This is a genomic window from uncultured Sphingopyxis sp., from assembly GCF_900078365.1.
Taxonomy (GTDB): domain Bacteria; phylum Pseudomonadota; class Alphaproteobacteria; order Sphingomonadales; family Sphingomonadaceae; genus Sphingopyxis.
The window spans coordinates 3,641,525-3,755,461 of record NZ_LT598653.1 but is presented as its reverse complement, the minus strand read 5'-3'; the positions used below and the strand labels follow the sequence as shown (position 1 = coordinate 3,755,461).

Genomic DNA, 113,937 nt, shown 5'->3' with positions numbered 1-113,937 from the left:
GCAGCGCGAAGGTGCGGCGGCCGTCGAAGGATGCCGCATAGCCTTCGCTCGCGTCGCAAACGGGCGCCGCGACGGGCAAGGAAAAAGCCGCCGCCGCGGACGGAGTCGCGGCGGCGGCCAGGATAGCCCAAGGGAGTCGGGCTAAAGTCGCTGGCTTCACAGGCGGACCCGGAAGCCGAAGAAATATTGCGTGCCGCTGCGCGACACTTCGGCGATGCTGTCGTATCCGCCCTTGTACATGATGTCGTTGGTGCCGGTGACGTTGAGCGCCTGCAGCTTCAATTGGACATTGTCGGTGAGATTATATTGCGCCGACAGGTTGATGTAGGTCGCGCCGCGAATCTCGCGGTTAGTGCCGCTGTTCGGCTTGTAATAGCCCGAGCGGTAGCGAAGGTTGGCGCGCAGCGAGAGGCCCCATTTTTCGAACCAGACCGATCCGCTCGCGGTCCATTTCGACAGCCCGATGAGATTGGCCGGATCGACATAGTCGGCGATTGGCGAGGTGTCGGGATATTCGAAGTTGGCGAAGGCGCGGTTGACCGATCCCTGGATGCCGAGCCCGTCGAGCGGGTCGGGGAGCCAGGTGAAGGCGTGGCTCGCGGTCGCCTCGATCCCGTAGAGATGCCGCGTTTCGCCGTCGTTGGTCGGGGCGACCGGGGCGATGGTGACGGTCTCGGTCACCGGCGCGCCGCCGTCGCGGATCGTCGTGATCGTGACGTCGGTGGGGATCGGCTCCTCGGCGCGGATCACCGTGCCCTTCGCCCATTTATGATAGCCGGCGATCGAGAGCAAAGTGTCCTGCGACGCATAAAGCTCGAGGCTCGCGTCGAGGTTCCACGCGCGCAGCGGCTTGAGGTTGGGATTGCCGGTCGTCGCGTCGAAGATGATATTGTCGAGCCCGGTTCCCGCCGAGGGGTTGAGCCGGATGCCCGCGCCGAAGCTTTCGATTCCCGACCGCGCGATCGCGCGATAGGCGGCGAGGCGCAGCTTGACCTCTTGCGACAGGTCGAAGGCGATGTTCGCGCTCGGCAGGAAATAATTATAGCTGCCCTTGGCGCGGTTGGTCAGCAGCTCGCCGTTCGGATCGGGATCGACGCTATAGCTGTCGCCGGCGGTGTCGATCGTGATCACATAGGGCTGGCGATAGCCGATCGAGGTGATGTCGGTCTTGACCCAGCGCAGCCCGATATTGCCGCTGAACGGTATGCTGCCCGCCTGCGATTCGAAATTGGCGAGGCCGTAGAGCGCATAGATGCGCTCGGTGACGTCGATGTCGCTCGGGTCGCGGCCGTCGGTCGGATAGGGCAGCGCGTCGTCGCCGCCGGTGAAGGTGCGGAACAGGCAGTCGTTGTCGAAGGTCGCCCAGCGCGTGACGTTGGTGCCCATGCCCTGCATGTAGCTGGTGGTGGTGAAGGGCACGCGGCAGTTCCGGTTCGCCTGCGCGATCAGCTCGGCCGGGGTCGCGCCGTCGATTTCGGCGAGGGTGTTGAGGTCGTTGTTGCGCGCATTGTCGTTGGTGCGGTGATGGTCCGAATAGCGGCCGCCGACCTTGACCGAGGTAATGAAGCCGTCGAGCTCGCGCTCGACGTCGAGCCGCCCGGCCCAGATCCGGTCGCGGCGATCGGTGACGAAGCGGTTGCGCGCATAGACCGAATTGGGCGCGGTGGTCAGGAACAGGTCGTGGTCGGTGATGTCGAAATCCTCGAACGCGACGTTCGGCACGACATCGTCGTCCAGATAGGTCAGCGTGTACCCGACGCGGCGGTTCGAGCGCATGCGCGTCGCCTTCTGCGTTTCGGTGCGGTGGCTGTCCGAATAGGAGCCGTCGAAGCTGACCGTCCAGCGATCGGGGGTCCAGATCAGACCCAGGCCGCCGCCCTTGTAGGTTTCGTTGCGCTGGCGCGTTTCGAGCTGGTTTTCGATATTCGAGTTGCCGCGATAGCTGATCAGCGCGCCGGGCGAATAACCGTTGCTGCCGTCGCCGATGACCAGCGGTTCGATCCCGCGCAATCCTTCGGGAATGCCGAGCACATTGCGGTCCTCGCGGCTGCGGCGCTTCGAATATTGGCCGTCGATCGCGATCTCGAACTCGGGCGACGGGCGCCACTGGATCGCGCCGATCAGCCCGTCGCGAATCTCCGATGTCTTCTGGGTGCGGAAGCTGCGCGACGAGGTCGGGAAATAATAGTCTCCGATCGTCTCGCCGACCGTCACGCCATTGGCGGTGCGCGGCCCCTCGGCGAAGGTGCAGTTGATATTGGCGCCGGCGGCCGCCTGCGTCGCGGCATTGCCCGTCAGCTGCCAGGGATTGTCCGCCGAAGTGTTGCAGAGCTGAAAGGTCGAATTGCCGTTGTAATAATCCTCGGGCGCGCTCGTGTCCTGGCGCTGATAGCCGATCGATACGCCGACGTCGCCGAGCCCGGTTTCATATTGGTCGGTGTAGGAGAAGTTGGCGCGATAGCCGAGCCCGTCGTGCTGATAGACATCGTCGTCCTGCGGCTGAAAATCGCCGCGCACTTCGAACTGAATGCGGCGCTTGCCATAATCGAGCGGCTTCATCGAGCGAAGCTCGATCACCCCGCCGACGCCGCCTTCGAGGAAGTCGGCGCGCTGGGTCTTGTAGACGAGGACGCCGTTGACCAGTTCGGAGGGGAATTGCTGGAAGGCGACCGAGCGGTCGGGCCCCGCGGTCGACACCTCGCGGCCGTTGAAGGTCGAAAAGCTCAGGGTCGGGCCGAGGCCGCGCACCGACAGTTCGTTGGCGTTGCCCTTGAAGCGGTCGGCCGAGACGCCGACGATGCGTTCGAGCGTGTCGCCGACCGAATTGTCGGGGGTCGCGCCGATTTCTTCGCTGACGAGGCCGTCGACGACGACGTCGGCGGCGCGCTTGAACTCGATCGAGCTGCGCTGCGTCGCGCGCGTGCCGGTGACGAGGATCTCGTCGCCGCCATCGACTGCTGCCGCCGGCTCGCCCTCGACTTCGGCGGGCGCTTCCTGCGCCCATGCGGGCATGGCGGCGAACAGCGCCGCGGACGCCAGCAAGGCGGCGCGGGTCGGCAGGACCGATAATGACTTCATTTCCCTCTCCTTTTTGGCCGCCCCTGGACTTGCGGCGCGGACCCGGTTGATACCGGTGTCAATTTCAGTTGTTATACAACTTGAGAGATGTATTACAACTTTGAAGGAGGATGTCAATCGCTGGCGTCGCGAGCCGATTTCGGGGGACGAAGCGCGACCCTGGTTGACTGAATCGTCATCCCGGCCTTCGCCGGGATGATGGGATGCAGGAAGGCCATGGTTCAGTCTGACCGATCACACTTCAGGCGCGTTTTATATCAATGTTTTATACGTTTCTTCGCCAGGTCATACATCGCCGTTCCGGCGAGCAGATAGGCGCCGCTGCCATAAAATTGCGTTTCCTTTGCCGATACGCTGTCGGGGCGGTCGCCGACCTGCTGGACCCAGCCGAGCATGCCGTCGGGCTGCACCGCGCGGCCGAGCGCGGCCCAGCCGCGCACCGCCGCGGGCTCGTAAGTCGCGCGGTCGAGCAAGCCATTGTCGACCCCCCAAGCGAAGGCATAGGTGAAGAAGGCGGTGCCGCTCGTTTCGGGCGGCGTGCCGGGATCGTCGTCGAGCAGCGAGGCGGGCCAATAGCCGTCGGCCTTTTGCAGCGTCACGATCTTTGCCGCCATCTTCTTGAACAGCGTCTCGTAATAGGAGCGCCGCGGGTCCGTCCTGTCCAGCACCTGCAGCACGCGGACGAGACCGCCCATCACCCAGCCGTTGCCGCGGCTCCAGAACAGCTTGCGCCCCCTGGCGTCGCGCATGTCGAAAAAGCGGCTGTCGCGGAAATAGAGCTGCTCCGACGGGTCGAAGAGATAGTTGGTCGTCGCCTTCCACTCCGCGTGGACGAAATCGGCGTAACGCTTGTCGCCCGTCGCCTTGGCGAGGCGGAGCATCGTCGGCGGCGCCATGAACAGGGCGTCGCACCAGCACCAGCGGTCGGTGCAGGCCGATGTGCCCCTGCCGGGCGCGACGGGGATGAATTCGAGCCCGATCGTCGGCCGGTTGGCGAGGACATGGTCGAAATAGGCGCGCATCGGCGCGATCGCTTTCCTACCCGCGCCATTTTGCGCCGCCCACAGCCACGCCTGCCCGATCAGCTGGTCGTCGGCGTGGAAGGGAAGGTCGCCCATCTGCCATTGTTCGGTGCGGCCGAGGTCGAGCAGCGGCTTTGCATAGCTTTTGTCGCGATTCGCGAGTTCGGTCAGCGCGACCCAGAAGGTCGCCTGCTGCCAGTCGCGCACCTCCCGCACGCTCTTGCGCGCCGCGGGCATCGTCGCCCAGTTGGTGCGGTTCGCAAGCTGCCAGTCGGCGACGCGCCGCGTATCGGCGAGGATCGCGGCGGGCTGCGGCATCGCGGGCTCTGCTGGCGCCGCCGCGACGGCGGGCGCGGTCATCAGTATCGAAAACAGGCTCAGCGACATGGCATATCCTCTCCCTTTCAAACCGGCGGGCTTTTCGCCTTGACACCGGTAACAACCCTCTTTCCTTTTCGATCGGGTGTCAATAATGTTGTCACACAACTTTCCTGCAACAGAGGGGATAGAATGCCGAAGATCGTGTCAGCCCGGGTTATCCTGACCTCGCCGGGCCGGAATTTCACGACGCTGAAGATCGAATGCGACGACGGCACGACCGGCGTCGGCGATGCGACGCTCAACGGCCGCGAACTGGCGGTCGCGGCCTATCTGTCCGAGCATGTCGTCCCCTGCCTGATCGGGCGCGATGCGCACCGGATCGAGGATATCTGGCAATTTCTCTACAAGGGCGCCTATTGGCGGCGCGGCCCGGTGACGATGGCGGCGATCGCGGCGGTCGACATGGCGCTGTGGGACATCAAGGGCAAGGTCGCGGGGCTGCCCGTCTATCAATTGCTCGGCGGCGCGGCGCGCGAGGGCTGCATGGCCTATGGGCACGCCAACGGGACGACGATCGCCGATACGATCGAGGCGGCGCTCGACTATCAGCGGCAGGGCTACAAGGCGATCCGCCTGCAATGCGGGGTGCCGGGGATGGCCTCGACCTATGGCGTCAGCAAGGATCGCTATTTCTATGAGCCCGCCGACAATGATCTGCCGACCGAAAATATCTGGTCGACGGCGAAATATATGCGTGTCGTCCCCGAACTGTTCGCCGCGGCACGCGAGGCGCTCGGCTGGGACGTGCATCTGCTCCACGACATCCACCACCGGCTGACCCCGATCGAAGCGGCGCGGCTCGGCAAGGATCTGGAGCCCTACCGCCCCTTCTGGATCGAGGATGCGACCCCGGCGGAGGATCAGGAGGCGTTCCGCCTGATCCGCCGGCATACGACGACGCCGCTCGCGGTCGGCGAGATTTTCTCGTCGATCTGGGACTGCAAGGCGCTGATCGAGAATCGGCTGATCGACTATATCCGCGCGACCGTGCTCCACGCCGGGGGCATCACGCATATGCGCCAGATCGCTTCGCTCGCCGATTTGCATCAGGTGCGCACCGGCTGCCACGGCGCGACCGACCTGTCGCCGGTGACGATGGCGGCGGCGCTGCATCTGGGGCTCGCGATCCCCAATTTCGGCATTCAGGAATATATGCGCCACACGGCGGAGACCGACGCGGTCTTTCCGCACGCCTGGCGCTTCGAGGGCGGCATGCTCCATCCGGGCGACGCGCCCGGCCTTGGCGTCGAGATCGACGAGGCGCGCGCCGGAACCTTTCCCTATGCCCGCGCCTATCTGCCGGTGAACCGGCTCGAGGATGGCACGATGTGGAGCTGGTGATGTGCGGGCATTGCTTGCGATCCTTGCCTTCCCGCACCGGACAAAAGCGCCTCGAACCTCGAATGCGCGATTCATGGGTCCTGACCCTAGCCAGCCTCGCGGTGCGATGATAACGCAGCATCCATGGCGGTAACCAAGGCGGCATCGCTGGCCGACGATCTGGTCCAGCGTTTCGAGGAACAGATCGAGACGGGCGAAATGCCCGTCGGATCGCGTTTCCCGACCGAAAAAGAAATCACCGAGACGTTCGGCGTCAGCCGCACCGTCGTGCGCGAGGCCTATTCGCGGCTCGCGGCGCGCGGCTTGCTGGTCTCGCGCCGCGGATCGGGCGCCTATGTCCCCGACGGCGCGCAATATCGCGCCTTTCAGGTCACGGCCGAGGAAATCGGCGAGATCGACGATGTGCTGCGGCTGCTCGAAATGCGCATGGGGTTCGAGGCCGAGATGGCCGACCTCGCCGCGCGGCGTCGCACCGATGCCGACCTCGCCGCGCTGCGCCGGACGCTGGCCGCGATGGAGGAGAGCCGCGACGTCGATGCGTCGGTTGCCGCCGACGCCGCGTTTCATGCCGCGATCGCCAGCGCGACCGGCAATCCCTATTACCTCCGCTTCACCCAGTTTCTCGGCGTGCGGCTCGTGCCGTCGCGGCGGCTCTATCTGCAGGGCGACGATCCGGCCCGGCATCAGCGTTATGCGCACACGATCAACCGCGATCATGAAGCGATCGTCGTCGCGATCGAGGCGGGCGATCCCGTCGCCGCGCGCCGCGCCGCGCGCCGGCATATCGAAAAATCCATCCAGCGCTATCGCACTTTAAAAGAAAGCCGCTAGCGGGACGAATCGGGGGCCGCAGCGGTGACCGAATATGGATCGGACAGGAAATTAGCTACCTGCTGACCTTGATTTCGACTCGTGATGCTCTATTCCAGCCCCCGTGCAAGGCGACCCCGACAATTACCTCAGCCTGCTGTCCGCCGCGCAGATTGAAACGCTGCGGCACGTTTACGAGCACAAAAATTCCAAGCAGATCGCCCGCCTGATGAACGTGTCTCCGCACACGGTCGATGAACGGGTTCGGCGGGTGTTAAGAAAACTTAATGTTTCCAACAGGATCGAGGCAGCGCGGATTTTGGCTGTTAACGGTGTCTTCGATCATGTTACCCCTTATCAGCCTTTGACATATCAATTGATCGACCTAGGCGAGGTTCCTCCGCCCGCCGATGCCGAGGCGGGGCGCAGTTCGTTTCGGCGATTTTTCGACATCGGTTCGCCATTTCCTACCGCGTCCCAGCCGGCCAACCGGCATGGGTTGATGGAAAGGATAATCTGGCCGATCCTGATCGCAGTAGCGACGATATTGGCTTTCTCCGCTCTCTATTCGATCCTTGTCGGACTCGGTCGCGTTCTGACCTGATGTTCGAACGAATGCTGCGGGGGGGAACCGGTAGCATTCTTTTTCAAGGGAAAAAGATAATGCTGAATCAAAGAGTTTCTGCGGCGAAGAGGATCGCATCCGAGCTGCACCTGGCCGAAGATGCCATCGACGAGGCGATGATCCGCATCGCGCAGCTCGCCGCGACGCTGCCCACCGCGCGCCGCGAGACGAACATGTCGGCGATCGTCGGCCAGGAAGCGATGGCGAAGGTCGCGCAGGCGCTCGCCGCCGCCGGCGAAGTCCGCCAGCTCTTGACCGACGCGCATCTGGCGCTGACCGTGACGCAGAAGGAAGTCGGCCTCGGCACGCGCATGTTCGGCGCGGGCGTCAAGCCGGCCGCGGCAAAGCTGGTCGACGAAGGCAGCAACGACCGCCAGGGCGCCGACGCGCCGGCGTTCGCGAAGGCCGGCTGATTCCGCAAGAAGGTTGACTGCCACAATGTGGTCCGTGGCGATCTATTATGCCGTTCTGCTCATCACCGTGGCCGTCGCGATCCGTCGCGGCGGACCGCTCGAACGCTGGGCAGCCTATACGGCATTGATCGCCTCGGTCCTCACGACGGCCGTGACGCCTTTCCCGACCTGGACCAACATCGAGGTCAATATCTTCATCATCGACGTGCTGGTTCTGATGAGCTTTTGGTTCATCGCCATGCGGACGCGGAGTTTCTGGCCTTACTGGATCACCGGATGGCAGCTGATCGCCATTTTCGGGCATATCCAGAAGCTCATGTTCTCGGAGATATTGGCGCGGCCCTATTCGCTGCTCTCGGTGTATATATCCTATCCGATCCTGTTGCTGATCATCTACGCATCGGGGTCCTACAGTCGGCGGAATGACGTTGCGGCCTGATATGTGGCTCCCCAGGGGCATCGTTTCATGCAGCCATTTTCGAACGAAGAGATTGCCGAGCTGAAATCGCGGGTCGACCAGATCCACCAGCTGCTCGCGAGCCGCGGCGAGGAATCGTCGCCTGCCGCCGCGCGCGGTGGCGAGATAGCCCGGAACGAGGCGCCGGCGAGTGCCGGGCTGCTCGACCAGCTGTCGCTCAGCATCCAGATCCGCCGCATCCGCCGCAGCCATTTCGGCACCGCCGAAATGTCGGGAGCGGTCTGGGACATGATGCTCGACATGATGCTCGCGGGCGCACACGGCCGCGAACTTAGCGCCAGCGATCTCGCGACCGGCGCGGGGGTGCCGCTGTCGTCGGGGCTGCGCATGATCGCCTCGCTCGAACGGCGCGGGCTGGTGCATCGTTCGATCGACGAGCGCGACCGCCGCCGCACGATCGTCCGGCTGACCGACAGCGGGACCGAGCGCATGGCGAGCTATTTCGAGAAAATCGGCGGCGTCCGCCAGGCTCTCCCCCAGCTGGCGGCCTAGAGTCTGATCCCAATCTGAATCGTCATCCCGGCGCAGGCCGGGATCTCGCCGGTGCATCAGGCTGATGCGGTGAGATCCCGGCCTGCGCCGGGATGACGAGATAGGAGAGGAGGTGTCTCTCCCGTTAAGCCCTCCCCGATCCCTATTCGGTCATGTCCTTCATCATGCGGTCGACCTTGATCATCGCCTCGCGCTTGATCTGGCAGACGCGCGCGGCGCTGACGTCGAGCGTCAGACCGATTTCGTGCAGGTTGAGTTCCTCGAAGAAATAGAGCTGGAGCACCATCTGCTCGCGCTCGGACAGGCGGCCGACGCACTGGCGCAGCGCCCCCATCAGATCCTCCTGCTCGCAGCGTTCGTCGGCGCCGGCATCCTCGTCGGCGGCAAGGAAGGCGCCGATGTCGGTCAGTTCGTCGAGCGAGGTCGAGCGGCCGTGCGTCGCATTGCGTTCGAGCGCGAAATAATCCTCCGCCGTCATGTCGAAGGCGACCGCCATCTCGGCCGGGGTCGGCGCGCGCATCAGCTGCTGTTCGAGCGTGCCGCGCATCGCCTGGATGCGCTTCGCCGCGACCATCGCCGAGCGGCCGACGTCGGCCTCGCGGCGTAGCTGGTCGATCATCGCACCGCGGACGCGCGTCGTCGCATAGGTCGCGAAGGCGAAACCGCGCTCCTCATAATGGCGGCTCGCTTCGATCAGCGCGATCAGCCCGGTCTGGATCAGGTCGTCGAGCTCGCTCGTCCGCGACACGCGCGAAAAGACCTGCCACGCGATCTTGCGCACCAGCGGCGCATATTCCGCGACCAGCGCCTCGACGCTTTCGCCATAGCCGCGGACGCCCGGCGCTCGGCCGCTCGCGGCGAATTGCTCGGCGGGCTCAATTCTCATGCACTTGGTCCTCCATGGGGGCACCCGGACCGGCCGCGAGGCGCGGCGCTTCAGCGCCGATCGTCGCGACGATTTCGGTCTGCTTGGTCGCCGGAATCTCGAGGTAGGAGATGACGGCGACGTCGGGGAAAGTGGCGCGCACGAGGCGCGATAAGGCGGAGCGGCAGATCGGCGAGGCGACGAGCGCGAAGCTGCGCGTCTGGAGCAGCAGCGGTTCGACCGCCTGCCCGACCTGTTCGATGATCGTCATCGCCATGCCGTGCTCGAACGGCCATTCGGCGGCGGGATTGGCGCGCACGGCCTGATTGAGCAGCATCTCGATCTCGGGGCTGAAGGTGACGACGGGCAGCGGCATCCGGCTGGGCACGATCGTCTGGACGATCAGCGCGCCGATGCGCTGGCGTACCGCTTCGACGAGGTCGATCTCGCCGAGTTGCTGGCTCGACAGCGCGACCATCGCCTCGGCGATCTTGCGGAAATCGCGCAGCGGCACGCGCTCGACGAGCAGCGATTTGCACAGGCTCGCCACGCGCGGCAACGAATAGCCCTGTGGGCTGAGATTCTGCGCGAGTTGCGGATAGTGCGTCTTGAGATTGTCGATCAGCGCCTGCGCGTCGTCGATGCCGAACAGCTCGGCGGCCGAGGCGACGATACTGTTGTTGAGGTGCGTCGCGACGACGGTGGCGGGATCGACGACGGTATAGCCCGCCGCGATCGCGTCATTCTGCATCGCCTTCGGAATCCACAGCGCGTCGAGGCCGAAGGTCGGATCCTTGCACGGCCGCCCGGTCACCTTGGTGACAAGATCGCCCGAATCGAGCGCGAGCATTTCGTTGGGGAAGACCTCATCCTCGCCGACGATCACCCCGGCGACCGAGATGCGATAGACGTTGCCCGGCAGCGACAGGTCGTCGCTGACCTTCACCGGCGGAACGACGAAACCCAGTTCCTTCGACAGCTGGCGGCGGATGCCGGTGATGCGCGTCATCAGCGGCGATCCCTTGCGTTCGTCGACGAGGGTGACGAGCGCATAGCCGATCTCGAGCTGGCACGCGCTCGCGTCGCTGACGTCGGCCCATTCGATGCGCGACGGGTCGGGCGCGGGGGCGGCGGGTTCGGGCAGGTCGGCGACCGCCGCTTCGGCGCGGCGGAGCTGCCAGCCGATGCCGAACGCCAGCGCGGCGGCGGGCAGGATCAGCATCTGCGGCATCGCGGGGACGAGGCCGAGGATGAAGAGGATGCCGCCGACCGCCATCCAGATGACGGGCGAGGAGAACTGGCTGCCGATCTGGCCGCTGAGGTCGAAGGGCGAGGCGACGCGGGTGACGATCGCGGCGGCGGCGATCGACAGCAGCAGCGCCGGAATCTGCGCGACGAGCGCGTCGCCGATCGCGAGCGTGATATAGGTGCTGCCCGCCTCGGAAAGGCTGAGCCCGTGGCTGAACATGCCGAGGATCAGCCCGCCGACGATATTGACGAACAGGATGAGCAGGCCCGCGACCGCGTCGCCCTTCACGAATTTCGAGGCGCCGTCCATCGAGCCGTAGAAATCGGCCTCGGTGCCGACCTCGACGCGGCGCGCCTTGGCCTCTTCGGGCGTGAGCAGCCCGGCGTTGAGGTCGGCGTCGATCGCCATCTGCTTGCCGGGGAGCGCGTCGAGCGTGAAGCGCGCCGACACTTCGGACACGCGGCCCGCGCCCTTGGTGATCACGATCAGGTTGATGATCATCAGCACGACGAAGACGAACAGGCCGACGACATAGTCGCCGCCGATCAGCACCTGGCCGAAGGCTTCGATGACATGGCCCGCCGAGGCGGTCCCCTCATGACCATGGACGAGCACGACGCGCGTCGAGGCGACGTTCAACGCGAGGCGGAACAGGGTCGCGAGCAGCAACACGGTCGGGAAGGCCGAGAAATCGAGCGGTTTCGACGCCTGCAGCGCGACCATCAGGATCAGCAGGCTGATCATGATGTTGGCGACGAAGCTGATGTCGAGGATCAGCGGCGAGACCGGGATCACCATCAGCGCGACGAGGATCAGCATCCCCGCCGGCAGTGCCGAGACGCTCGCGAAGCGCGCGAAATTGCGGAGGTTGAAGCCCGCGGTCATGCCGCGCCTCCCGAAAGCGACGCGAGCCGCCGATAGGCATCGGCGGCAAAGCCCATCGAGAGCTTTTTGGGCATGGGCTGGATATCCATCATCTGAAGCGGCGGACGTCCTCCGCCGGTGGCGCCCGCCAATCCGCTCGAACTGCTCGCCTGCACGTGCCAGCTCGAGGGGGCGAAGGGCTTCATATTCTCGATCTTGCCGCCCTCTTCGAGCTTCACGCGAAAGCGGTCGCGGATCTCGGCGAGGCTGCGCATGCTGCCATCGGCGGCGTAGAAGACCGAGCGGTTGGCGGCCGCCGCCTCGGGCAGCATCGACGCGCCGGGCTGGTCGGGATTCGCTTCGAGCGCCGTCAGGAATTTGGCGGCGCCGCCGCTCCCGAGGAAATGCGCGAGATAGAGGTCGACGGGCTCGGCGCCGCGGCCGATCCGGCTTTCGAGATAGGCGCGATTGTCGCCGGTCAGCGCGGCGGCCATGTTCGACGCCGCCGCCGGATCGTCGCGCAGGTCGAAGATCTGCTGGCGGAGAACGGGGTCGGCGACGCTCAGCCGGCCCGACGCGTCGCGGCCGATTGCATCGGCCGCCCACGCGAGGCCGTGGCTGGCGCCGTGGCGTTCGAGCGTCGCGAGCCAGGTCTGCTTGGTGAACTGATAGAGGCCGCGCGCCGACGAGGTCGATGCCCTTGCCGCGGGATCATAGCCGCTTTCGACGCGCGCGACGTCGAACAGATAGTCGAAATCGATTCCCGATCGCGCCGACGCGCTTTGCACCGCGTCGAGCACGGGTGCGGCGATGCGGTGGGCGCCCTGGGGATGGTTGATTGCGTTCATGGCTTTCGGTTCCGCTTGTTCAGCAGACCAAAAGCAATCATCGTGCCACTTTCTCGAATGGCACGGAAATTATCTGGTTATCAGTAGCTTAAAGCCGCGCCTCGCGGCCGCGTGCCGCGGATTTCGTGGCTCTTGTCAATCCTCTGACGCGTCCAGTTCTTCAATATGTTGACGCGCACTGCCGCGGCTTCGAGCTGGTTCAGCGTCTGGCCGATCAGCGCGCGCGCGCGCTGCTCGCTGCCTGCGGGGATGGCCGCGCCGCGAAACAGGATCACCGCGGTTGCGAGCTCTTCGGTCGCGGCGATGATCGCGCCGGCGTCGTGCCCGTCGAGCGCGCCGACGAGCGCGTTGAGCCGCGATTGAACCTCGTCCATCTGCGCCAGCATCATTCGGTCCCGCGGCCGTGGAAGTCGAGCATCGCGCTCGCGATGATCGCCGGATGAACGCCATAGCCGCCGCCCGCGATCGCGGTGCGCAGCGCGGCGACGCGTGCGACGTCGACCGGCGGCGCCTGGTCGGCAAGGCTGCTGGCGAGGCGCGTCAGCTTTGCGGCCGGCAAATTCTCCTGCGCCGGCTGGAGTTGCGCGGGCGTGCGCATCGCCGCGATATTCTCGCTGGCGACCCGGCGCAAAGGGACGGTGCGGCCGGCGGCGCCGACTGGTCCGATCTTGCTGTCACCCGACATAAAAGCCTCCATCCGGTGCCGTCAGAAAAGTGACGGCGCGGTTCACGAAGGCTTTAACGGATGGTGTATGCGACGATTAAGGGCGCCCGCTCAAAAAAACAAAAGAAAGGCCCGGCGCCGTCGGAAAGCCGACAGGCCGGGCCCGATGGATGGGCAATGAGGGCGGAATCAGTCTTGCAGGATGGCGCGGCCCGGGCCGGTTACCGTGGCGCTGAGCTTCGACCTGTTGTCGTCGCCCCTGAGCGCGATCGTCTCGCCGACGCGGCCGTCCTCGGCGGCGATCGCGGCATAGCTGATCGCATAGCTTTGCGTTTCGATCGTCACGCGGACATTGTCGCCGCGGCGGATCACCGGGGCGCTTTGCGCGGGGCGCGCATAGCCTGCCGCCGCGGGCGCGGCCGCGGAGGGTCCCGTCATCGGGACGCGCAGGCGCCAGCCGAGCGGATCGCAGCGCACCGCAAGCGTGCGCGCGTCGATCGCGGTGATCGAGGCCTGTTCGGGGCAGCGCGCGAGCTTGATGCGGCGGTCGATCGGCGTCGCGGTGCGGCCGAGGGCATTGGCGACCGTCGCGGTCAGCGCGTCGATTGCCTGCCAGTCCTCGGTCGCCTGCTGGGCGGCGGCGCCATAGGGGGCGGCGATGGCGCAGGCGGCAAGGCCGGCGAGAATGTTGCGGGACAAGGGTGATCTCCTTCGGTCCGGTGGCTCGCCTGATAGGGTGCAGGAAGCGTGCCAGTCGCGGTTTGGCGCGCGCTTTTGCCGGAGGGCCGCGGGCATCGTCGGTTTTTTGACGAGAGCGATCGCGTCCCGCCTAGAGCTGCCAATAAACATCGGAAATATATATAAAAAACGCTTTTGGCACGGCCATTGCATCCTGCCTTGGTGTATTTCCGCGCGTCCGTGCCAGCCGGCCGGATGGCGACAGTGGAAGGAACGGGATGATGGCATCCGAGAAACTCTTTGGCCTGCACGCGACGGCGCTCCAGCTGCGCAGCCAGCGCATGATGATGCTCGCGTCGAACATCGCGAACGCGGCGACGCCGAATTACAAGGCACGCGACATCGACTTCGCCAAGGCGCTCGACCTCGCGCAGCAGGGCGCTTCGACCGAGGGCGCGATCTCTTACCGCGTGCCCGTCCAGGCGTCGCTCGACGGCAACACCGTCGAGATGGCGACCGAACAGACCGCCTATGCCGAAAACGCGCTCGCCTACCGGTCGAGCCTCGCTTTTTTGAGCGGCCGCATCAACACGCTGTCGCGCGCGCTGAAGGGCGAATGACGATGAGCAATTTCTCCGTCTTCGACATCAGCGGCCGCGCCATGTCGGCGCAGCTCGTCCGGCTGAACACCACCGCGTCGAACCTCGCCAACGCGGGGACGGTCGCGGGCAGCGAGGCGGGCGCCTTTCGCTCGCTCAAGCCCGTGTTCCGTACCGTGATGGACGATCATGGCCGCGCGACGGTCCAGATCGACCAGGTCACGACCTCGAAAATGGCGCCGTCGAAGCGCCACGATCCGTCGAACCCGCTCGCCGACGCCGACGGCAACGTCTGGGAAGCCGCGGTCGATAGCGCCGCCGAGCTGGTTGAGATGGTCGAGACCGCGCGCCAGTATCAGAACAATGTCCAGGTCCTCGAAACCGCGAAGGGCCTGATCAACGAAACTCTCAGGATGGGACAGTAAGATGGGCGTCTACAGCATTACGAACAACAGCCCGGTGATCCAGCCGAAGGGCAGCAGCCAGCAGATGGATCAGAGCGATTTCCTTCGCCTGATGACCGCGCAGCTGTCGCAGCAGGACCCGTTCAACCCCGTCGATAACACCGAGATGGTTGCCCAGATGGCGCAATTCTCGAGCCTCGCCGGAATCAGCGAGACGAACAATGTGCTCGCGCAGATTTCGGAGCAGCTCGCCGCGCAGACGCAGCTGCTTCAGGACATCAAGGCCGCAACGCCTTCGACCCCCACCACCCAGGAAGGATAAGTCCATGTCATTCTTTACCTCGCTTTCGGGCCTCAAGGCTTCGCAGACCGACATGTCGGTCATCTCGAACAATATCGCCAACGCCGGCTCGGTCGGTTTCAAGCGCAGCAAAGCGCAGTTCGGCGACATCTTCGCTTCGTCGCCGACGCAGTCGACGAAGACGATCGCCGGCCAGGGCACGCGTCTCAACGGCATCACCCAGCAGTTCACGCAGGGTTCGTACGAAGCGAGCGAAAAGACGCTCGACATGGCGATCGTCGGCGAGGGCATGTTCATCGTGAAGGGCAATCCGCCGACCGAGGCGATCACCTATACGCGCAACGGTTCGTTCGAACCGACGCCCGAGGGCTATGTCATCGATACGACCGGCGCGAAATTGCAGCTGCTGCCCGTCGACGCCGACGGCAATGTCACCAACAACACGCTTGCCGGCGCCTTCGACATGCAGTTGCCCACGGGCGCGCCCTCCGACCCGGCCGCGTCGCTGGTCAATGTGTCGATCGGCCTCGACGGCCTCGTCACCGCGACCTTTGCGAACGGCGAAGACCAGAAGCTCGGGAAGGTCGCGATGGCGACCTTCCCGACGATGTCGGGTCTGCGTCCGACCGGCGACGCGCACTGGCAGTCGACGGGCGAAAGCGGTCCGCCGACGATCGACGGCCCGACCAGCGGCTCGATGGGCGCGGTCCGTTCGGGCGCGCTCGAACGCTCGAACGTCGATATTACCGAGGAACTGGTGATGCTGATGTCGGCGCAGCGCAATTTCCAGGCGAACGCCAAGGCGATCGAGGGCGCGTCGCAGCTGACCCAGACGATCATCGGCATGCGCTGACGCGCTGACCGCCGCCTGCCGGGAGTATCCAGATGGACCGCCTCATCTATACCAGCCTCACCGCGATGCGGGGCAGCATGTCCCGGCAGACGGCGATCGCCAACAATCTGGCGAACGCGCAGACGCCGGGCTTCCGCGCCGACATCGCCAATGCGCAGTCGCTATGGCTCGACGGCAGCGGGCTCGACGCGCGCGCGATGGCGTCCGAGGAAGTGTTCGGCGCCGACATGCGCGCGGGCACGGTCACCCAGACGGGGCGCGACCTCGACATCGCGATGCAGGGCGACGCCTTGCTCGTCGTGCAGGCGCCCGATGGCGAAGAGGCCTATACGCGGCGCGGCGATCTGCAGATCTCGCCGAGCGGGCTGCTCACCACCGGCGACGGCCATCCCGTCCAGGGCGGCCAGGGGCCGGTGACGATCCCGCCCGCCGACGCGATCAGCATCGATCAGGAGGGCCGCGTGTGGGTCGTGCCGCAGGGCGGCGACCCCGAAAATCCGCAGGAGGTCGACCGGCTGCGGCTCGCGACGCCGGCGGGGTCGGAGATCGCCAAGGGTCTCGACGGCCTGTTCCGCGTCAAGGGCGGCGGCATATTGCCCGACGATCCCGAAGCGCGGCTGCTCACCCGATCGATCGAAGGATCGAACGTCACCGCGACCAGCGCGCTCGTCGAGATGATCGAGGCGAGCCGCAGCTGGGACACGCAATTGAAGATGATCAGCGACGTGCGCGACATGGACAGCGCGACCGCCAATCTGATGCAGCTCCCCCGTTAGAGCACGCTCGAAGGAGAATAAGAATGAGTATCGGTGCCTTGCACGTCGCGCGGACCGGTCTGGATGCCCAGGGCTTTCGGATGCAGGTGATCGCCAACAACCTCGCCAACGTCAACACCACGGGCTTCAAGCGCGACCGCGCGAGCTTCGAGACGCTGAGCTATCAATTGATGACGCAGGCGGGCGCGCCCTCGACGGCGGAAAACCGCTATGCCACCGGACTCAACCTCGGCACCGGCGTCGCACTCAACGGCACCGCGCGCATCGACACGCAGGGCGCGTTCCAGACGACGGGCAACGGGCTCGACGTCGCAATCGACGGCGCCGGCTATTTCCAGATCGAAATGCCCGACGGACGCATCGGCTATACCCGCGCGGGCAATTTCGGCCGCGCTCCCGACGGCACGATCGTGACCTCGGACGGCAAGCCGCTGACCCCCGCGATCCAGATCCCCGAGGATGCGGGCAATGTGACGATCGGTCTCGACGGCACCGTGTCGGCGACCGCTGCCGACGGCACCGCGCTCGAACTCGGCCGGATCGAGATCGCGCGCTTCGCCAATCCGGCGGGACTGCAGGCGATCGGCGGCAACATGCTCGTCGAGACGCAGGCCTCGGGCGCGCCGCTCGTCGGCGGCGCGGGCGAGGAAGGCCGCGGGTCTTTGCGCGGCGGGATGCTCGAGGGATCGAACGTCAATGTCGTCGAGGAACTCGTCGACATGATCGAGACGCAGCGCGCCTATGAGGTCAATTCGAAGATGATCTCGGCCACCGACGAAATGATGAAAAATGCGTCGCAGACTCTCTAAGCTGGCGATGCTGATCCTCGCGCTCGCGCCCATTGCGGCGCAGGCGAAGGACAAGCTGCCGCCCGACGCCTTTTCGGCGTCGATGCCGCTGCCGCCGGCGCCGCCGCCGGCGAACGGCTCGATCTTTCAGGGCGCCTATGTGCCGCTGACGTCGGGCGGGCGCGCGGGCGCAGTCGGCGACATCATCACGATCCAGCTCGTCGAGCGCACCGCCGCGACCAAAAGCAACGCCGCGGGCACGCAGCGCGACGGCGATATCGGCCTCTCCCCGCCGACCACCGGCCCGCTGTCGCTGTTCAACCCCAGCGACATCGGCATGGGCGGCGGCCAGCAGTTCAAGGGCAAGGGCGAAGCGTCGCAGTCGAACGCGCTGTCGGGCGAGGTCAGCGTGACCGTCGCCGCCGTCTATCCCAACGGCACGATGCTGGTGAAGGGCGAGAAGTTCCTGACCCTCAACCGCGGCGACGAACGCGTCCAGATTTCGGGGATCGTGCGCGCGATCGACATCAGCCCCGACAACCGCGTCCTCTCGACGCGCGTCGCCAATGCGCACATCCGCTACGTCGGCAAGGGCGAGATCGCGCGCGCGAGCCGGCAGGGCTGGCTGCAGCGCTTCTTCTCGATCATCAGCCCCTTCTAAGAGGAATTTGAAGTGACTCAGCGTCCGACCCTGTTCACCCTTTTCGCGCTGCTGCTCGCGGGCCTCGCCTTCGCAGGCCCCGCGCACGCCGAGCGCATCAAGGACATGGGCCAGTTCCAGGGGCTGCGCGCGAACCAGCTCACCGGTTACGGCCTTGTCGTCGGACTCGCGGGCACCGGCGACGACAGCCTCGACTATTCGACGCTGGGCATGAAGGGCGCGGTGTCGCGCTTCGGCCTGACGCTGCCGCCGGGGGTCAATCCGGCGCTCAAGAACGCCGCGGCGGTGATGATCACCGCCGAACTGCCGCCCTTTGCCAAACCCGGCCAGCGTCTTGACGTCACCGTGTCGGCGATCGGCAAGGCGAAATCCTTACGCGGCGGCACGCTCGTGCTCGCGCCGCTCTATGGCGCCGACGGACAGATTTACGCGATGGTGCAGGGTAACCTCGTCATCGGCGGGCTCGGCGTCGATGCCGCCGACGGGTCGAAGCTGACGGTCAATGTGCCGTCGAGCGGGCGCATCGCGGGCGGTGCGACGGTCGAGCGCGCGGTCGACACCGGTTTTGCCACGGCAAGCTATCTGACCTTCAATCTCCACCAGTTCGACGCGACCAATGCCAAGCGCGTCACCGACGCGATCAATGCCGCAATCCCCGGCACCGCATCGATGATCGACGGCGCGAGCATCGCGATCCGCGCCAGCGGAAACGGCGACGAGCGGATGCGGTTGATGTCGAAGATCGAGAATCTCGGCGTGACGCGCGCCGAGCCGCCGGCGAAGGTGATCGTCAACGCGCGCACCGGCACGGTGGTGATCAACGGCGCGGTCCGCGTCGGCACCGCCGCGGTCAGCCACGGCAAGCTCACCGTGTCGATCAAGGAGGCGCCGATGGTCGTCCAGCCCGCGCCGTTCAGCCGCGGCCAGACCGCGATCGAACCGTCGAGCGAAATCGAGGTGGCCGAGGATTATCGCCCCGCCTTCCTGATGGAACCCAATGCCTCGCTCTCCGACCTGGTCGATTCGATCAACCGGCTGGGCGTTCCCCCCGGCGACCTTGTCGCCATCCTCGAGGCGCTGAGCCAGGCCGGCGCGCTCACTGCGGAACTGGTGATCATATGACGACACCTATCTCTTCTGTCGGCGCGACGCCGGCCCCGGCCGCCGCGGGCGGCGGCGACGGCGGGCTGCGCAAGGCCGCCGAGGCGTTCGAAGCCGTGATCCTGCGCCAGCTGATGGCGTCGATGCGGCAGGCGAAGCTTGCCGACGACATCTTCGGGTCGAGCGCGACCGACAATTTCCGCGAAATGGCCGACGCGCGCACCGCCGACAGCCTCGCCGCGATGCGCCAGTTCGGCATCGCCGACATGGTCGAGGCGCAGTTCCGCGGTCAACTCGGCGGGCTCGCCGCGCGCTCGGGGGGAGGCGTGCAATGAGCGACCTGCTCGGCATCGGCTACAGCGGGCTCAAGGCCTATTCGCGCGCGCTCTCGACGATCGGCGACAATATCGCCAACGCCCAGACGCCCGGCTATGCGCGGCGCCGGCTCGAGATGATGGAGGCCGTCGGCGGCGGCAATTCGATCTTCTATCGCGGCAACACCAACCCCGGCGGCGTCGACATCCGCGGCCTCGACCGCTCGGTCGACGCGTGGCTGATCGAGGATTCGCGGATCACTTCGGGCGATTCGGGGCGCGCGGCGACTAAACTGAGCTGGCTCGACAAGGTCGAAGGCGCATTGAGCGACGAGACGAACGGCATCAAGACCGGCCTCACCAACCTCTATACGACCGCCGACCAGCTGACCTCCGACCCGTCGAACCGGACGCTGCGCGCCCAGTTCCTGCAGTCGGCCGACGACATCGCTTCGGGCTTCCGCACCGCCGCGAACCAGCTCGAAAAGCTGGGCGAGGGAATCGAGGGCGCCGCCGCGAGCGAGGTCGACACGTTCAACGCGAACCTGGACGCGCTCGAACAGATCAATATCGGGCTGCGCAAGGCGCGCCCGGGATCGACCAACGAGGCGAGCCTGCTCGACGAGCGCGACCGATTGCTCGACAAATTGTCGGCGCAGGCGGGGGTCAGCGCGAGCTTCGACAGTAATGGCGCGGTGACGCTGCGCGCCGCCGGGTCGGGCGACCTGCTCGTCGGCGGCGGCGTGGTGAACCCGATTTCGGTAACCGCCGCCGCCGACGGGCGCCTGTCGTACAGCATCGGCGGCGCGCCGCTCGCGATCTCGACCGGGTCGCTCGCGGGGCTCGCCGAGGGCGCGAACCATGTCGCCGACGAGCGCGCCGCGCTCGATACGATGGCAAGCGATTTCGCGGCCCAGCTCAACGCCGCGCACCAGGCGGGCATCGACGCCGACGGCAATCCGGGGCAGCCGCTGTTCACCGGAACCAGCGCCGCGACGCTGACCGCCGCCGCGCTGACCCCCGATCAGGTGGCCGTCGCCGACGCGTCGGGCAGCAACGGCAATATGCTGGCGTTCGGCGCGATGCGCGAAGCGGACGATCCCGAAGCGCGCTGGTCGGGCCATATGGCGTCGCAGGCGCAGACGGTCGCGTCGGCGCGCGCGCAGGATGCCGCCGCCGCGACCCGCGCCGACGCGGCGGCCGCGGCGCGCGACGGGGTCAGCCAGGTCGATCTCGACACCGAGGCGGCCGAACTGCTGCGTTTCCAGCAGGCCTATTCGGCCGCCGCGCGCACGATCCAGGTCGCGCGCGAAACGATGCAAACGCTGCTTAGCTCGCTCTAAGGAAGGGCCAGGATCATGATCAACGCCGTGGGCAATCGCATGACGCGCGAAATCGCGCGCCAACAGAAACTCGCCGACGCGCTCGAGCGGACGCAGATCCAGATTTCGGGCGGCAAGAAACTGCTGCGCATGTCCGACGATCCGGTCGCGGCGCGGCGGATCGCGACGATCGGCACGACGCAGGCGAGCATGACCGCCTGGTCGTCGAACGTCAACGCGGCCTCGGCGCTCGTGTCGCAGGCCGACGGAGTGATGAAGTCGGTAAGCGATCTGATGTCGCGTGCGCGCGAACTGACGCTCGCCGCCACGAGCGATACGGCGAACCCCGCCGACCGCGCCACCATCGCCGCCGAACTCGGGACGATCGCCGACGAGCTCGACGCGCTGGCGGCGACCCGCGATTCGAACGGCGAGCCGGTGTTCGCCGCCGGCGCCGCGCGCGTGATGCGTTTCGATTCGGACGTCACCTTCGCGCCCGTCCCGTCGGCGGCCGACGTGTTCGTCGTCGGCGGCAACAGCCTGTCGACGGGCATTCGCGACGCCGCGGCGGCGGTCGCGGCGAACGACAAGGCCGCCATGAACGCCTCGCTCGGCGTGCTCGATACCGCGATCAGCCACGTCGCCGACGAACATGCCAAGATCGGCCTGTCGGGCGGCCGCCTCGACCGCATCGGCGACAGCCTCGCGGCGCGGGGCATCACGCTCAAGGACGAACGCTCGGTTGTCGAGGACACCAATCTCGAAGAGGCGATCGCCCAGCTCCATGCCCAGGATCTGACGCTCCAGGCCGCGCAGGCGGCCTTCGCCAAGATCAACCGACAGACCTTGTTCGATATTTTGAGCTGACGGCCCTCAATCTTGCGGCGCCGCTGCCGTTAAACATCAAGACGTCCCTGAGTGAGCGGGGCCTGAGTTCGCGGGGGCCGGCCTCGACAGCCGGGTCCCCAATGGAGTTGCGCACATATGTTTCCCGTTGTCGGCATCATCGTCTTGATCCTGCTGGTCTTCGGGGGCTTTGCGCTGACCGGCGGCAACCTCGGCCCCGTCATGCACGCGCTGCCGCACGAGATGCTGATCATCGGCGGTGCGGCGCTCGGCTCGCTGATCATCGGCAATTCGGGCGCCGACCTGAAGGCGCTCGCCGGCGGGCTCGGCAAGGTGTTCAAGGGACCGCAATACAAGAAGCAGGATTATCTCGACTGCATCCTGCTCGTCTCGACGCTGATGAAGATGATGCGCACCGAAGGTCCCGTCGCGGTCGAACCGCATATCGAGGATCCGAAGAATTCGACGATCTTCCAGCAATATCCCAAGCTTTTGAAGGACGACACGCTCGTTCACCTGATCTGCGATACGCTGCGCCTCGTCGTGGTGTCCTCGGGCACGCTCGACCCCCATGCGGTCGAGGAGGTGATGGACAATGCGCTGAAGAGCCACCACCATCACAGCCTGAAGCCTGCCGAGGGCCTGCAGAGCCTGGCCGACGCGCTGCCGGCGCTGGGCATCGTCGCCGCCGTGCTCGGTGTGGTGAAGACGATGGGCTCGATCGACAAGCCGCCGGCGATCCTTGGCGCGATGATCGGCTCGGCGCTCGTCGGCACTTTCCTCGGCGTGCTGCTCGCCTATGGCCTCGTCGGTCCGTTCGCGGCACGCGCCAAGACGGTGATCGAAAGCGACAACGCCATCTATCATACGGTGAAGCAGCTGATCATCGCTTCGCTCCACGGCCATCCGCAGCCGCTGGTGATCGAGGCGGCGCGCTCGGGCGTCGACCATCATAATCAGCCGAGCTTCGCCGAAGTTTTTGACGGGATGCGGGGTCGCTGATGGCTGCGCGCCCCAACCTGCCGCGCCCGGTCATCGTCAAGAAGGTGATCCAGGAAGCGCATGGCGGCCATCACGGCGGCGCGTGGAAGGTCGCCTATGCCGACTTCGTCACCGCGATGATGGCCTTTTTCCTGTTGATGTGGCTGCTCGGCGCGACGAACGAGGCGCAGCGCAAGGCGCTCGCCGATTATTTCGCGCCGACGATCGTGCAGACGAAAACCGACACCGCGGGGTCGACCGGCCTGTTCGGCGGCGATTCGCTGGTGGCGGCGGATCGCTATCCGCATGGCGCCGCACAGACGGGCACGCGCGCGATGACGATCCCGCGCGACGCGGTCGGCGGACCGCGCGAGGCGTCGGGGCGCGAGCGCGAAGCCGAATCGAAGAAGTTCAACCTGCTCGCCCAGTCGCTGAAGGAGCGACTCCAGAGCCGGGCCGACCTCAAGCGCCTCGCACGCAACCTGCGGTTCACCGAAACGCTGGAAGGGTTGCGCATCGACATCGTCGACGATGCCGACGTCTCGATGTTCGCGATCGGCACCAGCCAGCTGACCCCGTCCGGCGCCAAGCTGTTCGCCGAGGTCGCGGCGCTGGTCGCCGAAGTACCCAACCGGGTGATGATCCGCGGGCACACCGATGCTGCGCCCTGGTCGGCGAAGTCGGGCACCAACAACTGGCGCCTGTCGGTTGATCGCGCCGAGGTCACGCGCCACTATCTTTCGTTCCGCGGCATCGCATCGGAGCGGTTCGCGCGAATCGAAGGGGTCGCCGATCGCGAACCCTATGTCCCGTCGGACCGATTCGATCCGCGCAATCGCCGCATCTCGATCACGCTGGGCTGGCGCGACGGCGACAATTAGTGCCAGTTTGGCGGTATATCGGAGATAGTTAACGCGTTTGCGCTGCCAATGCTTCCGTTTTGGCAATATCACTTTGTTTTGAATGACTTAGTGAACAAGCGATAAGCTTTTGTTTACCAGTTTCGTCAATTGCTGAGTCCATCGAAGGGGCACCGAGCGGGCGGTGCGGTGGAGACCAAAATGACACTGGGGCACAATGAAAATACGGCGCTCGAAGCGCTGATCATCGGGTCGAGCCCGGCGGTTTGCCGGCTGCGCGAGATGATCCGCCGCGTGGCGCGTTCGAACGCCTCGGTGATGCTCTGCGGCCCGTCGGGCTCGGGCAAGGAACTGGTCGCTCGCGCGATCCACGACGAAGGCGCCCGCGCGGGCAAGGCCTTTTCCGCCATCAACTGCGGCGCGATCCCCGGCGAACTGATCGAATCCGAACTCTTCGGGCATGAAAAGGGCAGCTTCACCGGCGCCCATGCTCGCCGCATCGGCCATTTCGAAGCGAGCGAGGGCGGAACGCTCTTCCTCGACGAAATCGGCGACATGCGTTTCGACATGCAGGTGAAACTGCTCCGCGTGCTCGAAGACCGGACGATCGTCCGCGTCGGGAGCAGCGAAGTGAAGGCTGTCGACGTCCGCGTCATTTCGGCCACCCATCAGGATCTCGGCGCCGCGATCGCCGAAGGCAAGTTCCGCGAAGACCTGTTCTTCCGGCTCGGCGTGGTTGTGCTCCAGATCCCCAGCCTAGCCAGCCGCGTCGAGGATATTCCGGCGCTCGTCCGCCATTTCCAGCGCCAGATGCCGGCCGGCGCCAAATGCCGCTATGACGACGCCGCGATGGCGGTGCTGATGCGGCACGCCTGGCCGGGCAATGTGCGCGAACTGAGGAATTTCGTCGAGCGCGCCAGCGTCCTGCATGGCGGCGAGACGCTCGGCGCCGACGATGTCGCGATGCTCCTCGATCCCACCGCGGCCCTTGCGCCGCGGCCGGCCGTCTGCCCCGTCACGGAAGACTTTGCCGCGGCGCCCTTCGCCTCGGCCGCACCGACGGCCAAGACGCCGGCGCCGGGCCGTCCGATCGATCTCAAGCGCGAGATCGAGACGATCGAGCTCGAACAGATTCACGTCGCGCTCGACCTCGCCGACGGCATTATTTCGGAAGCCGCGCGCCTGCTGACGCTGAAGCGCACCACGCTGATCGAGAAGATGCGCAAATATGGTGTCCACCAGCAGGCCGCCTGACGGCCCGCGACGCACAGGTTTCAGCACCCGCTGAAAAAAAGGGGGCTCTGGTCCGCTCCCGCACCACCCGGCCGCCCGTCCCCACCTAGGGCGGCCGGGTACCCAGCGGTTTTGTCCCGCGGTGATTGGCTGTCCCGCCTCTGTTTGAGGCGGCCCGACCCCCACCCCTCATCTCGTCATCCCGGCGAAGGCCGGGATCCCGCCCTTCGCATTTCAACGCAATGACGAGGTCCCAGCCTTCGCCGGGACGATGGTTCAGGTGATAGCCATGCTAGCGGAGCTGCCGCCAGGCGGCGCTGATCGTCAGGATTCCTTCGAGAAGTTCGGAAAGCCCCTCGGCGCTGTTCGCCGCCACGGCATCGTCGAGCTTGCGGCGCATGCTGCGATAGACGCGCGACAGCGCCGTCGCGACGTCGCCGCCCTTGTCGCGGTCGAGATTGACGTCGAGGCCGATCAGGATCGCGCGCGCGCGGTGCGCGGGTTCGGTGGCCGAGATGCGCTGCCCCTGTCGCACCATCGCGGCGAGGACGCCGACGGCGGTTTCGAGCTCGTCGTAAAGCATCGTCACCAGCTCGACGGGGTCGGCGGCGGCGGCGCGGCTTTCATTCTGCAATCGGCGATACAGCCCGGTCGCCCGGACAGTCGAAGCGGTAGCGGTCACGGTCCTGGTCCCCACGCTCTAATTCTTAGTCATTGCCCTGGTTCGTCCAGAGCTTGATCTGTTGTTCAAGATAGGATTGCGTCGCCTTGAACGCCGCGAGCTTGGCTTCGAGCGCGCCATATTGCTTCTCGAGCCGTGCCTTATAGGCGTCCTCGCGCTCCTCGATCTTCTCGAGCTGCTCGGCGAGATTTTCCTGTTTCGCGTTGAGCGATTTCGAGACGCGATCGATCGCGCCATTGACGCCGACCGCCTTGTCGCGGATCGCGTCGAGCGCGAAGGCGATGCCGGGGTCGGTCAGTGTATTGTGCGTGGCGTCGCGGCGCGGGTTGAACAGCGCCTCGACCGCACCGGCATCGGTCTCGAGCGCCTTGTCGAGCTTGGCATTGTCGACCGACAGCAGGCCTTCCTTCGTTATCGAAACACCGATGTCGGACAACTGGTTGATGCTGCCGTGGCTCGAAACCACCTTGTGGATAAGCCCGCCGAGTTCGCGTTCGAGCTCGCGCAATCCGGTGGTCGGGCCCGACAGGCTCGATGCCGCGACGAGGCTTTTCTTGAGCTGGTTATAGACGGCGACGAAATCGCCGACGGTCTGCTTGATCATGTCGAGCGGGCGGCTCGCGCCGATGTCTACGGGCTGGCCGGGCGCCGCTTTCTTGAGCGTGAGCGACATGCCGGGGACGACGTCGTCGACGATGTTGGTCGCGCGGCTGAAGGCGATGCCGTCGATCGTGAATTCGGCGTTGGCGGCGCTCTGCCCCTCGGTCATGCCGCTATCCGTCGCGAAGGCCGCAAGACCCGGATCGGCGCCGGCATCGGCCGTGAGGGTGAAGGCGCCCGTTTCGCCGGTGGGGCCTTTCAGGATCAGGCGGTGCCCGCCTTCGTCGGCGATGATCGAGGCGGTGACGCCCGCGCCGCTCGCGTTGATCGCGTTCGCAAGCCCGTCGAGGCTGTTGTTCGTCGCGTCGATGGTGATCGTCTTGGCGACGCCGCCGACGGTCAGCGTCATCGTGCCTTGGCCGATCGCGGCGGTCTTGTCGGCGACGACGGCGGAATAATTGGTCTGCGCGCGCGCGAGCTGGTTGACGACGACGGTCGCGGCGAAGCTGTCGGCCGAAAGGCCCACGCGGCTCGTGGCGCCGAGCACGCTGTCGTCGGACACGGTCGGCGTGCTGCGCAGCGTTCCGTCGTCGATCATCTGGCTCAGCGAATCGGCGAATCCGTCGAGATCGGCCCGCGCTTGCGCGAGGGCGCTGATCCGCGTCTGGTTCGCCTGCGTCAGTTCGGCCATGCGCGCGATCTTGGGTTCGCGCGACGCGTTCGCGAGGTCGGTGACGAGCTGCTTGACGTCGAGGCCGGAGCCGAAGCCGAGGCTGTTGGCGATTGAGGTGACCATGGCAAATATCCTTCGCACTGCTTAACGGCGGCGCGCGCGGAAGATTAAGCCTGGCGGCGTCCTTCGGGATCGAAGCGGTGCGAGGGCGGCACGTCGACCGCGGGCTGGGCCAGCCCGTCGGCGGCGGCGCGCTCGAGCTGGAAGACGAAGGCGAGCACGGTCGCGACCGCGACGAACAATTCTTCCGGAATCACGCGGCCCGCGCGCGCGGTGAAATAGATGGCGCGGGTCAGCTGCGGATATTCGAGCATCGGGACATTGGCGGTGCGCGCGAGCTCGCGGATCGACAGCGCGACGTCGCCGCGCCCGCGCGCGACGACGACCGGCGCAGCGTCCTCGCCCGGGCGATAGCGCAGCGCGACCGAGAAATGCGTCGGGTTGGTGAGCACGACCGTCGCCTCCGACACCGCCTTGCGCGCCGATCCGCTCAAAATCTCGTGCGCGCGCTGGCGCTGCGCCTGCTTGAGCTCGGGGGCGCCGTCGGACTGGCGCATTTCCTCCTTGATCTCCTGCTTGCTCATCATCAGCCGTTTGTTGCGCTGGAACCATTGCACCGGCACGTCGATCAGCGCGATGACGACAAGCCCGCCGGCGAGCGTCAGCATCGCGTGACCGATCGCCTTTCCGGCGAGGCCGATCGCGGCGATCAGGTCGGCCTGTGCCATCGACATGATCGCGGGCAGGCTGCTGGCAACCAGCCAATAGCCGATCGTCCCGAGCAGCAGCACCTTCGCGATCGCCTTGCCGAGTTCGGTCGCGCCCTGCAGGCCGAACATGCGCTTGATCCCGCTCATCGGATTGAGCCGGTTGCCCTTGAAATGCAGCGCCTTGCCGCGCCAGCCCATCGAGCCGAGCATCGCGGGTCCCGCGACCGCGGCGCCGAGCGCGAGCGCGAACAGGCTCGCGAGCGGGAGCAGGATTTCGACCCCGTTGCGCATCAGCGCCTCGGCGGGCGCGAAATCGGCGACGTCGGCGGCGGTCAGCGTGAGCCCGCGACGAACGAGGTCGCCCGCCGACTGAACGAACCAGCCGCCCGCGGCGACGATCCAGCCCGCGGCGGCAAGCATCATCAGCGCAGTCGCGAGCTCGCGCGACATCAGCACATCGCCTTCGCGCGCCGAATCGGCGAGCTTCTTCGCGGTCGGCTGTTCGGTCTTCTGGTCCTTGTCGCTGCCCTCGGCCATGGCTCAGACCCCCGCGACCATGCGCGCGGCGTCGAGCGCGTCGGAGAGGATGCGCGCGACCGCCTCGGCCATCGCGGGGGTCGCGACGCCGAGCAATATGATCCCGGCGAGCAGGGTCGCGGGGATGCCGACCGCGAACAGGTTGAGCGCCGGTGCTGAGCGGCCGATCACGCCCATGATGATCTGGACGAGAATGAGCACGAAGCCGACCGGCATCGCGATCGTCAGCCCCGCCGCGAACATCAGGCTGCCGAAGCGAATGAGGCCGCCGATCGCGTCCCACGAGGGGAAGGCGTTGCCGGGCGGGAGCGCGTCATAGCTGCCGACGATGATGTCGATCAGCACGAGATGACCGTCGGCGGCGAGAAAGAGCGCGGTCGCCATCATCGACAGGAACTGCCCGATCGCCGAACTCGACGCGCCGCTCAGCGGATCGACCATCGATGCGAAGCCGAGGCCCATCGCGTTGCTGATCACCTCGCCCGCGAGCAGCGCCGCGGCGAGCCCCATCTGGAGCACGAAGCCGATCGCGAGCCCGATCACGGCCTCGCCGACGATGAAGAAGAAGCCCGGAACCGACACGATGCCCTCGGGCGGCAGCGCCATACCCGACGCCGCGACCGCGGGCACCCCGACCGCGAGCGCGATCACGAGCCGGAGCTGCACCGGCACATTCGCGGCGCCGAACACCGGCGCGGCGATGAAGGCGGCGCCGGGGCGGATCATCCCCAGCATCCACAGCTGGAGCATCGCCTCGATATTCGGGATGTCGGCGGGGTTCATCTCACCCCGCTCGTCATCCCGGCGAAGGCCGGGATCTCACCCTCGCGGGCTGACGCACCGGCGAGATCCCGGCCTTCGCCGGGATGACGACGCAATGAGTGGCGGCGGGTCGTCACCGCACCAGCGCCGGGATCTGCGCGAACAGCTCGCGCGTGAAATCGGTGAGCAGCACCAGGATGCTGCCGCCGAAGATCGCGAGACAGATCGCCGCGACGATGAGCTTGGGCACGAAGGTCAAGGTCTGTTCGTTGATCGACGTCGCCGCCTGCACCATGCCGAGCAGCACGCCGATGACGAGCACGGGCAGCAGCAGCGGCGCCGAGGCGAGGGCGAGGATCCACAGCGACTGCTGCGCGACTCCGATGAAATAATCGGCTTCCATCGCGCTAACCCACGAAAGAAGAAGCGAGCGAGCCCATCGTCAGCGCCCAGCCGTCGACGAGGACGAAAAGCAGCAATTTGAAGGGCATCGAGATGATCGTCGGCGACAACATCATCATACCCAGCGACATCAGCGCCGATGCGACGATCAGGTCGATGACGAGGAAGGGCAGGAAGATGAGGAAGCCGATCTGGAACGCGGTCTTGAGTTCGCTGGTGACGAAGGCGGGGAGCAGGATCGAAAAGGGGACATCCTTGGGGCTCGCATAGCTCGGCGCCTTGGCGATCTTGGCGAACATCATCAGGTCGGTCTTGCGCGTCTGCTTCATCATGAAGCCGTGCAGCGCATCGCCCGAGCGCGACACCGCCTCGCCGATGTCGATCTGTTCCTGACCATAAGGGGTGATCGCGACGCGGTTCACTTCGCTGATCACCGGCGCCATCACGAACAGCGAGAGGAAGAGGCTGAGGCCGACGAGCACCTGATTCGGCGGCGTCTGTTGCAGCCCGAGCGCGTGGCGCAGGATCGACAGCACGATGATGATCCGCGTGAAGCTCGTCATCATCAGGAGCAGCGACGGCAGCACCGTCAACAGGCTCATCAGGACGAGGATCTGGAGCGACAGGCTCAGGGGCCGGCCGTCGCCGCCGATTTCGTTCACCGCGCGGCTTAGGCCGTCGGCCGCCTGTGCGAACGCGGGAGAGGTGGAGGCCAACAGCGCGAGGCTTCCTAAGGTCGCAGCGAGGCGCAACCAGCGTACGCCCAAAACACCCCGTTCGCCCTGAGCTTGTCGAAGGGCCGTTCTTCCTTTCAACGTCGAACCAAAGAACGGTGCTTCGACAAGCTCAGCACAAACGGGTTTGGAGGCGATCGCGGATTTCATGCTAGTCGACATGGAAATCCCCCTGGGCGTCGTCGGCGAGGCGCGTGATGCCGTTGCGCGACACCGCGATCAGCACGCGCTGCCCCGCGAATTCGACGACCGCGAGCTTCGACCCCGGGCCGAGCGGCAGCACGTCGACCATCTCGACCGCGCGCGCCTTGGTCGCGCCGCCGACGAGCGGCACGCCCATCTGGACGCGCTTCCACAGCCACAGGCTGCCCCACGCCATGCCGCCGACGATCGGCAGCAGGATGAGCAAACGGAGGATATATTCGAACATCAGGCTCTCCGTTCGAAACCTTCGAGCCCGCGCGCCGGGGCGACGACTTCGGCGACCTGGATGCCATAGCGGCCGTCGACGCTGACGATTTCGCCCTTCGCGATGAGGGTGCCGTTGGCATAGATGTCGAGCAGGTCGGTCGCGGCGCGGTCGAGCTCGATCACGCTGCCTTCGCCCAAGGCGAGCAGTTCGGAAAGCGTCATCGAGGTCGATCCGACCTCGACCGACACGCGCAGCGAGACGCCGGCGAGCAGGTCGAAATTGGGCGCGGCGGCGATGCTCTTGTCGCGCCGGTCGGCGCGCGCGGCCTTGGGGGCTTCGGCGATGTCAGTCATTGTCCGGTCCTTTTTCGATATGGTCGATCATGATCGCGGCGTTGCCATTGGCCTCGCCGATGCTGCCGAACGCGAAGCTGCGCCCGGCGACGGTCACCGGCACATGGCGCGGCATGGAAAGCGGGATGATGTCGCCGACCTCGAGCGCGAGCAGCTTGACGAGGCTGATTTCGGGGCGCGCGAGCACCGAGCGGACGGGCAGGCGCACGTCGCGCAGCGCCTTGTCGAGCGCGCCCGACCAGGCGGGATCGCCGCCGCCATGCGCCGGCGTGTCGGGAAGCAGCTCGTCGCCTGCGATGCCGCGCAGCGCGGCGACCGGGTAAGCGCACATGATCGTCCGCCCGTCGAAGGGCGCGCCGCGCAGCGTGAAGCGCTGGACGAACAATTCGTCGTCGGCGCGCACCGCGGCGAGCTTCGCCGGATCGGCGGTGACGCAGTCGAGTTCGGGTTCAAGCGCCAGCTTGCCGCGCCAGGCGGCGGCGAGCTGCATGGCGATGTCGCGGCCGAGCCGCGCCGCGAAGCGATCCTCGGCGTCGGTCAGCTCTTCGCGCTCGGCGGCGAGCTGACCGCGACCGCCATAGAAGATGTCGACGAGCTGGAGCAGCAGCGCGCGCGATCCGGCGAGCAGCACGGGTCCCTTGAGCGGCGCCGCGTGATAGCGCCAGAAGATCGCGGGGGCGGCCGCCGCGCTCCACTCGGCAAAGCTCATCTGTTCGGCACCGGCACGTTCGATCTGGATCGCCGGCGCGCCGAGCGCGCGGATGAGGTCGCGCAAAGACCGCGCGAACTGGTTCGCGACGCCCTCGAGCGCGGGAAAGGCATAGCTATCCGCCGCCTTGCGCAGCAGCAGCGACTCCTTGCCGTCCGCGGGCGCAGCCGCCGGAGCGGGCGGAGAAGCCCTTGGGGCCTTCACGGCTTTGACCGTTTTCGTGCCGGTGGTCACTGGATCACCAGACTCGTGAAATAGACATTGTCGATACCCCCGAAACCTTCCTTTTCGCGCAGCACATCGTTGATCGCGGTCGTCAACTGACGTTGAAGCCGCTGTTTCCCCTGCGATGTGGAGAGCAGAGCCGGATCCTGTTCGGCGAGCACCATAAGCACGACCGAGCGGATCGGCACCGCCTGCCGTTTGATATTATTGATAACCTTGCCGTCGTAGAAGGTCGAAAGGCTGATCCCGATCTGAAGGAAGCCCGATCCGTCGGCGAGGTTCGTCGTGAAGCTTTCGGCCATCGGATAATAGGTGACCTCATATTTGCGGGGGTCGACCTTGAACCTGTCGTTCGGCACCGACACGGTGCCGACCTTGAGCGGCGCTTCCTTGTCGTCTTCGGCGACGGGTTCGGCGCCGTCCTTGCTGCGCACGACGAGCTTGGGATAATGATCCTCGGGCTTCGCTTCATGCGCCGAAAGCGCGCCGAAATAGATGCCCGCGCCCGCGCCCGCGCCGATCAGCGCGATCGCGGCAACCCCGATCAAAAGCAGCTTCTTGACCTTGCCCTTTTTCTTGGGGGCGCCTTCGACATTGTCCTTAGCCATGATGGACCTTTCTGATCAGGCGAAGCGGCCGCGGCGGTCGGCGGCGCGGCCTTCGCTATCGGTTTCTGGGCGCGGCTCGGCGCGCTGGGTGGCGGTTTCGATGAGGTGCGCGGGATCGGGCGCGGTTCCGCGGCCCTGGCCTTGCGATTGACGTCCGGTCTCGCCCGGGGTGCAGGTCACTTCGGCGCCGGCGACGCGGACGCCCTGCTGGCGCAGTTCTTCGACGAGACGGCCCTGCGCGGCGGTGACGATCGTCGCGGTCGCTTCATGGTGCGTGTCCATCTTCAGCGCGACGCCCTCGTCCCCCATTTGCATCGCGACGTCGAGCCGGCCCAGATGACGCGGCATCAGGCGAAAGCTGATGTCGCCGCTGTCCGACCTGGTCGCGGCGATGTCGCGCGCGAGCTGATCGATCCACGCGCCGTCGCTGTCCATGTCGAGCACGCGCTCGGCGAGCTGGACCGGTGCGGTGGCGACGGCCGCGACGGTCGCACCCGGAGCGGCGGGCTGAGCGAAGAGGATCGTCATCGACGGCGCGGCGTCGACGGGCTTGGCGGCTGGGGCTTCGGCGCCGGTCAGGACCGGCATCGGCGTCGCTGGATCGCGCGGGCGCGGAACGACGGGCGTTGCCGGTGCATCGGTCTCGGCCCGAACCTGCGACGCCTCGACCGGCCTGGCGGGCTTCGCGGCGGTCGGAAAGGCTGCGGCCACGATCGCGGCCGGATCGGTTGCCGGAGCGGCGTTGGGGACGGCATCTCCCATTTCCGCCGTATCGGGGGCGGCGTCCGCTTCGGCTTCGATCGATACCGGCTTGCCGGACGCGGTTGCCGAACCGGGGGCGCCGCCGCCCAGCGCGACCAGCAGGGTCGCGGCCAGCGCGGCGGCGTCGGCTTCGGCCGGCTCGGTTTTGACGACCGGCGCTTCGACCCTCACGCTGTCCTCGAGCGGCGGCGTGTCGATTTGCGGAACCACGGCATCGGCCCCCGGCGCGGGGTCGAACTTGATCGTTGCGGCCGCGCTGGTCGCCGGAGCCGCCGCAACGGGCGCCGCGGCGAGCAGCTGGTCGAAACCGGAGTTTTCGCTGCCGCCATCGGGAAGCTGGCCGATATTGGCGAGAAAAGTCGCGAAACCCGCGGGCATCGCGCCCTGCGGCTGGGGAAGGGCGGGGGCGCTCATCATGCCGCGCCGCCTTCGATCAGGCGCAGGCGCATGCCCGTCCGCGGGCGGTGCGGACGGTTGGCGTCGTCGCGCCGCTCCTGCTCGGCCTCGGCCGACTTGCGGCTGCGCTCATAGAGGCGCACCGCCGATTCTTCCCGAACCATCGCGCTCTGCGCGCGCGCACCCATCTCGTCGCGGCGCTGGCTCGCATTGCTCAGCGGCGCGGTCAGGCTTTCCTGCGCGATGTCGAGCCGCATCGCGAGCTCGCCGATCGTGTTGAGCGCGCGGCCGGCGACCGCACCTTTCGCCATCGCGAGGTCGACGCGCAGCGTTTCGAGCCGCTTGGCGAGTTCGACCAGATTCGCCAGCTCGCCATTGGCGCGCGCCAGATTGGCCTCCGCCATCTGATGTTCGACGGAGCGCACGCGGATGATGCGTTTGCGGCGTGCGGTGCGGGCGTTCATGCGGAATATCCTTCGATCAGGGCTTGGCGGGAAATGTCGAAATCGACCTGCGCTTTGGCAGGCTGGGAAACATAGGCGAGCTGGTCGGCGTGGCGGGCGATCGCGGTGTCGAGCACCGGATCGGCACCGGCGACGTAAGCGCCCATCAGCATCAGGTCGCGATTCTCTTCATAGAGCGACCAGAGCTGGCGGAAGCGCGCGGCGGCGGCGGCATGTTCGGGGTCGACCGAATCGACCATCGTGCGCGACAGCGATCGCGCGACGTCGATCGCGGGATAGACGCCCTGTTCGGCGAGCGCGCGCGACAGGATGATATGGCCGTCGACGATCGCGCGCGCGGAATCGACGACGGGGTCGTCGATGTCGCCGCCATCGGCGAGCACCGTATAGAGCGCGGTGACCGAGCCGCCGGTTTCGCGGTCGATGCCGGCGCGCTCGCACAGCGAGGGGATGAGCGCGAAGACCGACGGCGGATAGCCCTTCATCGTCGGCGGTTCGCCGAGCGTCAGGCCGATCTCGCGCTGCGCATGCGCGACGCGGGTCAGGCTGTCGATGAGGAGCAGCACCTTCTTGCCCTCGGCACGAAAGGCCTCGGCGATCGCGGTCGCGCGCATCGCGGCGCGCAGGCGCAGCAGCGGCGGATGGTCGGCGGGGACCGCGACGACGACCGATTTCTTGCGCACCTCGGGGGGCAGCTTTGTCTCGACGAAGTCGCTGACCTCGCGGCTGCGCTCGCCGATCAGCCCGACGACGATGACGTCGCATTCGGTGCCCGCGATCATCTGGCCCATCAGCACCGACTTGCCGACGCCCGAGCCCGCGATGATCGCGACGCGCTGGCCTTCGCCGACGGTGAGCAGGCCGTTGATCGCGCGCACGCCCATGTTGAGCGCGCGGGTGACGCGGCCGCGGCGCAGCGGATTGACCTTGCGGCCCGCAAGCGGCCACTGGAATTGCGATTTGATCGCCGGGCGGCCGTCGAGCGGGTTACCCTGCGCGTCCATGATGCGGCCGAGCAGCGCCTTGCCGACCGGGACCATGCTCGACGCGCCGTGCGGCTCGACCGGCGCGCCGGTGACGAGCGGCTTGCCCGCGTCGAACGGGAGGACGAGGCTGCGGTGGCCGCGAAAGCCGACCACTTCGCCATAGACATAATCATTGTCGGCCGACCGGATGCGGACATTGCTGCCGAGCGGCATCGGGAAACCCGACACTTCGAGCATGATCCCCTCGTGCGAGACGAGCGTGCCGATACGGCGCGGGCTGGCGTGCGCCAGGTCGACGGGGTCGAGCAATTGCTGCGCCGAAAGGGCGAGGCGGCGCGTCATGCGGCTTCGCTTTCGCCGAGCGCGGCGCGCAGTTCCTCGAGATAGACCGCGCGGCCATGCTCGATCCAGCCGGTGGAGGTTTCGATGCGCACGGTGCCGCGCATCATCGCCGGATCGCTTTCGATCGCCATCGCCAGCGGCGCGTCGGCGAGCAGGGCGGCATCGTCGGGATGGACCCAGAGCGTGCGTGCCTTGTCGGCGTCGGCGATCATCGCCGCGGCGGTCTCGACCTGCGCCTGCAGCCATTCGGCGTCGATCGGCGCGGTGGCGACGATCTGGCGGACGAGGCGTTCGACGGTCGCGGCGATCAGCTGCGCCAGTTCCTCGCTCGGCTCGTCCTGCAACGCCTCGGCGCCGGCGAGCAGCGCGAGCAGCTGGTGGCGCTCGGCGACGAAGGCGGCTTCGGCGAGGCGCTGGCCTTCGGCGAGCCCGAGCGCGAAGGGATCCTCGAGGTCGATTTCGCCCGGGCTTTCGGGCTCCGCGGGCGCGTCCGGGATTGCGGGCGCGAAGGACAGCGGGCGAAAGCCGCCGTTTCGCGTCATCGCGTCGGTGAGGGCAACGGGGGCGAAGCCCGTTTCGGCGGCGCGATCAGACATAATCGTCGCTTCCGCCCGCGATCATGATCTCGCCGGCCGCCGCCATCTGGCGCACGATCTGCATCACGCTCTTCTGCGCGTCGTCGACGTCGGCGCGCTTGACCATCGTCATCTCGTCCATCTCGTCGCGGATCGTTTCGGCGGCGCGCTGCGACATGGTGGCGAGGCACATATCGACCATATCCGCATCGGCGCCCTTGAGCGCGATCGCGAGCTGCGCGGCGTCGACCGAGCGCAGCACGCTGCTGAGGCTCTTCTTGTCGAGGTCGCGTAGATTTTCGAAGATGAACATCTCTTCCTCGATCGTTTGGGCGAGGATGCGGTCGTGCTTCTTGAGCGCGCGGATCGTGCGCTCGCTGAGCTGCTTGGGCATCTTCTTCATGATCTTGGCGACGTCGCTCGGGCCGCCGATCGTCTGCTTGGCGACGCGCTGGCCGTCGACATTGGCGCTCGCGAGCACCGATTCGAGGTCCTCGATCGCCGCGGCGGGGACCGAGGTGAGCATCGCGGCGCGCAGCACCAGATCGGCCTGCAGCAGTTCGTCGAGCGTTTCGATCGCGCGCGCGGCGACGTCGGGGACGAGCACCGACAGGATCAGCGCGCCGACCTGCGGATGCTCGCTCGCGAGCAGGCCGCTGATCGCATCGACGTCCATCCAGCGCAGCATTTCGAGCGAGGCGGCGCTGCGCTGCGGCGCGACGGCGGCGAGGATATTGTCGGCGCGGACATTGCCCACCGCCTCGTTGATCACGGTGCGGATGCGCGTGTCGGCGCCGATCGCGAGCGCGCTGACGTCGCGGCTGCGCGTCACGAAGCGGTCGAGCGCCTGCCCGATCTGCTGCTCGCTGGCGTTGGCGGTGTCGAACATCGCCTTCGCGAGCTGGCGCACTTCGTCGGGATCGAGCTGCTTCAGGATCGTCGCGGCCTCGCTTTCATCGAGCAGCATCAGCAGGATCGCGGCGGCGGCCGATCCTTCGATCGCCGGCATCGCGGGCGCGTTGTCGAGTTCGGCGACCTCAGGCACGGGCGCCCTCCTGCATCAGATGGCGGACGACGAGCGCGGCGCGCGCCGAATCCTGGCGGACGAAGGCGCGGACCAGATTGGCGCGCGCTTCATAGCTCGGCGCCTGTTCGATCATCTCGAGGGTGATTTCGCGATGGTTCGATCCGCCGGCGAGCGCCGGGCGGTCGGTCGCGGCGAGCAGCGACGCTTCGAGCTCCTGATTCTGTTCGGCGCGCCTGGCGGCGCGTTCCTTCGCGGCGCGGATCATCGGGCGGCCGATGAACAGGAAGGCGAGCAGCGCGGCGAGAATCGCGCCGACCTGCTTGACGAGCGGCAGGAACCAGCCCTGATCGTAAAAGGCCGGTTCGCTGTTCTCGACGGGGGCGAAGGGGCGCTGGCTGATCGCGACGAGGTCGCCGCGCGTGGCGTCATAGCCGATCGCGCCTTTGACGAGGCTGTCGATCTTGGTCAGGTCGGCCTGCGTCAGCGCCTTCTTGCCCTGATTGAGCGCGACGGCGACCGAGACGCGGCGCAGCCTGCCCTGCGGCGAATGGGTGACCGAAATCTCGCGGCCGACCTCATAGGCGCGCGCGGCGTTTTCGTTGCTTTCGATGCCGGGCGCCGGGGCGCCGGGCGCGGCTGGCTGCGGCCCCTCGGCGGTGACCGTCGTCGCCTGCGGCGGCTGGTTCGACAGCGCACCGGGGATGCCGACGGCGGGCGCGCTCGTCCCGCTCGTCGAACGGGTGATGCGTTCGCTGGTCAGCGCGCGGTCGTTCTCGGGGAAGCTTTCGCGCGTCGCCTGGCTTTCGGACATGTCGACGTCGGCGTGGACCTCGACCGTGTAATTGCCGGCGCCGAGCATCGGGCCGAGCAACGTGTCGAGAGCGCGGCGAAAGCGGTCCTCGATCTGCAATTGCAGCTGGAACGCCTTCATGTCGCTGCCGCTCGCGGTATCGGAAAGCAGCGCGCCGCGCTGGTCGATCACCGACACCTGATCGGCGTTCATGCCGGGCACCGACGAGGCGACGAGGAAGCGGATCGCCTGCACCTGCCCGTCGCTGAGCGAGCGGCCGTTCTGGAGAGTGAGCATCACCGACGCGGTGGCGGGCTTATCGTCGCGGACGAACAGGCTCGGTTCGGCGGCGGCGACATGGACGCGCGCGCTCTTGACCGCGTCGATCGTCTCGATCGTGCGCGACAGGTCGGCTTCGCGCGCCGAGCGCAGCGCCTCGCCCTCGATCGCGCGGCTCGACCCCATGGGCAGCGAGGCGATCAGGCTGTCGCCGCTCGGCGCCGCCTTGGGAAGGCCCTGTCCGGCGAGCGCGATGCGCGCCTGATGCAGCTTGTCGGCGTCGACGGTCAGCGCGCCGGTCGAGGCGTCGATGCTGTGCGCGATGCCCTGCGATTGCAGCGCCTCGGCGACCGCCGCCTTGTCGGCGTCGTCGAGCCCGGCGAAGAGCTGCGCCTGCGGCGCCGCCTGCATCGTGAAATAGGCGAGCGCGGCGATGCCGATCGCCGAAGTCATCGCGATCGCGGGCAGCGCGCGCTGGACGGCGGGCTGGCGGATGAATTGCGTGAAGGGGGCGAGGCGGCCGCCAAGGACGGGGAGGCGGTTCGCGGCGCCATCGTCCCTCGAATTGGGGACGGGGGTCAGGATTTGTGCTTCGGCCATGGATTACACCGGCATGTTCATGATGTCGCGATAGGCGGACAGCAGCTTGTTGCGGACTTGCAGGGTGGTTTCGAAGCCGAGCGAGGCCTTCTGGCGCTCGATCATCACGCTGACGATGTCGTGCGTATCGCCGCGTTCATAGGCTTCGCTGATCTGGCTCGCCTTCGACTGCTGGGCGTTGACCTGTTGCAGCGCATTGTTGATCGCCGCGCCGAAATCGGGAGTTCCCCCGGCGCCCTCGACGCCGCCTTCGGCCGCGCCGATGCCGCCGCGCCCGGCGGCGCGCTGCAACGCCTGATTCTGATTGAGGATCGAACTGCGCATCTGCAGCAGCCGGCTCGGGTCAATCGTGCTCATTGCTTCTCATCCGTCCTGTTGCGCGGCGGTCTGCCGCACGCACAAAGAAGAATGCAAAGCTCGTGCCAAAAAAATTTATATAATATTTTTCGTGGCTTAGATCGCCATGGCGAGGGCGGCCGGCTGCTTCCGGCATTTTTTTGACGCGCCGGGCTTAAGCGCCGCCGCCGCTCGCCGTTACTGGCTTCGTGACCGCTCCTCGAGCCCTCACATCACGGGAATGGCCGTCGAGGCCGGAAAGGAACAAAGATGACTGTCATCAACACCAATGTGAGCGCGCTTCGCGCCCAGAATAATTCGCGTGTCGCCAACCAAATGCAGTCGCAGGCGATGGAACGCCTGTCGAGCGGCAAGCGCATCAACAGCGCGAAGGACGACGCCGCCGGCCTCGCCATCGCGACCCGCATGGACGCCAGCGCCCGCGGCCTGACCCAGGCGATCCGCAATGCCAACGACGGCATTTCGCTTGCCCAGACCGCCGACAGCGCCGCCGGCAGCATCTCGGACATCCTCGTCCGCATGCGCGAACTGGCGATGCAGGCCTCGACGGGCACGCTGAGCGACGACGACCGTACGCTGGTGCAGGAAGAAGTTACCGCACTGATTTCGCAGATCGGCGACGTCGCGACCCGTACTACCTTCAACGACAATGTGCTGCTCAACGGCAGCGTCGCCGCGGGCTTCGACATCCAGACGGGTCTGGACTCGGGTCAGGTCGTGAACATCACGATCGCCGATCTGCAGGCGACGGCGCTTGGCGTCGACGGGCTCGACTTCTCGACCGCAGCGGGTGCGCAGGGCGCGCTTGCGACGCTCGACACGGCGATCGACACGGTTGCGACCGAACGCGCCAACCTGGGTGCCCAGCAGAACCGCCTGACTTCGGCTGTCGACAATTTGACGTCGAGCGTCACGAATCTGTCGGAATCGAAGTCGCGCATCGAAGACGCCGATTTCTCGGTCGAATCGACGAACCTCGCGGCCGCCGGCATTCTGGCGCAGGCATCGACCGCGATGCTCGCCCAGGCGAACCAGAGCTCGCAGGGCGTGATGAACCTGCTCCGCTAAGCTTCGCGAAAATTTCAGGCTATATTCGGTTGGTCCCTTAGATAGCCTGATACGACGCCCCGGCCCCCACAGCCGGGGCGTCTTTTATTGGGCGAGCGCCGCGATCCGTCGTCGCGGCAGCTTTCGGCTGGTTGCGGACATAGAGAGAAGAAAGCCCCTCCCCTTCAGGGGAGGGGTTGGGGTGGGGGTCATCGGCCTTGCGCTAGGCCGATGGCCCCCACCCCACTGCGACTAGGCAGCAAGCTGCCAAGTCTTCGTTGCCCCTCCCCTGAAGGGGAGGGGCTTAATGGAACCTAACGTCCGCTCCCCACCCCCAAGCCGGCGCGCCTGCAATCCGTGCAGCCCGTCTGCCTCAATGAAAGTCGCGTGACTTGGGCAGGATGCGGACGTTGCGCGGATGGCCGTGCCGCGCCGCATGGCCGCGCGGCGGCTGCGGAGGCTTGGCCGCGTCGGCCTGGCAAATGTCGGGATCGCCGCGCTGGTCGCTCCCCAGCCTGTCGAGCATTGCCGTCCGGTCGACGATGCGCGTCGCCATCAGGTGGATCACCCCTTCCTTGCTCCGCTGCACCTCGCCCTCGGCGAGCATCAGCCGCGACGCCATCACCGCGCGGCGCTGGCGCTCGAAATGGCGCGCCCACAGCAGGATGTTCACGATCCCGCTCTCGTCCTCGAGCGTGATGAAGATCGCATTGCCCTTGCCCGGCCGCTGGCGGATCAGCACGACGCCGGCGGTGCGGACGATCGACCCGTTCTTCGCCGCGGCGACCCCGGCCGCGCTCAGCACGCCCTCGCGTGCGAAGTCACGGCGCAGAAAGGCCATCGGATGGCCCTTCAGCGACAGGCGCGTCGTCTGATAATCGGTGAGCACATGCTCGACGAGCGGCGTCGGCGGCAGCGCGGCATCCTCCTCCGCCCCCAGCTCGTCCGCCCCGGCGGCGCCGAACAGCGGCAACACCCCCTGCCGCACCCGCCGCGCATCCCATAATGCCGGGCGCCGATCGAGCCCCATCGACCGGCACGCATCGGCATCGGCAAGCAGGCGCAGCGCGCGCGCGGGAAGATTGGCGCGGCGCGCCAGTTCCTCGACCGAGGCGAAAGGCGTCATACGCGCATCGACGATCTGTTTCGCCCATTCCTCGCGAAACCCGTCGACTTGGCGAAAGCCGAGCCGGAGCGCGAGGCTGCCATCGTCCCTTCGCTCGAGACTATTGTCCCAGCCGCTCGCATTGACATCGGCCGCGCGTACCTCGACCCCATGTTCGCGCGCATCGCGCACGAGCTGCGCGGGGGCGTAGAAGCCCATCGGCTGCGAATTGAGGATGCCGCACGCGAAGACGGCGGGGTGGTAATGCTTGATCCATGAGGAGACATAGACGAGCCGCGCGAAGGACTGGGCGTGGCTTTCGGGAAAGCCGTAGCTGCCGAACCCCTCGATCTGTTTGAAACAGCGTTCGGCGAAGTCCTGCTTGTAGCCGCGCCGCACCATGCCTCCGACCATCTTCTCCCGGAAATTGTCGATCGTCCCGACATTGCGGAAGGTCGCCATCGCACGGCGTAGACCGTTCGCCTCTTCGGGTGTGAAACCCGCGGCGACAATGGCGAGCTTCATCGCCTGTTCTTGGAACAGGGGAACGCCGTAGGTGTCGCCCAAAACATCGACAAGCTCGTCTTGCGGATACTGAGGGGCAGGGGAGGGGTAATCCACCTTCTCCTCTTGATTCCGTCTGCGAAGATAGGGGTGCACCATATCCCCCTCGATCGGACCGGGGCGAACGATTGCCACTTGAACGACGAGATCATAAAATTTTTCAGGCCTCAGGCGCGGTAGCATGTTGATCTGAGCGCGGCTTTCGACCTGAAAGACGCCGATGCTGTCGCCCTTGCAGAGCATCCGGTAAACAGCCGGATCCTTGCAATCGATGTCGAGTTCGAGCGTATGATTCCCTAGTCCATACTCGCGCATGAGGTCGTAGCATTTGCGGATACAGGTCAGCATACCGAGCGCGAGCACATCGACCTTCATCAACCCGAGTGCATCGATGTCGTCCTTGTCCCATTCGATGAAGGTGCGGCCGTCCATCGCGGCATTATGAATCGGCACCAGCTCATCGAGCGGTCCTTCGGTCAGCACGAAGCCGCCGACATGCTGCGACAGATGGCGCGGGGCTTTGAGCAATTCACCAACGAAGCGGTGTAGCCGCTCGATCTCCCCATTGTGCGGATTGAGGCCGGCTTCGACGAGCCGTTCGATCGGCACCTCGTCGCCCCAGCTTCCCCAGCTCGTGTCGGCGAGCCGCGCGGTGACGTCCTCGCTGAGACCCAGTGCCTTTCCGACTTCGCGGATCGTGCTGCGCGGTCGATAGTGGATGACCGTCGCCGCGATTGCGGCGCGCTCGCGGCCATAGCGGTCGTAGATATGCTGAATGACTTCCTCGCGCCGTTCATGTTCGAAGTCGACGTCGATATCGGGGGGCTCGTCGCGCTCGGCCGAAACAAAGCGCGAGAAGAGTAATTTATGTTCAATCGGGTCGACCGAGGTGACGCCGAGGAGGAAGCACACGATCGAATTGGCGGCCGACCCGCGGCCCTGACACAGAATGGGCGGCTTCTGAGAGCGAGCGAAACGGACGAGATCGTAGACCGTCAGGAAATAATAGACATAGTCCCGCCGTCTGATCAGTCGAAGCTCGTTGCCGATCAGCTTTCGGACCTTTCGGTCGAGAGGCGTGCCGTAACGCTTCTCTGCTGCGGTCTTCACCAGATGATGGAGATAGTTGAAAGGTTTCCATCCCGGTGGCACCGGCTCGTGCGGATATTCGTAGCGCAAATCGTCGAGGCGAAAGCCGATGCGTGCGAGCAGCTTTGTGCTTGCTTCGATTGCCTTCGGATAACCTTCGAACAGGCGTTTCATCTCGGCGGGCGCTTTCAGATAACGCTCGCCATTGGCGCGAAGCAGCCTGCCGGCTTTCGAGATCGTCGTGCCCTCGCGGATGCAGGTGATGATATCGTGAAGCGGGCGCTGTTTCCTGGTTGCATAAAGCGCGTCGTTGGTCGCGAGCAGGGGAACGCCGGTTGCCGCCGACACGCGCTGGAGTTCGGCCAGCCGGCGCGCGTCGGCGCCCGATTGCGGCATCGTGGCCGCCAGCCAGACCGACTTCGGTCGCTTGCTTTTGAGGGTGCGGAGCAACTCCTCGTCGCCTTCCAGCGCGATGAGGAGGAGATCGTCGCAATGATCGAGCAGGTCTTCGAGATGGAGAATGCAGTCGCCCTTTTGCGCGCGCAGGTTTCCCGTCGACAGAAGGCGCGTCAGTCTTCCCCAGCCTTGGCGATCGACGGGATAGGCGACGATGTCGGGGGTGCCGTCGGCGAAGACGAGCCGCGCGCCCACCACCAGCCGGAAGTCTGCCACCATCTCGGGCTGTTTGACCTGCTGCTCCTTCAGAAAGGCCCACGCCCGCACCACCCCCGCGACGCTGTTGCGGTCGGCGATGCCGATGCCTTTCATGCCGAGGGCGAGGGCCTGCGCGACCATCTCGTGCGGATGCGATGCGCCGCGCAGGAAACTGTAATTGGTCGCGGCGACCAGCTCGGCGAAGCCGGGCTCGGTTTCGGGCGCATCGCTCATGCGAAGACCCCGTGGATATACCAGCGCGGGTCGGGCTTTTCGTCGTAGAGACCGTGACGGAAGAGCCAGAAGCGGCGGCCCTGCGCGTCCTCGACGCGGTAATAGTCGCGCGTCAGCCCGCCATTGTCGCGGCGGCGCCACCATTCGGCGGCGATGCGTTCGGGGCCTTCGTAGCGGCGGATCGCGTGAAAGGCGCGGCGCCAGCGGAAACGCTGCGGGGGGCCGTCGGGCACCTCGGCGATCACCTCGATCGGCTGCGGCGGGTCGAAGAGATGGAAAGGGCGTGTCGGCGGTTCGCCTGGTTCGGGCGCCTGCCAAGGCAGCGGCGCGGGCGCGTCGATCGCGGGCAGCTCGAGCTGCGCCTGTTCGGGAATATGCGTGTCGGCGGGACGCAGCCGACGCACCCGCCCGCGCCCGAGCCGCGTCGCGAGCCGGTCGGCGAGTTCGTCGATCGCGGCCTCCTTCACGGCACCGCCCTCGAGCCCCAGCTGGCTTGCGCCGAGCGCCTCGAGCCGCGGCACCGCGAGACGGATCATGTCGAAGCCGAAACCGGGGTCGAGCGGGTCGGCGAGCCCGTCCATGCGTTCGGCGAAGAGGCGTATGACGAGGCCGGCGTCGCGCGTCGGGTGGCCGGTCTCGACCGCGATCGTCCGCGCGAGGCCATCGCTGCGAAAGAAGGTCGCGCGGAAATGACGCCCGCCCTTGCCGCGTTCGCCAAGCTCTTCGATCGCTTCGGCGGCGAGCTCGGCAAGCACTTTGGTCGCGTGCGCGCTACTGCCGAGCGGCTCGGCGAAGCGGCGTTCGGCGGCGACGGGCGGCGGCGTCACGCGCGGGTCGAGCGGGCTTGGCGCATCGCCCAATATGCGGCGCAGCGCCATTGCGGCGCCGGCGCCGAAGCGCGCGGCGAGGTTCGCCATCGGGCGGCTCGCGAGGTCGCCGATCGTCTTCAATCCCGCGCGCATGAGCGCGGTCGTCGCCTCGGGATCGAGTTCGAGCGCGGCGACGGGCAGACGGCGGATCGCGCCCGCTTCGTCGGGGGCGGGGCGCGCCTGATGGCGCGCGAGCGCGCGCGCGGCGTCGGCGGTCGGGCCGAGCGCGGGACGGAGCGTCATGCCGAGCCGCGCGAAGCGCATCTCGATGTCGGCGATCAGCCCCGTCTCGCCGCCGAAGAGATGCGCGGCGCCCGCGATGTCGAGGATCAGCCCGTCGGGCGCATCGAGCGCGACGAGCGGCGTGTAGCGCGCGCAGCCCTGCGCGAGCCGGTCGAGCCATTCCGCATCGCGCACCGGATCGTGCGGCACGACCGTGAGCTCGCCGACCTGCGCGCGCGCATCGGCGAGCGGCATGCCCGGACGCAGCCCGACCGCGAGCGCGGCCGCATCGACGCTCGCGAGACGCATCGCGCCGCGCGCCTTCTCGGCGAAGACGAGCGGCGTGTCAGGCGGCCGCGGCGCCGCGCGAAGCCATCGTTCGGCGGGCAGGAAGGGGAAGAAGAGCGCCAGATAGCGCCGCGTCTTCGAAGCGTTTTTCGTCATGGTTCCAGTCCAGTCGCCAGCGCGTCCCCGCGGGGCCGCCGCGCCAGCGCAGCAATTCGAGATCGAAGGCGGGCGCGCCGGGGGCGTCGGCCTCGAGCGCGCGCGAGGGCGCGGCGGCGACGCTCCAGCGCGTTTCGGCGACGCTTGGCGCCGGGGCCGCGTTCAGGCGCAGCATCAACAGGGCCGTGCCCGCGTCGCGCGCGCCGAGCGCGAGGCGTCGCCCCGCGGTGAGATCGAGCAAAGGGAATTGGCCCCAGCTTTCGACGATCACCGCCGCCGATCCCGCACAGCGGACGGCATCATTGGCGCAGGCGAGCAGCATCTTGGGATCGGAGGCCTCGACGAGCAGCAACCGATCGGGATCGCCGCCGAGCTCGGCGATGCCGGGGGCATAGATGCGGCCACCGCGCCTGCCGGCATCGCACGTGCGCAGCCAGATCAGCGGCGCCGTGCCCGGGGTGCGCAGCGCGACCAGCGCGGCAAAGGCGGCGGCGCTCGTCGCGTCGAGCGCGTCGGCGGCGAAAAATTCATGGCAACGCCCGATCGCGAGCCCGCCGCCGAGCGCCGCGTCGAAGCGCGCGTCTCCGCTCGCCATCCGCCCCTCGGCCGGGCGGCTTTCGACGCCGCCACTGGCGGCGATCCCGGCGATGCGTTGGCGCAGCCCGGCGAGAGAGTGAGACGACTCGCGCATTATTTGTTCCTGATATGTTCTATTAGCGCGCGATTCAGGGCACCTGTCAAGACATCGGTGCTGCGCCAATTTGTTTCACGCGAAGACGCGAAGGCGCGAAGAGGTCGCGCTTGCCGCGAAGCGGCCCTCCTCTTTCGGCGATGCGGCCGGTCGCCGCCTTTGCTGAAGAAATGGGCCTATCGGCCCGAACCGTCTTCTTCGCGCCTTTGCGCCTTTGCGTGAGATAATCTAGCGCGCCGCCGCGTCACGCCCGGCGCTGCTGTCGCCGCCGAGCGCGCGGAAGAGGGCGATTCGCGTGTTGACGAGCAAAAGCTGCGTCGCGATCTCGCTCCGCCGCGCCGCATAGAGGCTGCGCTGTGCGTCGAGGCTGGAAAGAAAGCTGTCGACGCCGCCCTTGTAGCGCGCGTCGGTGAGCGTCGCGGTGTCGGCGGCGGCGGTGCTGTTGGCGGCGGCGGCGCGCGCGCGTTCGGCGATCGTGCCCTGCACCGCGAGCGCGTCGGCGACCTCGCGGAAGGCGGTCTGGATCGCGCCTTCATAGCCTGCGAGCGCGGCGTCGCGCTGCGCCTCGCTGACCGCGACCCCGGCGCGGCGGCCGCCGGCGTCGAAGATCGTCGCGCTTGCGTCGCCGCCCGCCGACCAGCTGAACGACCCGCTGTCGAACAGGCTACCGAGCGCGTCACTCGCGAAACCGAGCAAGCCGGTGAGCGAGATCGACGGGAAGAGCCGCGCGCGCGCGGCGCCGATGTCGGCGTTGGCGGCGCGCAGATCATATTCGGCCTCGATCACATCGGGGCGGCGCAGCAATATCTCGGAGCTGACCCCCGCGGGCAGCGACACGACCGAAGGCGTAACTTCGCTCAGGCTCGCAGGCAGCAGCGCGCGATCGACGTTGCCGCCGACGAGCAGGCGAATCAGATTCTCGTCCTGCGCGAGCGCGGTCCTCTGCTGCGCGATCGAATCCTCGGCGGTCGCGAGGATCTGCTCGGCCTGGCGCAGGTCGGTGCGCGGCGCGACGCCGCCGTCGAGGCGGGCTTTCGTCAGCCGCACACTTTCGCGCGCGTTGGCGGCGGTATCTTCGGCGATTTCCAGCAGGTCGCGGTCGGCGCCATAGGCCGCCCACGCCTCGGCGAGGCCCGCGATCAGCGCGAGGCGCACTGTGCGCGACGCCGCCTCGGTCGCGAGCGCGCGGTTGCGGTCGGCTTCGGCCAGATTGGCGAGGCGGCCGAACAGGTCGAGTTCGAAAGCAGTGACGCCGCCGCGCAGCGAGAAATCGCCGCTGCCGCTTGCATCGCCGCTATCCGAATAGCCCGCACCCGCGCTGACACCGAGTTCGGGAAATTGCCCCGATCGCGTGACACGGGCTTGTGCGCGCGCCGCGGCGACATTGGCATAGGCGGTGCGCAGGTCGCGGTTGCCGCCCAGCGCCTGCTCGATCAGCGCCTGCAGCCGCGCGTCGGTGAAGACGCTTTTATAGGAGAGGATCGGCAGCGTCGCCTCGCTTTGCAGCAGATAGGCGTCGCCGGCGGGCCAGCTTTGCGGCACCGGCGGCGCGGGCAGCACCGTCTTCGGCGCGAGCGAGCAGCCGGCGAGCGCGAGCGTGCCGGCAAGGAGGAGCGCGCGGGCGCCGATCATGCCGGCGCTCCCGCGGCGCCATCGCCCTTCTTCCTGCCGAAACGCGCGCGCATCGCGGCGAGTCCGTCGCGCACGCCGCGGCGCACGAGGACGAAGAAGAGCGGGATGAAGAAGATGGCGAGGAAGGCGGCGGTGAGCATGCCGCCGATCACCGAGGTGCCGATCGCGACGCGGCTGTTCGCGCCCGCGCCGGTCGCGATCGCGAGCGGCAGCACGCCGAAGATGAAGGCGAAGCTCGTCATCAGGATCGGACGCAGGCGGATGCGCGCCGCCTCGACGGCCGCCTCGATCACGCGCTTGCCCTTGCGTTCCTCCTGCTCGGCGAATTCGATCATCAGGATCGCATTCTTCGCCGCGAGCCCCATTGTCGTGAGCAGGCCGATCTGGAGATAGACGTCATTTTCGAGCCCGCGCAGATTCACCGCGAACACCGCGCCGATCAGCCCCAGCGGAATGACGAGGATCACCGCGAGCGGGATCGACCAGCTTTCGTAGAGCGCGGCGAGGCAGAGGAAGACGACGAGCAAAGACAGGCTGTACAGCAGCGGCGCCTGCCCCGAGGACAGGCGTTCCTCATAGGAGGAGCCCGACCAGGCGACGCTGGTGCCGGGAATCTGGTTCGCCATGCGCTCCATCTCGTCCATCGCCTCGCCCGAGCTGGTGCCGGGGGTCGGCTGGCCCGAGATTTCGAAGGCGGGAACGCCCTGAAAGCGCGAGCTGCTGCTCGGCGTCGTCGACCAGCCGATCGTGGCAAAGGCCGAGAAGGGCGACATCTGTCCGTCCGTGGAGCGCACGAACCATTGGCCGAGATCCTCTGGGCTGGCGCGATAGGGGGCGTCGCCCTGGACATAGACGCGCTTGACGCGGCCCTTGTCGATGAAATCATTGACGTAGCGGCCGCCCCACGCGGTCGCGAGCGTGTTGTTCACATCGCCATTGTCGATGCCATAGGCGGTCAGCCGCTGCGTATCGACGTCGATCTTGAGCGTTGAGACGTCGGGCAAGTCGGACAGGCGCACCGACGTCAGCTTGGGATTGTCGTTCGCCATCGCGAGCAGCCTGTCGCGCGCGGCGACGAAATCGTCGCGGCTCATCCCGCTGCGGTTCTGGAACTGCATCGTGAAGCCCGACGAATCGCCGAGGCCGCGCACCGCGCCTGGGACGAGCGCGAATATCTGCGCATCGCGTATCCCGGCGAGCGCGGCGCGTGCGCGCCCCGCGATCGCGTCGGCGCTGCGCTCCTCGCCCGGCCGCTCATCCCAATGGACGAGGTTGACATAGCCCTGGCCGGTATTCTGCCCGGCCGCGCCGCCGCCGCCGCCGCCGGCGATGAGGAACAGCGCCCCGACGTTCGCCTTTTCCTCGGTCAGCAGATATTTTTCGACCATGTCGCGCACTTCGATCGTGCGCGCCTGCGTCGCGCCCGCGGGCAGGCGGAACTGGATCGAGACGCGCCCCTGATCCTCATTGGGCAGGAAGCCGCCGGGCAGGCGGAGGAAGAGGAAGGCGAGGAGCGCGAGCAGCACGGCATAGATGGCGAGGAACAGCCACTTGCGGTCGACGACCTTGGTGACGCTGCCGACATAGCGGGCGACCGCGCCGTCGAAGCGCGTGTTGAAGCCATCCCTGGCGCGTTCGAGAAAGGCGTGGAAACGCGGAAAGCGGCTGTCCCCGGCGCCGTCGCCATTCTTGGGCTTGAGCAGGGTCGAGGTCAGCGCGGGGCTGAGGATCAAGGCGACGAGTACCGACAGCGCCATCGCCGACACGATCGTGACCGAAAATTGGCGATAGATGACGCCGGTCGACCCGCCGAAAAAGGCCATCGGCAGGAACACCGCCGACAGCACGAGCGCGATCGCGATCAGCGCGACCTGCAGTTCCTGCATCGACTGGATCGTCGCCTCGCGCGCCGACATGCCGGGATTCTCTTCCATCAACCGCTCGACATTCTCGACCACGACGATCGCGTCGTCGACGAGCAGCCCGATCGCGAGCGTCAGCCCGAACAGCGTCAGCGTGTTGATACTGAACCCCAGCAGATAGAAAATGCCGAAGGTGCCGAGCAGCACCACGGGCACCGCGATCGCGGGGATCAGCACTGCGCGCCAGCTTTGCAGGAAGACGAACATCACGAGGATCACGAGCAGGATCGCCTCCAGCAGCGATTTCTGCACCTCGCTGACCGACAGCTTGATGAAGGCGGTCGAATCATTGGCGTAGCTGTAGGCGAGGCCGTCGGGGAAATCGGCGGCGAGTTCGGTCATCCGCGCCTTGACGCGTTCGGCGGTTTCGAGCGCGTCGGACCCCGGCGACAGCGAGATCGACATGCCCGATCCGGGATGGCCGTTGACGCGGACGATCGCGCTGTAGCTTTCGGCGCCGATCTCGACCCGCGCGACATCCTTGATCCGCACCGACGCGCCGTCGGGCAGCGTCTTGAGCACGATATTCTCGAACTGTTCGGCGGTCTGCATCCGCGACTGGGCGGTGACCGTCGCGTTGAGCATCTGGCCCTCGGGCGCGGGCAGGCCGCCGACCTCGCCCGCCGCGACCTCGCTGTTCTGCGCGCTGATCGCCGCGACCACGTCGCTCGGCATCAGCGACATCGCCGCGAGCCGCTGGGGGTTCAGCCAGATGCGCATCGCGTGCGGCGACCCGAAGACATTGACGTCGCCGACGCCCTCGACGCGCGACAGCGGGTCCTGGATGTTCGACGACAGATAGTCGGACACGTCCTGGTTCGACCGCGTATCGGTCGTGTCATAGACGCCGACGAGCAGCAGCGAATCCGAATTGGACTTGGTGACGCGCACGCCCTGTGCCTGCACCTGCTGCGGCAGGCGCGAGACCGCCGACTGGATCTTGTTCTGGACCTGCACCTGCGCGATGTCGGGGTCGGTCCCTTTCACGAAGATCGCGGTGATGTCCGCGCGCCCGCGCGAGCTCGATTGCGAGCTGAAATAGAGGAGACCGTCGATCCCGGTCAGCTGCTGTTCGAGTACCTGCGTGACGCTGTTCTCGATCGTTTCGGCCGATGCGCCGGGATAGGAGGCGCGGATATTGACCTGCGTCGGCGCGATGTCGGGATATTGCTCGATCGGCAGCGAAAAGAGCGCGCCGATGCCGCCGAGCATGACGATGATCGCCAGCACCCAGGCGAAGATCGGCCGGTTGATGAAAAGACGCGACATGACGCGCTATTCGCCCTTCGCCCCGGCGCCTTCGCCTCCGGCCGTGCCGGCACGCTTCGCCTCGACGCGCTGCGCACTGCTCGCCGGGACGGGGCGGACCGCCGCGCCCTGCCGCAAATTGCCGAGCCCCTGCGTGATGACGCGTTCGCCAGGCTTCAGCCCGTCGGTGACGACCCAGCTGGCGCCCGAGGTGCGGTCGGCGACGATCTTGCGCCGCACCGCCTTATTGTCCTTGCCGACCAGATAGACGAAGGCCGACCCGTCGAAATCGCGCTGCACCGCCGCCTGCGGCAGCAGGATCGCCGACGGGTTCACCGCCTGATCGAACATCGCGGTCACGAACATGCCGGGCAGCAGCACGCCCTTCGGATTGGGGAAGCGCGCGCGCAGCGTCACGGTGCCGGTCGCCTCGTTGACCGTGACGTCCGAGAATTGGACCGTCCCGGCAAAGCCATAATTGCTGCCGTCCTCGAGGCGCAGGCGCACCGACGTGCTGCCGGCGGTCACTCCGCCGCTTTCGATCGCTGCACGCAGCGCGGTGAGCTCGGCGCTCGACTGCTGCATGTCGACGAACATCGGGTCGGTCTGCTGGATCACCGCGAGCGGGGTCGCCTGGCTCGCGCTGACCAGCCCGCCCGGCGTGACGAGCGACCGGCCGATGCGGCCGCTGATCGGCGCGGTGATCGTCGCGAAGCGCAGGTTGATGCGCGCGGTTTCGAGCGCCGCGCTGTTCTGCGCGACCGTGGCGCGCGCCATCCGCGCCGCCGCGAGCGCGTCGGTATAATCCTGCTCGGCGACCGCCTGCATCTTGGCGAGCGGTTCGAGGCGGCGCGCGCGTTCCTCGGCGGCCTCGGCGCTCGCCCGCGCGCTCGCGAGGTTTGCCGCCGCCTGATCGACCCCGGCCCGATAGAGGCGCGCGTCGATCTGATAGAGCGGTTCGCCGGCGCGCACGAGGCTGCCCTCGGTGAACAGGCGGCGCTGGATCAGGCCGTTCACCTGCGGGCGCACTTCGCTCGTTTCATAGGCGACCGTGCGTCCGCCGAGCGAGGTGGTGACGGGCACCGGCTGGATAGCGGCGGTGACATAACCGACCTCGGGCGCGCCGCGGCCGCCCTTGTCCTCTCCGCCGGAACAGGCGGCGAGGGACAGGGCGATGGCGCACAGGGCTCCGGCACGAAGCGGCGGCCTCTTGTCCAGCATGGGATTGATCTCGTTTCAAGTCGGGACGGGGGAGGATTGGCGCCTATTCAGCCGATTGCCCCCGCGCTGGCAAGCCCCATGGGCGCGATGCGACAATTTGCGACACTTTTTCCGCCGGAGGGCCAACGGGTCATTGCAACCGGAAAGTTGTCATACCAATAGGATAGTTGTCATACAATTTTTGCTTGACAGCAACTCGCTCTTTCCCGCATCATTCGTGACACCGGTTACCAAGGCCGGGCAGCGAAATAGAAATATGGGATGCGCGACCGGCCGGGCCGCGATCCTGTGGGAAAACGGCGGCGCTCGGGCGACAAGTCCGGCCCGGGTGGGAGGATGGATATGGCTATTCAGGCAAAACGGAGCATTGGGGCCCTGGCGAAGCTCGCGGGCGGCGCGTCGCTGGCGGTGCTGGCGATAGCGCCGGCCCAGGCGCAGGCGCAGGATGCTGCCGCGCCGGCCGAAGAGGATGCGATCGTCGTCACCGGCATCCGCGCGTCGCTCGAACAGGCGGCCGACATCAAGCGCGAAGCCGATCAGGTGCTCGACGTCATCACCGCCGAAGACGTCGGCAAGCTTCCCGACGCCAACGTCGCCGAAGCGTTGCAGCGCGTCACCGGCGTTCAGATCACCCGCGTCTTCGGCGAAGGCCAGTCGGTGTCGGTGCGCGGGCTCCAGCAGGTCCGCGTCGAGGTCGACGGGCGCACCTTGCTCGGCTGGTCGGCGCGCCTGTCGCCGCCGGAGAACGACCAGCTCGGCCGCTCGTCGGGGCTCGATTCGGTGCCGTCGAGCCTGTTCGGCCGCCTCGAAGTGCGCAAGTCGCCCCTCGCGAGCCAGGCCGAGGGCGGGCTCGGCGGCACGGTGAACCTCGTCACGCCCAAGCCGCTGTCGTTCAAGGAGCCGACGGTGTCGCTGCGCGCGCAGGGCGTCTATTCGGAAAATTCGGACAAGTTCGAACCCGCGATCACCGGCTTCGCGACGACCAAGTTCGCGGGCGGCCGCATCGGCGTCATGCTCGCGGGCGAATATCAGAAGCGCACCTCGACGACGCAGGCGTTCGAGCGCAACAATTTCCTCGACCGCAATTACACGAGCGGCGGGACGACGACCGTGCAGCAGACGCCGGTGCTGCTGCAATATGAGAATTTCACCGTCGACCGCTCGCGGCTCGGCCTCAACGGCGCGATCCAGTTCGCGGTGACGCCCGAATTCACGGTCACCGCCGACGCGCTCTACTCCAAGCTCAAGACCGGGCGCCGCCAGGATTTCTTCGCCTTCCGCCTGCCCACCGGAACCAATCCCGTGACGAACCCCGTGGTCGAGGACGGCATGGTCGTCGCGGGCGAAGCCAATGGCACCGTCACCACCGCGGGGCAGATCCGCAACGAGCCGACCGAAAGCTTCCTCTACGGGCTCAACGGCAAATATGAGAGCGACGGGCTGACGATCGAGGCCGACGGCTATTACAGCAAGGGCACGATCGACCAGACGATCCAGATCATCACGCTGCAGGCCGCCGCGCCGGTTCCGGGCGCGTTCGATTTCCGCGACCGGACGATCCCGTCGCTGACGCTCGGCGGGACGTTCGATCCGGCCGATTACGCCTCCTTCAACCCCGCGAACAACGGCGTGCGCAGCAACCGCCTGCTCGGGCTGCTTGAGGAATGGACGGGCAAGCTCGATGTCGCTTATGAGACCGGCGGCGGCGTCACGATCGCGGCGGGGGTGCGCTACACCGACCTCCACGCGCGCTCGAACGCCTTCCGCAGCCAGGTCACCCCGACCCGCGAAGAAATCGAACCCTATCTGGAGCTTGTCGAGGCCGGCGATTTCCTGCCCGACATTCCGGGCAGTTTCCCGCGCAGCTTTTTGAGCACCGCGCCCACCTTCGACTATGTTTTCACCCGCGCGCAGGCGGCGCAGCCCAATCCCGATCCGAACGGGCGTTCGACGCTGCTTCCCAACCTCCAGCGCGATTATGATTTCAGCGAAAAGACGCTCGCCGGCTATCTGATGGTGTCGGGCGAGGGCGAGATTGCCGGCATTCCGTACAAGGCCAACGCCGGCGTGCGCATCGCGTCGACGCGCCTCTCGGTCGATAGCTATGTCAATGTCGGCGCGGTCAGCACGCTGCGCAACGACAGGAACCGCTATACCAATGTGCTGCCCAGCGCGAACATCGCCTTCAACGTCACCGACGATTTCCTCGTCCGTGTGTCGGGATCGCAGACGATGCAACGCGCCTCGATCGCCGACCTCGCGCCGTCGACCTTCTTCAACGCGACCAATCTGTCGGTCACCGGCGGCAATGTGAATCTCGAACCGCCGATCGCGACGCAGGCCGATATCAGCTTCGAATATTATACGGGGAAAAGCTCGCTGATCTCGGGCGCGGTCTTCTACAAGGACGTCAAGAATTTCATTGCCAGCTTTGTGACCACCGGGGTCGATCTCGATCTCGATGACCAGGGCCGCGAGCTGACCTTCTCGCGCCCCGAAAATCTGGCTAGCGCGAAGATCAAGGGCTTCGAGATCGGCATCCAGCAGTTCATGGACTTCCTGCCTTCGCCGCTCGACGGCTTCGGCGTGATCGCCAACTATACCTATTCGGATGCCGAGGATAATGCCGGCTTCCCGCTCGTCGCGGTGTCGAAGAACAGCTACAACCTCGTCGGCCTATATGAAAAGGGGCCCTTCTCGGCGCGCATCGCCTATAATTACCGCGACGAGGCGGTGTTCGAATTTTCCGAAGGGCGGCCGAGCTTCGTCGGTTCGCGCTCGCAACTCGATGCCCAGGTAGGGCTCGACATCACGAAGAATATCGCGCTGTCGCTGCAAGCGCAGAATCTGCTGCCCAGGAAATCGGCGACGAGCGAATATAGCAATTTCAACACGACCGCGCTCAACAGCTATGCCCTGTCCGAACGGCGTTTCTCGGTCGGCGTGCGCGCGAAGTTCTAAAATGGGTTCCCGGCAGGGCGGCGCCCCCGGCCTTTTGCGGGTCGCGCGCCGCTCTGCCACCGGGCCGCAGGGAGTATGACGGGTGATGGTTTCGGTTGATTGGCGCGCGCGCCTCATTTCGCTTCTGGCGCTGGGCGCGGCGCTGATTTTTCCGGTTCAGGCGCAGCCGGGGAAATTGCCCGAAATCCTGTCGGACCCTGCGACGGCTGCGGCGAACCCGCTGCCCGATTTCTCCTATGCGGGCTATGGCTTCGGCCTCGCGCCGATTCCCGCCGATGCGGGCACGGTCATCGCGGTGACCGACCATGGCGCGATCCCCGACGACGGGCTCGACGATACGAAAGCGGTGCTCCGCGCCCTCGCCGCCGCCAATGCGGTGAAGGGCAAGGTGACATTGCGCTTTCCCAAGGGGCGCACGCAGATCACCGAGGTGCTGCGGATCACGCGCAGCGACATCATCCTCGACGGCGCCGGCGACGGGCCGGGCGGCAGCGAGCTCTGGTTCCCGCGCCCGCTGAAGCTCATCGACAAGAGCCACGATTATGACGAGCTGCGCGAATATCTGGTGCGCGAGAAAAAGCAGCAGGTCGAACCCGAGCATAATATCGACTATCTCTTCACCGAATATACCTGGTCGGGCGGGATGATCTATGTCGCGCCCGAGGGCAGCCGTCCGGTTTCCTACGACGGCAGCAAGGACGTGCGCGACCCGGTGCTGGCGAACGGCGTCGCGGGCAAGCAGTTCGGCCGCACGCTGACGATCGACGACGCATCGAAGCTCAAGGTCGGCGACGTCGTCCAGCTGCAATGGTTCTCGGTCGACGGGCCGAAGAGCCGGATATTGAAGTCGCTCTATGGCGACACCGACCTGCCGATCGGCTCGCACCATTGGACTTTCCCGAACCGGCCGGTGGTCGCGCAGGCGACGCGCGTCGCGGCGATCCGCGGCAAGACGGTGACGCTCGGCGATCCGCTGCTCCACGACGTCCGCGCCGACCAGCCCGCGGTGGTCGCCGATTGGCGCCATCTGACCAACGTCGGCATCCAGAATCTGCGGCTGCAATTTCCGGAAGCGCCCGCCTTCGGCCATCATCTCGAACAGGGCTACAACGGCATCTATATGACCGGCGTGTTCGACGGCTGGATCCGCGATCTGACGATCGACCGGGCCGACAGCGGCATCCTCACCGACAATGCGGCGAGCCTGACGATTTCCGGCATCACCACGACGGGCGACCGCCGCGCGCATTATTCGGTGCATGTCGGCGCGGTGCATAATGTGCTGGTCAAGGATCTGAAGGTCGAAAATCCCGTCGTCCATCCGGTCAGCATCAACACGCGTTCGACGCGCTCGGTGTTCCTGCGTTCGGTGGTCGGCCGGGACGCGGTCATCGATCAGCACAGCGGATCGAACCATCAGAATCTGTTCGATCAGGTCGAACTGCACATCGATCCGCAGCAGGGCAAGGACGGCTGGCATTACCAGCTCTGGGTCGGCGGCGGCGCGCCCTATTGGAAGCCGGGGCATGGGCTCTACAACACGCTCTGGAACGCGAAGCTGGTGATACCCGAAAAGGTTCCCGCCGACGCCACCGTGACGATCACGAGCGGGCTCGAAGGGCCGGGCGAGCGGATCGTCGGACTGCACGCGAACCGCAAGATCCGGGTCAGCTATACGCCGACGCCCTATATCGAGGGCACGGGGCAGGCGGTCGACGCGGTGCCGTCGCTTTACGAATATCAGCTCGCGCGCCGACGGCGCTGACGCTCATCTCTGCCACATCGTCATCCCGGCGAAGGCCGGGATCCCGCCGTCGCGTCAGAAGGCAAGGTCGAGATCCCGGCCTTCGCCGGGATGACGAAATAAAGAAGGCGGTGTTTCAGTCGAACCCGACGCGGCTCTAACGCCCCGGCGGCGGGCCGACCGACTGGCGTTCGACGAAGGTCGAGGCGAGCACATTGCTCTCGTCGCTCGATGCCTTCGCGCCCGGCCCCAGGAAATCGGGGACGAGCGTCTGCGCGGCGCGGATGCCCATTTCGCGGATCGGCCAGCGCACGGTGCTGAGCGCGGGCCAGATATGCGTCGCGGTCGGGCTGTCGTCGAAGCCGATGATCGACAGCTCGCCCGGGACCTTGATGCCCTTGGCATGCGCGACGCTCATCACGCCCGCCGCCATCTCGTCGTTCGAGCAGAAGAGTGCGGTCGGCGGCGCGGCCAGCGAGAGCAGGGCCTCGCCCGCCTCGATGCCCGCGGTGTAGCGGTAGTTGCCGGGCGCATAGAGTTCAGGGGGCAGATCGAGCCCCGCTTCGGCGAGCGCCTCGCGAAACCCCTCTTCGCGCTCGGCGGCCGAGCGGAAACCGGCGGGACCGCGCACGAAGCCGATGCGGCGGTGGCCGAGCGCGACGAGGCCGCGCACCGCTTCGGCCACGACCTCGCGGTCGTTCGACGAGATGCAGTGTTTCGCATCGTCGATCCGCGCCGAGCCGATGCGGACATAGCGCACGCCGAGGTCTTCGCAGAGCGCGGCGAGATCGTCATTCTCCGAGATCGGCGGCAGCAGCATCGCGCCGATCGGCCGCTGCTTTTCGAGGAAGGTGCGGACGTCGTCGAGCATCTTGTCCGATCCGCGGTCGACCGGGCGGACGAGCAGCGCGAGGTCGCTGTCCTTGATCGCGTCGAGCACGCCGCGCTGGAAGTTGAGCACCGTCTGCGCGTTGGGATTGTCGTGGAGCAGCGCGATCAGGAAGTTACGGCGAAAGGCGAGCGCGCGCGCCTGCGGATTGGGAACGAAGCCGAGCTGTTCGATCGCCTTTTCGACCGCCGCGCGCGTCTTGTCGGTCAGGAATTCGGACCGGTTGATCACGCGGCTCACCGTCTTCTTCGACACTCCCGCCAGCGCCGCGACATCGTTGATCGTCGGCTGCTTGCCTCCCGGCCCCTTATTCTGTGCCGCCATATTCGCTCTTTCCCCTGCAGGCCCCTGGCCGGGCCCGCGCTTTTCTATGCTGATGGGCGCTCGAACGCGTAAAATCAACGCCCGGCGGCCGTGCCAACACCTCTTGACACCGGTTACCATCAAATCTAGCAAGGCAGCAAGCCAGAAATCTCTAGCGAGGATGCGATCCCATGTTTTCCAAGACCTATTACGCCACCCACCCCGTGATGATGGAGGAGGTGTCGAATGCCGAGCTGCGCGATCGCTACCTGATCCAGAACCTGTTCCGTACCGGCGAATGCGTCCTCAACTACACCCATGCCGACCGTTTCGTGATCGGCGGCGTCGCGGTGGGCGGTGCGCCGGTCAAGCTGCCCGCGCAGACCGAGCCGCCGTCGGCCGCGGGCCACCCCTTCCTCGAACGCCGCGAACTCGCGATCGTCAACGTCTCGTCGGTGGAGGGCACCGTCACTGTCGACGGCGAGAGCTTCACGCTCGGCAACAAGGATTGCCTCTATGTGACGATGGGCGCGAAGGACGTCACCTTCGCGGGCGAGGGCGCGCGCTACTATCTGGCGTCGTGCCCGGCGCACAAGGCGTTCACGACGCGGCTGCTCGGCATCGCCGACGCCAATGCGCTCGACCGCGGCAGCCTCGCCGAATCGAACGAACGCACGATCTACCAGCTCGTCATTCCCGGCGTGTGCGACAGCGCGCAGCTCGTCATGGGCCTGACCGTGCTCAAGGAAGGCAGCGTGTGGAACACGATGCCGCCGCACATCCACGAGCGGCGCAGCGAGATCTACTTCTACTTCGAGCTCGACAATGTCGAAACCGACCGCGTCATGCACTTCATGGGCGAGGGCGAGGCGACGCGCCATATCGTGATGCAGAATGAGGAAGCGGTGATCTCGCCGCCCTGGTCGATCCACATGGGCGCGGGCACGAAATCCTATGCCTTCATCTGGGCGATGGCGGGCGAGAATCAGGATTATACCGACATGAACGTCCTCGACATCTGCCAGTTGTCGTAATTCATTCATCGTCACCCCGGATTTGATCCGGGGTCCAGACAACGCTGCTGAAATGGATGCCGGATCCAGTCCGGCATGACGAAGGGTAGGAAGATGAAGATGTTCGACCTCACCGGAAAAGTCGCGCTCGTCACCGGCGCCAACACCGGCATCGGGCAGGGGATCGCGCTCGCCCTCGCCGAAGCCGGCGCCGACATCGCCGCCGCGGGCCGCTCGACCGCCGACGAGACCGTCGGCAAGATACGCGGGCTCGGGCGCCGGGCCGAGAATTTCGCCGCCGACCTGTCGAGCGTCGGCGCGGTCCAGCCGCTCGTCGATGCCGTGCTCGGCGCGTTCGGGCGCATCGACATCCTCGTCAACAATGCCGGCATCATCCGCCGCGCCGACGCGGTCGACTTCACCGAAGCCGACTGGGACGCGGTGATGGACACCAATCTCAAGACGCTCTTCTTCCTCTGCCAGAGCGTGGGCCGCCATATGATCGCGCGCGGCAGCGGCAAGATCATCAACATCGCCTCGATGCTGACCTTTCAGGGCGGCATCCGCGTGCCGAGCTATACCGCGTCGAAATCGGGCGTTGGCGGGCTCACCAAGCTCCTCGCCAATGAGTGGGCCGCGAAAGGCGTGCAGGTCAACGCGATCGCGCCGGGCTATATCGCGACGAACAACACCGCCGCGCTGCAAGGCGACGAAACGCGCAACCGCCAGATCATCGAACGCATTCCCGCGGGCCGCTGGGGCGACCCGGGCGACATCGGCGGCGCCGCGGTCTTCCTCGCGTCGCGCGCATCGGACTATGTCCAGGGCCATATCCTCGCCGTCGACGGCGGCTGGCTCGCGCGCTAGAGTCGCGCCATGACCGGTCGCCTCGTCTTTTTCGGCGAACTGCTGATCCGCCTGACCGCGCCCGGCAACGAGCTGTTGATGCAGTCGCCATCGCTGTCGCTCCACGTCGGCGGCGCTGAGGCGAATGTCGCGATCGGGCTCGCGCACCTCGGCCATGATTGCGCGATGGTCAGCAAGGTTCCTTCGAACGCACTGGGTCGTGGTGCGGTGGCGGCGGTGCGCGGCGCGGGCGTCGACTGCACCGCCGTCACGCTTCATCCGGGGCGCATGGGGCTCTATTTCCTCAGCGTCGGCGCCGGGCTGCGCGCGTCGGAGATCGTCTACGACCGCGCGGGATCGAGCTTCGCGGCGACCGGGCCCGAGGATTATGACTTCGACGCGTTGCTCGCGGGCGCGGGACTGCTCCACCTGTCGGGCATCACCCCCGCGCTCGGACCGCGCTCGGCCGAAGCGGCGCTCGGCGCGGCGCGCGCGGCGAAGCGGCTCGGCGTGCCCGTCAGCTTCGACGGCAATTACCGCGCGATGCTGTGGGAGGCGTGGGACAGCGACCCGCGCACGATCCTTTCCGAACTGATCGGCTCGGCCGACATCCTCTTCGGCAACCACCGCGATCTGTCGCTCGTGCTCGGGCAGGAATTCAGCGGCGAGGGCGCGGACCGGCGGCGCGAAGCGGCCGAGGCGGGCTTCGCCGCCTTCCCGGGCCTCAAACTGATCGCCTCGACCGCGCGTCATATTGTCACCGCCGACCATCACCGCATCGCCGCGCGCGTCGACCTCCGCGAGACTTTCCACCAGACGGCCGAGATCGACGTCACCGGCATCGTCGACCGCATCGGCGCGGGCGACGCCTTCGCGGCCGGGGTGCTGCACGCGCATCTCGGTGGCAGCGACGCGCGCGCGATGGCCGAATCGGGCCTTGCACTCACCTGCCTCAAACATTCGCTGCCGGGTGACGCGAGCCGCTTCGGACAGGCCGACATCGACGCCTTTCACGGCGGCGGGCTCGATGTCCGGCGCTGAGCTGACGCGGCGCGCCCTTCTGGCGGCGGGCGCCGCCGTCGCGCTGTCGCCGCCGCTTCTCGCGCGAACCAGCAGGGAGGTGCGCACGTTCAAGGGCATACGCTATGGCAGCGCAAAGCGCTTCGAAGCGCCGGCACCGCTGCTCGACAACCGCATTACGCTCGGCGGCTTCGGCCCCGCCTGCCCGCAAAAAGGCGACCGCTACCGGCCGCAGAGCGAGGACTGTCTGTTCCTCAACGTCTGGACGCCCGGCACCGAGCAATCGGCGAAGCGTCCGGTCATGGTCTATTTCCACGGCGGCGCCTATTCGACCGGCAGCGTCACCGACCCGGTCAACGATGGTGCGGCGCTCGCGGCGCGCGGCGATGTCGTCGTGGTCACCGTCAACCACCGCCTCAACGCGCTCGGCTATCTCTATCTCGCGCGCCTCGATCCGCGTTTCCCCGACAGCGGCAATGCGGGGCAGCTCGACCTGATCGCGGCGCTGCAATGGGTGCGACGCAACATCGCCGCCTTCGGCGGCGATCCGGGCAATATCACCGTCTTCGGCCAGTCGGGCGGCGGCGCGAAGATCGCGACGCTGATGGCGATGCCCGCCGCGAAAGGCCTGTTTCACAAGGCAATCACGATGAGCGGGCAGCAGGTCGCCGCCTCGGGGCCGCTCAATGCGACGAAGCGTGCGGAGGCCTTCCTCGACAAGCTGGGCGAGGGCATCGATCCCGCGACCGCGCCGGTCGAACAGATCGTTGGCGCGCTCTCGGCGACCGATCCCATCCTCGGCGGCGGCGTCTATATGGGGCCGGTGCTCGACATGACGCATCTGACGCGCCACCCCTTCTGGCCCGACGCCGCGCCGCAGTCGCTCGGCATTCCGATGATGCTCGGCAACACGGTGATGGAGACCCGCGCTTTCTACGCCCCCGACGGCAAGCAACTCGCGGGGCTCGATTTCGACAATCTCGCCGCACGGATCGCGCCCGAGATGCGGATCGACATCCATCCCGAGTGGGTCGTGGCGCAGTTTCGCGCGCGCTACCCCGACGCGCCGCCGCTCGAGCTATTCCACCGCATCGTCACCGCCGCGCGCAGCTGGCGCGGACAGGTCGAGGAAGCCGAAGCGCGCGCCCGCGCCGGAGCGCCCGCCTTCGTCTATCAGCTCGATTTCGAGAGCGCGAAGCACACCGACGACATCGGCCTCAGCTTCGGCACGGTGCCGAATCCGACCCCGGCGCAGCAGGCGATGAGCGACGTCGTCATGGACGCTTTCGTCCGCTTCGCACGCACCGGCGAGCCGGGGTGGCCGGCCTATGATCTTGCGCAGCGGCAAACGATGATCTTCGACACCGAGAGCCGCGTCGAGAGCGATCCGCGCCGATGGGAACGCGAGCTGTTCGCGCGTGTGCCCTATATCCAGCCGGGAACATAAATCATCGTCATTGCGAGCGAAGCGAAGCAATCCAGGGTGTGACAAGCCGCTCTGGATTGCTTCGCTTCGCTCGCAATGACGGAGGGGTCAAACGATCGTGTGGCTTCCGAGCCAGTTCCACAGCAGTTCGGGCCAGATCGCGACGGGCAGCCCCGCGCTCTTCATCAACCCGAAGCCATGGCCGCCGCGCTCGAAGAAATGCGCTTCGACCGGCGCGCCGACGCCGCGCGTCGCTTCGCGTAGCCGGGCGCTGTTCTCGACCTTCACGACATCGTCGTCCTCGGCGTGGAGCAGCCAGAGGGGCGGCTGGTCGGCGCGGACGTTGCGTTCGGGCGAATAGGTCCTTTCGCGCGCCGCATCGGCGCCCGCGCCGATCAATTTTTCGCGGCTCATCGCATGGGCGATCGCCGGGTCCATCGACACCACCGGATAAATGGCGGCGAGCGCATCGGGGCGCGCCGGCAGCGCGTCGGCGGCGTCGATCGGGTCATAGACCTTCGCATCGAAGCGCGTGAGCAGGCTCGTCGCGACCTGCCCGCCCGCCGAAAAGCCGCCGAAGGCGACGCGCGCCGGGTCGATCCCGTCGATCCGCGCGCGGCTGCGCACGAGCCGCACCGCGCGCTGCGCATCGGCGAGCGGCACGTCGGCGCCGTTCGTCCAGCCGTCGCCGGGCAGGCGATAGAAAAGCACATAGACGGTGACGCCGCGCGCCGTCAGCCAGTGCGCGAGTTCATAGCCTTCCTTGTCGACCACGACATAGCGATAGCCGCCGCCGGGCGCGAGGATCACCGCCGCGCCATTGGGTTTGTCGGGGCGGAAGATATCGAGCCGCGGGCGCGTGATGCCCTCGATCATCCGGTCGCTGGCATTGGGGTCGTCGCTGCGCTGCACGCCCCGTTCGACGAGGCCCGCGGGCGGCGCGATACGGCCTTCGCGCCAGAGCGCGATACTCGCGTCCGGGGCCAGGCCGGCGGGCCGCGTCCACGCCTCGCGCGCCGCCGCGCTCGCGAAGGGCAGCGCGAGGCCGGCGGTCAGCAATTCGCGGCGGCCGACGCTCATTGCGCGGCGGCCTGGTTCGGATAGGCGATAATCAGCACCAGCGGCTCGCTCCCGGTCTGGCGGATGCCGACCTTCGCGCCCTGATAGAGCCACGCCGCGGTTCCCGCCTTCAGCGCCTTCTCCTCGTCGTCCGAATGGACGATGCCGGTGCCGGAAAGGACGTAATAAATCTCGTCATGGTCGATTCGGTGGATGCCGATCGCGGCGCCGACGTGCAGCGCGCGCTTACGGAATTCGAAGCTGCGCGGCGCGGGGACCGCGTCGCTGATCCGCCAGGCGGTCGACAGGCCGATTGCCCCGTGCGGCGGCGCTTCCTCGCGCACCGTCGCCGCCTCGTCGATCACGACCATCGCGGGCGCGGCGCCGGCGCCGGCGCCCGCGAGCAGCGCGGCGAGCAGCGCGCTCATTGCGTCTCGCCCCGCGACGCGCGGTCGCGCGCCGACAGATGCTCCTGCGGCATCGGCGCGGTCTGGCCGGGATAGCGGCCCGATTTCGGCTCCATCGTCGCGAGGTCCCACTCGGCCTCGACGAAGGGCGCGCGCACCGGCGCTTCGACCTTGGGATAGGCGCTGACCTCTTTCTCGTCGTCGATGATGTCGCCGCGTCCCTCGGCGACGAAGAAGAGGATGCGAATCTCCTCGGCGTCGCGCGCCCACGGCCGCGCGCCCGCGGTCGCGAGCACCGAGGTTTCGACGTCGCGCACGGGCAGGATGCGATAGCCGCCGGTCGGTGCGAGCGGCGCCTTTGCACGGACGAGCTTCGCCTGCGTCTCGCCATAGCGGCCGAATTCGGGGAGCGGATTGCCGTGGCGATCGACCGCCAGATTGTCCCTGCCATAATATTCGAGGTCGCCGTCGCCGCCGAGCATCAGGAAGGGCAGGCCTTCGTCGGTGTCATTGCCGCCGCGCAGGACGTTGCCGATCGCGGTGATCTGCCCGGTGACATAATCATGGCCGACCCATTCGAGGTTCATCAGATTATAATGCACCGCGCGGTGCCCGGGGTTGTAGATCAGATTGTTGATCATCAGCGCCTGCCCGCCGCCCTTGATCAGCGGATTGCGCTCGACACTATGCGCCCAGACATTGCGGTAGAAGACGATGCCCGTCGCATTGTCGTGGATCAGCGACCCCTTGCTGTGCTCGCCCTTGGGATGGCTCGCATCGGCAAGCCCCTCGGCGGCGAGATTGTTCGAAAAGCTGATATTGTGGCTCGTTCCCTTGCGCCATTCGGCGACGCTCTTGCCGCTGAAGCGCGGGCCCGATGCCGACATATTTTCGTCGATCCCCCACAGGAAGGTGCAGTGATCGACGATCACATTGTGCGCCGCGACGGTCGAGAAAGTGTCGGCTTCCCACCCGCTGCGCTTCGGCTGGCCGTCGACGCCGGTATAGACGCGCAGGTGGCGCATCACGACGTCGTGCGTCTTCACGTCGATGCCGGTGCGGATCAGGGTGATCCCCGGTCCCGGCGCGGTCTGGCCGGCGATCGTCAGATAGGGATGTTTAATCTCGATCGTCTTGCGGCCCATGTCGATCACGCCGCCGACCTCGAACACGATGATGCGCGGCCCCGGCGTCTCGATTGCCGCCTTCAGCGACCCCGGACCGTCGGGCGCGAGGGTGGTCACGCGCAGGATCTGGCCGCCGCGTCCGCCCGGCGTCGCGGCCGCCGGACCGACTGCGCCGGGGAAGGCCGATGGCGTGGGATCGGACGCCGACGCTGGCACTGCCGGCATCGCAAGCGCCAGAAAAAGCGCGGTTATCCAGGGTTTCTGGCGCATATCTCTCTCCCTATTCTTTGGGTATTGACACGGCTGCCCGTATCCTTCAATCTTTCTGACACCGGTTACCCCAATCGGTCAACGAGAAAATAAATTCCAAGGGAGAGGGTCTGATCCGGTTCGCCGCACCGTGCGGCGGCCTGTCATCACTCTCTGAAAATCGATGGGCGGACCGATCGGCCAAATCGTTCCGTCGAGCAAAGTAACCGGTGTCATTTCTTGCGCAGGCGGGGGCAACGGGCGATAAGGGAGGATGATAATGGCAAAATATGTAATGCGGAGCGTTCGCGCTTTGACCCGGCTGGCGTGCGGCGCCTCGCTTGCCGCGCTGGCGCTGTCGCCGGCCCATGCGCAGCAGGCCGCGCCGGGCGAGGCCGTCGCGAGCGAGGACGAGATCGTCGTCACCGGCTTCCGCGCCTCGCTCGACAAGGCGCTCGACCAGAAGCGCGACTCGATTGCCGCGGTCGACGTCATCGTCGCCGAGGACATCGCCAAATTCCCCGACCAGAATCTCGCCGAATCGCTCCAGCGCATCCCCGGCATCTCGATCCAGCGCGACGCCGGCGAAGGGCGCGCGATCACCGTCCGCGGCCTCGGCGCGCAATTCACCCGCGTCCGCCTCAACGGCATGGAAACGATCGCGACCTCGACCGACGGCGCCTCGGCGAACCGCGACCGCGCGTTCGACTTCAACGTTTTCGCCTCCGAACTCTTCACTTCGCTCGTCGTCCACAAGACCGCGTCGGCCTCGCTCGATGAAGGTTCGCTCGGCGCCGTGGTCGATCTCAACACCGGTAATCCGCTCGGCGGCAAGGAGGGCTTCACCGCCGTCGCGTCGGTGCAGGGGCGCTACAACGACCTGACCAAGGACGTCGATCCGCGCCTCGCGGGCCTCATCGCCTGGACCAACGCCGACCGCACCTTCGGCGTCTCCGCCTCGGTCGCCTGGGCCGATTACAAGACGCACGAGCTCGGCAACAACAGCGTGCGCTGGGCGCAGGCGCCCTTCCGCAGCGTCGACGGCGTCACCTGTCTTGCCGGCTCCGACTTCGTCGCCAACCCGTCTGACGCCTGTATCGAGGTCGCCGAGGCCTTTCACCCGCGCATCCCGCGCTACGGCCTCGTCAGCCACGACCGCGAGCGCCTCGGCGCCACCGCGTCGATCCAGTGGGAGCCGAGCGAAAACACCAAAATTTCGATCGACGGCCTCTATTCGACCTTCAAGGAAACCCGCGACGAATTTTGGGGCGAGGTGCTGCTGCGCAGCGAAGAGGACGCCATCGACGTCTCGAACTATACGATCGACGGCGACAATAATCTCATCGCCGCCGACCTCGACAATGTCTATGTCCGCACCGAACGCTATTCGCGCCAGAGCAAGACCGAATTCTACCAGATCTCGGGCCGGCTCGAACAGCGGCTGACCGACAGCCTCGCGGTCAATCTGCTCGGCGGCTTTTCCAAGTCGCAGGCCGATATTCCGGTCGAAACGACGCTCGCCTTCGACGACACCGACGCGACCGGCTATCGCTACGATTATACGAACATGAAATATCCGCTGCTGACCTTCGGCGTCGGCATCGACGATCCCTCGTCCTTCGTGCTCGCCGAATTCCGTGACCGGCCGTCGTTCCTGACCAACAAGTTCAAGACCTTCGCGGCCGATTTCGACTGGGATGTCGCCGACCGGTTCAAGATGCGCGGCGGCGGCTTCTATCGCCAGTTCGATTTCGACACCGTCGGCTACCGCCGCGACAGCAGCTATTGCAGCGCCTTCACCTGCGCGCCGGGCACCGGCGGGCTGCCGGTCACCTCGGACATTGCGGAGCTGTTCGAACTCGGCAACGCCGGGCAGCCGTCGGGCAACACCAACGCCTGGATCGTTCCCGATCTCGACGCGGGCACCGCGCTGATCGACCTTTACGGCCGCCCCGCGCAGCTCCAGCAGGGCGAACAGCGCGCCGTCACCGAAAAAACCTATGGCGGCTGGTTCATGGCCGAGTTCGAGACCGACCTCTTCGGCATGCGGATGACGGGCAACGCGGGCGTCCGCTATGCGAAGACCGACCAGTCGTCGTCGGGCTTCACCGGGGGTTCTTACGTTACGGTAAAACGCACTTATGATGACTGGTTGCCGTCGTTCAACGTCAACCTGCACCCGACCGACAGCATCATCCTGCGCGGCGCGATCGCCAAGGTGATCACGCGTCCGACGCTGGGTACCTTGTCGCCCAGTGCTTCAGTCGATCAGTTCAACTTTCGCGTCACCACCGGCAATCCCTTTATTGAACCTTATCGGGCGACCACGTTCGATCTCGCGGCCGAATGGTATTTCGCGCCCGGCGGTCTCGCATCGGTTGCACTTTTCGCCAAGGATATCGAAAGCTTTCCGCTCGGAACCTCGACGCAAGGCACGTTCGCGTCGAGCCCGGTGCCCCTGCCGCCGCTCACCCCTGGAACACCTGCGTATATCGCCGTTGTTGATGGAGCAAACCCCAACCGGGAATTCGAATATCGAACCACCGGCAATGGACCCGGCGCCAATCTGAAGGGGGTAGAGTTCTCCTTGCAACTGCCCTTTTCGGTTTTTTCGGACTCGCTGCGTCACTTCGGCGTGCTCGGCAACGTGACCTTCGTGAAGAGCGATGTCGACTACACGGTTCCGGGACCGCTCGCTTATGATCCCGTCGACAACCGGCTCGAAGCGCAGCCTGCCGGCACATATACCCAGCCGCTGCTCGGGCTCGCGAAACGCGCGTGGAATGCCACCATCTATTATGACGACGGCAAATTCTCGGTCCGCACCTCGGCGGCGTGGCGCAGCGGCTACAACGACAGCACCAGCGGCAACAACAATGTGTTCGAAGGCTATGGCAGCTCGTTCAACGTCGACGCGTCGATCCGCTATGCGCTGACCGACAATATCGAGCTGTCGATCGAGGGCACCAACCTGACCGACGATTACCGCTATCGCTTCACCGATCTCGAAGCGAACCGCAACTACGAGAACAACCACTACGGCCGCACCTTCCTGTTCGGTGCGCGGTTCAAGATCTGACACGGAGTGATTCGTCCCGGTGGGCCCGGCCTTCGCTTGCGGGGGCCGGGCCTTTCTTTTGCAAGGAGAGAAAAGTGACCGATCGGCGCGACATGCTCAAACTGGCCGGAGCGGGGTTGCTCGGGACGGGGCTCTCGGGCTTCGGCGCTCCGGCGGTGCTGGCCCGCACGACGCCCGCTGCACCCGATCCTGCGCCGGCTTGGGCGAAAGGCTTCGACGGCCAGCGCAAGGCCGACCTCGGCGACGGGCGCTTCCTCAACCCGATCATGGCGGGCGACCATCCCGATCCGTCGATCCTGAAGGACGGCGCCGACTATTATATGACCTTCTCGACCTTCGACTCCTATCCGGGCCTGGTCATCTGGCATTCGCGCGATCTGGTGAACTGGCGCCCAATCGGCCCCGCGCTCACCCGCAATATCGGTTCGGTCTGGGCGCCCGAACTCTGCAAGCACGATGGCCGTTACTATCTTTATATCCCGACCAAGGGGCCGAACACGAGCTGGGTGATCTGGGCCGACCGGATAGAGGGACCGTGGAGCGATCCTGTCGATTTGGGCCTCCCGAATCATATCGACCCCGGCCATGCGGTCGGCGAGGACGGGTCGCGCTGGCTGTTCCTGTCGGGCGGCGACCGCGTCCGCCTCTCGGACGATGGCCTGTCGCGCATCGGCGAGCCCGAACATGTCTATGACCCGTGGCGCTATCCTTCCGACTGGGTGGTCGAAGGCTTCGCGCCCGAAGGACCGAAGATCACCCGCCACGGCGATTATTATTACATGATCACCGCGGTCGGCGGCACCGCGGGCCCGCCGACCGGCCACATGGTCATCGCCGCGCGGTCGAAGTCGATCCACGGACCCTGGGAGAATTGCCCCGCCAATCCGCTCGTCCACACTAAATCGGCCGCCGAAAAATGGTGGTCTCGCGGCCATGCCACGCTCGTCGAAGGGCCAGCGGGCGACTGGTGGAGCGTCTATCACGGCTATGAAAATGGCTATTGGACGCTCGGGCGGCAGGCGCTGCTCGATCCCGTCGAATGGACCGGCGACGGCTGGTTTCGCATGAAGGGCGGCGACCTGTCGCGGCCGATCGCGAAGCCCGAGGGCGGCACGGTCGCGGGGCCGCATGGCATGGCGCTGTCGGACGATTTCGCGACGCTGGCGCTCGGCGCGAAATGGAATTTCTTCAAGCCCGCGGCCGACGAACGCGACCGCGCGCGCGTCGAGGATGGCGCGCTGGTGCTGTCGGCGCGCGGCAAGGCGCCGGTCGATTCCTCGCCGCTGCTCTTGATCGCGGGCGATCAGGCGTACCGCTTCGAATGCGATATCGAGATCGCGCCGGGCGGGACGGCGGGGCTGATCCTCTTCTACGACGAGAAACTCTATTGCGGGCTCGGCTTCGACGGTGCGCGTTTCGTCACCCATCAGTACGGTATCGAGCGCGCGCGGCCCGCCAATCCGCACGGATCAAGAATGCGGATGCGCGTCACCAACGACCGCCATATCGTCACTTATGATACGAGCGGCGACGGCGGAAAGACGTGGGTCCGCTTCGACCGCGGCATGGAGGTGTCGGGATACCACCATAATGTGCGCGGCGGCTTCCTGATGCTGCGGCCCGGCCTCTATTCGGCGGGGGCGGGTGAAGCGCGCTTCCGCGATTTCAGGTTCGAGGCGCTCGCCTAAAGCGTCACGCCCGATTTCCAGATCGCGATGTCGCGCTCTTCATTGACCTCGGCCCTGGTCGGCGCGCCCGAGGCGGTCGTGACGATCAGGTCGAGCAGCGCCTCGGCGGCCGCATAGAAACCGGCATCGAGCACCTGACCCGCGTCGAAATCGATCCAGCCCGGCTTGTGCGCCGCGAGCGCGCTGTTCGACGCGATCTTCAGCGTCGGGGCCGGAAAGCCGAGCGGGGTGCCGCGTCCGGTCGTGAAAAGGATCACCGTCGCCCCCGCCGCGGTCAGCGCGGTCGACGACACCGCGTCGTTCCCGGGCGCTTCGAGCAGCGTGAGGCCGGGAAGCACCGCCTCGCCGCCATAACGGCGGACATCGGCGAGCGGCACCGTGCCGCCCTTCTGCACCGCGCCCAATGACTTTTCCTCGAGCGTCGTGATCCCGCCCGCGATGTTGCCGGGTGAGGGATTCTCGCTCACCGGCTCGCCGTGACGGAGGAAATATTGCTTGAAATCGCGCACCAGCGCGGCGGTCTCGTCGAACACCGCGCGCGACACCGCACGGTCCATCAGCAGCTGTTCGGCGCCGAAGATTTCGGGAATTTCGGTCAGCACCACCTTGCCGCCCGCCGCGGCAACGGCATCGGCCATGCGCCCGACGAGCGGATTGGCGGTGAGGCCCGACAGGCCGTCGGAGCCACCGCATTTGACCCCGAGCACCAGCTTCGCCAGCGGCACCTCGGTGCGCGGCGCGTCGGCGCACGCTTCGACCAGCTCGTCGACCAGCGCGAGACAGGCGGCTTCGTCATCCTCGACCGCCTGCGCCGACAGGGTGCGGATGGACGCGCGGCGCGTGGCCGGGATCAGGTCGAGCAGCGCGCCGAGCTGGTTGCTCTCGCACCCCAGCCCGACGATCAACACCCCGCCCGCATTGGGATGCTGCGCGAGCGCGGCGAGCAGCGCGCGCGTATGGCCCAGATCGTCGCCGAGCTGCGAGCAGCCGAAGGGATGCTTGAAGGCATGGACGCCATCGATGCGCCCCGCATGGCGTTCGCCCGCGATCCGCGCGACGCGCGCGGCGAGATTGCCCACGCAGCCGACGGTCGGCAGGATCCAGATTTCGTTGCGCGTTCCGGTCCGGCCGTCGGGACGGACATAGCCTGAAAAGGTCCGGGAGGGCGCGGCGGCGGCCGCTGCACGGGCGGCGGGCGGCGGCGCATAATGATAATCGCCGCCGCCATCGAGCGCGGTCACGAGATTGTGGCTGTGGACATGCTCGCCGGGCGCGATGTCGGTCGTCGCGGTGCCGATCGGAAAGCCATATTTGATCACCGCGGCGCCGCGCGCGATCGGCGCGAGCGCGATCTTGTGCCCGCGCGCCACGGCGACGGCGGCGCGCAGATCGCTGCCCGCGAATAGCGCCGCGCCCGGCGCGATGTCGGCGATCGCGGTCGCGACATTGTCCGCCTCATGGACACGTAGCGCCCCGCGTATCGGATATTCGCTTGCCTTTGACACCGGTGTCTCTTACACCGCATCGCGGAAGAGGGAAATGAGAAAGATGCTGGCGACAGGTGATCAAGAGAATATAGCGCGGGCCCTGATCGACGCGCGTGCGCGAAAGACACCGCTTACCGTCTATCCCGGCGCGATGCCGCAGACGATGGCCGAGGCCTATGCGATCCAGGATCGCGCGATCGCGTTCGACGGTCGCCGCATCGGCGGCTGGAAGGTCGGGCGAATCGCCGCCGATCTCGTCGATCGTTACGGCGGCAACCGCCTGACCGGCCCGATCTTCGCCGATGAAATCGTGGGCGGCACCGCCGCCGAACCGGCGATGCCGGTCTATGCCGACGGCTTCGCCGCGGCCGAGGCCGAAGTGCTGCTCTGCTTCGGCGAGGTCGGCGCGCGCGATTATGACATCGACAGCGTGAAGGGCTGCATCGCCGACGTCCGCACCGGCATCGAGATCGCGAGTTCGCCCTTCGCCGAGATCAACCGCCACGGCCCCGCGGTCACCGCGTCGGACTATGGCAACAACAAGGGGCTGATCCTTGGCCCGTCGATTGCGGACTGGCGGAATGCCGACCTGATCCGCATGCCCGTCGAGATGTTCATCGACGGCGCGCGGGTCGGCGGCGCGACGATGGAGGCCATGCTCGACGGCCCCTTCGGCTCGGCGCTGTTCCTGATCGACATACTGCGGACGCGCGGCATAGCTATTCCGCCCGGGACATGGGTGTCCGCCGGTGCGATCACCGGTATTCACGAAATCCGGCCGGGCCAGCGCGCCGAGGCAATCTTCGACGGAAAAATCCGCGTCGGCTGCTCGATCACAAGCCTTTAGAGCAATAACAGGAGAGGATTATGGCACAGGCATTCGCGGACGGAGGGACGGCGGCGCCAGTGCCTCGGTCGGGGCGTTACCGCTGGCTGATCGTCGCGGTGCTGTTCGCCGCGACCACGGTCAATTATATCGACCGCACCATGCTCGGCCTGCTCGCGCCGACCCTCGGCGACGAGCTCAAATGGACCGAGAATGACTATGGCAACATCGTCACCGCCTTCCAGTTCGCCTATGCGCTGGGCTTCCTCCTCATGGGCTGGCTGATCGACCGCTTCGGACCCAAGATCGGTTATGCGATCGCCATCTCGATCTGGACGATCGGTCATGTCGCGCACGGTTTCGCCTCCTCGGTCGTCTCCTTCATGCTCGCGCGCATCATCCTCGGCGTCGGCGAAGCGGGGCATTTCCCCTCGGTCGTCCGCGCATCGAGCGAATGGTTCCCGCAAAAGGAACGCTCCTACGCGATCGGCTGGGTCAACAGCGCGACGACGATCGGCGTCATCCTGACCGCGCCCACGGTCGCGCTGTGCATGCGCATCCTCGGCTTCGACTGGCGCGAAACCTTTATCTACACCGGGGCCTTCGGCGTTCTGCTCCTGATCCTCTGGCTCTGGCTTTACAGCAACCCGCGCGAAAGCGGAAAGGTCAGCGAGGCCGAACTCGCGTGGATCGAACATGACCCGCCCGAAAAGATCGAGCGCATCGGCTGGGGCAGGATCGTCACCAAGCGCGAGGCATGGGCGTTCGCGGCCGCCAAATTCCTCACCGACCCGGTGTGGTTCCTGATGCTCTTCTGGCTGCCCAAATATTTCAGCACCACCTATGACGTCGACCTCAAGATCGTGCTGCTGCCGATGATCATCATGTATCTGCTCTCCGACGCCGGCAGCATCCTCGGCGGCTGGGTGTCGTCGAAGCTGATCCAGGCGGGCCACAGCGTCAATTTCGCGCGCAAGGCCACGATGATCGGCGCGGGCCTCTGCGTGCTGCCTTTGCTGTTCGTCACCGGGCTCGACAATATGTGGCTCGCGGTCGTGCTGATCGGCATCGCGCTCGCCGGGCACCAGGCCTTTTCGTCGACGATCCTCTCGATCCCGCCCGATATGTTCCCGAAACGCGCGGTCGGCTCGGTGATCGGGCTCGGCGGCTTCATGGGCGGCGTCGGCGGCATGATCATGGCGAAATCGACCGGGCTCGTGCTCGACGCGACGGGGGGCAATTACACGCTCATCTTCGCCGCCTGCACGACCGTCTATTTCCTTGCCGTGCTCGCGGTCCATATATTGAGCCCGCGCCTTGCGCCGGTCAGCGTCGAAGGCGCGCAATAGCCCATGCCGCGCCCGCTGCTCCTCTCCCCCGACCGCCTCTTTCCGTCCGATCCGGCGCAGCGCGACATCGCGCGCCGGCTCTACAGGGAGGTGGCGGATCTGCCGATCGTCAGCCCGCACGGCCACACCGATCCGGCGTGGTTCGCGGGCAACGCGCCTTTCGGCAATGCGGCGGAGCTGCTGCTCCACCCGGATCATTATGTGTTTCGGATGCTCTATTCGCAGGGCATCCCCCTCGACGCGCTCGGCATCGGTGGGGCCGATGCCGACCCGCGCGAGAGCTGGCGGCTCTTTGCGCAGAACTATCACCTCTTTCGCGGCACGCCGAGCCGCATGTGGATGGACTGGGTGTTCGCCGAGGCCTTCGGCTTCGACGTGCAATTCGCGGCCGAAACGTCGGACCTCTATTACGACCGCATCACCGATGCGCTGGCGACCGAGGCCTTCCGCCCGCGTGCGCTGTTCGACCGCTACCGGATCGAGGTGATCGCGACGACCGAGAGCCCGCTCGACACGCTCGACCATCATGCCGCGATCCGCGCCGCCAATCAAAGCGGCGAATGGGGCGGGCGCGTGATCACCGCCTATCGTCCCGACCCGGTCGTCGATCCCGAATATGAGGGGTTTCGCGCCAATCTCGCGCGCTTCTCCGACCTCTCGGGCGAAGATGCGTTCAGCTACGCGGGCTATCTCGCCGCGCACCGCAATCGCCGCGCCTTCTTCGCCGAAATGGGCGCGACCTCGACCGATCACGGCCACCCGACCGCGGCAACCGCCGACCTCTCGGACGCCGAAGCCGAAACCTTGTTCGCGCGCGTCACGGGCGACAATGTGAGCGCGGCCGACGCCGAGCTGTTCCGCGCGCATATGCTGACCGTGATGGCGGGGATGAGCCTCGACGACGGGCTCGTCATGCAGATCCACCCCGGCGCCTTTCGCAACCATAACCCGTGGCTGTTCGACCATTATGGTCGCGACAAGGGCGCCGATATTCCCATGAACACCGACTATGTCCACGCGCTGCGCCCGCTGCTCGGTCGTTACGGCAACGAAGCGGACCTTACGATCATCCTCTTCACATTGGACGAGACGAGCTATGCGCGCGAACTTGCGCCGCTCGCGGGTCATTATCCGGCGCTCAAGCTCGGCCCCGCCTGGTGGTTCCACGACAGCCCCGAGGGGATGCGCCGGTTCCGCAGGGCAATGACCGAGACGGCGGGCTTCTACAATACAGTCGGCTTCAACGACGATACGCGCGCCTTCCTGTCGATCCCCGCGCGCCACGACGTCGCGCGGCGCATCGACTGCGGCTTCCTCGCGCAACTGGTCGCCGAGCACCGGCTGGAGGAATGGGAGGCCGCCGAACTCGCGGTCGACCTCAGCTACAATCTCGCCAAGGCAGCCTACAAGCTGTGAGGCTATCCGCCGAAACGAGCCTCCCGCCCTCGGTGCAGGCGCCGGGCTATGACCGCGCCGCCCAAGCGGCGGGGATCGTGCATATCGGGATCGGCGCCTTCCACCGCGCGCATCAGGCGGTCTACACCGACGATGCCTTGGCCGCGGGCGACCGCGATTGGAGCATCGTCGGCGTGTCGCTCCGCTCGGGCGACGTCGCGGCGCAATTGAATCCGCAGGACGGGCTCTACACCGTCAGCACGCGCAGCGCGGCGGGGACGCAGCTCCGCCTGATCGGGGCGGTGCGGAAAGTGCTCGTTGCTGCCGCCGAAAGCCAGGCGGTGATCGACGCCATCGCGGCCCCGACGACGCATATCGTCAGCTTCACCGTGACCGAGAAGGGCTATCTGCGCCGGTCCGACGGCGCGCTCGATCTCGCGGCGGCGTCGAGCCCGTCCAGCCTCTATCGCTTCCTCGCCGCCGGGCTTGCCGCGCGCAAGGCGGCGGGGCTCAGAGGGCTCACCCTGCTCAGTTGCGACAATCTCGCGGGCAATGGCGCGGTGCTGCGCCGTCTGATGCGCGAATATCTTGCTGCCGAGCATCCCGGACTCGTCGATTGGTTCGATGCGAACTGCACCTGCCCCGCGACGATGATCGACCGCATCGTCCCCGCCACGACCGACGCCGACCGCGCCGCCGCCGAAGCCGCCCTCGGTGCGCGCGATGAAGGCGCGGTGGTCACCGAAGGCTTCGGCCAGTGGGTGATCGAGGACGACTTCGCCGGCCCGCGCCCGCGCTGGGAGGATGCCGGCGCCGAACTGGTCGCGGATGTCGCGCCCTATGAGACCGCGAAGCTGCGCATGCTCAACGGCGCCCATTCGGCGCTCGCCTATATCGGGCTGGGGCGGGGGCATGACTATGTCCATCAGGCCATCGCCGATCCGGAAATCCGCCCGGTCATCGACCGGCTGATGCGCGAGGAGGCCGCGCCGACGATCGACGCCGCGCCGGGGCAGAATCTGGCGGCCTATGCCGATGCCTTGCTGGGCCGTTTCGCCAATCCCGCGCTCCATCACCGGCTGATCCAGATCGCGATGGACGGCAGCCAGAAGATTCCGCAACGCTGGCTCGAAACGCTGGCCTGGCATCAGGCGCGGGGTGCGCGATGCCCATCGCTCGAAGCGGCCATCGCGGCGTGGATCGCCTTCCTGCGTAGCCAGCATCCCGTCGATGATCCGCTAGCAGACAAGTTGCGCGAGGCGGCGGCAGGCCCCGACGCGATCACAAGGCTGTTCGGCGAAGGCGGCCTGGTTGCGTCGGAATGGCAGCCCCTAACCTCAGCCTAATTCCGTCATCCCGGCGAAGGCCGGGATCTCGCCGATTCGTCCGGCTGCTCCGATGAGATCCCGGCCTTCGCCGGGATGACGAGGTCAGCCTGGCACCAACAACCCCCGGCTTTCCCTCACCTCCGCATCGAGCCAGTCGATAAACGCCCTGATCCGCGGCTGCGGCGCGACGTCGCGGTGGAGCGCGAGCCAGAAGGCGCGCGCGATGGTCTGATCGCCCCGCACGCGCACCAGCGCCGGATCGCCTGCCGCGAGGAAGCAGGGGAGGACGCCGATCCCCGCGCCGCCCGCGATCATCCGCCGTTGCGCGAGGATCGACGAGGAGCGGACATTGGCGCGCAGTCCCGGCTCGATCTCGCCCAGATAGTCGAGCTCGGGCGCGTAGAGGATGTCGGGCATGTATCCGATCACCGGAATCCCCGCGCGCGACAGCGGCGCGGCGGCGACCGCCGCTTGCCAGTCGGGCCGGTCGGCGGGGGCATAGAGGCCGAGACTGTAGTCGGACAGCTTGCGCGTGATCAGCGGGCCTTTTCGGGGCCGCGCGAGCAGCACCGCCATATCGGCCTCGCGCCGCGAGGGATTGAGGAAGCCCGACGAGGCGACGAGGTCGATTTCGAGTTCGGGATGCGCCGCAACGAAGCGCCCCAGCCGCGGCGCGATGAAGCTGTTTCCGAAGCCTTCGGAAACGCTGACGCGCAGCTGCCCCGACAGGCCCGACCCGCCCTCCCGCGCTGAATGGATACGCGCCGCCGCCGCCGCCATCGCCTCGGCATGCGGAACGAGCGCGCGGCCCGCCGCGGTCAGAACGAAGCCCGTCGGCGCGCGTTCGAACAAGGTCTGTCCGAGCGCCGTTTCCAATGCGCTGACCCGGCGGCTCACCGTCGTTGCATCGACGTGCAGCGCCGCGCCCGCGCGCGCCAGCGTGCCGTGGCGCGCGACGAACAGGAAATATTGCAGCTTGTCCCAGTCCATAAGCTGCAAATATGCAGGATAATCCTGCAAGTCTATCCCTTGCAATCGCGCCGCAACTGGTCTGTGGCAACGGCAACATCTTTTTGGGAGACTCATGCCATGCGACAGATCGACCATCATATCGCCGGCGGCGCCGGCGGCGGCGCAAGTGGTTCGGGGCGCTTCGGCGACGTCCTCGACCCCAACAACGGCGGCGTGCAGGCGCGGGTCGCGCTCGGCGACCGCGCCGTCCTCGACCGTGCCGTTGCCGCCGCCAAGGCCGCGCAGCCGGGTTGGGCGACGACCAACCCGCAGCGCCGCGCGCGCGTGATGTTCGAATTCAAGCGCCTCGTCGAAGCCAATCTGGAAGAGCTGGCGCAGATGCTGTCGGCCGAGCATGGCAAGGTGATCGCCGACGCGCGCGGCGACGTCCAGCGCGGGCTCGACGTCGTCGAATTCGCCTGCGCCGCGCCGCATGTGCTGAAGGGCGACTATACGATCGGCGCCGGACCCGGCATCGACGTCTATTCGATGCGCCAGCCGATCGGCATCGGTGCGGGCATCACCCCGTTCAACTTCCCCGCGATGATCCCGCTGTGGATGGGCGCGATCGCGACCGTCGTCGGCAACGCCTTCATCCTCAAACCCAGCGAGCGGGACCCGTCGGTGCCGGTGCGTCTGTCGGAACTGTTCCTCGAAGCCGGAATGCCCGAAGGCATCTTCCAGACCGTCCACGGCGACAAGGAGATGGTCGACGCGATCCTCGATCATCCCGACATCGGCGCGGTCAGTTTCGTCGGCTCGTCGGACATCGCGCATTATGTCTACAACCGCGGCGTCGCCAACGGCAAGCGCGTGCAGGCGATGGGCGGCGCGAAGAACCACGGCATCGTCATGCCCGACGCCGATCTCGACCAGGTCGTGAACGACCTCACCGGCGCCGCCTTCGGCTCGGCGGGCGAACGCTGCATGGCGCTGCCTGTCGTCGTCCCGGTCGGCGAGGACACCGCGAACCGGCTGCGCGAAAAACTCGTTCCGGCGATCGAGGCGCTGCGCGTCGGCGTCTCGACCGACGCCGAGGCGCATTACGGCCCGGTGGTGACCGAAGCGCACAAGCAGAAGGTCGAGGGCTGGATTCAGAAATGCGCTGACGAAGGCGCCGAGCTCGTCATCGACGGCCGCGGTTTCACGCTGCAGGGGCATGAGAAGGGTTTTTTCGTCGGCCCGACGCTGTTCGACCATGTCACGCCCGACATGGAAAGCTACAAGGAAGAAATCTTCGGCCCGGTGCTGCAGATCGTCCGCGCGCCCAATTTCGAGAGCGCGCTCGAACTGCCGTCGAAGCATCAATATGGCAACGGCGTCGCGATCTTCACGCGCAACGGCCACGCCGCGCGCGAATTCGCCGCGCGGGTCAATGTCGGCATGGTCGGGATCAACGTGCCGATCCCGGTTCCCGTCGCCTATCATACGTTCGGCGGCTGGAAACGTTCGGCGTTCGGCGACACCAACCAGCACGGCATGGAAGGCGTCAAATTCTGGACCAAGGTCAAGACCGTCACTGCGCGCTGGCCCGACGGCTCGCCGGATGGGGGCAACGCCTTCGTCATCCCGACGATGGGCTGACGGGGCAAGCCCCCCATGAAACCCATGCGCCGCGTCGAACATTTCTCCTCGCGAAGGAGAAGGATGATGATGCGATGGACGATGCCTGCCGCCCTGTTGATGCTCGCCGCGTGCAGCGGCGGGCAGGACGAGGAGTCGGGACCCGAAGCCAGCTCGAATATCGGCCCGCTGCAAAAGGCGGAGCGTCCGGCGCCCGGCGAAACGCCTTCCGCGGATACGGAGCCCGAAGCGCCCGCAGAGGCCGAGGCGGGCGACACGGTTGACGGCAAGACGATTCCGCCCGCGATCCGCGGCCGCTGGGCGCTGAAGGCTGCCGATTGCACCGCGCGGCGGGGCACCGACCTCACCGCGCTGACGATCGACGCCGCCAACCTGCGCTTCTTCGAATCGCATGGCGAGCTCGCGCGCGTGCGGGAAAGCGACGCGAGCCGCATCGTCGCCGACTATAAATTCAGCGGCGAGGGCGAGGAATGGGATCGCCGGATGCGACTCGACCTTGCCGACGGCGGCAAGACGCTCGTCCGCCGTGACGAAGGCGAGGGTGCCGCCGCTGGTCCGATGCGCTATACGCGTTGCGCCGGTTGACGGCTTTTTGAAAGGGAGACGAAAGATGGACCTTCGCTGGATTGCAATTGCCGCCGCCCTGCCGCTCGCCGCCTGCGCGAGCAGCGAAGCCCCCGTCGAATCGGCTCCGCCGCCGCCCGAGGCCGAAATGACGTGCAAGGCCGACGCGGTGCAGAGCTATGTCGGCCAGACCGCGACCCCCGACCTCGGCGGCGCGATCCTCAAGGCGTCGGGCGCGCGCACGCTGCGCTGGGGTCCGCCGCGCTCGGCGATGACGATGGATTATCGCGTCGACCGCGTGAACATCATGTACGACGACGCCTACAAGATCACGCAGGTTACCTGTGGCTGATTCCAGCCGCCGCAACCATAGTTCCGCGTCCCCCTTCGAACCGGTCTACGGCTACAGCCGCGCGGTTCGAGTGGGGAATCGTATCGATGTCGCGGGCTGCGCGCCGATCGAACCCGATGGCAGTTCGACCGTCGGCGACGCCGGGGTGCAGGCCGCCCGCTGCCTGACGATCATCGCCGAGGCGCTCGCGGCGCTCGGCGGCTCGCCCGCCGACGTCGTGCGCACGCGCATGTATATCACCGACCCCGCAGACGCCGACCTTGTCGGCCGCGCGCACGGCGCGATGTTCGGCGACATCCGCCCGGCCGCGACGATGCTTGTCATCCCCGCGCTGATCCGCCCCGAATGGAAAGTCGAGATCGAGGCGGAGGCGATTGTGGAAGGCCCCTCACCCAGAGAAGAGACATGACCGACCAGTTCCAGCTTACCGACGACCAGCTCGCCATTCAGGACATGGCGCGCAAATTCACCGCCGACCGCATCACGCCCTTTGCGGCAGAATGGGACGAGAAACATCATTACCCCGTCGACGTGTGGAAGGCGGCAGGCGAGCTCGGCTTCGGCGCGATTTATGTCGCCGAGGAATCGGGCGGTATCGGGCTCGGCCGATTGGAAGCGGCGCTGATCATGGAGGCGATGGCCTATGGCTGCCCCGCTACATCCGCCTATGTTTCGATCCACAATATGGCGACGTGGATGATCGACCGCTTCGGCGGCGCCGAGATCAAGGCGCGTTTTCTGCCCGATCTCGTCAGCATGGAAAAGATCGCGAGCTATTGCTTGACCGAGCCGGGCTCGGGGTCGGACGCCGCGGCGCTCAAGACCACGGCGAAGAAGGACGGCGACCATTATGTGCTGAACGGCACCAAGCAGTTCATCTCGGGCGCGGGCGTCAACGACATCTATGTCTGCATGGTGCGCACCGGCGAGGAGAAATCGAAGGGTATCAGCTGCCTCGTCGTCGAAAGGGACACACCGGGCCTGTCGTTCGGCGCGCCCGAGAAGAAGCTCGGCTGGAACGCTTCGCCGACCGCGCAGGTGATTTTCGAGGATTGCCGCGTGCCCACGGAGAATCTCGTCGGCGCCGAGGGCGACGGCTTCCGCTTCGCGATGGCGGGGCTCGACGGCGGCCGGCTCAACATCGGCGCCTGCTCGCTGGGCGGGGCGCAGCGCTGCCTCGACGAAGCGATCGCCTATACCAAGGACCGCCAGCAGTTCGGGCAGCCGATCGCCGATTTCCAGAACACCCAGTTCATGCTCGCCGACATGGCGACCGACCTCGAAGCTTCGCGCGCGCTGCTTTACATGGCGGCCGCGAAGGTGACCGCGAACGCCCCCGACAAGTCGCGCTTCTCGGCGATGGCGAAGCGGCTCGCGACCGACAATGGCAGCAAGATCGTCAACGACGCGCTGCAATTGTTCGGCGGCTATGGCTATTTGCGCGACTATCCGATCGAGCGTTTCTGGCGCGACCTGCGCGTCCATTCGATCCTCGAAGGCACCAACCAGGTGATGCGGATGATCGTCGGAAGGGACCTGCTGCGCCAATGACCCCCAATATGACCGAAGACGTCCTGATCTCGACCGACGTCCGCGTCGGCCGCATTTCGCTCAATCGCCCCAAGGCGATCCACGCGCTCAACCTCGCCATGTGCGAAGCGATGATCGACGCGCTTTTGAAGTGGCGTGAGGACGATGCCGTCGCGGCGGTGATCATCGATCACAGCGAAGGCCGCGGCTTCTGCGCCGGCGGCGACATTCGCATGCTCGCCGAAAGCGGCGCGAAGGACGGCGAGGAGGCGCGCGCCTTCTTCCACACCGAATATCGCCTCAACCATCTGCTCTTCACCTACCCCAAGCCCGTCGCCGCCTTCATGGACGGCATCACCATGGGCGGCGGGGTCGGTATTTCGCAGCCCGCAAAATATCGCGTCGCGACCGAGCACACGCGTTTTGCGATGCCCGAGACGGGGATCGGCCTGTTCCCCGACGTCGGCGGCGGCTGGTATCTGCCGCGGCTCGAAGGGCGCGTCGGCGTCTATCTCGCGCTCACCGGCGCGCGGCTCGATGGCGCCGAATGCCTCGCGCTCGGCCTCGCGACGCATTATCTGCCGTCCGAAAAGCTTGCCGAGGCGAAGGCGCGCATCGCAGTCGACCCCGACCGCATCGGCGGTATTTTGGGCGAACTGTCGGTCACCGCGCCGCCCGCCGCGATCACGCAGCATATCGAGCGGATCAATCGCCTGTTCGCGAGCGATACTTATGAGGAGATTCTGACCGCGCTCGAAGCCGATGGCGGCGAATGGGCCGAAAAGGAGCTGGCGACGCTCCACGGCAAATCGCCGCAGACGTGCAAGGTCGCGCTGCGCCAATTGAAAGAAGGCGGCGAGATGCACGACTTCGCGGAGCAGATGCGCCAGGAATATGTGATCGGCAGCCGAGTGGTTCAGATGCACGACTTCATCGAGGGCGTCCGCGCGCTGATCATCGACAAGGACAACAGCCCGAAGTGGGATCCGCCGACCCCCGAAGCCGTCACCGACGACTGGATCGACGCGATCTTCGCGCCGCTGCCCGAGAATGAGAAATGGACGCCGCTTACCTGACACCGCCATCCACATTCGTCACCCCGGACTTGATCCGGGGTCCCGCTTCTTCACCGTCGTAAAGCGGGATGCCGGATCAAGTCCGGCATGACGAAAATCCGGAGATCATAAGAATGACTTACGAAACCCTCCTCATCGAACAGCGCGGCGCCGTAACTTTGGTGACGCTCAACCGCCCGCAGGCATTGAACGCGCTCAACTCCAGCGTGCTCGACGATCTGATCGCCGCCTTCGCCGCCTTCGAAGCCGACGACAGCCAGCGCTGCGCTGTCCTCACCGGCTCGGGCGACAAGGCGTTCGCGGCGGGCGCCGACATCAAGGAAATGGCCGACAAGCCCGCGTCCGATTTCTACCTTGAAGATTTCTTCTCGAAATGGACGAGCGACTTCGTGAAGAAGGTGCGCAAGCCCTGGATCGCCGCGGTCAACGGCTTCGCACTCGGCGGCGGCTGCGAACTTGCGATGATGGCCGACTTCATCATCGCATCGGACAAGGCGAAATTCGGTCAGCCCGAAATCAAGCTCGGCGTCGCGCCCGGCATGGGCGGGTCGCAGCGGCTGACCCGCGCGATCGGCAAGGCGAAGGCGATGGAAATGTGCCTGACCGGCCGCATGATGGACGCCGCCGAAGCCGAGCGCTCGGGCCTCGTCGCGCGCGTCGTCGCACACGAAACGCTGGTCGATGAAGCTGTGAAGACCGCGACGACGATCGCCGCGATGCCGCCGATGGCCGCGATGGTGAACAAGGACATGGTCAACGCCGCGTTCGAAACGACGCTCGACCAGGGGCTGATCTACGAACGCCGCCTGTTCCAGATCCTCGCCGCGACCGAGGACAAGGCCGAGGGCATGGCCGCCTTCATCGAAAAGCGCGAAGGCGTGTGGAAGGGGCGGTGACGATCGGCCTACTCGCCTTGGCGATGGGCGTCCTGCTCTTTTGGGCCGGATGGAATCATTGGCGACATCGGCGAGAGGAGACGGTCAATATATTGGAAGGCGCGATCCTTGACGCGACGGGTGCAGAGCCGCTGCCGCTGACGAAGCTCGATTGGTTCCTCAAATATCTTCAAGCTATCCTCAGCTTCGTCTTCGGCTTCCTTTTTACGCTTATGGGCGCAGTGATCATTCTCTACGAATTGGAAATGCTATGAAGATCGCATTCATCGGACTTGGCAATATGGGCGGCGGCATGGCCGCGAATCTGGCGAAGGCAGGCCACGACGTCCGCGCCTTCGACCTCAGCGAAGAGGCGCTGTCGCGCGCGGTCGAGGCGGGCTGCACGCGCGCCGCGTCCGCCGCCGAAGCCGTCACCGGAGCCGAAGCGGTGGTGACGATGCTCCCCGCGGGCAAGCATGTCGCCGGGGTCTACGAAACCGACGTCTTCCCTAACGCCGCGCCGGGAACCTTGCTCCTCGACTGCTCGACGATCGACGTCGCGACCGCGCGTTCGAACATCGAAGCCGCGACCACCAAGGGGCTTGTCGCGGTCGACGCGCCCGTCTCGGGCGGCATCGCCGCCGCCAACGCGGGCACGCTGACCTTCATGGTCGGCGGCACCGACGAGGGCTTCGCACGGAGCCAGCCGATCCTTGCCAAAATGGGCAAGGCGGTGATCCACGCCGGCGACGCGGGCGCGGGGCAGGGGGCGAAGATCTGCAACAATATGCTGCTAGGCGCCTCGATGGTCGCGACGTGCGAGACGCTCGCGCTCGCGCAGAAGCTGGGGCTCGATCCGCAGAAATTCTTCGACATCGCGAGCGTGTCGTCGGGACAGTGCTGGTCGCTGACCTCTTACGCGCCGCTCCCCGGTGTCGGGCCGGCGACGCCCGCCGACAATGGCTATCAGGGCGGGTTCGCCGCCGCGCTGATGCTCAAGGACCTCCGCCTCGCGATGGAGGCGGCGGCGAGCGTCGATGCCGACGTGCCGATGGGCACGAAAGCGCGCGAGCTTTACGAAGCCTTTGTCGAGGCCGACAAGGAAGGCCACGACTTTTCGGCCATCATCCAGACGCTGCAGAAATAATCGTCGCCCCCGCGAAGGCGGGGGCCGCTATCGGTTTACGCGGCAGCGTGCGGAAGGACTGCCAGCGGCCCCCGCCTTCGCGGGGGCGACGAGTAGCTAGTAAAAGTCCGCCGTCTCGCCGCCGTCGCGGCGTGTCGTGCGATGCACCTGCGTCGGCGCTTTGCGCTCGCCGGTGCGCACCTCGATCCGCCCGTCCACGCGCCGCACCTCGGCGGACGCCAATATCCGCGCGCGCGCTACGCCGATCACGGTGACCCGCGGCGTCACCACGGGCGCGGCGACCGGCGCGCTGCCGGCGAGCAGCAGGAGGGCAAGGGCGGACATGGCGTTCATGCTCTGCCGTAACGGCGGGCCTTGCCAGCACTTTAACCCTGAATCGCAAGCTTTCGCTCACGCCTGCGGCCGCCCCGGGCAAAGGAAAGGCCGCCTGCCCCGCTGTGGGACAGTAAAAGCCCCTCCCCTTCAGGAGTGTCAGGCCGGTCATGCCCCCGGCATGACCTAAACCGTCCGGGGGACGGTTTACCTGACACTGGGTTGGGGTGGGGGCTCGCGAACTTGCGCAAGGCCGATGGCCCCCACCCGCTGCGACTAAGCCAGCAAGCTGGCAAGTCTCGCTGCCCTCCCCTGAAGGGGAGGGCCGGAAAAGCGTCAGAAGCCCGACTTCGCCTCCGCCTTTTCCTTGAGCAGCGGGGCAATCTCGAAACCATGCTTCTCCAGCGCCGCGACGATCTTGTCGGTGCCTTCGAGCCCCGCCCAGAACATCGGGCCGCCGCGATAGACCGGCCAGCCATAGCCGTAAATCCACACGACATCGATGTCGCTCGCGCGCTGCGCCTTGCCTTCGGCGAGGATCAGCGCGCCTTCGTTGACCATCGGGTAAAGCGTGCGCTCGATGATTTCCTGATCGGTGATTTCGCGCTTCTCGACCCCCGCCTTCTGGCGGAATTCCTCGATGATCTCGGCGACGCGCGGGCTTTCCGACGGATTGCGCTTGTCGTCATAGTCGTAAAAGCCCGCCTGCTTCTTCTGCCCCCAGCGGCCCTCGGCGGCGAGCGCGTCGCGGATGCTTTCGATGCGGTTCGGGTCGCGGTGCCAGCCGATGTCGACGCCCGCGAGGTCGCTCATCTGGAACGGCCCCATCGGCATGCCGAATTCGACATGGACCTTGTCGACCTGCGCCGGGGTCGCGCCTTCGAGCAGCAGCTTCATCGCCTCCATCTGGCGCGGCTTCAGCATGCGGTTGCCGATGAAGCCGTCGCACACGCCTGCGACCACCGCGACCTTGCCGATCTTCTTACCCGTAGCCATGGCGGTCGCCAGCGCATCGGGCGCGGTTTTCTCGCCGCGCACGACTTCCAAGAGCTTCATGACATTGGCGGGCGAGAAGAAGTGCATGCCGAGCACGTCGCCGGGGCGGCTCGTCGCGGTCGCGATCTCGTCGACGTCGAGGTAGCTGGTGTTCGACGCGAGGATCGCGCCGGGCTTGGCGATCTTGTCCAGCTTGCCGAAGATGTCCTTCTTGACGTCCATATTCTCATAGACCGCCTCGATGATCAGGTCGCAGTCGGCGAGGTCGTCGAGGCTGAGGCTCGGCGTCAGCAAGCCCATCATCTGATCGACCTGTTCGGGCTTGAAGCGGCCCTTGGCGGCCGAGGCGTCGTAATTCTTGCGGATCACGCCGAGCCCGCGGTCGAGCGCGTCCTGCGCCATTTCGACGATCGTGACGGGGATGCCCTTCTGGAGGAAGTTCATCGAAATGCCGCCGCCCATCGTGCCGGCGCCGATCACGCCGACCTTTTTGATGTCGCGCAGCGCGGTATCCTTGGGCAGGCCGTCGATCTTCGCGGCCTGGCGCTCGGCGAAGAAGATGTGGCGCTGCGCCGCCGACTGGCTGCCGAACATCAGCTTCATGAACTGCTCGCGCTCGAAGGCGAGCCCCTCGTCGAAGGGCAGGCGCGTCGCCGCCTCGACGCAGGCGAGGTTGGCGTAAGGCGCCTCGAACCCGCGCCAGCGTTTGGCGTTCTTGGCCTTGAGCTGTTCGATCACACCGACATCGCCGAACACTTCGCGTGCGCGCGTCGGACGCGGGCCGTCGGCGATCTTCGCGCGGGCGAAGGCGATCGCATCGGCGGCGAGGCTGTCTTCGCCCGCGAGTTCGTCGACGAGGCCGAGTTCCTTCGCCTTGGCGGCGGGCAGCGGATCGCCGGTCGAGGTCATCGTCGCCGCGGCTTCGACGCCGACGACGCGGGGCAGGCGTTGCGTGCCGCCCGCGCCGGGCAGCAGGCCGAGCTTCACCTCGGGCACCCCGAGCTTCGCCGAGGGCACCGCAATGCGATAATGGCAGACGAGCGCGGTCTCGAGCCCGCCGCCGAGCGCGGTGCCGTGGATCGCGGCGACGACGGGCTTCGACGCCGCTTCGATGCTGTTCAGCACCGCGTTGAAATCGGGCCCGCGCGGCGGCTTGCCGAACTCGCTGATGTCGGCGCCCGCGATGAAGGTCGCGCCGGCGCAGCGCAGCACGATCGCCTTGACGCCGTCGTCGGCGAGCGCGGCCTTGAAATTGTCTTCGAGGCCCTGCCGGACGTGCCAGCTCAGCGCGTTGACGGGCGGATTGTTGACGATGATGACGGCGACTTCGCCGTCCTTTTCCATCGTGACGGAAATCGGGGTGTCTTCGGACATGGGAGAACTCCTTCAATCAATAGCCGTTCGCGCCGAGCTTGGTCGAGCCACGAACGGAAGGTGGTGTTGCATTTCAATCGTCGAGCGCGGCGTGGACAAGCGTCTTGACCTCGCGCCGCACGGGATAGGTGGAAGAGGGCATGAGCTGGGTCATGAAGACCATGCAGATATCTTCGACCGGATCGACGAAGAAACCGGTCGAGAACATGCCGCCCCAGTAAAAGTCGCCCGCCGAGCCGGGAATGCCCGCACGCGCCGGGTCGAGCGTGACCGCGAAGCCGAGTCCGAAGCCGACCCCGGCATTTTCGTCCTCGGAAAAAATGCCGACGCTGTGCTGGGTCAAATCGCCGCCGCCGGGAAGATGGTTCGAGGTCATCAGATCGAGCGTCTTGCGGCTGATGATCCGCACATCGCCCAATTTGCCGCCGCCGAGCAGCATCAGGCAGAAGCGGTGATAATCGTCGAGTGTCGAGGCGAGCCCGCCGCCGCCCGAATGAAAGCTGCGCTCCTTCGCCCAGCGGCTGCGCGCGCCTTCGTCGAAACCCTGCATCTTGTCTCGGGGGTGAAAGGCATAGGCGTCGGTCAGCCGGTGCTGCTGCTCGGCGGGCACCTTGAAGCCCGTGTCGACCATGCCGAGCGGGCCAAAGATGCGTTCCTGCAACACTTCGCCGAACGGCTTGCCCGCGATCCGCTCGATCACCGCGCCGAGCACGTCGGTCGCCATCGAATAATTCCAGTGCGCGCCGGGGTCGAACTGCAGCGGGATTTTCGCGAGGTCGGCGATGAAACTGTCCATCGTATAATCGGCGTCGAAATCGTCGATCCGCGCCTTGCGGTACGCCGCGTCGACCGGCGTGCGCTCCTGAAAGCCATAGGTCAGGCCGGCGGTGTGGCGCAGCAGGTCGACCATGCGGATCGGCTGCGTCGGCGGCCGCGTCAGGAAGGGGACGTTGCCGCCGCCCGCGACGAAGACGCCGGTGTCCTTGAACTCGGGGCAGAATTTGACCAGCGGGTCGGACAGCGCGACCTTGCCTTCCTCGACCAGCATCATGAAGGCGATGCTGGTGACCGGCTTGGTCATGCTCGCGATGCGGAAGATCGCATCTTCCTTCAGCGCTTCGCCCGGCCGCGCTTCGCCGATGATCGACCGGTGCGCGATCTCGCCGCGCCGCGACACGAGCGTCGCCGCGTGCGGCAGGCGGCCGGTTTCGACATATTTGGCCTTGAGGAAAGCGGGAATGCGGTCGAGCCGTGTGGTGTCGAAGCCGTGAGTCATGAGATTAGTTCCAAACTGAAAAAGCCGTGCGCACCCGCGAAGGCGGGTGCCCATCACCGGATAGTGCCAGTTTGAACCGGCCGGAGATGGGTCCCCGCCTTCGCGGGGACACGCAGCGTATACCGAAGCGCATCATCTGCGAGCCACCCTCAGTGCGACGTCTGGCCGAGCAGCTGGCGCGTCACCGGGTGCGAGCTGGTGAGGCCGCCATCGACCGCGATCGCCTGTCCGTTGACATAGCTCGCCTGATCGCTGGCAAGGAAGAGCGCGACATTGGCGAGCTCCTCGGGCTGCGCCGCGCGGCGCAGCGGGTTCAATTGGCCGAGTTTGTGCGTCACCTCCTTGGCGCGCGCATAGTCGAAGGTCGGCTTGGTCATCCCCGTTTCGGTGAGGCCGGGACACACGGCATTGACGCGCACGCCGCTGGTCGAGAGTTGCTGCGCCGCGACCTTGGCGAGGTTGATGACGCCCGCCTTCGACGCCGAATAAGCGCCCGGACCCGCGCCCGAATTGATCCCCGCGACGCTCGCGGTCAGCACGATCGCGCCGCCGCGCCCCTGATCGACCATCGCCTTGCCGGCATGCTTCACCATCAGCGCGGGACCGATCAAATTGACGCGCAGCGTCTCGGCCCATGCCGCGGGGTCGAAATCGAAGATGCCGCCCATGTCGCCGATGATCCCGGCGTTGGCGAAGGCGACGTCGAGGCCGCCGAAATTGTCCTTGGCCGCTGCAACGAGCGACGCGACGTCGACCTCGACGCCCGCGTCGATCTCCAGCGCGACGACCTCGCCGCCCGCATCCTTCACCAGCTTCGCGGTCTCATGCACCGCCGCCGTCTTGTCGCCGATGACGAGCTTTGCGCCCTCGGCGGCGAAGCGCAGCGCGCTCGCGCGGCCGATGCCGCTGCCCGCGCCCGTGATGATCGCAACCTTGCCGTCCAATGCGCCCATCATGCGCCTCCCGAAATCGTGGCCCCGCCATCGCAGACGATGGTCTGGCCGGTGGTGAATGCTCCCGCCTTGCTGGCGAGGAAGACCGCGGCGCCCGCGATCTCGTGCGGCTCGCCGATCCGCTTCAGGGTCGAGGCGGCGGTCGATCGTTTGAGGTTTTCGGGATTTTCCCACAAGGCGCGCGCCATGTCGGTGCGCACCAGCCCCGGCGCGATGCAGTTGACGCGCACGCCGCGCGGCCCGAATTCGACCGAGAAATTGCGCGCGACCTGCATGTCGGCCGCTTTCGAAATGCCGTAAGCGCCGATAATCGGCGATCCTTTCAGCCCGCCGATCGAGCTGATGATCGTGATCGACCCTTCGCCGCGTTCGAGCATTTCGGGCGCGACCATCGTGATCAGCCAGTGGTTGGACAGGATATTATTGTCCATGATCTTGCGGAACTGATCGTCGCTGATCCCGAGGCCCGGGCCGTAATAGGGGTTCGACGCGGCGTTGCAGACGAGCGCGGTGATCTTGCCGAAGGCGGCGCGCGTCTCGTTCACGAGGTTCTGGAGGTCGTCCTTCGACGAGATGTTGGCGGCGACCGAAATCGCGGTGCCGTCGCCGAACTTCGCGTTGATCTCGCCCGCGGTCGCATCGCACGCATCCTGCTTGCGGCTCGAAATCACGACCTTCGCGCCCTGCTCGGCCATCGCCTCCGCCGTGGCTTTTCCGATGCCGCGCGACGATCCGGTGATCAGCGCGACCTGGCCGGTCATGTCGAACAGGCTCATGCGCCGGCCTTTCGTGCAAAGTCCCATGCCTTTTCGGCAAGCGGGCGGACGCGTTCGGACATCGCCTTGGCATGGGCGGACGAGGCGGTGCCGTCGATGACGCGCTTCTTGATCCCCTGCATGATCCCGGCGAGACGGAAGAAATTATAGGCGAAATACCAGTTCATGTCGGGCACGCCGTCGCGGCCCGTCGCCGCGCAATAGCGTTCGACGACTTCGTCCAGTTCGGGGATGCCGAGTGCTTTGCGGTCGAGGTCCATCACCCCCGAGCGTCCGCCATTTTCGGTGACCCACGCCATCGCCACATAGGTGAAATCGGCGAGCGGATCGCCCAATGTCGACAATTCCCAGTCGAGCACCGCGAGCACTTCCGGTCGGTCCTTCGCGAAGATCATATTGTCGATGCGGTAATCGCCGTGGACGACGCTGGTCCGCGTCTGCTCGGGCAGCGTCGCGGGAAGGAACGCGATCAGCCGCTCCATCTCGTCCATCGTCTCGGTCTCGGAGAGCTTATACTGTTTCGTCCAGCGATCGACCTGCCGCCCGAAATAATTGCCGGGCTTGCCGAAATCCGCCAGCCCCGCCGCCTCGACATCGATGCTGTGCAGCGCGGCGAGCGTGTCGATCATCGCGTCATAGGTCGCGCGGCGATTGTCGGGGGTCGACCCCGGCATCGCGCCGTCCCAGATCGTGTGGCCGTCGACCATGCCCATCACATAGAACCAACTGCCGACCACCGAGTCATCGGTGCAAAGCCCGTACTGGCGCGCGACCGGGAAGCCCATTTTATGCAGCCCCGCCTGCACCTTATACTCGCGGTCGACGGCATGCGCCGAGGGCAGCAGCGGGCCGAAGGGCTTGCGGCGGAGCACATAGTTTCCGGACGGCGCCGAAATCTTGTACGTCGGGTTCGACTGGCCGCCGGCGAACTTGCTCTGCGTCAGCGGACCCTCGAAGCCCTCGACATTCGCTTCCATCCACGCGGTCAGCTTCGCCTCGTCGAGCAGGTCGGCGCCCTCGGGCGCGACGGTGCCGCTGAACGCTTTCTGCGCGTCCAAAGTCATAAGCCCCTCCTCTTAAGAGGAGGGGTTTGGGGTGGTGCAGCGACGGTTCGGTTCACCACCCCGCTGCAACTAGCGAGCAAGCTCGCAAGTTTCGCTGCCCCTCCTCTGAAGAGGAGGGGGGATGAGATGTGCCCGACGATCACTGGTCGAACACGATCACCGACCGCGCGGCGTCGCCTTTCCTCATCTTGTCGAACCCTTCGTTGACCCTGGCGAGCGGGATCGTCTCGGCGACGATGCTGTCGAGGTCGAGCAGCCCGCGCAGGTAGAAATCGACGAGGCGCGGAATGTCGACCGGGAAGCGGTTGCCCCCCATGATCGCGCCCTGCAATTTCTTGCCCGAAAGCAGGTCCATCGCGCCGAGTCCGACTTTCTCGCTAAGCGGCATCATGCCGAGGATCGTCGCGGTGCCGCCGCGGCGCAGCGAGGCGACCGCGAGGCTCGCGGAGGCGGGGCGGCCCACGGCCTCGATCGCGTGATCGACGCCGCCCTTCGAGATTTCGACGATCTGCTTCGCGGCATCGTCGGCGAGCGCGTCGACGACGTCGGTGGCGCCGAGCTTCTTCGCGAGTTCGCGCTTCTCGGGCACCGGGTCGGCGGCGATGATGCGCCCCGCGCCCGCAATCTTCGCCGCGTTGATCGTCGCGAGCCCCACGCCGCCGCAGCCGACGACCGCGACCGTCTCGCCCGGCGTCACCTTGCACGCGTTGAAGATCGTCCCCGCACCCGTCGTCACCGCGCAGCCGATGACGGCGGCGCGGTCGAGCGGCATGTCGGGATCGATCGCGACGCACGCATGTTCGTGGACGAGCATCGTCTCGGAAAAAGCCGACAGGTTGAGCATCTGGTTTACCGGCGACCCGTCAGGGCGCGTGATGCGCGGCGCTGATCCGACGGGGCGCCGCGTGTCGCCGCCCATGCACAGCGACATGCGGCCGCTGACGCAGAACTCGCAGTGGCCGCAGAAGGCGCTGAGGCAGGTCACGACCGCGTCGCCGACCTTCACCGTGCGCACTTCGCTGCCGACCGCCTCGACGATGCCCGCGGCCTCATGGCCGGGGATCGCGGGCAGAGGATGCGGATAGGCGCCGTCGATGAAATGCAGGTCCGAATGGCAGAGCCCGCACGCGGCAGTGCGGATGCGCACCTCGTGCGGGCCGCAGTCGGCAACGACGACGTCCTCGACGGACAGCGGCTTGCCCGGCTCGATCAGGATCGCGGCTTTGGTCATTCATGCTCTCCATTTGGTCCCCCTCCCGCCTGCGGGAGGGGCTAGGGGAGGGAATGTTAAATACGAAGCGGAACAGGCCCTCCCCCGGCCCCTCCCGCAAGCGGGAGGGGAGCTAACGTGATACCCCGACGTCGCCCGACGAAAAGCCGGGATCGCTCGCTTCGCTATGCTTGGCGAACTCGATGCGCGCGATCGCGCGCTCGTGAACCTCGTCGGGCCCGTCGGCGAGACGCAAGGTCCGTTGATGCGCATAGGCCTTGGCGAGCCCGAAATCCTCGGACACGCCGGCGCCGCCATGCGCCTGGATCGCATCGTCGATGATCTTGAGCGCCATGTTCGGCGCCTGCACCTTGATCATCGCGATCTCGGCCGCCGCGGTCTTGTTGCCGACCTTGTCCATCATGTCGGCGGCCTTGAGGCACAGCAGGCGAGTCATCTCGATGTCGATGCGCGCCCGCGCGAGGCGGTGCTCCCAGATGCTATATTCGGCGACCTTCTTGCCGAACGCCACGCGCGACTGGAGCCGCTTCGCCATCTTGGCGATCGCTTCTTCCGCCACGCCGATCGTGCGCATGCAATGGTGGATGCGGCCGGGCCCGAGGCGCCCCTGCGCGATCTCGAAGCCGCGCCCTTCGCCGAGCAGCATCGCCTCCTCGGCGTTGACGCGCACGTCCTTCAGCTCGATTTCCATATGGCCGTGCGGCGCGTCGTCATAGCCGAAGACGGGCAGGTGGCGCAGGATGGTCACGCCGGGGGCGTTCAGCGGCATCAGCACCATCGACTGCTGCGCGTGGCGCTTCGCGGCGAAATCGGTCTTGCCCATCACGATCGCGACCTCGCAGCGCGGATCGCCCGCGCCCGACGACCACCATTTGCGGCCGTTGATCACATAATCGTCGCCGTCGCGCTCGATGCGCGTCTCGATATTCGTCGCGTCGGACGAGGCGACGCGGGGCTCGGTCATCAGGAACGCCGAGCGGATCTCGCCGTTCATCAGCCGGCCGAGATATTTCTCCTTCTGCGCACGCGTCCCGTAACGGTGGAAGACTTCCATATTGCCGGTGTCGGGCGCCGAGCAGTTGAACACCTCGCTCGCGAAGCCGACGCGCCCCATCTCCTCGGCGCACAGCGCATATTCGAGGTTGGTGAGACCCGGCCCCTCGAACTCGAACGTCTCGTCGACATGGTGATGCGCGGCGCTGCGCGGCGGCATGAACAGGTTCCAGATGCCGGCTTCCTTCGCCTCGGCCTTCAGATCCTCGACGATCTGGATCACCTTCCAGCGGTCGCCCGCCTTGTCCTGTTCGTAATAGGTCGGGACGGCGGGGCGCACCTTGCGTTCGATGAAATCGCGCACCCGGTCGCGCCAATAGACCTGCCGGTCGGTGAGGTCGAAATCCATCTCCGCATCCTTCCCTTTACGTTCACGTAAACCTTTGGACCGATTCGCCGGCCTTGCCAAGTCCTGCGGCCCGAAAATTACCTCATTTGGTCATGGCGCGCAGTTTTCGCTCAGGGATGCGCGCCCGTGGCGTCGGGTTCGCCGCGCGCGGCATCGTCGAGCAAGGCCAGCCGCGCTTCATGGTCGGCGCGCGAAATCGGAAAGCGGCGCATCACGAGCAGCCCCGCCGCGCCGATGACCAGCACCGCGAGCGCGTAGCCGAGCGCGAGATTGCCGAGCACGCCCGCGCCGACCTCGCCCGGCTTCGCATTCGCCGGAAAGGCCGCGAAGGAGAGAATCAGTCCCGCGACGAAGATGCCGATGCCCGTCGCGCATTTCTGCATGAAGAAATAGCCCGCGAAGAACAGCCCTTCGGAGCGGCGTCCGGTCTCGCTCTGCGACGCCTCGACGACGTCGGCCATCATCGACGACGACAGGATCATCAGCATGATCGAGAAAGTGTTCGACACGAACACCAGCGCGAACATCGTCGCGACGCTCGGCTTGCCGGGCAGGCCGGGAAAGATGCCCTCGATCCACGCGAAATAGATGCCGCTGTTGACGAGCAGCGCGACCGTGCCCGCAAGGATCGCGCCGTCGCGCTTGCCGAGCCGCGCGGCGAGCGGGGCGACGAGGATGAAGGCCGCGATCATCGTCCCGAACAGCATCAGGACGTAACCGATCATTTCGCCCTGCGTCAGCTGCCAGAAAAAGCCGAGCAGATAGTTGGTCATCGAAAAGGTGATGCCCTGATTGACGAAGCCGAACAGCGCCGCGAACACCAGCCACAGGAAAGCGCGGTTCGACAGCGTGTCGCGCATGTCGCGCAGGATGTGCGCGAGGCTCGCCGACGGCTTGGCGTCGTCGAGGTTCGACACCGCGATCCGCTTGTGCTGCCCCGCCGCCGAGATCAGCACCGCGCCGAGCATGACGAGCGCACCGGTCAGCGCATAGGGGAAATAGCCCGCCGGATCGACCAGTCCCTTCGATCCGCCGAAAAAGACGCCATAGGCGAGGAACAGGATGAGCAGTCCGCCGCCCCAGCCGAACAGGAAGCGATAGCGCATCACCACCGTGCGCTCGTCGTAATCGGCGGTGAGTTCGGGGACGATCGCCACCGACGGCACTTCGCACATCGACACCAGCGCGCGCACGACGATCGCGAAGCCGATCAGCCAGGCGACGGTCGCCGCATCGCTCATTTCGGGCGGACTCCACAGCGCCATCCACGCAAGCGCGAGCGGGAAGGGGGCGGCATAGAGCCACGGCAGGCGGCGGCCCCAGCGGCTGCGCGTGCGGTCGGTCAGCTCGCCGATCACCGGATCGACAAAGGCGTCGAAAATCAGCGCCACCATGATCGCGGTGCCGACGATGCCGGCATCGAGCCCGATCACCTGATTGTAGAAAAGCAGCAGGAAGGTCGAAAAACCATTCTCCTTGACGCCATAGGCGATGCTGCCGAGCCCGTGCATCAGCTTGAGCCCGATCGGCAGCCGCTCGGGCGCCGGGACGGGCGTCGCCGCCGCGCTCACGCGGCGGCTCCGGCTTTCGCCGCTTCCTCCATCGCGAGCAGGGCGTCGAACATGCCCGGCGTTTCCTTGTCCCACGCATGGCGCTGGCCGATCGTCAGCCCGCCGTCGACGAGCAGGTGCGTGCCCGTCATGAAGCTCGACTCCTCGCTCGCGAGATAGGCGACGGCGTTGGCGATGTCCTCGGGCTGGCCGCCGCGCGCGACGGGCTGCGCGTTCGCGCTCATCTCGGCGATCGCCGCATTCGCCTGCGCCTTGAGCTCGCCCGGAACTTCGAGCGAGGCGGTGAAGATATTGGTGTTGATGAAGCCGGGGCAGATCGCGTTCACGCGGATGCCATATTGGGCGAGGTCGGTCGCCGCGACCTTGGAGAGATGGAGCACGCCCGCCTTCGCAACCGCATAGGCGATCGGCGAATAGCCCGCACCCAATGCCGCGACGCTCGCGGTATTGACGATCGATGCGCCCTTGCGGTGCTTCATGTGCGGCGCGGCATAGCGGATGCCCATCGCGACCGATTTCAGCACCAGATCCATCGTGCGGTCCCAGCCTTCGGGACTGATCTCGTCGATCGGCGCGCGGTCGCCGCCCGCGGCGGCATTGTTGAAGACGATGTCGATCCCGCCCGCCTTCGCCGCCGCGGCGTTCATCAGCGCCTCGATGTCGGGCGGCATTGTGACGTCGCAGCGGATGAAGCTGATCTTGCCGTTCGATTGTTCGGCAAGCGCCTTGCCGCCCGCCTCGTCGATGTCGGCGGCGAAGACGTGCGCGCCCTCGCCCGCCAGCTTCAGCACCGTGGCTTTGCCGATTCCCGACGCCGCGCCCGTGACCACCGCTACCTTGCCTGCGAATCGCATGACCCATTCTCCCGTTTTCTTTTGCCACTTAGCTTAGGCGCCAAAGGGGATGCGTCAACGGCGGTCGATCCGACGCTACGGCGCCGTAACGGCAGGTGCGCGCTGCCAAGTTGACGCTTGCGTAAAGCAGCGAAGCGGACGTAGATTTGCCCGCAGAAGAGGAGCCAAAAGGATGAGCGAACTGGACGCGTTCCGCACCGAAGTGCGCGAATGGCTGGAGGCCAATTGCCCCCCCGAAATGCGCGAACCCGTGCGCGACGAGGGCGACGTCTGCTGGGGCGGCCGCAAATGGGTGTTCAAGAACGACGCCCAGAAAGCGTGGCTCGAAGCCTGCGTCGCGAAGGGCTATACGGTGCCCGACTGGCCCAAGGCCTATGGCGGCGCTGGCCTCTCGCCCGAGGAGACCAAGATTCTCCGCCAGGAAATGAAGCGCATCAACGCGCGCTCGCCGCTCGACAGCTTCGGCATCTGGATGCTCGGCCCCGCGCTGCTCAAATTCGGCACCGAGGAGCAGAAGGTCCATTACCTCACCCAGATCGCGCGCGGCGAAATCCGCTGGTGCCAGGGCTATTCGGAACCGGGTTCGGGCAGCGACCTCGTGTCTTTGCAGACCTTCGGCGAGGACAAGGGCGATCACTGGGTCGTCAACGGGTCGAAGATCTGGACCAGCTACGCCGACAAGGCCGACTGGATCTTCTGCCTCGTCCGCACCGACAAGGCGAACAAATATCAGGGCATCACCTTCATGCTCTTCGACATGGAGAGCAAGGGCGTCACCACCAAGCCGATCCTGCTGATCAGCGGCAACTCGCCCTTCTGCGAAACCTTCTTCGACGATGTCGAAGTGCCGAAGACGCAGTTCGTCGGCGAGGTCAATCGCGGCTGGGACGTCGCCAAATATCTCTTGGGCCACGAGCGCGAGATGATTTCGGGCGGCGGCGCGGGCGGCGACATGGTCAGCATCGGCGGCGCCTTTGCCAAGGCGTTCGGAAAGAATGCGGCGGGCGAACTCGACGATCCGATATTGCGCGCCGAAATGGCGGCGTTCGACGTCGATGTCTTCGCCTATCGCGCGATGGGCGAGCGTTTCATGGATATGTGGAAGACCGGCCGCGCGCATCCCGCGTCGTCGAACATGATGAAATATGTCGGCACCGAACTCAACAAGCGCCGCCACGAACTCGTCATGGCGGGCGGCGGCAGCGACGCGCTCGAATGGGACAGCGAAGAGAGCAAGGGCGGCGCAAGGGCGCGCACCTGGCTGCGCACCAAGGCCAATTCGATCGAAGGCGGGACGAGCGAAGTCATGCTCAACGTCATCGCCAAGCGGATTTTGGATTTGCCGGGGGCTTGACCATTCTCCCCTCCCGCAGGCGGGAGGGGCAGCGAGGCTTGCGAACTTGTTCGCTAGCCGCAGCGGGGTGGGCAGATGCGAGTTCGCTGGCCCACCCCTAACCCCTCCCGCCTGCGGGAGGGGAACTGGAGAGAGAAAATATGCCGCTCTATCACAATGACGACCAGGCGATGCTCAAGGACAGCGTCGCCCCCTTCGTGACCGAACAGGCGCCCGTTTCGCACCTGCGCAAACTGCGCGACAGCGCCGACGCCACCGGCTTTTCGCGCGACCTCTGGGCGCAGTTCACCGAAATGGGCCTGCCCGGCATGCTCGTGCCCGAGGCGCACGGCGGGCTCGGCATGGGGCATATGGAAGCGGGCATCGTGCTCGAGGAAATCGGCCGCAACCTGACTCCGTCGCCTTTCCTCTCGACCGGCGTCGGCGCGGTCGCCGCGCTGGCGAAAGCGGGCGGCACGCAGGCGGGCCGCTGGCTCCCCGCGATTGCGTCGGGCGAGGCGATCGTCGCGCTCGCGATCGACGAGGGCGCCAAGCACCGCCCCGACCGCATTGCCACCACCGCGACGCGCGCGGGCAACGGCTTCCGCCTCGATGGCAAGAAAAGCTTCGTGCTCCACGGCCATGTCGCCGATATGAGCATCGTCGCGGCGAAGACCGACGGCGGCATCACTTTGTTCGCGGTGCCCAAGGATGCCAAGGGCCTCACCGCCGACCCGCGCCGCCTCGTCGACTCATCGCTCGCCAGTCACGTCACGCTCGACGGCGTCGAGGTCGACGCCGACGCGGTGATTGGCGAGGTCGATGCGGGCGGCGAGATCCTCGACGCGCTGCTCGCCGCGACGCGCACCGGCGCCGCCGCCGAAATGGTCGGCGTCGGGCAGGGCGCGATGGACATGACCGTCACCTACCTCAAGGAACGCAAGCAGTTCGGCAAGCTGATCGGCGAGTTCCAAGGCCTCCAGCACCGCGCCGCGCATCTTTATGGCGAGATGGAAGTCGCGCGCGCCACGGTGATGAAGGCGCAGCAGCTTTTGGACGAAGGCAGCGAGGGCGCGAAGCTGATGGTCTCGGTCGCCAAGGCGAAGGCCGGCCGCGCCGCCAACCTCGCGGTGCGCGAAGGCGTGCAGATGCACGGCGGCATCGGCATGACCGATGAATATGACATCGGCCTCTATATGAAACGCGACCGCGCGCTGGCGGAGTATATGGGCGACGTCCATTATCACATCGATCAGGTCGCCCGGATGAACGGCTATTGATCGACTACCCCCTCCCCTTCAGGGGAGGGGCAGAGAGACTTGGTCCGGCGTTAGCCGGGCCTTAGTCGAGCGGGGTGGGGGCCATCGGCCCTGCGCTACGCCGCAAGCCCCCACCCCAACCCCTCCCCTGAAGGGGAGGGGCTTTAAAGGAGCAAGAAAATGAACCTCCAGAACATGTTCGGCCTCGACGGCCGTATCGCACTCGTCACCGGCGGCTCGCGCGGTATCGGCAAGATGATCGTCGAGGGCTATCTCGCCGCGGGCTGCGCGCGCGTTTATATCTCGGCGCGCAAGACGGCGCAGATCGAGGAAGCCGTCGCCGACTTCGAGACGCGCTACCCCGGCAAGGTCATTGGGCTTCCCGTCGACCTCTCGACCGTCGAGGGCTGCCGCGCGCTCGCCAAGGAGCTTGAGGCGCGCGAGGAACGGCTCGACATTCTCGTCAACAACGCCGGCGCCGCGTGGGGCGAACCGTTCGAGGGCTTCCCCGAGGCGGGCTGGGACAAGGTGATGGACATCAACGTCAAATCGCCCTTCTTCCTGACGCAGGCGCTGCACGGGCTCTTGAAGGCCGGCGGCAGTGCCGACCGCCCCGCGAAGGTCATCAACATCGGCTCGATCGACGGGATGCGCCTCAATCCATGGGAAACCTACAGCTATCACGCGTCGAAGGCGGCGATCCTCTACCTCACCAAACGCCTCGCGGCGCGGCTGGTGCAGGACCATATCATCGTCACCGCGATCGCGCCCGGCGCCTTCCAGTCGGACATGAACAAGGCCGCGCGCGATCATGGCGACGCGGTCGCGAAAAGCATCCCGGTCAAGCGCATCGGCGTGCCCGAGGACATGGCCGGCGCCGCGATCTTTCTCGCGTCGAAGGCGGGCGACTATGTCGTCGGCGACACGATCACCGTCGACGGCGGCCTCGTCCACGGCGACCTCAAGACGAGCATCGACGCCTGATTTGACTCCCGTTTCATCGTCATCCCGGACTTGATCCGGGATCCATTCGGCGCTTGCCTTGCGGGCGAGGAAGAATGGATGCTGAATCAAGTTCAGCATGACGACGGAAAATTGACTCGGTCCATCCAAAGGTGTATTATATAACTAATGCACCAAGGAGATTGAGCCATGCGTCTCGCGTTCCTGATTCCCCCGCTGATGCTCCTCGCCGCCTGCGGGTCGGAGGAGAAGAAGACCGGCGACGCGACCGAAGTCTCGATCAACGCCGAAGGCGACGGCGGCGGCGTCAAGATCCGCGCCGGCAAGGACGGCGGCAAGATCAGCATCGGCGGCGAAGGGGCCGCGATCAACATCGACGTCCCCCACTTCGTCGACCTCGACATCGAAAGCGATTTCGACATCGATGGGGTCAAGCTCTACCCAAACAGCAAGGTCACCAAGGTTGATGTCGATGCGAACGCCAGGAACGGAGCCGACAAGGCGACGGTCAAGCTCGGCTTCACCTCACCCGCCGCGCCGAAGGCCGCTGCCGACTGGATGGCGGGCGAGTTCGCGAAGAAGGGCGTCAAGATCACGCGCTCGGGCGATATGCTCGCGGGCAAGGACAAGGACGGCGACGACTTCACCATCAGCTTCGCCCCCGACGGCGCGACCGCCAAGGGCGAAGTGGTGATCGTCAAGGGCTGAGCCCAATACCGTCGCCCCCGCGAAGGCGGGGGCCGCCGTCGGCCTTGCGCTACCGCTCCAGCGGCCCCCGCCTTCGCGGGGGCGACGAATATTGGCCGTTCAGCCGCTGTTCCTCAATGCCGTCGCGATCGCGTTGATCGTCAGCTGGATGCCCTCGGCGATGCGCGGGTCGGTTTCGCCCGCGCGGTGGCGCTTCATCAGCTCGATCTGCAGCAGGTTGAGCGGCTCGATATAGGGCAGCCGCAATCGGATCGACGCTTCGAGCGCCGGATTCTTCTCGAGCAGCCGCGTCTGCCCGGTGATGTCGAGCAGACCGTCGTGCGCGCGGTTCCACCCGTCGCGGATCGCGGTGAAGATCGCCGCGTGCCCGTCGATATGCCCCGCCAGCTCGGCATAGCGCGCCGCGATCCCCATGTCGGACTTCGCGAGCACCATTTCCATATTGCCGAGCAGCGCGGCGAAGAAGGGCCAGCTTTCGGCCATGTCGGTCAGCAGCGCCTTGTCGCCGAACGCCGCGAACGCCTCGCCCGTCCCGTACCAGCCCGGAAGCATCGTGCGCGCCTGCGCCCAGCTGAACACCCAGGGGATCGCGCGCAGATCCTCGATGGCGCTCGACTTGGTGCGGCTCGACGGCCGCGACCCGATCTTGAGTCCCGCGATCTCGGCGATCGGTGTCATCGCGCGGAAGAAATCCTTGAACGCGCCCGTGTCGTAGACGAGCCCGCGATAGGCGCCGAACGCGGTGTCCGACAGCGCGTCCATCGCCTCGGCGAAGCGCGCGCTGTCGGCGTCGCTCTTCGCTTCGGGCTCGAGGCTCGCGAGCAGGCTCGCCGACACCATCGCTTCCAGATTGGTCGCGGCGCTCTCGATCGTGCCATATTTGGCGGCGATCACCTCGCCCTGTTCGGTGATGCGGATGCGCCCCTGCACCGTGCCCGCGGGCTGCGCGCGGATCGCGGCAAAGGCGCTGCCGCCGCCGCGCCCGACCGCGCCGCCGCGGCCGTGGAACAATTGCATCGCGGTATCGGCCGCCTCGAACACCGGGGTCAGCGCGGCGGAGGCCTGATGCAGCCCCCAGGTCGAAGTCAGATAGCCGCCGTCCTTGTTCGAATCCGAATAGCCGATCATCACTTCCTGATGCCCGCGCGCGGCGACCTGCGGCGCGATTTCGGGCAGCGCGAAGTAACGCGCCATGATCGCGGGCGCGTCGTTCAGGTCGGCGATCGTCTCGAACAGCGGCACGACCATCAGCGTATCGTCGCCTTCGGTCGACCACAGCCCCGCCTCGCCCGCAAGGACATGGACTTCGAGCAGGTCCGACAGGCTCTCGGCCTTGCTGATGATCCACTGGACGATCGCGTCGGGGCCCAGCCGCTTGCGCACCGCGGCGGCGGCGTGGACGATCGCGAGTTCGCCCGCCGTCTCCTCGCTCCATTCGTGCCACGGCGCGGCGAGCGGGCGGTTCACGCCAAGCTCCTTGCGCAACAGCGCGACGCGCGCCTCCTCGTCCAGCGCCAGATAATCGGCCTCGACCCCCGACACTTTGAACAACTCGGCGAGCACGCGTTCGTGAACCGCGCTATTCTGCCGCATGTCGAGCGTCGCGAGGTGGAAACCGAACACCTCGACCGCGCGGATCAGCCGCCCGAGCGCGCCGATGCCCGCGAACTGGCCCTTGCCGCTCGCCGCCAGCCCGTCGGCGATGGTGACGAGGTCGCGGCGGAAATCGGCCGGGGCCGCATAGGCTTCGCCCTTCAGCGCCGCGGGGCGCGGCGGCGCCTTGCCGGTGATCGCAACATAGGTGGCCGACAGCCGCGCATAGATGCCCGACAGCGCGCGGCGATAGGGTTCGTCGCGGCGGCTCGGCGCAGTGTCGCCGCTCGCCTCGGCCAAGGCTTCGACCGCTTCGGGCACCGGCGCGAGGCTCGACGACACCGACAGCTCGGCGCCGAGCGCATGGACCTGGTCGATATAATGACCGAGCACCGCGGCGGCGTTGCGCGACGTCGCCATATGCAAGGTCTCGGCGGTGACGAACGGATTGCCGTCGCGGTCGCCGCCGATCCAGCTGCCGACGCGCAGGAAGGGCGCGGGGCGCGTTCCCAGCTCCTTCTCCCATCGTGCGTAGAGCTTGGGCACCACGGGCAGGAAGACGTCGCGCAAATAGGTCAGCGCATTGTCGATTTCGTCGGCGACGAACAATTTCTCGGTGCGCAGCGGGCGCGTCTGCCAGAGGAGAACGACCTGCCGGCGGATCGCTTCCTCGATCACGTCGCCCTCGGGCGTCTCGTCGAGCCCCGCGTCGCGCAGCGCCATCAGCTCGGCGACGCGGTTCTTGTGGTCGAGCACCGACTTGCGCCGCACCTCGGTCGGATGCGCGGTCAGCACCGGCGCGACCAGCGAGGCGCCGAGCAGCGCCGCGACCGCCTCGCTATCGATCCCGCCGTCCTTCAGCTTCTCGATCGCCGCCGCAACGGTCGCCTCGGGCTCGGCCGCGACCCCCTGCCGGTCCTCCGCCAGATTGGCGAGCATCGAGAAGAGCATGAAGCCGCGCACGAAAGCGATCGTGTCGTCGAGGCTCAGCGCCTCGAGCCCCGGATCGATCGCCTCGGCGCCCGCGATGCCGCGATGCCGGTCGACGCTCGAGGAGCGGATATATTCGGTCTGGCGGAACAATTTGTCGCCGCCATAGGCGCGGATGACGTCGCCGAGGATCCGCCCGAGATAGCGGATGTCGGGATTTTGCGAGATCTGGATAGGCGGGCCCATAAGCGCGCTTGCTGCACTTGCGAAGGTGCGGGGTCAAGCCGCGCATAGCTATGCGTCTATAAGATCAGTTCGTCTTGACGAGGGTCAACATGCCCATATCAATCGCACGGCCGCCGTCGAACGCAACACTATTGCGCGTATCGGTGATGAACATCAGCCGGCCCGACGCATCGCTGATCCGCGCCGACACCGCATAGCTGTGGCGCTGGTCGAGCCGGCGCTGGTCGACGGTCAGCGAAAAGGCGAAGGGCACCTGCCGCCCGTCGGCGGTGAAGGCCTGGCGCGCGATCGTTGTCGACGGCGCATCGGCAAGGCTGACGTCAGCAAGGGTGATTTCGATCTGTGCCGTCGGCGGCAGTGCCATGCGCTCGCGATAGGTGATGCTGCCGGTGACCGACACGGGCTGCTCGGCGGGCGGGATCGTCGCGCAGGCGGCGAGCGACAAAGCGGAAAGTCCGAAAAAGACCGCGCGAACCATTTTTCGTCTCCTTGAAACCGTGTCCACGAGCGAAAGCTACAGCGCGCAAACCGGAGACGGAAGCCGGCTTTCGACCGGTTGCTGCCATTTCATTTCTCGTCACCCCGGACTTGATCCGGGGTCCATTCACGCGGGCGTCGGGAGGAATGGATCCCGGATCAAGTCCGGGGTGACGAGGGGCTGAAAACGGCCGGTGGCGGCCGTTCTTTTCCCCTCCCGCAAGCGGGAGGGGTTGGGGGTGGGGCAGCGACGTTGCGATTGCCCACCCCGCTGCGACTAACGAACAAAGTTCGTAAGTCTCGCTGCCCCTCCCGCTTGCGGGAGGGGAAAACAGCTCAACTCCTAAACGTCGTCGATCCAACCCAAAGCCGACGTGGCTAAATCGACACCATCTAACCTTCGAGTTCGACATCCCAATAAAGCCAGTCGATCCAGCTCGTGTGCAGATAGTTCGGCGGAAACGCCCGGCCATTGTCCTGCAGCTGCCAGCTCGTCGGCCGCCACGGCTGGCGATAGAGCGGCATATGCGCCTGTTGCGGGGTGCGGCCGCCTTTCTTGAGGTTGCAAGGGGCGCAGGCGGTCGCGACATTTTCCCACGTCGTCCGCCCGCCGAGCCGGCGCGGCACGACATGATCGAAGGTCAGGTCCTTGCCCGACCCGCAATATTGGCACGCGAAGCGGTCGCGCAGGAACAGGTTGAAGCGCGTGAACGCCGGATGCTCCGACGGCTTCACATATTGGCGGAGCGCGATGACGCTCGGGATCGGCATCGTCCGCGTCGGCGAATGAATCTCGCGCTCGTAATTTTCGACGATGGTGACGCGGTCGAGAAACACCGCCTTGACCGCGGTCTGCCAGGGCCAGAGGCTCAGCGGATAATAGCTCAGCGGCGTGTAATCGGCGTTGAGAACGAGCGCCGGGCAGCTGTCGGGATGCCGGGCAAGATCGGGATGGAACATGGCTCTTTAACGCTGCCCTCTATGCTGCGCGGGATGGCGCGCCACTGCCTTTCCCGAGTGACAGCATCATTACATGCCTTATCTGATTCTGACGTCAAGGGGGCATCTGCCGCAAGATATGGAATGATTCGCTTTGACTCGGCACAGCATATGGATTCATTGCAAGGGCAATGCTGACGCGTTTCGCCCCCAGCCCGACCGGCGACCTGCATTTGGGTCATGCCTATAGCGCGGTGCTCGCGCACGCCGCCGCGCGCGCGGCGGGCGGGCAATTCCGCATCCGCATCGACGACATCGACGGCAGCCGCTCGCGCGAGGCGTTTGTCGGCGCATCGCTCGCCGACCTCGCATGGCTCGGGCTCGACCGGGACGGTGACGTGGTGCGCCAATCGAACCGGCTCGGCGATTATGCCGCGGCGCTCGACGATCTGCGGAGGCGCGGGCTCGTTTATCCCTGCTTCTGCACCCGCGCCGACATCGCGGCGAGCCTGTCGGCGCCACACGGACCGTCAGGCGCGATCTATCCCGGCACCTGCCGCGGCCTGTCCGCGGCGGCACGCGAACGTCGCATGGCGGACGAACCGCATTGCTGGCGCCTCGACATGGCGCGCGCGGTCGCGGAAACCGGCGAACTTGCGTGGGAAGAGGCCGGGCAGGGGTTCCGCACCGCCGACCCCGCCGCGCACGGCGACATCGTGCTGGCGCGCAAGGACGCCCCCGCCAGCTATCATCTCGCGAGCACGCTCGACGATGCCGCGATAGGCGTGACGCATGTGATCCGCGGCGCCGACCTGATCGCCTCGACCGACGTCCACCGGCTGCTGCAGGCGCTGCTCGGCCTGGTCGTGCCGATCTATCGCCATCACGCGCTCGTCTGCGGCGCGGACGGCAAGCGGCTCGCCAAGCGCGACGCCGCGGCGTCGTTGAAGGCGCTGCGCGAAGCGGGCGTCGACGGCCGCGCGCTCGCCGCCGATCTCGCCGCCGACCGGCTTCCTGCTGGCTATTCGCTCCAGAAGCCCTAAATAGGGGCCATGGAAATCCTGCTCGTCCTTGGCGTCGTCATCGCCGCCGGCTTCGTCCTCTTCTCGCTCGCGCGGGGGCTCTTCTATTTCTCGCAGGGGCACAAAGCCCAGCAGGACGGGACCGTCCGCGAAAATCAGGTGATGCAGAACAGGATGATGATGGCGCGCGTGAAGTGGCAGGCGATCACCATCATCCTGCTCGTGCTGATCGGCGTTTTTGCTGCCGGAAGCTAAGGCCCGGCGATGGTCAAGCTCAACAAGATCTACACGCGCACCGGCGACGACGGCACCACCGGCCTCGTCGACGGTTCGCGCATCGCCAAGTCCGATGCGCTGATGGCGGCGATCGGCGACGTCGACGAAGCGAACAGCGCGATCGGGATCGCGGCGGCTGCGCTCGATCCGGCGAGCGACGAAGCCGCGATGCTGTCGCGCATCCAGAACGAGCTGTTCGACCTCGGCGCCGACCTCGCGACTCCGCCCGACATCCAGTTCGGCTTCGGCCCGCACGACATGGCGTTGCGCATCGTGCCGGGCCAGATCGCGCGGTTGGAGGACGAGATCGACGCGATGAACGCGGCGCTGGACGCGCTCAGGAGTTTCATTCTCCCCGGCGGCACCGAAGCCGCCGCGCGCCTTCACCTCGCGCGCGCGGTGACGCGCCGCGCCGAACGCGCGGGCGTGGCGGCGGGGGCGGGGCGCGACCTCAACCCGCTCGCGCTCGCTTATCTCAACCGGCTGTCGGACCATCTTTTCGTCCTCACGCGCCACCTCAACGCCGCCGCGGGCGGCGACATTCTCTGGAAACCCGGCGCGACGCGGTGATGCTCGCCGCCCACGCGCGGGCGGGGGCCGCTGCCGGTTTACGCAACATCGCCGGGCAAGGCCGATGGCGGCCCCCGCCTTCGCGGAGGCGACGTACCATGTTCCCCAAATGTTCTAGACAATCCTGCGCGCCGTAACCATAATCCGACGAACCGCGAAACCGAATCGCACCCCAGGGGATTGTTTCGACATGGTCAGCCGCACCGACGCTTCGACCCGCTCCGACCCGATCGAGGCGCTGAGCCGGCGCTTCGCCGCGACGCGGCGCCTCTCGCTCGATCTCGCGAGCATCCTCTCCGACGCCGATGCGAGCGCGCAGTCGATGCCCGACGCCTCGCCCGCCAAATGGCATCTCGCGCACACGAGCTGGTTCTTCGAAACCTTCGTCCTGCGCGACCATGTGCCGGGCTATGCGCTCTTCGACGCCCGCTACCCCTATCTTTTCAATAGCTATTACGAAGCGGAAGGGCCGCGCCACGCGCGCCCGCGGCGCGGTCTGCTGACGCGCCCGTCGCTCGACGAAATTTGCGTCTGGCGCGCGCATGTCGATGCCGCGGTGCAGACCGCGCTGCCCGACCTTCCGGCGAGTGCGCTGGCGCTGGTCGAGCTCGGCATCCATCACGAGCAGCAGCATCAGGAATTGCTGCTCACCGACATCAAGCATCTTTTCGCGCAAAATCCGCTCGGCCCGGCGGTGTGGGACGCGGCGATCGCGAGTGAAGTTCGGCCGTTTTCCGCCATGAAATGGGTGAAGGGCGCCGAAGGGGTCGCCGCGGTCGGCCATGCGGGCGACGGCTTCGCCTTCGACTGCGAAGGACCGCGCCACGAGGTGCTGCTGACCCCGCACGCGCTCGCGAGCCGCCCGGTCAGCAACGGCGAATGGCAGCAATTCATCGCCGACGGCGGCTATCACACCCCCGCGCTCTGGCTCAGCGACGGCTGGGCGTGGGTGCGGGGCGAAGATGTCGAGGCGCCCGCCTATTGGCGGGACGGCGAATATTTCACCCTGTCGGGCTGGCGCGAGATCGACCCCGCCGCGCCGGTGACGCACATCAGCTTCTTCGAAGCCGACGCCTTCGCGAGCTGGGCCGGCGCGCGCCTGCCGACCGAGCAGGAATGGGAAGCGGCCGCCGCACCCGTCGACCCCCACGGCGGCCAGCAGCTCGATGCCGCCGGGCCTGTCCAGCCGGCGCCCGCGGCAGACGACACCGATCTGCAACAGATGTTCGGCAGCGTGTGGGAATGGACCGGCAGCGCCTATCGCCCCTATCCCGGCTTCCGCGCCGCGCCGGGCGCGGTCGGCGAATATAATGGCAAGTTCATGAGCGGCCAGTTCGTCCTGCGCGGCGGCAGCTGCGCGACCCCGCGCGGCCATATGCGCGCGAGCTATCGCAATTTCTTCTACCCCCACCAGCGCTGGCAATTCACCGGTCTGCGTCTCGCGAAGGATTTTTGACCATGGGTGTCGTGCGCAATCTTCGTCAGGTTTCGGCCGATGATGCCGGCATCGACATCGCCTTTCGCGCCGATGTCCACGCCGGCCTCGCGCAGCGGCAAAAGGCGATCCCCGCGCGCTGGTTCTACGACGCGACCGGCTCGGCGCTGTTCGAGGACATCACCGCGCTCCCCGAATATTATCCGACGCGCAGCGAAACCGGCCTCCTGACACGCCACGCGGCGGATATTGCCGCGGCGATCGGACCCGGCCGCGCGGTGGTCGAACTCGGATCGGGCAGCTCGACCAAGACGCCCCTGCTCCTCGACGCGATCGATCCGGCCGCCTATGTGCCGGTCGATATTTCGGGTGATTTCCTTCGCGACAGCGCGCTGGCGCTCGCGGCGCGCTTCCCCGCGGTCCCCATCTATCCGGTCGAGGCCGATTTCACCCAGCGGGTCGAATTGCCGCGCGAAATCTGGCCGCTCCCGAAACTCGGCTTTTTTCCGGGCTCGACGATCGGCAACATGGTCGCGCGCACCGCGATCGACCTCTTGCGCCACTGGCGTGCAACGCTCGGCGACGGGTCGCTGATGCTGATCGGCATCGACCGGATCAAGGACATCAAGGTGCTCGAACTCGCCTATGACGATCCGGCGGGGGTGACCGCGGCGTTCAACCTCAACCTCATCGAACGGATCAACCGCGAGCTCGGCGGCGACATGGCGGTGGAGAATTTCAGCCACCGCGCGGTCTGGGACGACGTCCATGCGCGGATCGAAATGCACCTCGTCGCCGCGTGTGACATGGATTTCACGATCGACGGCCGCGCCTATCATATGGCGAAGGGCGAGACCATCCACAGCGAGAACAGCCATAAATATGGGCCTCGCGACGCGAACCTGCTGCTCCGCGCCGGCGGCTGGACTCCGATTGCGACGTGGGACGACGCCGACCCCGCCTTTGCGCTGATCCTCGCCGAAGCGACCGAGTTCCGCTCGGCCCCCTGACGCGCTCTCTTGACGCCCCTGCCCGAAGCCGTAGGGCCACGGGCGGATTTTCAGCGAAAGGGCAGGATATGATCGTCGGCGTTATCGGAGCGGGGCAGATGGGCGCAGGGATCGCGCAGGTGTCGGCGGGCGCCGGTCATGACGTGCTCCTCTCCGACATCGACATCGCCCGCGCCGAAGCGGGCAAGGCGGGCATCGCCAAGGCGCTCGGCCGCCTAGTGGCGAAGGAGAAGATGACGCAGGCCGGCGCCGATGGATTGCTCGGCCGGATCACCCCCGTTGCCGACCATAGCGCCTTCGCTCCCGCCGACCTTGTCATCGAGGCGGCGACCGAGCGCGAGGAGATCAAGCGCGCGATCTTCGCCAGCGTCGGTCCGCATCTCTCGGCGACCGCGATCCTCGCGTCGAACACCAGTTCGATCCCGATCACCCGCCTCGCGCAGGCCGCGCCCGACCCGGCGCGCTTCATCGGCGTCCACTTCTTCAACCCGGTGCCGGTGATGGGGCTGATCGAACTGATCCGCGGCCTCGCGACGAGCGACGACACGCTCGCCGCGGTCGAAGCCTATGGCCGCGGCCTCGGCAAGGAAATCGTCCACGCCAACGACGCCCCGGGCTTCATCGTCAACCGCGTGCTGATGCCGATGATCAACGAAGCCGTCTTCGCGCTCGGCGAGGGCGTTGCGACGATGCAGGACATCGATACCGGCTGCCGCCTCGGCCTCAACCATCCGATGGGACCGCTGACGCTCGCCGACTTCATCGGCCTCGACACCTGCCTCGAGATCATCCGCGTGCTTTACAGCGGCACCGGCGACCCGAAATTCCGCCCCGCGCCCTTGCTCGTCCAATATGTCGACGCCGGCTGGGTCGGCAAAAAGGCCGGCCGCGGTTTTTACGACTGGAGCGGCGCCGAACCCGTGCCGACGCGGTGAGCGGCTACGACGCCCGGACCCTGGCTTTCTACGCCGCCGAAGCGCCGGTCTATTCGGCATCGGGTTCGTCAGGCGTGTCGCGCCATCTCGATGGCTTCCTCGACCGGTTGCCCGCCGGAGCTGAGATTCTCGAACTCGGCTGCGGCGGCGGGCGCGATGCGGCGCATATGATCGCGCGCGGTTTTGCGGTCGACCCGACCGACGGCGTGGCGGAAATCGCGGCCAAGGCCGAAGCCAAGGTCGGTAGACCGGTTCGGGTGATGCGTTTTGGCGAACTCGCGGACGTCTGCCGCTACGACGCCATCTGGGCATCGGCCAGCCTGCTGCATGTGCCGCGCGCCGACCTTCCGGACGTGCTTGCGCGGATCCATCGCGCGCTGAAGCCTGGCGGCCTGCATTTCGCGAGCTACAAGGGTGGCGGACGCGAGGGGCGAGACCGTTTCGGACGCTATTTCAACTATTTTACACGCGAAGAACTCGAATCCGTCTATCGCGAAGCCGCCCGCTGGGATTGGCTCGATCTCGCCGAGGGTCTTGGCGGCGGCTATGACGGGGTGCAGGGCCCCTGGGTTCAAATCACCGTGCGCCGCCCGGCATAGCGCGACTGAGGGAGCCGAAAGGTCAGGGGAGCGTTGGATCTGCGAGAATATAGGGGATGATATGATCATGCGAAACAAGGCCTTATTCGCTCTCGCGGCAACCCTGTTTGCCGGAACCGCGGCGGCGCACACCCAGCAAGGCGCGCCCGAAGAGTCGACGATCGAGGGCACGGCCAATTCGGTGACCGAACCCTTCGACGGCAAGGAGGTGCCGCCCAAGCTGCTCGAAATTCAGGAAGATCCCTATTCGCTCGCGGGGCTCGGCAAATGCGCCGCGATCATCGCGGAGGTGAACGAACTCAACACCGTGCTTGGTCCCGACGTCAATGAGCAGGTCGACAAGGATCGCGCCAAGAAGCGCGAGGAAACTGCCGGCCGGGTTGCCGGCACCGTCGCCGGCGGAATCATCCCCTTTCGCGGGCTGATCGGCGAGGTCACCGGCGCCAATGCCGAACGGCGGCGCTATGCGCTTGCGGTCTATGCCGGAACGGTACGCCGGGGTTTCCTCAAGGGCGTCGGACTCGAGCGCGGCTGCAAGGCGCCCGCCCGGCCCTGACCCCTTGTCGCGTCAGAGCGGCGTATGGACGGTGCGGCAGCGTTCGGGCGCCGAACGCAGCGCGGTGTTCCACGTCACATCGTTGCCGTTTCGTTGCAGCCGCGCGCCGCTCTTGTTCTCGTAAATCTGGCCGCGGTTCGCCGGGGTCGATTTGAGCACCATCGTGCGGCCGCCGTTGACGCGGACGATCGCGCCATCGCCGACATAATCGACCTTCAGCCGGGTTCCGCGGTCGCATTCATAGCTGGTGCCCGTGTTGCGCGGCACCGACGAACAGGCGGCCAGCGCGAGGGCCGCAGTGCCGGCCGCGAAAACAGACGTCCTCTTCATGTCGCTTTCCCCTCAATAGCCCGAACGGACGCACAACACGTCGGCGAGGTAAACCCGGCCGCCGACCGTCTCCATATGTTCGCGCGCCGATCCGTTCCAGCCGATCGAGCGGCACCAATTGTCGGCGGCCTGCGCCGCGCAATTGGCCGTCGCCGCGCCGCGGGCGCACGCGAGCACGCGATAATTGCGCTCCGAAGGCTGGGTATGGAATTCGGCGAAATTGCCGCGCGCGACCTGATCATTGGCGGGTGGCTGCCAGCCGCCCCCGCCGTCCGAGCCGACCGGACGGATCGACTGGACGGTGATGCCGCGCAGGATATTGTTGAGCATCGGCGTGTCGCGATCGACCGTCCGGCAGGTCCCGCGATAGCGCGTCCTTTCGCAAAGCTCCCAGCGGCCGTTCGGCACGCGGATCGAATTGACCGGCCATGCGAGGCCGAGGTTCGGCTTGGCTTCGCCGATGAACACCGCCGGGCCGCGATAGCCGGCGTCGCGATAGATTGTCGCTTCGGGCGGGCGGACCATCCGGTCGTCGGGCGTCTGGGCGGTCGAGGTGGCGAGAAACCCCGCCCCCATCGACGCCATGGCCGCGGCCAGGACCGACAAACGATAAGCGGTTTTCATCACAGCCTCCCATCTTGCGAGCGCGACCCAGGGATTCGTTATGTCCCCGAAGTTTACGCCATCCCGAGGGGGCTTGCAAATTTCATGGCGGCCGGGGCCGTGGGACAGATCAGGGGGTCGCTGCGGGTGGCGTCGCCGATTCCGGAGCTGCTACGGGGGCCGGCGGCACCGTGTCGGGTTCAGCGAGCGGCGGCGCGATCCCGAGCATCAGCCCGGCGAGCGCGGCCGACATCAGGTTCGACAGGCTGCCCGCGAGCAGCGCCTTCAGCCCGAGCTTCGCGATCATCGGACGCTGGTTGGGCGCGAGTCCGCCGGTCACCGCCATCTGGATCGCGATCGAGCTGAAATTGGCGAAACCGCACAGCGCAAAGGTCGCGATTGCGACCGCCGCCATCGACATGTCGCCCTGCGCCTTGCCGAGGTCGATGAAGGCGACGAATTCGTTGAGCACGACCTTGCTGCCGAACAGGCCGCCGACGGTCGCGCTTTCCTCCCACGGCACGCCCATCAACCACATCACCGGGCGGAAGATTGTGCCGATGACCGCCTGGAACGACAGGCCCTCATAACCGAACCAGCCGCCGATCCCGGCGAGCAGCCCGTTGGCGAGCGCGACGAGCGCGACGAAGGCGAGCACCATTGCGCCGACCGCGACCGCCAGCTTGACGCCGGTCTGCGCGCCCTGTGCCGCTGCCATGATGATGTTGGCGGGCTTTTCCTCGTCGTGGCTCGCCTCGGGCATGATCACCGGCTCGATACCCAGATCCTTGGGGTCGTCGGGCATCATGATCTTCGCCATCAATATACCGCCCGGCGCGGACATGAAGCTCGCGGCGAGCAGATAGGGCAGGAGCTGCTCGCCGATCATGCTCGCATAGGCGCCGAGGATCGTGCCCGCGACGCCCGCCATGCCGACCGTCATCACGGTGAAGAGCTGCGACGGGGTCAATCCGGCGAGATAGGGCCGGATGACGAGCGGCGATTCGGACTGGCCGACGAAGATATTCGCCGCGGCGCCGAGGCTTTCGACCTTGGTGATGCCGGTGACCTTCTGGATCGCGCCGCCGACCCATTTGATCACCAGCTGCATGATGCCGAGATAATAGAGGATCGAGATGAGCGAGGCGAAGAAGACGATCACCGGAAGCGCGGCGATCGCAAAGCTGTTCGCGCCCATTTCGGGCGAGGCGAGCGGGCCGAAGATGAAGTCGGTGCCCGCCTTGGCATAGCCGAGCAGGTTCGAAACCCCGTTCGACATCGCCTGGATCACAGTGCGGCCCCATGGCGTGGCGATGACGAGGATCGCGAACCCGGCCTGGAGCAGGAAGGCGGGAATGACGACGCGCAGCCGAATCCACCGCCGGTTCGACGAAAAAAGCACGGCAATCGCAAGCAATGCGACGATGCCGGCGAGACCGATCAGGCGTTCCATGATGTCAGTGCGTCCCCCGCAAGTTAATGGGCCTGAATAGCGGGCTTTGGCGGCGGGGCAAGTCTGCGCCGATGCGACGCCTTTCCACCCGCCGCAAAAGCGATTAAGCGGCCTCGATGGAAAATAGCTCTTCGCGCGTCATCGCGCCTTCGTTGCTGCTGTTCGCAATCCTCTACGGCGGCATGGTTCCGCTCGGCGGTTTCCTGGGGGCGAAACAGGTCGCGCTCGGCCCGCTGGCGGTCGAGGCGGGGATCTTCCCCTTTTTGACGCTGATCGCGATTTCGAGCGGCATCGCCGAACTGCACGGGCGCGCCGTCGCCGACCGGCTGGTGCGGCTGGGCTTCATCCCGCTGATCCTCGCGATCGCCCTCACCGTGTTCGTGCTGCAATTGCCGACCGACGCGGGCATGTACGAGCCGGCCAAGGAAGCCTTCCCGATCATCGTCGGGCAGGGCTGGCGCATGATGGCGGCGGGCATTCTCGCCTATGGCGTGTCGGTCAGCCTCAACGTCTGGCTGTTTTCGCGGATGACCGCGAACAACGGCCGGCTGCTGCCGCTCCGCGGTTTCATCGCCGCGGCCTTGAGCCAGATCATCGATACATTGATCTTCATCAGCGTCAGCTTCTATGGCGTCCGGCCGATCGGCGACCTGATGCTCGGCCAGATGATCGCGAAGATCGTTCTGTCGGCGGTGATGGTGCCGCTGCTCGTGATGGCGGTC

General features: G+C 66.6%; 109 protein-coding genes (2 of these 109 only partly in view). 55 read left to right on the top strand and 54 right to left on the bottom strand.

Translation table 11 applies throughout. The features are described 5' to 3' along the window. From QZL87_RS17425 to QZL87_RS17415, 3 genes are all read right to left on the bottom strand, one after another. Positions 1-79, bottom strand: the 5' portion of a protein-coding gene (locus QZL87_RS17425) for an alginate lyase family protein (RefSeq protein WP_295321659.1). It extends 1,097 nt beyond the left edge of the window; the window shows 79 of its 1,176 coding nt (coding positions 1-79); it begins with the start codon at positions 77-79; its stop codon lies off the left edge, out of view. A 77-nt stretch (positions 80-156) separates the two neighbouring features. Then, positions 157-3,078, bottom strand: coding sequence for a TonB-dependent receptor (locus tag QZL87_RS17420; protein WP_295321658.1), 2,922 nt, complete (start codon positions 3,076-3,078; stop codon positions 157-159). Between the two features lie 257 nt (positions 3,079-3,335). Continuing rightward, entirely contained in the window at positions 3,336-4,487 is a 1,152-nt protein-coding gene (locus QZL87_RS17415) for a glycoside hydrolase family 88 protein (RefSeq protein ID WP_295321657.1), read from the bottom strand. 123 nt (positions 4,488-4,610) lie between these two features. Between QZL87_RS17415 and manD the strand changes: the two genes are divergently transcribed. The 6 genes from manD to QZL87_RS17385 all read left to right on the top strand — a co-directional run bounded on the left by manD (position 4,611) and on the right by QZL87_RS17385 (position 8,640). Beyond that, positions 4,611-5,822: a D-mannonate dehydratase ManD gene (manD, locus tag QZL87_RS17410; protein ID WP_295321656.1), complete on the top strand. Its 1,212-nt coding sequence runs from the start codon at positions 4,611-4,613 to the stop codon at positions 5,820-5,822. 123 nt (positions 5,823-5,945) lie between these two features. Continuing rightward, entirely contained in the window at positions 5,946-6,653 is a 708-nt protein-coding gene (locus tag QZL87_RS17405; protein ID WP_295321655.1) for a FadR/GntR family transcriptional regulator, read from the top strand. A 103-nt stretch (positions 6,654-6,756) separates the two neighbouring features. Next, positions 6,757-7,236 (top strand): helix-turn-helix transcriptional regulator, encoded by a 480-nt coding sequence (locus tag QZL87_RS17400; protein ID WP_295321654.1) that lies wholly within the window; start codon positions 6,757-6,759, stop codon positions 7,234-7,236. Between the two features lie 59 nt (positions 7,237-7,295). Then, positions 7,296-7,670 carry a hypothetical protein gene (locus QZL87_RS17395; protein WP_295321653.1) on the top strand — a complete coding sequence of 125 codons (375 nt, stop codon included), beginning with the start codon at positions 7,296-7,298 and terminating at the stop codon, positions 7,668-7,670. A 25-nt stretch (positions 7,671-7,695) separates the two neighbouring features. Then, positions 7,696-8,109, top strand: coding sequence for a hypothetical protein (locus QZL87_RS17390; protein WP_295321652.1), 414 nt, complete (start codon positions 7,696-7,698; stop codon positions 8,107-8,109). Positions 8,110-8,136: 27 nt separating this feature from the next. Further along, a complete protein-coding gene (locus tag QZL87_RS17385; protein ID WP_295321651.1) occupies positions 8,137-8,640 on the top strand; it encodes a winged helix DNA-binding protein in 504 nt (167 codons plus the stop codon). A 142-nt stretch (positions 8,641-8,782) separates the two neighbouring features. On the opposite strand, the gene QZL87_RS17380 is transcribed toward QZL87_RS17385, so the two are convergent. From QZL87_RS17380 to QZL87_RS17355, 6 genes are all read right to left on the bottom strand, one after another. Beyond that, complete coding sequence (locus QZL87_RS17380; RefSeq protein ID WP_295321650.1) at positions 8,783-9,526, bottom strand: FliA/WhiG family RNA polymerase sigma factor; 744 nt, start codon at positions 9,524-9,526, stop codon at positions 8,783-8,785. Continuing rightward, complete coding sequence (gene flhA, locus QZL87_RS17375; protein ID WP_295321649.1) at positions 9,516-11,639, bottom strand: flagellar biosynthesis protein FlhA; 2,124 nt, start codon at positions 11,637-11,639, stop codon at positions 9,516-9,518. Before flhA ends, QZL87_RS17380 begins: the two co-directional genes overlap by 11 nt. Next, complete coding sequence (locus QZL87_RS17370; RefSeq protein WP_295321648.1) at positions 11,636-12,466, bottom strand: transglycosylase SLT domain-containing protein; 831 nt, start codon at positions 12,464-12,466, stop codon at positions 11,636-11,638. The genes flhA and QZL87_RS17370 overlap by 4 nt, the downstream gene beginning before the upstream one ends. 80 nt (positions 12,467-12,546) lie before the next feature. Then, the gene (locus tag QZL87_RS17365; RefSeq protein ID WP_295321647.1) at positions 12,547-12,852 is read right to left on the bottom strand and encodes a hypothetical protein; all 306 of its coding nucleotides are present in this window, start codon (positions 12,850-12,852) and stop codon (positions 12,547-12,549) included. Further along, the gene (flgM, locus tag QZL87_RS17360; protein WP_295321646.1) at positions 12,852-13,151 is read right to left on the bottom strand and encodes a flagellar biosynthesis anti-sigma factor FlgM; all 300 of its coding nucleotides are present in this window, start codon (positions 13,149-13,151) and stop codon (positions 12,852-12,854) included. Before flgM ends, QZL87_RS17365 begins: the two co-directional genes overlap by 1 nt. Positions 13,152-13,319: 168 nt before the next feature. Then, positions 13,320-13,829, bottom strand: a complete 510-nt coding sequence (locus QZL87_RS17355) for a flagella basal body P-ring formation protein FlgA (RefSeq protein ID WP_295321645.1) — start codon at positions 13,827-13,829, stop codon at positions 13,320-13,322. 257 nt (positions 13,830-14,086) lie between these two features. Here QZL87_RS17355 and QZL87_RS17350 point away from each other — a divergent pair, with 257 nt between their 5' ends. The 14 genes from QZL87_RS17350 (at position 14,087) to QZL87_RS17285 (ending at position 24,868) form a co-directional block, all read left to right on the top strand. Continuing rightward, on the top strand, positions 14,087-14,428 hold the full coding sequence (locus QZL87_RS17350) for a flagellar basal body protein (protein ID WP_295321644.1): 342 nt from the start codon (positions 14,087-14,089) through the stop codon (positions 14,426-14,428). Then, complete coding sequence (gene flgC, locus QZL87_RS17345) at positions 14,425-14,832, top strand: flagellar basal body rod protein FlgC (protein ID WP_295321643.1); 408 nt, start codon at positions 14,425-14,427, stop codon at positions 14,830-14,832. Before QZL87_RS17350 ends, flgC begins: the two co-directional genes overlap by 4 nt. A 1-nt stretch (position 14,833) precedes the next feature. Further along, the gene (locus QZL87_RS17340) at positions 14,834-15,133 is read left to right on the top strand and encodes a flagellar hook capping FlgD N-terminal domain-containing protein (protein ID WP_295321642.1); all 300 of its coding nucleotides are present in this window, start codon (positions 14,834-14,836) and stop codon (positions 15,131-15,133) included. A 4-nt stretch (positions 15,134-15,137) separates the two neighbouring features. Next, entirely contained in the window at positions 15,138-15,965 is an 828-nt protein-coding gene (locus QZL87_RS17335) for a flagellar hook basal-body protein (RefSeq protein ID WP_295321641.1), read from the top strand. 32 nt (positions 15,966-15,997) lie between these two features. Next, positions 15,998-16,741, top strand: coding sequence for a flagellar basal-body rod protein FlgF (gene flgF, locus QZL87_RS17330; protein ID WP_295321640.1), 744 nt, complete (start codon positions 15,998-16,000; stop codon positions 16,739-16,741). 23 nt (positions 16,742-16,764) lie between these two features. Beyond that, the gene (flgG, locus tag QZL87_RS17325) at positions 16,765-17,550 is read left to right on the top strand and encodes a flagellar basal-body rod protein FlgG (protein WP_295321639.1); all 786 of its coding nucleotides are present in this window, start codon (positions 16,765-16,767) and stop codon (positions 17,548-17,550) included. Next, complete coding sequence (locus tag QZL87_RS17320; RefSeq protein WP_295321638.1) at positions 17,531-18,190, top strand: flagellar basal body L-ring protein FlgH; 660 nt, start codon at positions 17,531-17,533, stop codon at positions 18,188-18,190. The genes flgG and QZL87_RS17320 overlap by 20 nt, the downstream gene beginning before the upstream one ends. A 12-nt stretch (positions 18,191-18,202) precedes the next feature. Then, a complete protein-coding gene (locus tag QZL87_RS17315; RefSeq protein ID WP_295321637.1) occupies positions 18,203-19,312 on the top strand; it encodes a flagellar basal body P-ring protein FlgI in 1,110 nt (369 codons plus the stop codon). Continuing rightward, on the top strand, positions 19,309-19,626 hold the full coding sequence (locus QZL87_RS17310; RefSeq protein WP_295321636.1) for a rod-binding protein: 318 nt from the start codon (positions 19,309-19,311) through the stop codon (positions 19,624-19,626). Before QZL87_RS17315 ends, QZL87_RS17310 begins: the two co-directional genes overlap by 4 nt. Then, positions 19,623-20,948, top strand: coding sequence for a flagellar hook-associated protein FlgK (gene flgK, locus QZL87_RS17305; RefSeq protein WP_295321635.1), 1,326 nt, complete (start codon positions 19,623-19,625; stop codon positions 20,946-20,948). Before QZL87_RS17310 ends, flgK begins: the two co-directional genes overlap by 4 nt. A gap of 15 nt (positions 20,949-20,963) precedes the next feature. Further along, entirely contained in the window at positions 20,964-21,794 is an 831-nt protein-coding gene (locus QZL87_RS17300) for a flagellin (protein ID WP_295321634.1), read from the top strand. Between the two features lie 117 nt (positions 21,795-21,911). After that, positions 21,912-22,775 carry a flagellar motor stator protein MotA gene (gene motA, locus QZL87_RS17295; protein ID WP_295321633.1) on the top strand — a complete coding sequence of 288 codons (864 nt, stop codon included), beginning with the start codon at positions 21,912-21,914 and terminating at the stop codon, positions 22,773-22,775. After that, positions 22,775-23,635 (top strand): flagellar motor protein MotB, encoded by an 861-nt coding sequence (locus tag QZL87_RS17290; protein WP_295321632.1) that lies wholly within the window; start codon positions 22,775-22,777, stop codon positions 23,633-23,635. The genes motA and QZL87_RS17290 overlap by 1 nt, the downstream gene beginning before the upstream one ends. Before the next feature lie 180 nt (positions 23,636-23,815). Further along, positions 23,816-24,868 carry a sigma-54 dependent transcriptional regulator gene (locus tag QZL87_RS17285; protein ID WP_295321631.1) on the top strand — a complete coding sequence of 351 codons (1,053 nt, stop codon included), beginning with the start codon at positions 23,816-23,818 and terminating at the stop codon, positions 24,866-24,868. A 271-nt stretch (positions 24,869-25,139) separates the two neighbouring features. Here the strand turns inward: QZL87_RS17285 and QZL87_RS17280 are convergent, their stop codons facing one another. The 17 genes from QZL87_RS17280 to fliE form a co-directional block, all read right to left on the bottom strand. Then, positions 25,140-25,529 carry a flagellar protein FliS gene (locus tag QZL87_RS17280; RefSeq protein WP_136172969.1) on the bottom strand — a complete coding sequence of 130 codons (390 nt, stop codon included), beginning with the start codon at positions 25,527-25,529 and terminating at the stop codon, positions 25,140-25,142. Positions 25,530-25,554: 25 nt separating this feature from the next. Further along, on the bottom strand, positions 25,555-26,925 hold the full coding sequence (fliD, locus tag QZL87_RS17275) for a flagellar filament capping protein FliD (protein WP_295321630.1): 1,371 nt from the start codon (positions 26,923-26,925) through the stop codon (positions 25,555-25,557). A 44-nt stretch (positions 26,926-26,969) separates the two neighbouring features. Continuing rightward, positions 26,970-28,109: a flagellar type III secretion system protein FlhB gene (locus QZL87_RS17270; RefSeq protein ID WP_295321629.1), complete on the bottom strand. Its 1,140-nt coding sequence runs from the start codon at positions 28,107-28,109 to the stop codon at positions 26,970-26,972. A gap of 3 nt (positions 28,110-28,112) precedes the next feature. After that, on the bottom strand, positions 28,113-28,892 hold the full coding sequence (gene fliR / locus QZL87_RS17265) for a flagellar biosynthetic protein FliR (protein ID WP_295321628.1): 780 nt from the start codon (positions 28,890-28,892) through the stop codon (positions 28,113-28,115). A 112-nt stretch (positions 28,893-29,004) separates the two neighbouring features. Continuing rightward, positions 29,005-29,274, bottom strand: coding sequence for a flagellar biosynthetic protein FliQ (locus QZL87_RS17260; protein WP_037557392.1), 270 nt, complete (start codon positions 29,272-29,274; stop codon positions 29,005-29,007). A gap of 4 nt (positions 29,275-29,278) precedes the next feature. Next, positions 29,279-29,992 (bottom strand): flagellar type III secretion system pore protein FliP, encoded by a 714-nt coding sequence (fliP, locus tag QZL87_RS17255; protein ID WP_295327010.1) that lies wholly within the window; start codon positions 29,990-29,992, stop codon positions 29,279-29,281. Positions 29,993-30,158: 166 nt separating this feature from the next. Beyond that, positions 30,159-30,437 (bottom strand): flagellar biosynthetic protein FliO, encoded by a 279-nt coding sequence (locus QZL87_RS17250; protein WP_295321627.1) that lies wholly within the window; start codon positions 30,435-30,437, stop codon positions 30,159-30,161. Beyond that, positions 30,437-30,772, bottom strand: a complete 336-nt coding sequence (gene fliN / locus QZL87_RS17245) for a flagellar motor switch protein FliN (RefSeq protein WP_295321626.1) — start codon at positions 30,770-30,772, stop codon at positions 30,437-30,439. The genes QZL87_RS17250 and fliN overlap by 1 nt, the downstream gene beginning before the upstream one ends. After that, positions 30,765-31,715: a FliM/FliN family flagellar motor switch protein gene (locus tag QZL87_RS17240; RefSeq protein ID WP_295321625.1), complete on the bottom strand. Its 951-nt coding sequence runs from the start codon at positions 31,713-31,715 to the stop codon at positions 30,765-30,767. Before QZL87_RS17240 ends, fliN begins: the two co-directional genes overlap by 8 nt. After that, positions 31,712-32,314 carry a flagellar basal body-associated FliL family protein gene (locus QZL87_RS17235; RefSeq protein ID WP_295321624.1) on the bottom strand — a complete coding sequence of 201 codons (603 nt, stop codon included), beginning with the start codon at positions 32,312-32,314 and terminating at the stop codon, positions 31,712-31,714. Before QZL87_RS17235 ends, QZL87_RS17240 begins: the two co-directional genes overlap by 4 nt. Positions 32,315-32,329: 15 nt before the next feature. Next, positions 32,330-33,493 carry a flagellar hook-length control protein FliK gene (locus tag QZL87_RS17230; RefSeq protein ID WP_295321623.1) on the bottom strand — a complete coding sequence of 388 codons (1,164 nt, stop codon included), beginning with the start codon at positions 33,491-33,493 and terminating at the stop codon, positions 32,330-32,332. Continuing rightward, the gene (locus QZL87_RS17225; RefSeq protein ID WP_295321622.1) at positions 33,490-33,936 is read right to left on the bottom strand and encodes a hypothetical protein; all 447 of its coding nucleotides are present in this window, start codon (positions 33,934-33,936) and stop codon (positions 33,490-33,492) included. Before QZL87_RS17225 ends, QZL87_RS17230 begins: the two co-directional genes overlap by 4 nt. Continuing rightward, a complete protein-coding gene (locus QZL87_RS17220) occupies positions 33,933-35,264 on the bottom strand; it encodes a FliI/YscN family ATPase (protein ID WP_295321621.1) in 1,332 nt (443 codons plus the stop codon). The genes QZL87_RS17225 and QZL87_RS17220 overlap by 4 nt, the downstream gene beginning before the upstream one ends. After that, the gene (locus QZL87_RS17215; RefSeq protein ID WP_295321620.1) at positions 35,261-35,860 is read right to left on the bottom strand and encodes a FliH/SctL family protein; all 600 of its coding nucleotides are present in this window, start codon (positions 35,858-35,860) and stop codon (positions 35,261-35,263) included. Before QZL87_RS17215 ends, QZL87_RS17220 begins: the two co-directional genes overlap by 4 nt. After that, positions 35,853-36,884 carry a flagellar motor switch protein FliG gene (gene fliG / locus QZL87_RS17210; protein ID WP_295321619.1) on the bottom strand — a complete coding sequence of 344 codons (1,032 nt, stop codon included), beginning with the start codon at positions 36,882-36,884 and terminating at the stop codon, positions 35,853-35,855. The genes QZL87_RS17215 and fliG overlap by 8 nt, the downstream gene beginning before the upstream one ends. After that, positions 36,877-38,535, bottom strand: a complete 1,659-nt coding sequence (gene fliF / locus QZL87_RS17205; RefSeq protein ID WP_295321618.1) for a flagellar basal-body MS-ring/collar protein FliF — start codon at positions 38,533-38,535, stop codon at positions 36,877-36,879. The genes fliG and fliF overlap by 8 nt, the downstream gene beginning before the upstream one ends. A gap of 3 nt (positions 38,536-38,538) precedes the next feature. Continuing rightward, a complete protein-coding gene (gene fliE, locus QZL87_RS17200; protein ID WP_295321617.1) occupies positions 38,539-38,892 on the bottom strand; it encodes a flagellar hook-basal body complex protein FliE in 354 nt (117 codons plus the stop codon). Positions 38,893-39,141: 249 nt separating this feature from the next. Between fliE and QZL87_RS17195 the strand changes: the two genes are divergently transcribed. Continuing rightward, positions 39,142-39,960: a flagellin gene (locus QZL87_RS17195; protein WP_295321616.1), complete on the top strand. Its 819-nt coding sequence runs from the start codon at positions 39,142-39,144 to the stop codon at positions 39,958-39,960. A gap of 352 nt (positions 39,961-40,312) precedes the next feature. Here the strand turns inward: QZL87_RS17195 and QZL87_RS17190 are convergent, their stop codons facing one another. From QZL87_RS17190 to QZL87_RS17165, 6 genes are all read right to left on the bottom strand, one after another. Further along, positions 40,313-43,585, bottom strand: coding sequence for an error-prone DNA polymerase (locus tag QZL87_RS17190; RefSeq protein ID WP_295321615.1), 3,273 nt, complete (start codon positions 43,583-43,585; stop codon positions 40,313-40,315). Next, entirely contained in the window at positions 43,582-45,120 is a 1,539-nt protein-coding gene (locus QZL87_RS17185) for a DNA polymerase Y family protein (protein WP_295321614.1), read from the bottom strand. Before QZL87_RS17185 ends, QZL87_RS17190 begins: the two co-directional genes overlap by 4 nt. Then, positions 45,023-45,811: a hypothetical protein gene (locus QZL87_RS17180; RefSeq protein WP_295321613.1), complete on the bottom strand. Its 789-nt coding sequence runs from the start codon at positions 45,809-45,811 to the stop codon at positions 45,023-45,025. Before QZL87_RS17180 ends, QZL87_RS17185 begins: the two co-directional genes overlap by 98 nt. Positions 45,812-46,039: 228 nt before the next feature. Next, a complete protein-coding gene (locus QZL87_RS17175; protein WP_295321612.1) occupies positions 46,040-47,443 on the bottom strand; it encodes an efflux transporter outer membrane subunit in 1,404 nt (467 codons plus the stop codon). After that, positions 47,440-50,634: an efflux RND transporter permease subunit gene (locus tag QZL87_RS17170; protein ID WP_295321611.1), complete on the bottom strand. Its 3,195-nt coding sequence runs from the start codon at positions 50,632-50,634 to the stop codon at positions 47,440-47,442. Before QZL87_RS17170 ends, QZL87_RS17175 begins: the two co-directional genes overlap by 4 nt. Before the next feature lie 6 nt (positions 50,635-50,640). Beyond that, positions 50,641-51,834: an efflux RND transporter periplasmic adaptor subunit gene (locus QZL87_RS17165; protein WP_295321610.1), complete on the bottom strand. Its 1,194-nt coding sequence runs from the start codon at positions 51,832-51,834 to the stop codon at positions 50,641-50,643. Positions 51,835-52,176: 342 nt separating this feature from the next. On the opposite strand from QZL87_RS17165, the gene QZL87_RS17160 reads away from it, so the two are divergent. Together QZL87_RS17160 and QZL87_RS17155 are read left to right on the top strand one after the other, a co-directional pair. Then, on the top strand, positions 52,177-54,795 hold the full coding sequence (locus QZL87_RS17160) for a TonB-dependent receptor (RefSeq protein ID WP_295321609.1): 2,619 nt from the start codon (positions 52,177-52,179) through the stop codon (positions 54,793-54,795). A gap of 85 nt (positions 54,796-54,880) precedes the next feature. Beyond that, on the top strand, positions 54,881-56,560 hold the full coding sequence (locus QZL87_RS17155) for a hypothetical protein (RefSeq protein WP_295321608.1): 1,680 nt from the start codon (positions 54,881-54,883) through the stop codon (positions 56,558-56,560). A gap of 136 nt (positions 56,561-56,696) precedes the next feature. Here QZL87_RS17155 and QZL87_RS17150 read toward each other — a convergent pair whose 3' ends face one another. Continuing rightward, positions 56,697-57,752: a LacI family DNA-binding transcriptional regulator gene (locus QZL87_RS17150; RefSeq protein ID WP_295321607.1), complete on the bottom strand. Its 1,056-nt coding sequence runs from the start codon at positions 57,750-57,752 to the stop codon at positions 56,697-56,699. 170 nt (positions 57,753-57,922) lie between these two features. On the opposite strand from QZL87_RS17150, the gene kduI reads away from it, so the two are divergent. The 4 genes from kduI to QZL87_RS17130 all read left to right on the top strand — a co-directional run bounded on the left by kduI (position 57,923) and on the right by QZL87_RS17130 (position 62,057). Further along, positions 57,923-58,765, top strand: coding sequence for a 5-dehydro-4-deoxy-D-glucuronate isomerase (gene kduI / locus QZL87_RS17145; protein WP_295321606.1), 843 nt, complete (start codon positions 57,923-57,925; stop codon positions 58,763-58,765). A 93-nt stretch (positions 58,766-58,858) separates the two neighbouring features. Then, positions 58,859-59,611, top strand: a complete 753-nt coding sequence (gene kduD / locus QZL87_RS17140) for a 2-dehydro-3-deoxy-D-gluconate 5-dehydrogenase KduD (RefSeq protein WP_295321605.1) — start codon at positions 58,859-58,861, stop codon at positions 59,609-59,611. Positions 59,612-59,620: 9 nt separating this feature from the next. After that, a complete protein-coding gene (locus QZL87_RS17135; RefSeq protein WP_295321604.1) occupies positions 59,621-60,631 on the top strand; it encodes a sugar kinase in 1,011 nt (336 codons plus the stop codon). Further along, on the top strand, positions 60,618-62,057 hold the full coding sequence (locus QZL87_RS17130) for a carboxylesterase family protein (RefSeq protein WP_295321603.1): 1,440 nt from the start codon (positions 60,618-60,620) through the stop codon (positions 62,055-62,057). Before QZL87_RS17135 ends, QZL87_RS17130 begins: the two co-directional genes overlap by 14 nt. 87 nt (positions 62,058-62,144) lie before the next feature. Here QZL87_RS17130 and QZL87_RS17125 read toward each other — a convergent pair whose 3' ends face one another. From QZL87_RS17125 to QZL87_RS17115, 3 genes are read right to left on the bottom strand one after another with little or no spacing between them, the layout of a single operon-like run. Beyond that, on the bottom strand, positions 62,145-63,116 hold the full coding sequence (locus tag QZL87_RS17125; RefSeq protein ID WP_295321602.1) for an alpha/beta hydrolase: 972 nt from the start codon (positions 63,114-63,116) through the stop codon (positions 62,145-62,147). Next, on the bottom strand, positions 63,113-63,523 hold the full coding sequence (locus QZL87_RS17120) for a cupin domain-containing protein (RefSeq protein WP_295321601.1): 411 nt from the start codon (positions 63,521-63,523) through the stop codon (positions 63,113-63,115). The genes QZL87_RS17125 and QZL87_RS17120 overlap by 4 nt, the downstream gene beginning before the upstream one ends. Then, positions 63,520-64,899, bottom strand: a complete 1,380-nt coding sequence (locus tag QZL87_RS17115; protein ID WP_295321600.1) for a pectate lyase — start codon at positions 64,897-64,899, stop codon at positions 63,520-63,522. Before QZL87_RS17115 ends, QZL87_RS17120 begins: the two co-directional genes overlap by 4 nt. A gap of 259 nt (positions 64,900-65,158) precedes the next feature. Here QZL87_RS17115 and QZL87_RS17110 point away from each other — a divergent pair, with 259 nt between their 5' ends. Together QZL87_RS17110 and QZL87_RS17105 are read left to right on the top strand one after the other, a co-directional pair. Further along, positions 65,159-67,957, top strand: coding sequence for a TonB-dependent receptor (locus QZL87_RS17110; RefSeq protein ID WP_295321599.1), 2,799 nt, complete (start codon positions 65,159-65,161; stop codon positions 67,955-67,957). A gap of 74 nt (positions 67,958-68,031) precedes the next feature. After that, positions 68,032-69,645 carry a family 43 glycosylhydrolase gene (locus QZL87_RS17105; RefSeq protein WP_295321598.1) on the top strand — a complete coding sequence of 538 codons (1,614 nt, stop codon included), beginning with the start codon at positions 68,032-68,034 and terminating at the stop codon, positions 69,643-69,645. Here the strand turns inward: QZL87_RS17105 and QZL87_RS17100 are convergent. Continuing rightward, entirely contained in the window at positions 69,642-71,150 is a 1,509-nt protein-coding gene (locus QZL87_RS17100; protein WP_295321597.1) for an altronate dehydratase family protein, read from the bottom strand. The genes QZL87_RS17105 and QZL87_RS17100 overlap by 4 nt on opposite strands. A 34-nt stretch (positions 71,151-71,184) precedes the next feature. Between QZL87_RS17100 and QZL87_RS17095 the strand changes: the two genes are divergently transcribed. Genes QZL87_RS17095 through QZL87_RS17080 form a run of 4 tightly spaced genes read left to right on the top strand, consistent with a single transcriptional unit; the run spans position 71,185 to position 76,048 of the window. After that, the gene (locus tag QZL87_RS17095) at positions 71,185-71,979 is read left to right on the top strand and encodes a 2-keto-4-pentenoate hydratase (protein ID WP_362987857.1); all 795 of its coding nucleotides are present in this window, start codon (positions 71,185-71,187) and stop codon (positions 71,977-71,979) included. A gap of 20 nt (positions 71,980-71,999) precedes the next feature. Further along, positions 72,000-73,307, top strand: coding sequence for an MFS transporter (locus QZL87_RS17090; protein WP_295321596.1), 1,308 nt, complete (start codon positions 72,000-72,002; stop codon positions 73,305-73,307). A 3-nt stretch (positions 73,308-73,310) separates the two neighbouring features. Next, a complete protein-coding gene (gene uxaC, locus QZL87_RS17085) occupies positions 73,311-74,723 on the top strand; it encodes a glucuronate isomerase (RefSeq protein ID WP_295321595.1) in 1,413 nt (470 codons plus the stop codon). Continuing rightward, entirely contained in the window at positions 74,720-76,048 is a 1,329-nt protein-coding gene (locus tag QZL87_RS17080) for a mannitol dehydrogenase family protein (protein ID WP_295321594.1), read from the top strand. Before uxaC ends, QZL87_RS17080 begins: the two co-directional genes overlap by 4 nt. An 84-nt stretch (positions 76,049-76,132) precedes the next feature. Here the strand turns inward: QZL87_RS17080 and QZL87_RS17075 are convergent, their stop codons facing one another. Continuing rightward, on the bottom strand, positions 76,133-77,020 hold the full coding sequence (locus QZL87_RS17075; protein ID WP_295327003.1) for a LysR family transcriptional regulator: 888 nt from the start codon (positions 77,018-77,020) through the stop codon (positions 76,133-76,135). A 99-nt stretch (positions 77,021-77,119) separates the two neighbouring features. Here QZL87_RS17075 and QZL87_RS17070 point away from each other — a divergent pair, with 99 nt between their 5' ends. The 9 genes from QZL87_RS17070 (at position 77,120) to mmsB (ending at position 84,169) form a co-directional block, all read left to right on the top strand. Beyond that, positions 77,120-78,625, top strand: a complete 1,506-nt coding sequence (locus QZL87_RS17070; protein ID WP_295321593.1) for a CoA-acylating methylmalonate-semialdehyde dehydrogenase — start codon at positions 77,120-77,122, stop codon at positions 78,623-78,625. 66 nt (positions 78,626-78,691) lie between these two features. After that, the gene (locus QZL87_RS17065; protein WP_295321592.1) at positions 78,692-79,210 is read left to right on the top strand and encodes a hypothetical protein; all 519 of its coding nucleotides are present in this window, start codon (positions 78,692-78,694) and stop codon (positions 79,208-79,210) included. Between the two features lie 25 nt (positions 79,211-79,235). Next, positions 79,236-79,541 carry an I78 family peptidase inhibitor gene (locus tag QZL87_RS17060; protein ID WP_295321591.1) on the top strand — a complete coding sequence of 102 codons (306 nt, stop codon included), beginning with the start codon at positions 79,236-79,238 and terminating at the stop codon, positions 79,539-79,541. After that, entirely contained in the window at positions 79,534-79,950 is a 417-nt protein-coding gene (locus tag QZL87_RS17055; protein WP_295321590.1) for a RidA family protein, read from the top strand. The genes QZL87_RS17060 and QZL87_RS17055 overlap by 8 nt, the downstream gene beginning before the upstream one ends. Further along, positions 79,947-81,092, top strand: coding sequence for an acyl-CoA dehydrogenase family protein (locus tag QZL87_RS17050; RefSeq protein WP_295321589.1), 1,146 nt, complete (start codon positions 79,947-79,949; stop codon positions 81,090-81,092). Before QZL87_RS17055 ends, QZL87_RS17050 begins: the two co-directional genes overlap by 4 nt. An 8-nt stretch (positions 81,093-81,100) precedes the next feature. Then, positions 81,101-82,147, top strand: coding sequence for an enoyl-CoA hydratase/isomerase family protein (locus tag QZL87_RS17045; protein ID WP_295321588.1), 1,047 nt, complete (start codon positions 81,101-81,103; stop codon positions 82,145-82,147). Positions 82,148-82,260: 113 nt separating this feature from the next. Next, a complete protein-coding gene (locus QZL87_RS17040) occupies positions 82,261-83,043 on the top strand; it encodes an enoyl-CoA hydratase-related protein (protein ID WP_295321587.1) in 783 nt (260 codons plus the stop codon). Then, positions 83,040-83,297, top strand: coding sequence for a hypothetical protein (locus QZL87_RS17035; RefSeq protein ID WP_295321586.1), 258 nt, complete (start codon positions 83,040-83,042; stop codon positions 83,295-83,297). The genes QZL87_RS17040 and QZL87_RS17035 overlap by 4 nt, the downstream gene beginning before the upstream one ends. Further along, positions 83,294-84,169, top strand: a complete 876-nt coding sequence (gene mmsB, locus QZL87_RS17030) for a 3-hydroxyisobutyrate dehydrogenase (RefSeq protein WP_295321585.1) — start codon at positions 83,294-83,296, stop codon at positions 84,167-84,169. Before QZL87_RS17035 ends, mmsB begins: the two co-directional genes overlap by 4 nt. Before the next feature lie 96 nt (positions 84,170-84,265). Here mmsB and QZL87_RS17025 read toward each other — a convergent pair whose 3' ends face one another. From QZL87_RS17025 to QZL87_RS16980, 10 genes are all read right to left on the bottom strand, one after another. Further along, positions 84,266-84,493 (bottom strand): hypothetical protein, encoded by a 228-nt coding sequence (locus QZL87_RS17025; protein WP_295321584.1) that lies wholly within the window; start codon positions 84,491-84,493, stop codon positions 84,266-84,268. Positions 84,494-84,817: 324 nt separating this feature from the next. After that, the gene (locus QZL87_RS17020; protein ID WP_295321583.1) at positions 84,818-86,851 is read right to left on the bottom strand and encodes a 3-hydroxyacyl-CoA dehydrogenase NAD-binding domain-containing protein; all 2,034 of its coding nucleotides are present in this window, start codon (positions 86,849-86,851) and stop codon (positions 84,818-84,820) included. A gap of 73 nt (positions 86,852-86,924) precedes the next feature. Continuing rightward, a complete protein-coding gene (locus QZL87_RS17015) occupies positions 86,925-88,127 on the bottom strand; it encodes a serine hydrolase domain-containing protein (RefSeq protein WP_295321582.1) in 1,203 nt (400 codons plus the stop codon). Positions 88,128-88,276: 149 nt separating this feature from the next. Beyond that, positions 88,277-89,080, bottom strand: coding sequence for an SDR family NAD(P)-dependent oxidoreductase (locus QZL87_RS17010; RefSeq protein ID WP_295327000.1), 804 nt, complete (start codon positions 89,078-89,080; stop codon positions 88,277-88,279). Continuing rightward, positions 89,080-89,856 (bottom strand): SDR family oxidoreductase, encoded by a 777-nt coding sequence (locus QZL87_RS17005; RefSeq protein WP_295321581.1) that lies wholly within the window; start codon positions 89,854-89,856, stop codon positions 89,080-89,082. Before QZL87_RS17005 ends, QZL87_RS17010 begins: the two co-directional genes overlap by 1 nt. Beyond that, the gene (locus tag QZL87_RS17000; protein ID WP_295321580.1) at positions 89,853-90,920 is read right to left on the bottom strand and encodes a phosphotransferase family protein; all 1,068 of its coding nucleotides are present in this window, start codon (positions 90,918-90,920) and stop codon (positions 89,853-89,855) included. The genes QZL87_RS17005 and QZL87_RS17000 overlap by 4 nt, the downstream gene beginning before the upstream one ends. Before the next feature lie 139 nt (positions 90,921-91,059). Then, the gene (locus tag QZL87_RS16995; RefSeq protein ID WP_295321579.1) at positions 91,060-92,151 is read right to left on the bottom strand and encodes a Zn-dependent alcohol dehydrogenase; all 1,092 of its coding nucleotides are present in this window, start codon (positions 92,149-92,151) and stop codon (positions 91,060-91,062) included. 112 nt (positions 92,152-92,263) lie between these two features. Continuing rightward, positions 92,264-93,553, bottom strand: a complete 1,290-nt coding sequence (locus tag QZL87_RS16990; RefSeq protein ID WP_295321578.1) for an acyl-CoA dehydrogenase family protein — start codon at positions 93,551-93,553, stop codon at positions 92,264-92,266. A 110-nt stretch (positions 93,554-93,663) separates the two neighbouring features. After that, positions 93,664-95,124, bottom strand: a complete 1,461-nt coding sequence (locus tag QZL87_RS16985) for an MFS transporter (RefSeq protein ID WP_295321577.1) — start codon at positions 95,122-95,124, stop codon at positions 93,664-93,666. Next, entirely contained in the window at positions 95,121-95,978 is an 858-nt protein-coding gene (locus tag QZL87_RS16980; protein WP_295321576.1) for an SDR family oxidoreductase, read from the bottom strand. Before QZL87_RS16980 ends, QZL87_RS16985 begins: the two co-directional genes overlap by 4 nt. 172 nt (positions 95,979-96,150) lie before the next feature. Here QZL87_RS16980 and QZL87_RS16975 point away from each other — a divergent pair, with 172 nt between their 5' ends. The 4 genes from QZL87_RS16975 to QZL87_RS16960 all read left to right on the top strand — a co-directional run bounded on the left by QZL87_RS16975 (position 96,151) and on the right by QZL87_RS16960 (position 100,241). Further along, entirely contained in the window at positions 96,151-97,332 is a 1,182-nt protein-coding gene (locus QZL87_RS16975) for an acyl-CoA dehydrogenase family protein (protein WP_295321575.1), read from the top strand. A 140-nt stretch (positions 97,333-97,472) separates the two neighbouring features. After that, on the top strand, positions 97,473-98,591 hold the full coding sequence (locus tag QZL87_RS16970) for an acyl-CoA dehydrogenase family protein (protein ID WP_295321574.1): 1,119 nt from the start codon (positions 97,473-97,475) through the stop codon (positions 98,589-98,591). A gap of 159 nt (positions 98,592-98,750) precedes the next feature. Further along, on the top strand, positions 98,751-99,554 hold the full coding sequence (locus tag QZL87_RS16965) for an SDR family oxidoreductase (RefSeq protein WP_295321573.1): 804 nt from the start codon (positions 98,751-98,753) through the stop codon (positions 99,552-99,554). 168 nt (positions 99,555-99,722) lie between these two features. Further along, on the top strand, positions 99,723-100,241 hold the full coding sequence (locus tag QZL87_RS16960) for a hypothetical protein (RefSeq protein ID WP_295321572.1): 519 nt from the start codon (positions 99,723-99,725) through the stop codon (positions 100,239-100,241). Between the two features lie 99 nt (positions 100,242-100,340). On the opposite strand, the gene ppc is transcribed toward QZL87_RS16960, so the two are convergent. From ppc to QZL87_RS16945, 3 genes are all read right to left on the bottom strand, one after another. Then, positions 100,341-103,010 carry a phosphoenolpyruvate carboxylase gene (gene ppc, locus QZL87_RS16955; protein ID WP_295321571.1) on the bottom strand — a complete coding sequence of 890 codons (2,670 nt, stop codon included), beginning with the start codon at positions 103,008-103,010 and terminating at the stop codon, positions 100,341-100,343. A 64-nt stretch (positions 103,011-103,074) separates the two neighbouring features. After that, positions 103,075-103,488: a YbaY family lipoprotein gene (locus QZL87_RS16950; RefSeq protein WP_295321570.1), complete on the bottom strand. Its 414-nt coding sequence runs from the start codon at positions 103,486-103,488 to the stop codon at positions 103,075-103,077. A gap of 392 nt (positions 103,489-103,880) precedes the next feature. Next, entirely contained in the window at positions 103,881-104,447 is a 567-nt protein-coding gene (locus QZL87_RS16945) for an HNH endonuclease (protein WP_037553138.1), read from the bottom strand. 170 nt (positions 104,448-104,617) lie between these two features. On the opposite strand from QZL87_RS16945, the gene gluQRS reads away from it, so the two are divergent. From gluQRS to QZL87_RS16905, 8 genes are all read left to right on the top strand, one after another. Beyond that, a complete protein-coding gene (gene gluQRS, locus QZL87_RS16940; RefSeq protein WP_295321569.1) occupies positions 104,618-105,469 on the top strand; it encodes a tRNA glutamyl-Q(34) synthetase GluQRS in 852 nt (283 codons plus the stop codon). Between the two features lie 9 nt (positions 105,470-105,478). After that, on the top strand, positions 105,479-105,703 hold the full coding sequence (locus QZL87_RS16935) for an HIG1 domain-containing protein (RefSeq protein WP_295321568.1): 225 nt from the start codon (positions 105,479-105,481) through the stop codon (positions 105,701-105,703). 9 nt (positions 105,704-105,712) lie between these two features. Next, entirely contained in the window at positions 105,713-106,294 is a 582-nt protein-coding gene (locus QZL87_RS16930) for a cob(I)yrinic acid a,c-diamide adenosyltransferase (protein WP_295321567.1), read from the top strand. A 190-nt stretch (positions 106,295-106,484) separates the two neighbouring features. After that, a complete protein-coding gene (egtB, locus tag QZL87_RS16925; protein ID WP_295321566.1) occupies positions 106,485-107,750 on the top strand; it encodes an ergothioneine biosynthesis protein EgtB in 1,266 nt (421 codons plus the stop codon). Positions 107,751-107,752: 2 nt separating this feature from the next. Further along, the gene (gene egtD / locus QZL87_RS16920) at positions 107,753-108,739 is read left to right on the top strand and encodes an L-histidine N(alpha)-methyltransferase (RefSeq protein WP_295321565.1); all 987 of its coding nucleotides are present in this window, start codon (positions 107,753-107,755) and stop codon (positions 108,737-108,739) included. 68 nt (positions 108,740-108,807) lie between these two features. Then, on the top strand, positions 108,808-109,674 hold the full coding sequence (locus QZL87_RS16915) for a 3-hydroxyacyl-CoA dehydrogenase NAD-binding domain-containing protein (RefSeq protein ID WP_295321564.1): 867 nt from the start codon (positions 108,808-108,810) through the stop codon (positions 109,672-109,674). Continuing rightward, complete coding sequence (locus tag QZL87_RS16910) at positions 109,671-110,273, top strand: class I SAM-dependent methyltransferase (RefSeq protein ID WP_295321563.1); 603 nt, start codon at positions 109,671-109,673, stop codon at positions 110,271-110,273. The genes QZL87_RS16915 and QZL87_RS16910 overlap by 4 nt, the downstream gene beginning before the upstream one ends. A gap of 61 nt (positions 110,274-110,334) precedes the next feature. Continuing rightward, complete coding sequence (locus tag QZL87_RS16905; RefSeq protein ID WP_295321562.1) at positions 110,335-110,829, top strand: hypothetical protein; 495 nt, start codon at positions 110,335-110,337, stop codon at positions 110,827-110,829. A gap of 12 nt (positions 110,830-110,841) precedes the next feature. Here QZL87_RS16905 and QZL87_RS16900 read toward each other — a convergent pair whose 3' ends face one another. The 3 genes from QZL87_RS16900 to QZL87_RS16890 form a co-directional block, all read right to left on the bottom strand. Continuing rightward, positions 110,842-111,159, bottom strand: a complete 318-nt coding sequence (locus QZL87_RS16900; protein ID WP_295321561.1) for an MliC family protein — start codon at positions 111,157-111,159, stop codon at positions 110,842-110,844. Positions 111,160-111,171: 12 nt separating this feature from the next. Next, entirely contained in the window at positions 111,172-111,783 is a 612-nt protein-coding gene (locus tag QZL87_RS16895) for a beta/gamma crystallin-related protein (protein ID WP_295321560.1), read from the bottom strand. A 109-nt stretch (positions 111,784-111,892) separates the two neighbouring features. Then, positions 111,893-113,215 carry a NupC/NupG family nucleoside CNT transporter gene (locus QZL87_RS16890; RefSeq protein ID WP_295321559.1) on the bottom strand — a complete coding sequence of 441 codons (1,323 nt, stop codon included), beginning with the start codon at positions 113,213-113,215 and terminating at the stop codon, positions 111,893-111,895. A 116-nt stretch (positions 113,216-113,331) separates the two neighbouring features. Between QZL87_RS16890 and QZL87_RS16885 the strand changes: the two genes are divergently transcribed. Continuing rightward, positions 113,332-113,937, top strand: partial view of a queuosine precursor transporter gene (locus QZL87_RS16885; RefSeq protein ID WP_295321558.1) — the 5' portion only. 42 nt of this gene lie beyond the right edge of the window; only the first 606 of its 648 coding nucleotides appear in the window; the start codon lies at positions 113,332-113,334; the stop codon falls past the right edge of the window.

Coding starts and splice junctions, on each gene's coding strand:
- QZL87_RS17270 (WP_295321629.1), bottom strand. CDS start 28,109: ATGGCCGAGGGCAGCGACAAGGACCAGAAGACCGAACAGCCGACCGCG.
- QZL87_RS17260 (WP_037557392.1), bottom strand. CDS start 29,274: ATGGAAGCCGATTATTTCATCGGAGTCGCGCAGCAGTCGCTGTGGATC.
- QZL87_RS16915 (WP_295321564.1), top strand. CDS start 108,808: ATGATCGTCGGCGTTATCGGAGCGGGGCAGATGGGCGCAGGGATCGCG.
- QZL87_RS17340 (WP_295321642.1), top strand. CDS start 14,834: ATGGGCGTCTACAGCATTACGAACAACAGCCCGGTGATCCAGCCGAAG.
- flgK (WP_295321635.1), top strand. CDS start 19,623: ATGAGCGACCTGCTCGGCATCGGCTACAGCGGGCTCAAGGCCTATTCG.
- uxaC (WP_295321595.1), top strand. CDS start 73,311: ATGCCGCGCCCGCTGCTCCTCTCCCCCGACCGCCTCTTTCCGTCCGAT.
- QZL87_RS17190 (WP_295321615.1), bottom strand. CDS start 43,585: ATGAGCGATGCGCCCGAAACCGAGCCCGGCTTCGCCGAGCTGGTCGCC.
- QZL87_RS16975 (WP_295321575.1), top strand. CDS start 96,151: ATGAGCGAACTGGACGCGTTCCGCACCGAAGTGCGCGAATGGCTGGAG.
- QZL87_RS17075 (WP_295327003.1), bottom strand. CDS start 77,020: ATGGACTGGGACAAGCTGCAATATTTCCTGTTCGTCGCGCGCCACGGC.
- fliR (WP_295321628.1), bottom strand. CDS start 28,892: ATGAACCCCGCCGACATCCCGAATATCGAGGCGATGCTCCAGCTGTGG.
- fliE (WP_295321617.1), bottom strand. CDS start 38,892: ATGAGCACGATTGACCCGAGCCGGCTGCTGCAGATGCGCAGTTCGATC.
- QZL87_RS16890 (WP_295321559.1), bottom strand. CDS start 113,215: ATGGAACGCCTGATCGGTCTCGCCGGCATCGTCGCATTGCTTGCGATT.
- QZL87_RS17290 (WP_295321632.1), top strand. CDS start 22,775: ATGGCTGCGCGCCCCAACCTGCCGCGCCCGGTCATCGTCAAGAAGGTG.
- QZL87_RS16965 (WP_295321573.1), top strand. CDS start 98,751: ATGAACCTCCAGAACATGTTCGGCCTCGACGGCCGTATCGCACTCGTC.
- QZL87_RS17380 (WP_295321650.1), bottom strand. CDS start 9,526: ATGAGAATTGAGCCCGCCGAGCAATTCGCCGCGAGCGGCCGAGCGCCG.
- kduI (WP_295321606.1), top strand. CDS start 57,923: ATGTTTTCCAAGACCTATTACGCCACCCACCCCGTGATGATGGAGGAG.
- QZL87_RS16995 (WP_295321579.1), bottom strand. CDS start 92,151: ATGACCAAAGCCGCGATCCTGATCGAGCCGGGCAAGCCGCTGTCCGTC.
- egtD (WP_295321565.1), top strand. CDS start 107,753: ATGGGTGTCGTGCGCAATCTTCGTCAGGTTTCGGCCGATGATGCCGGC.
- QZL87_RS17385 (WP_295321651.1), top strand. CDS start 8,137: ATGCAGCCATTTTCGAACGAAGAGATTGCCGAGCTGAAATCGCGGGTC.
- QZL87_RS16930 (WP_295321567.1), top strand. CDS start 105,713: ATGGTCAAGCTCAACAAGATCTACACGCGCACCGGCGACGACGGCACC.
- QZL87_RS17020 (WP_295321583.1), bottom strand. CDS start 86,851: ATGTCCGAAGACACCCCGATTTCCGTCACGATGGAAAAGGACGGCGAA.
- fliN (WP_295321626.1), bottom strand. CDS start 30,772: ATGACTGACATCGCCGAAGCCCCCAAGGCCGCGCGCGCCGACCGGCGC.
- QZL87_RS17050 (WP_295321589.1), top strand. CDS start 79,947: ATGACCGACCAGTTCCAGCTTACCGACGACCAGCTCGCCATTCAGGAC.
- gluQRS (WP_295321569.1), top strand. CDS start 104,618: ATGCTGACGCGTTTCGCCCCCAGCCCGACCGGCGACCTGCATTTGGGT.
- QZL87_RS17350 (WP_295321644.1), top strand. CDS start 14,087: ATGATGGCATCCGAGAAACTCTTTGGCCTGCACGCGACGGCGCTCCAG.
- QZL87_RS17010 (WP_295327000.1), bottom strand. CDS start 89,080: ATGGGCGCATTGGACGGCAAGGTTGCGATCATCACGGGCGCGGGCAGC.
- QZL87_RS17225 (WP_295321622.1), bottom strand. CDS start 33,936: ATGAACGCCCGCACCGCACGCCGCAAACGCATCATCCGCGTGCGCTCC.
- ppc (WP_295321571.1), bottom strand. CDS start 103,010: ATGGGCCCGCCTATCCAGATCTCGCAAAATCCCGACATCCGCTATCTC.
- QZL87_RS17300 (WP_295321634.1), top strand. CDS start 20,964: ATGATCAACGCCGTGGGCAATCGCATGACGCGCGAAATCGCGCGCCAA.
- QZL87_RS17180 (WP_295321613.1), bottom strand. CDS start 45,811: ATGCGCGAGTCGTCTCACTCTCTCGCCGGGCTGCGCCAACGCATCGCC.
- QZL87_RS17395 (WP_295321653.1), top strand. CDS start 7,296: ATGCTGAATCAAAGAGTTTCTGCGGCGAAGAGGATCGCATCCGAGCTG.
- motA (WP_295321633.1), top strand. CDS start 21,912: ATGTTTCCCGTTGTCGGCATCATCGTCTTGATCCTGCTGGTCTTCGGG.
- QZL87_RS17390 (WP_295321652.1), top strand. CDS start 7,696: ATGTGGTCCGTGGCGATCTATTATGCCGTTCTGCTCATCACCGTGGCC.
- QZL87_RS17060 (WP_295321591.1), top strand. CDS start 79,236: ATGGACCTTCGCTGGATTGCAATTGCCGCCGCCCTGCCGCTCGCCGCC.
- QZL87_RS17235 (WP_295321624.1), bottom strand. CDS start 32,314: ATGGCTAAGGACAATGTCGAAGGCGCCCCCAAGAAAAAGGGCAAGGTC.
- QZL87_RS16905 (WP_295321562.1), top strand. CDS start 110,335: ATGATCATGCGAAACAAGGCCTTATTCGCTCTCGCGGCAACCCTGTTT.
- flgF (WP_295321640.1), top strand. CDS start 15,998: ATGGACCGCCTCATCTATACCAGCCTCACCGCGATGCGGGGCAGCATG.
- QZL87_RS17230 (WP_295321623.1), bottom strand. CDS start 33,493: ATGATGAGCGCCCCCGCCCTTCCCCAGCCGCAGGGCGCGATGCCCGCG.
- QZL87_RS16990 (WP_295321578.1), bottom strand. CDS start 93,553: ATGGATTTCGACCTCACCGACCGGCAGGTCTATTGGCGCGACCGGGTG.
- QZL87_RS17135 (WP_295321604.1), top strand. CDS start 59,621: ATGACCGGTCGCCTCGTCTTTTTCGGCGAACTGCTGATCCGCCTGACC.
- QZL87_RS17125 (WP_295321602.1), bottom strand. CDS start 63,116: ATGAGCGTCGGCCGCCGCGAATTGCTGACCGCCGGCCTCGCGCTGCCC.
- QZL87_RS17130 (WP_295321603.1), top strand. CDS start 60,618: ATGTCCGGCGCTGAGCTGACGCGGCGCGCCCTTCTGGCGGCGGGCGCC.
- QZL87_RS17405 (WP_295321655.1), top strand. CDS start 5,946: ATGGCGGTAACCAAGGCGGCATCGCTGGCCGACGATCTGGTCCAGCGT.
- QZL87_RS16945 (WP_037553138.1), bottom strand. CDS start 104,447: ATGTTCCATCCCGATCTTGCCCGGCATCCCGACAGCTGCCCGGCGCTC.
- mmsB (WP_295321585.1), top strand. CDS start 83,294: ATGAAGATCGCATTCATCGGACTTGGCAATATGGGCGGCGGCATGGCC.
- manD (WP_295321656.1), top strand. CDS start 4,611: ATGCCGAAGATCGTGTCAGCCCGGGTTATCCTGACCTCGCCGGGCCGG.
- QZL87_RS17195 (WP_295321616.1), top strand. CDS start 39,142: ATGACTGTCATCAACACCAATGTGAGCGCGCTTCGCGCCCAGAATAAT.
- QZL87_RS16980 (WP_295321576.1), bottom strand. CDS start 95,978: ATGCGATTCGCAGGCAAGGTAGCGGTGGTCACGGGCGCGGCGTCGGGA.
- fliD (WP_295321630.1), bottom strand. CDS start 26,925: ATGGTCACCTCAATCGCCAACAGCCTCGGCTTCGGCTCCGGCCTCGAC.
- QZL87_RS16935 (WP_295321568.1), top strand. CDS start 105,479: ATGGAAATCCTGCTCGTCCTTGGCGTCGTCATCGCCGCCGGCTTCGTC.
- QZL87_RS17320 (WP_295321638.1), top strand. CDS start 17,531: ATGCGTCGCAGACTCTCTAAGCTGGCGATGCTGATCCTCGCGCTCGCG.
- QZL87_RS17250 (WP_295321627.1), bottom strand. CDS start 30,437: ATGTTCGAATATATCCTCCGTTTGCTCATCCTGCTGCCGATCGTCGGC.
- QZL87_RS17215 (WP_295321620.1), bottom strand. CDS start 35,860: ATGTCTGATCGCGCCGCCGAAACGGGCTTCGCCCCCGTTGCCCTCACC.
- flgC (WP_295321643.1), top strand. CDS start 14,425: ATGACGATGAGCAATTTCTCCGTCTTCGACATCAGCGGCCGCGCCATG.
- QZL87_RS17040 (WP_295321587.1), top strand. CDS start 82,261: ATGACTTACGAAACCCTCCTCATCGAACAGCGCGGCGCCGTAACTTTG.
- QZL87_RS17065 (WP_295321592.1), top strand. CDS start 78,692: ATGATGCGATGGACGATGCCTGCCGCCCTGTTGATGCTCGCCGCGTGC.
- QZL87_RS17420 (WP_295321658.1), bottom strand. CDS start 3,078: ATGAAGTCATTATCGGTCCTGCCGACCCGCGCCGCCTTGCTGGCGTCC.
- QZL87_RS17090 (WP_295321596.1), top strand. CDS start 72,000: ATGGCACAGGCATTCGCGGACGGAGGGACGGCGGCGCCAGTGCCTCGG.
- flgM (WP_295321646.1), bottom strand. CDS start 13,151: ATGTCGGGTGACAGCAAGATCGGACCAGTCGGCGCCGCCGGCCGCACC.
- QZL87_RS17170 (WP_295321611.1), bottom strand. CDS start 50,634: ATGTCGCGTCTTTTCATCAACCGGCCGATCTTCGCCTGGGTGCTGGCG.
- flhA (WP_295321649.1), bottom strand. CDS start 11,639: ATGACCGCGGGCTTCAACCTCCGCAATTTCGCGCGCTTCGCGAGCGTC.
- QZL87_RS17015 (WP_295321582.1), bottom strand. CDS start 88,127: ATGACTCACGGCTTCGACACCACACGGCTCGACCGCATTCCCGCTTTC.
- QZL87_RS17415 (WP_295321657.1), bottom strand. CDS start 4,487: ATGTCGCTGAGCCTGTTTTCGATACTGATGACCGCGCCCGCCGTCGCG.
- QZL87_RS17045 (WP_295321588.1), top strand. CDS start 81,101: ATGACCGAAGACGTCCTGATCTCGACCGACGTCCGCGTCGGCCGCATT.
- QZL87_RS17160 (WP_295321609.1), top strand. CDS start 52,177: ATGGCTATTCAGGCAAAACGGAGCATTGGGGCCCTGGCGAAGCTCGCG.
- QZL87_RS17155 (WP_295321608.1), top strand. CDS start 54,881: ATGGTTTCGGTTGATTGGCGCGCGCGCCTCATTTCGCTTCTGGCGCTG.
- QZL87_RS17110 (WP_295321599.1), top strand. CDS start 65,159: ATGGCAAAATATGTAATGCGGAGCGTTCGCGCTTTGACCCGGCTGGCG.
- QZL87_RS16950 (WP_295321570.1), bottom strand. CDS start 103,488: ATGGTTCGCGCGGTCTTTTTCGGACTTTCCGCTTTGTCGCTCGCCGCC.
- QZL87_RS17370 (WP_295321648.1), bottom strand. CDS start 12,466: ATGAACGCAATCAACCATCCCCAGGGCGCCCACCGCATCGCCGCACCC.
- fliF (WP_295321618.1), bottom strand. CDS start 38,535: ATGGCCGAAGCACAAATCCTGACCCCCGTCCCCAATTCGAGGGACGAT.
- QZL87_RS16895 (WP_295321560.1), bottom strand. CDS start 111,783: ATGAAAACCGCTTATCGTTTGTCGGTCCTGGCCGCGGCCATGGCGTCG.
- QZL87_RS17095 (WP_362987857.1), top strand. CDS start 71,185: ATGAGAAAGATGCTGGCGACAGGTGATCAAGAGAATATAGCGCGGGCC.
- QZL87_RS17115 (WP_295321600.1), bottom strand. CDS start 64,899: ATGCGCCAGAAACCCTGGATAACCGCGCTTTTTCTGGCGCTTGCGATG.
- QZL87_RS17000 (WP_295321580.1), bottom strand. CDS start 90,920: ATGACTTTGGACGCGCAGAAAGCGTTCAGCGGCACCGTCGCGCCCGAG.
- flgG (WP_295321639.1), top strand. CDS start 16,765: ATGAGTATCGGTGCCTTGCACGTCGCGCGGACCGGTCTGGATGCCCAG.
- QZL87_RS17150 (WP_295321607.1), bottom strand. CDS start 57,752: ATGGCGGCACAGAATAAGGGGCCGGGAGGCAAGCAGCCGACGATCAAC.
- QZL87_RS16970 (WP_295321574.1), top strand. CDS start 97,473: ATGCCGCTCTATCACAATGACGACCAGGCGATGCTCAAGGACAGCGTC.
- QZL87_RS17120 (WP_295321601.1), bottom strand. CDS start 63,523: ATGAGCGCGCTGCTCGCCGCGCTGCTCGCGGGCGCCGGCGCCGGCGCC.
- QZL87_RS17185 (WP_295321614.1), bottom strand. CDS start 45,120: ATGACGAAAAACGCTTCGAAGACGCGGCGCTATCTGGCGCTCTTCTTC.
- QZL87_RS17165 (WP_295321610.1), bottom strand. CDS start 51,834: ATGCTGGACAAGAGGCCGCCGCTTCGTGCCGGAGCCCTGTGCGCCATC.
- QZL87_RS17335 (WP_295321641.1), top strand. CDS start 15,138: ATGTCATTCTTTACCTCGCTTTCGGGCCTCAAGGCTTCGCAGACCGAC.
- QZL87_RS17070 (WP_295321593.1), top strand. CDS start 77,120: ATGCGACAGATCGACCATCATATCGCCGGCGGCGCCGGCGGCGGCGCA.
- egtB (WP_295321566.1), top strand. CDS start 106,485: ATGGTCAGCCGCACCGACGCTTCGACCCGCTCCGACCCGATCGAGGCG.
- QZL87_RS17310 (WP_295321636.1), top strand. CDS start 19,309: ATGACGACACCTATCTCTTCTGTCGGCGCGACGCCGGCCCCGGCCGCC.
- QZL87_RS17005 (WP_295321581.1), bottom strand. CDS start 89,856: ATGAGCCTGTTCGACATGACCGGCCAGGTCGCGCTGATCACCGGATCG.
- QZL87_RS16900 (WP_295321561.1), bottom strand. CDS start 111,159: ATGAAGAGGACGTCTGTTTTCGCGGCCGGCACTGCGGCCCTCGCGCTG.
- QZL87_RS17285 (WP_295321631.1), top strand. CDS start 23,816: ATGACACTGGGGCACAATGAAAATACGGCGCTCGAAGCGCTGATCATC.
- QZL87_RS17220 (WP_295321621.1), bottom strand. CDS start 35,264: ATGACGCGCCGCCTCGCCCTTTCGGCGCAGCAATTGCTCGACCCCGTC.
- kduD (WP_295321605.1), top strand. CDS start 58,859: ATGAAGATGTTCGACCTCACCGGAAAAGTCGCGCTCGTCACCGGCGCC.
- QZL87_RS16960 (WP_295321572.1), top strand. CDS start 99,723: ATGCGTCTCGCGTTCCTGATTCCCCCGCTGATGCTCCTCGCCGCCTGC.
- QZL87_RS17025 (WP_295321584.1), bottom strand. CDS start 84,493: ATGTCCGCCCTTGCCCTCCTGCTGCTCGCCGGCAGCGCGCCGGTCGCC.
- QZL87_RS17365 (WP_295321647.1), bottom strand. CDS start 12,852: ATGCTGGCGCAGATGGACGAGGTTCAATCGCGGCTCAACGCGCTCGTC.
- QZL87_RS17175 (WP_295321612.1), bottom strand. CDS start 47,443: ATGATCGGCGCCCGCGCGCTCCTCCTTGCCGGCACGCTCGCGCTCGCC.